This is a genomic window from Pseudomonas sp. GW821-FHT07G10 (assembly GCF_059418545.1).
Window position 1 is genome coordinate 340,321 of record NZ_JBWKQB010000001.1, and the last position, 115,343, is coordinate 455,663.

A 115,343-nucleotide genomic window follows, 5' to 3' on the forward strand; every position below is an offset into this window, starting at 1 on the left:
CCCCAGACGCAACTGGCGATCATCGGCGCCGGTCGTGAAGAAGCGCGTTTGAGCTGTGAGATTGAGCGATTGGGTCTGGGCGGTCGTGCGCATCTTTTGGGGTTCAAGGAAAACGCTCTGCAGTATGTTCGCGCGTTCGATATCTGGACCATGCCCTCGTTGGCCGAGGGATTGGGCCTGGCGTTACTCGAAGGCATGAGCGGCCATTTGCCGGTGATTGCCTCGAGTGTACCGGCCATGCTTCCGCTTGTTCAGGGCGCTGGCGGTCTTGCCGTCGAGCCTGCGGATGTCCCGTCTCTTGTCAGGGCGCTGGATACGTATCTGGGGCTTTCGGACGAGGACCTCAAAACCAAAGGTGAGCAGGCCTACCGTTATCTGCGAGAACAGCACGATATCGACGTGTTCCGTCAGGAGTACCTGGATCTTATTCAGTCCGGGCTGCGCCAGGCGGGCAAGGAGCAAGCATGACGAGTCACTCTCCGCTGGTTACGGTGATTATCGCCTCCTACAACCATGGCCCCTACATTGAGGAAAGTATCCTCAGCGTACTGGCGCAGACCTATAGTCCCATTGAATTGCTGGTTGTCGACGATGGCTCCACGGACGACAGCGTCGAGCGGATAACCCGGTTGCAGGCCGAACACGGTTTCGATTTCCGGGTCCAGAAAAACCAGGGATTGACCAACACCCTCAACGACGCCATCGCGCGTTCCAAGGGCGAGTTCATTGCCCCTTTTGGCTCCGATGACATCATGATGCCCGATCGCATTGCGATTCAGGTGGCGCACATGGCGGACAAGCCCGAAGTGGGCATCTGTGCCGGCAATATCGAGTTGATCGATTCGAACGGTAAGTTGTTTCCGGAGCATCGTCAGCGACGGGATGTGCCGTTTCGTCGTCTGGATTTCGACGACATGTTCCTGGAGCGCAAGCCCTATCCACCGGCCCCCACCCTGTTGATTCGTCGCCAGGCGCTGGAAAAGGTGGGTGGGTTCGATCCGAGCATCCGCCTGGAGGACCTGCTGATCGAGTTGAAGATCACCCGGGCCGGGTATTACATCGATGGGTTGGGTGTGGTGATGGCACGTTACCGCAAACACGAGACCAATACCTATAAGAACAACCGCTTCATGATTGACAACATTCTGCGCACGTTCGCCTTGTTCAGCGATCACCCCGAGTATGAAGCCGTGAAGTACAAGGCGCTCAACTCGATGTTTCTTAAAACCGCCAACCGCGACACTGTTCTGGCGCGAGAATTATTGGCCACTATCCCGTTCAAGTGGTGGACCCGTAAAACCTTTCGAGGCCTGATGCGCTGGGCGGGTTACGCCGTGAAAAGCGCGCTGGGTATTCGTTCAAGTGCCAAATAGCGGCGGAGGAACCAGGGTGGGGTGGATTCAGGATTTTTTCGCTAAACGGGCCAGGCGCGCCATTCGCAAGCTGCCCAGGATCGAGCGGGGAGGGGCGCGCTTTCGCCAGCGTTACCCGGGTTTCGCGTTCGGCACGGGGAGCTACGGCTTGCCGCTGGTACACGACTGGCAGGAAGGCTCGACGTTGAGCATTGGCGCCTACTGCTCGATAGCCGAAGGTGTGCAGATATTCCTGGGGGGGCATCACCGCGCCGAGTGGGTCACCACTTACCCGTTCCCTGCAATGCTGCCTGAGGCCGAGTACATCAAGGGCTATGCCTTCAGCCGTGGCGATGTGGTGATTGGCAGTGATGTCTGGCTCTGTTCCAACTGCACCATCCTTTCCGGTGTGACCATTGGGCATGGTGCCATTGTGGCCGCGGGCGCAGTGGTTTCCAGGGATGTTGAACCGTACTCGGTGGTTGGCGGTAACCCTGCGCAAGTTCTCAAGTGGCGCTTTTCCGAAGACGTACGCGCCCAGTTGCTGGAGACCGCCTGGTGGGATTGGCCGCAGGCCGAGATAACCGAGATGGTTGGCAAGCTCTGCTCTGAGAATATTCAGAGCTTTCTTGCCTATGCCTCTCAACGGTGAGTCAGGGGAGTGTGGGCATTGCTCAATTTCGACACATTTTGTAAGCATTGCAGTCCGCCATTTTTTGCCGGCGCCCTCGGTCATGCCTTGTCCGAGACCCTGAGCATCGACGGCAAGCTGGCTACAGCCATGGTCATCGGGGCTCGCTTGTCGACGTACTACGGCTGCTGTGTATTGAGGTTGGCATGATCCTGGATGTTTCCGGCGACAGTTGGGCCGACAAGGCTCATGCCCTGGACCGCTATCGCTGGCGGCGGTTGCGCGAGCGTCATTCCTGGCTGGGCAGCCTCTTGCGCTTTGGCCGGGACGCTTGCGCAGACTGGTTGTTCGGTTGGAGGGCGCAGGCGCGCCTGGCGGCCGAGGTTGTGGCCGAGCCCTGCGATTTCCTGTTGCTGCAGTCGGCATCCAAAGTCATTGCCTTGCAGCGCAAGAAACTGCTGATTGCGGCCCTGCGCGCTAATGGTCACTCACTGGTGGAAACCGCGCTGCAGGTGCCAGAGACCATTCTTGCCCAGCGTCTGCTCAAGCATCCGCAGCAGTCGGTGCCACTGCGCTATTTTGGCTATGCCGCGCATGCCGAGTGGCTGGTGGCCCACCACCAGCCGAAGATTCTGCTCAACGACCGTAACGGCAGCCTGTATGCGCCTTTCCTGCGCCTGGCGCTGAACCGGCGCCATTGCCTGCTGGTGCACCTGGCGCACGCGACCACGGTCGAGTCTTCGAGACGTCTGGGCATGAACGACTACGATTACTACTTCATGTTCGGTCGCAGTTCGCTGGAGGCCCTGCAGTCCCGCCCGCTGCGCTTCGGCAGTTCGAATGCGGTACTGTCCGGCTCGCACATGATTGACGTTGCCTACGACCTGCCGGCGCCCGACCCCGAGCGACAGGTGCTGCTGGTCCTGGGCGTCGGTCCGGACAAAGAGAAGGAGCGCGGTTACCAGCGAACCTACGCCCTGTTGCGCGACTGGGCGGCGCAGCACCCGGAGTACCGGATGCTGATCAAGGCGCATCCGCGTAGCCATGTGCCGTTTTGGCACGGCGCCGCCGCTGCATTGCCCAACGTGCAGGTCCTGGACCGTGGAGTCGGTCTGGCCGCAGCGCTGGAGCAGGCTTCGGTCGTGGTGAACATCATGTCTAACGCGGTTATCGAGGCAGCGCTGGCGCGACGTCCGGTCATTTATGTCAATGCCGGTGAACATCACGACATTTTTTCCCAGGAGCGCTTCCTGGGCGAGCGTGTCACCACGGCTGCAGAGCTGGCCGAGCGGGTAGCCTGGGTCCGGGACAACTATTCGCAGTGCCTGGAGCGGGCCCGGCATTTCGCCGAGTTTCACCTGGCGCACGGGGTAGACGGATTGAACACCACCATCGGGTTGTTGGTCGGTCTGCTGCAGGCAGAACCTGTGCCCTCTCAGGTGCTTGACGGCACCGTTCAGTAGGGGCCGCGAGTCAGGCCATGCACATTAATAATCACGGTTGCGGTGGTGAACGGAAATGATTTGGCCTTTTGCACATGCCTGCGTTATCAATCTCGACAGCAGGAAAGATCGCTGGGCCCGCATACAGGCACACTTGCACAGTCTGGGGCTGCAGGCCGAGCGCTTCAGTGCGGTATCGATGCATCGGCTGGACGATGACCCGCCTTCGCCGCAACTGCGCGAATTTCTGCTTCGCGTCGATGGCGACAGCGACAGGTTTGAACACAAGTTGCGCGCTACCTGGGCCTGCATGCGCAGCCATCTTGCCGTGATTGCCATGGCCAAGGCTCGCGGTTGGCCGCAGGTGCTGGTCCTGGAGGACGATTGCGAGTTTGAGTCCTATGCGCCTGCGGTCCTGCGTCGGGTGCCAGCACAGTTGTCGTCACAGGATTGGACCATGCTGTACCTGGGGGGCACGCTGAAGAAGGGCGGGCAGGCGCGCAATGTTTCAGCCAACCTGGTGGCGGTCAACCGGGTGCGCCTGGCTCATGCCTACGTGGTCAGGGCAGAGCTCTATGATCGGATCCTGCAGGAGGCCCCGCTCAGCGGGCTGCCGCTTGACTGGTATTACTCGGAGAGTCTCCTGCCCACGACCTGCGCGTTCCTTGTGCGGCCCCTGCTGGCCCGGCAGAGCCTGATGGTCATGAGTGATATCGAGCAGGTGGTACGCAAGCCCAAGCTCAAGACCCGACAACTCCTGGGCCGGCTGGCTGCGCGCCTTCGCTACGGCCTGTTCGGATAGTGTGCCGGCAGTAGCGAGGAGGCACCTCAGGTTCAATCAGCTCGCCAAGCCAAGGGCGTGCACTTGCTTGTGCATGCATTTGACTGCGTTGTCCGGTGCCAGGGTGGCGTAGCCCTGAAGCAGATTGGTAAAGTGCGCATCGAACAGCCAGCAGCGGTCTTGCGTGTAACGCTGCATATGGCGCAGGTTGCGTCGACGAAGCTCCAGGTTCAAGGACGAGGGCAGGAGGCGCAAGTCCGCCAGATCGATCAGGCCGAACCCGCCGTCCTCCAGCAAAAGAACGTTGCCAAGGTGCAATGAGCGGAAATAGACCCCGTGTTCGTGCAGTTCTGCCAGAAAACTCCCGAAACGTTGCACCAGTGCCTGGCGAACGCTCACGCTGGGCATGCCTTGCAGCACCTGGCGCAGGGTTCTGCCTGACAGGGGCAGATAGCGTACGGCGCTGCTGCCATTGGGCATGTGGTACAGCTCGAGGATCGGTGGGGTGTTCAGGCCTGCACGGGCCAGGCGCTGGCTGTTTTCGGCGAAGCGCTCGGAATAGGGGTAGAAGCTGCCATAGGTATACCAGTTGCGGGCACGGAACAGCTTCAGAAAACTGCCATCCTCGAGCTTGAGGACTTTGGGACCAAGGCCGTCTTCTTCGACCACCTGAGCGTTGGCTGTCATGCGTTGAGCGTCGTCGGCAGCGAGGCTGCGAACCGCAAGCCTCGACAGACGATTGGTACGCTGCGCAATGCTCAGCGCGGCCATCAGTGCCAGCGGAATCCACAGCAGGAACCAATGCTCCCTGGGGGTGTAGAGGATATCGCCACCCTCTGTCAGGCTGGCCCCTATACCGAATACCATCAGGGTCGACGCCAGGATAAACAGCGGTTGCGAGCGCTGGCGCCAGCAGTCGAACAGCCCTCGAAGCTGCATGGCCAGCCAGGGCAGGAGCCCGATGATGCCGACATAGAAGAGTACGCCCAAGGCAAAGTTATGGGGTTCGCTGAAGGCATACCCAACCCCCGGATCGATGCTCAGGGTCGCGTCATAGCCATGGCCAATCCAGGGCGCATCAGCGATCAGATGCAGCGCCTGTCTCCAGATTTCGAAGCGGTAGGAGTCGCCGCGGGCCAGGATCATCTCCGGGAAAGCGGCCAGCACGCTTGCGGCAGTGACGCCCATGATGGCCAGCAGCAACAGCGAACGACGGTTCCAGCAAATGAATGCCAGCCAGAGGCCTGCCATGGCGATGGCAACCAGAGGCGTTCTGGAACTGGTTGCCAGGGCGGCCGCGAACATGATCAGAAAGGCTGGGGCAATGCCGAGCAGCAGCTTCGGGTTGCGCACGGTCATGCCCAGAAAAAACCAGTAAGTGCAGAAAAAACCGAACAGGTGGGAGCTGAGCAAGGGGTTGTCAAAGGCGCCCCCGCCGATCATCCGATCGCCCGGTGCATAGTGCGACAGGAAAATATAAAGATCGAACACGCTGGCGGCCAAAGCAATCAGGGCCGCGGCCAGCAGGACGGGCTTGAGGCTTTCAGCGCGGTAGCGCAGCAGGAGGCTGGCGCCAGCAAAGAGCATGAAAATATACAGCGGTGGTTTTGCCAGGCTTATCAGGCTGGCTTGCGTAGGGCTCCAGTTCAGCGACAGCAGCGCCCAGCCGGAAAAAAGCAGGAATGCCTGAACCAGCGGCTCTCTCAGGATGATCTTCAGTTCGCTGGGGCGTATGCACAGGGCGATCAGGGCGGGGGCGCTCACCAGGCCGTAAAACAGCTTTTGGTGGGTACCGCGCGCAGGCAGAAAAAACAGCCCGCAAAGCAAAAGAAAAAAGCCGAGAGGCAGCACCCACAGGCAGATGAAATCGAAAACCCGGGCCGCGTTGGTGTTGATCCTGCTGGATGGCATGATGAACTGTATTCCGATTAAGGGCCGATAATACTAGCGCATCTATCTACCCTGGTCCGCCGGAATATTGCCACCGAGCCCCCGGTTCGAACGATCCCGGCTGAGACCGGAGGAAGCTGTGATAAAGTCAGCATCCTTTTTTTGAAAACTTCGCGTGATATGACCGACTCCAGTCTCTCCGCAAGCCCTTCGAGCTTGAAAATCTACTTCCGACTCCTCGGTTATGTGCGGCCTTACATCGGCCTGTTCATGCTGAGTATTGTCGGCTTCCTGATTTTCGCCTCGACTCAGCCGATGCTTGGCTACGTGCTCAAGTATTTCGTCGATGGCCTGTCCAATCCCGAGGCCGCGTTGTTCCCCTCGATCCCCTATCTGCGCGATCTGCAATTGATGCATGCAGTCCCCTTGCTGATCATTCTGATCGCCGCGTGGCAGGGTGCCGGTTCATTCCTGGGCAACTTCTTCCTGGCCAGGGTCTCGCTGGGCCTGGTTCATGATTTGCGCGTGCAGCTGTTCAACAACCTGCTGGTGCTGCCGAATCGTTACTTCGATAAGCACAACTCCGGGCATCTGATTTCACGCATCACGTTCAACGTGACCATGGTTACGGGAGCGGCGACAGATGCGATCAAGGTCGTGTTCCGGGAGGGCATGACGGTTGTATTCCTGTTTATCTCCCTGCTGATCATGAACTGGCGTCTGACACTGGTGATGGTTGCCATCCTGCCGCTGATTGCGTTCATGGTGAGTCGCGCCAGCTCCAAGTTCCGCAAGCAGAGCAAGAAGATCCAGGTGGCGATGGGCGACGTGACCCATGTGGCCTCCGAGACCATCCAGGGTTATCGCGTGGTCCGCAGCTTCGGCGGTGAAATCTACGAGCGCGACCGTTTCGAACGCGCGAGTCAGAGCAACACCGACAAGCAACTGCGCATGACCCGTACCAGCGCCATCTACACGCCGATGCTGCAGCTGGTGATCTACACCGCCATGGCAGTGCTGATGTTCCTGGTGTTGGCTCTGCGCGGTGATGCGTCGGCGGGCGACATGGTGGCGTACATCACCCTTGCCGGCTTGCTGCCTAAACCGATTCGTCAGCTTTCGGAAGTCAGTTCGACGATCCAGAAGGGCGTTGCCGGTGCCGAGAGCATTTTCGAGCAATTGGATGTGGAGCCCGAAATCGACAAAGGCAGTGTCGAGCGTGACTCTGTCACGGGGCGACTCGAGGTGAGTCACCTCAGCTTCACCTACCCGGGTACCGACCGTCAGGTGCTCGATGACATCAGTTTTTCTGTCGACCCGGGGCAAATGGTCGCCCTGGTTGGCCGTTCAGGGAGTGGCAAGTCGACTCTGGCCAATCTGATTCCGCGTTTCTATCACCACGATAAAGGCGAGATTCTTCTCGATGGGACTGAGGTCGAGCAGTACAAGCTGCTGAACCTGCGTCGGCATATCGCTCAAGTGACGCAGCATGTCACCTTGTTCAGTGACACTGTGGCCAACAACATTGCCTACGGAGACCTCGCTGGTGCTCCCCGCGAAGATATCGAGAAGGCAGCGACGGATGCCTATGCCATGGACTTCATCGCGCAGTTGCCTCAAGGCCTGGACACCCAGGTGGGAGAGAACGGTGTGCTGTTGTCCGGCGGCCAGCGTCAGCGTCTTGCAATTGCCCGGGCGCTGTTGAAAAACGCCCCGCTGTTGATTCTCGACGAGGCGACGTCAGCCCTTGATACCGAATCCGAGCGGCATATTCAGGCAGCTCTGGATCAGGTGATGAAAGGCCGTACGACGCTGGTGATAGCCCACCGTTTGTCGACCATTGAAAAAGCCGACCTGATCCTGGTCATGGATCAGGGCCGGATTGTCGAGCGCGGTACCCATTCCGAGCTCCTGGCGAAGAATGGCTATTACGCTCGATTGAATGCACTGGGCCTCGATGCGCCCGCACCGCAAGATATCGCCTGATACCCACTTCAGGGTGAGCCATGCTCACCCTGAACCGCCTCGGCGTGCAACGCGCTCAGGGCGTTTGTATCCAGATCCTTACATTCTTGACTATGTCTAAATAAATTTCCGCATTTCACCTGCTACGGTTCTAGCATGAATCATTGGCTTCGGGGTGGCTATCCGCCTCGCGTGGGTACCGGAATGTTGCAGCGCTTCTTATGGAAGTTATTACCCAAACAGCAACGAGCGTTTTTGCTGGGGCGTTTGTCGGTTGTGGATCGGCAAGTCGTGAACAAGTCGATGTCGGCCAATGTGCGCTTCCCTCAGGCTTTCCAGCAGCGCTCCTGTGTGTTCATTCACGTCCCCAAGTGTGCAGGGAGCAGCGTTTGCTCCGCGCTATTCGACGGCTGGATGCCGGGGCATTTGCCGCTGTATTGGTACGAACAGCAATTTCCCGAGCAGTTTTCCCGTAGTTTCAAATTCGCCTTTGTTCGTGACCCTTTGGAGCGGGCCTATTCGGCCTACGCTTTCCTGCGTTGCAACGACCTGGGGCGGCGCGACCGACTGGCCCAGACGCTGGTCAGTCATTACCGTGACTTCGATGATTTTATTGGTCGCTGGCTGCATCCAGATAATATCAAGAAGCAGCTGCATTTCGCCGCCCAGACCGACTTCCTGGTCGACTCCATGGGGCATATGGCGATGGATTTCGTGGGTTATCAGGAACACCTGGATCGTGACTTTCAACTGTTGTGCGAGCATTTTGGTGGTGTCTCGCCATTACCCCATCTGAATCGCTCCCAGCATCGCCAATCGACGCCCGCTCGTGATTTTTGCTCGGCACGCACTCGCCGTCTGGTGCGTCGGGTCTACCAGCGTGACTATGAGATGCTCGGCTATGAATAAATCGTCGTTTATCTACGAGCAACCTCCGCAGATCCGCCCCTATGCAATGTCACTGTCGCCAACCGCCCGGGCGGCACTCAAGAATCAGCAGCCGCGTTGTGTCTGGCTGACGGGGCTGTCCGGTGCTGGCAAGTCGACCCTGGCCAATGCCCTTGAGCTGCAGCTCAATGAGCGTGGTCTGCACACCTTTGTGCTCGACGGCGATAACGTGCGCAATGGACTATGCAATGACCTGGGCATGAGCCCCGAGGCGCGCAAGGAAAATATCCGGCGCATTGCCGAAGTGGCGCGGTTGATGGTCGACGCCGGGTTGATTGTGATTGTCTCGGCGATTTCACCGTTTCGCGCCGATCGTGCGGCGGCCCGCGCCTTGTTCGGCCCGGATGAATTTCTTGAGGTGTATGTGAGCACACCGTTCGATATCTGCGCCCGGCGTGACCCAAAAGGACTGTATCAAGCAGCGCTGCAAGGGCGGCTCAAGGACTTCACCGGCCTCGACAGCCCTTATGAAGCACCGCAGCAGGCTGACTGCGAGATCAATACCGACGAGGTGGAACTGTCGGATGCAATCCAGGGTGTGATGGATGCTCTGCTCAAAAAATGAGCAGGTTTTTCGTGTGATTCAAGCCTATTGAAGCCGTCGAACTAGGTAGCGTTCACCCTGTGTTAATATCGCGCCCCTGTTCATTCTGTATGTGGGTTGCTCCATGAAGTTGTCCATGCCGCGATTCGATCAAGCCCCTGTCTTGGTGGTCGGCGATGTCATGCTCGACCGTTACTGGCATGGTGGTACCTCACGGATTTCCCCTGAGGCGCCGGTGCCGGTGGTCAAGGTCGAGCAAATCGAGGACCGCCCGGGCGGTGCCGCCAACGTTGCCTTGAACATTGCCGCTCTCGGCGCACCCGCTTCCCTGGTCGGTGTGACCGGTGATGACGAGGCCGCCGATAGCCTGGCCAACAGTCTGCGTGGTGCAGGTGTGCGGGCGCTGTTCCAGCGCATCCCCCACCAGCCAACCATCGTCAAGCTGCGGGTCATGAGTCGTCACCAGCAACTGCTGCGGATCGACTTCGAAGAACCCTTCGCCACCGATGCGCTGGCATTGGCTGCCGAGGTCAACGAGCTGCTTGAAGGTATCAAAGTGCTGGTGCTGTCCGACTACGGCAAAGGCGCGTTGAGAAATCATCAGGTGCTGATCCAGGCTGCGCGCGCGCGTGGCATTCCGGTGTTGGCTGATCCAAAAGGCAAAGACTTTTCGATCTATCGCGGTGCCAGTCTGATCACACCCAACCTCAGTGAGTTCGAAACCATCGTTGGTGGTTGCGCCGATGAGCATGAGTTGGTGACCAAGGGCGCCAAATTGATGCACGACCTCCAGCTGGGTGCCTTGCTGGTAACCCGTGGCGAACACGGCATGACGCTGTTGCGCCCCGATCAACCGGCGTTGCATTTGCCGGCTCGTGCTCGTGAAGTGTTCGACGTGACGGGTGCCGGCGACACCGTGATTTCCACCTTGGCAGCAGCTATCGCTGCCGGTGAAGAGTTGCCGCATGCCGTGGCTCTGGCCAATCTGGCGGCGGGTATCGTAGTCGGCAAGTTGGGTACGGCGGCGATCAGTGCGCCTGAACTGCGTCGCGCCATCCAGCGCGAGGAAGGCTCCGAGCGTGGTGTGTTGAGCCTCGACCAGTTGTTGCTGGCGATCGACGATGCGCGCGCGCATAAAGAGAAGATCGTCTTCACCAACGGTTGCTTTGACATCCTGCATGCCGGACATGTGACCTATCTGGAGCAAGCTCGGGCGCAAGGCGATCGCTTGATCGTTGCGGTCAATGACGATGCTTCGGTCAGCCGCCTGAAAGGGCCGGGTCGACCGATCAACAGTGTCGACCGGCGCATGGCGGTATTGGCCGGTCTGGGCGCGGTGGACTGGGTCATCAGCTTCCCTGAGGGTACACCTGAAAATCTGCTGGCTCAGGTCAAGCCGGATGTGCTGGTCAAGGGTGGCGATTACGGTATCGACCAGGTTGTGGGCGCGGACATCGTCAGCGCTTATGGCGGCACGGTGAAAGTGCTGGGGCTGGTTGAAAACAGCTCGACCACGGCGATCGTCGAGAAGATTCGTAATAACTGAAGCTGCGCGGTCATTGTGGCGAGGGGGTAAGCCCCCTCGCCACAGGTTAGCGTGCAACGCTCCTGGGTACGATCTTCTTCAGCAGCTGCCGCGCCTTGCCGGTCAGGCGTTTGAAGCCTGAATCATTCGCCGGGTGGTTCAAGCCTTGCTGCTTGAGCCAGTCCTTCCAGCGAATCCGCTCATCGCGCACCAGCCAGCCGTCCTGCCGGGCAAAGCTTTCTGCCAGATACAGGCCACGAGTGCTGGCCGCGTATAGATGACCCTTTTTCAAGGTATAGAGCTCGGCCAAGGGCTCGCCATCCTCAAGCGGCATCAGATAAAGGTCAGGCCGTTTGCGGTCCAGGCGAGCGACCAGTTGATCACCCTCCAGACGCTCATCGACGTGGAACAGGCTCAGTGATTTGGCTTCTTTCGGAACATCCAGACGCAAGTCGTAAATCAACTGCAGCGAAGCCGTGGGCAGATGTACGTAGGCTCTTGGGCGTTCGATCAGTTGCATATTGGCGCAACGCACCGGCCGCGCCGCGCCGGAGAATGGCGTCAGACGAAAGGGCAGGGCTTCGCGGTAATGCAGGGCAGTCGAATAAGGCGCCGGCAGCCAGGTGTCGTTGAAGCGCCCGCTGAGCCAGCCTTCAGGCGTTTCCAGCAGGCACTCTTCAGCGATCTCCTGAATCGCGGTGTGCAGCGGCAGGTTCAATTCGTGGGCCGGTACATAACCGGAGATCAGCTTGAGCACGACATCACCACGGTCCTGACGTCGTTGGCGAACCAAAACCCAGTAATCTCGATTCTGCCAATGCAGGGTCAGACGAACCGATACCCCGAGGTTGGCCAGTTCGAGAGAAAAACGCTGGGCGTCAGCGACCATGACCGGGCGACGACGCTGCAGGGTTTGCGAAAAATTCAGCGGCATCCCGATACTCTGATAGCTCAGGCCTTCGGGAGTCGCTTCGACGATCAACGGCAGGGTTTTGAAGTTGCTGGGGTTCTTTCTAATGAGCGTGCGCGGCATCTCAGCTCCTTCCTGCGTCGGGGGCGGCCGCGGCGGCGGCGTCAGTTTCTGCGCAAAACCTGCGCGACAGTCGCCGCATTGTGGGCGAGGTGCAGCGGATTAATGGTCCCGACAATAGCACTGGCAACACCGGGATGCTCAAACAGCAATTGGAAGCTGGCGCGGACCGGGTCAACACCCGGGCTCAAACAGACATGACCGCTGGCCAAAGCCTTTTTCACCAGAATGCCTTTGCCGTGTGCGGCAGCATAGTCGATGACCGGCCGCTCAGCCTGTTCGTTGAGATTGTAGGTGACCATGGCGCAATCGCCTTGCTCCAGAGCCTTCAAACCACCTTCGACGGTCTTGCCGGAAAAGCCGAAGCCATGAATTTTGCCTTCACGCTTGAGCTCGGCCAGGGTCTGGTAGACCTCGCTGTCGTTGAGAATGGCCAGATCGTTGCCGTCCGAGTGCACCAGCACCAGATCGATGAAATCGGTTTCCAGGCGTTGCAGGCTACGCTCGACCGAGAAACGCGTGTGTTCGGCGCTGAAATCGTGGTGCGACAGGCCGTCGGAAAACTCCTCGCCGACCTTGCTGACAATCACCCACTCTTGCCGCTGGCCGCGCAGCAACGGGCCGAGTCGCTCTTCACTGCGGCCATAGGCCGGGGCGGTGTCGATCAGGTTGATACCCAGGTCGCGAGCCAGTTTGAGCAGCATTCGTGCTTCGTCATCGTCGGGAATCTGGAACCCATTGGGATACTTCACCCCTTGGTCGCGACCCAGTTTGACGGTGCCCAGGCCCAGCGGCGAGACCAGCAGGCCGGTGCTGCCAAGTGGGCGATGCAGGTCGTGCAAGGTGGCCTGGCTCATGGCAACAGCTGCTCCCAGACGGCCTGTGCCATCGGCGGCTTCGGCAGTTCGGGCAAGGCCGCCGCGTGGCTTGGCTGAATGCCATCGCGGTCCAGCGCGGCCAGGACGCGATCGGCGAAGTCCGGCGCCAAAGCCAGTTTGGTAGGCCAGCCCACCAACAGACGATCCTGTTCGGCGAGGAAGGCGTTGTCTGGACGGGTCAGGCCCGATTGCGCCGGCTCGGCCCGATCAACCCGCAAGGTCGCCCATTGCGCCTGGCTCAGGTCGACCCACGGCAGCAGATTGCCGAGCTCTTTCTGCGCCGCAGCGATTTGCGCAGCCGGTTCACGGGCGACGCCTTCGGCTTCGGCGATATCACCACCCAGATACCAGACCCACTGGCCATCGGCCGCCGGGTGCGTGGTGACAGTGATTCGCGGCTTCGGCCCGCCACCCAGGCAGTGGGCGTACAGAGGTTTGAGGGTCGGGCCTTTGACGATGATCATGTGTAATGGCCGACGTTGCATCGCCGGCTGGCTCAGACCCAAAGCCGTGAGCAAGTCGGCATTGCCGGCTCCAGCACTGAGGACAATGCGTTGCGCGCGGATTTCCCGCCGATCGACCCGCAGTCCGACCAGTTCGCCGTTTTCCACAAGAGGCTCGATTGTCTGACCGGCCAGCAGGCCGTCACCGGCCAATTGGGCCAGGCGCTCGATAACACTCGGCACGTCGACCACCAACTCCGCCAGCCGATAGACCTTGCCCTTGAAGCGGCGGTCTTGCAGCGCTGGCGGCAGTTGATCGCCCTTGACCTGATCGACCCTGCCGCGCACGGCTTTACTGGCGAAAAAACTGGTGAGGTTGCCGGCAATCGTGCCGGGGGACCACAGATAGTGGGCTTCGGAGAGCAGGCGTACACCGGACAGGTCCAGCTCGCCGGTACCCGCCAAGGCTTCGCGCCAGCGGCGTGGCATGTCGGCGATGGCTTCAGATGCGCCGGTCAGCGCGCCGTGCAACGCGTACTTGGCGCCGCCGTGAATGATCCCTTGAGACTTCACGCTTTGCCCGCCGCCGAGGCTGGCGCTTTCCACCAGCACAGTCGAAAAGCCCTGGCGACGCAGGCGCGCGTTCAGCCAGAGGCCGGCAATCCCGGCGCCGACAATCAGAACGTCGGTGGAAATAACGGATGGCATGCGGCGACCTCAGTGTTCAGACTAGGGGCGCAGTATACAGATTCATATTCACCGGATCCCCCTGTAGCAGCTGCCGAAGGCTGCGTCCGGCCGTGAAACGGTCGCAATCAGGGCAATCCGGTGTTGCTGGTAGACCGAATTCCAAGCCATTTTCGACTGCTGCCAGCCGGACGCAGCCTTCGGCAGCGGCTACGAAACTGCGTAGCGTTGCTGCTTTTTCAATGCCCGGCAGTTTTCGAGAATAGCTGGATCACCACCACCCCCAGAACGATCATTCCCATGCCGACGACTGCCGGGATGTCGAGTTTTTGCCCGTAGATAAACAGCGCCGCGATGCTGACCATCACGATGCCCATGCCGGCCCAGATCGCGTAGGTCACCCCGACCGGGATGCTGCGCACCACCAGGGTCAGCATCCAGAAGGCGATGCCATAACCGACGATGATCAACAGCAGGGGGAGCGGAGTGCTGAGGCCTTTGACCGCTTTCATCGAAACAGTGGCGATCACTTCGGCGCAGATGGCGATGGCCAGGTAGTAGTAAGCGTTCATGGGCGATTCCTCGTGTTTTGGCCTGCTTGATGAGGTCGGCATTCTAGAGATTGTGGAGATGGGGTAAAGTCATTGCCTATCTGATTTGAAGATGGGTTGAGTGATGAGCATTCAGTGGAATCTGGAGCAGATGCGGCTGTTTGTCAGCGTTGCCGAGCAACGCTCGTTTTCTGCGGTGGCTCGCGACCAGCGCAAGGCACAGTCGGCGGTCAGCAGTTCGATTGCGATGCTGGAAGCGGATCTGGGCGTAAGCCTGTTCGAACGCAGCAGTGGCCGCCAGCCGCGTCTGACCGAGGCCGGCAGTGCGTTGCTGGAAGAGGCGCGGGAAGTCTTGCGCCAGTGCGAACGCCTCAATGGCCGGGCACTGGCGCTGATGCGCGGTCAGGAAGCGCGTTTGCGCCTGGCCCAGGACGAAGCGATGCCTTTTCAGCCAGTGCTCAACAGTCTTGAGGCGTTGGCCGAGCGTTTTCCCGGCGTTGAAGTACAACTGGCCAGCGGTGCTCAAGGTGACGTGGCGCGCAAGCTGGTTGAGCGGCGCGCCGACCTGGGTTTGCTGTTTCACCACGAGCACATGCCCGAAGCCCTTGAGCGTCGGGCTCTGGGTAGCGTTGAGATGGTCACCGTGTGTGCGGTCGGGCACCCGCTGGCGAACGAGAAGCACGTCAATCGCCAACAGTTGGCCCGGCATCGGCAATTGCTGATTGCCCCGCAGTTGAGCGGATATCCAGGCGGCGAGCAGGTCAGCCCGCAGGTCTGGCGCGCCGACAGTTTCTACGTGATGGCCGAATGGCTGATGCGCGGTCTGGGCTGGGCCTGGTTACCGCGGCACGTGGTGCAGTACCCGGCGTATCAGGGGCAGATGGTCGAGCTGGTCAGCGAATGGACCCCGCCGGCGCTGGTGGTGGAGCTGGTCTGGCGCCGCGACGAGCCCCTTGGTCCGGCCGCACGCTGGCTGGCGGAACGTTTTGCCGTGCACTTGCAGGCGATCGGCTAAAAAACCGATAAACTCCGCCGCCATGAATAGAACTCTATACACCTTGCTGTTTTATCTCGGGCTGCCATTGGTGGCGTTGCGTCTGTGGCTAAGGGCGCGCAAGGCGCCGGCCTACGCCAAGCGAATTGGCGAACGCTTTTCCATTGGTTTGCCAGCCCTGCAGCCGGGCGGGATCTGGGTGCACGCGGTTTCCGTAGGCGAAAGCATTGCCGCCGCACCGATGATCCGAGGCTTGCTCGAACGTTACCCACAGTTGCCAATCACCGTGACCTGCATGACCCCGACTGGCTCGCAGCGGATCAGCGAGATGTTCGCTGGCGAACCGCGAATTCAACACTGCTATCTGTCTTACGACTTGCCGTGTGCTGCGGCGCGGTTTCTCGAACGGGTCCAGCCGAAACTGGCGGTGATCATGGAAACCGAGCTCTGGCCCAATCATATTCATCAGTGCGCCAAACGCGGGATTCCCGTGGCGCTGGCCAATGCACGGTTATCGCAGCGTTCGGCCAGGGGCTATGGCCGTTTTGCAAAGCTGACTCAGCCGATGCTTGGCGAAATGAGCTGGTTCGCGGTGCAGACCGAGGCTGAGGCGCAGCGTTTTCGTGATCTTGGTGCGCGGCCTGACACGGTCGAGGTGACCGGCTCTATCAAGTTCGATCTGAGCATCAATCCGCAATTGCTGGCGCGCGCCACCGACTTGCGTCGCCAATGGCAAGCCATGGAACGTCCGGTGTGGATCGCCGCAAGTACCCACGAAGGTGAGGATGAGGTGGTGCTGGCGGCCCATCGACAGTTGCTCGCCAGCCATCCGGATGCGTTGCTGATTCTGGTGCCGCGTCATCCGGAAAGGTTCAACCCGGTGTTCGAGTTGTGTCAGCGACAGGGTTTTACTACCGTACGCCGCTCCTCGTCTGAACCCGTCACCGCGAACACCTCCGTGTTGCTCGGTGACACCATGGGCGAGCTGCTGTTTCTCTATGCGCTGGCAGACAGTGCCTTTGTCGGCGGCAGCCTGGTGGCCAGCGGCGGGCATAACCTGCTGGAGCCGGCCGCGCTGGCCAAACCGGTGCTGAGCGGCCCGCACTTGTTCAACTTCCTCGAAATCGCGGCGCTGTTGCGAGAGGCCGGAGCGTTGCAGGAAGTAGATGATGCGCAAGGTTTGGCGGTAGCGGTACAGCGGCTGTTCGAGTTACCGCACGATGCGCAGAAGATGGCTGAGGCGGGACTCAAGGTGATGCACGCCAATCAAGGAGCGCTAAAGCGCTTGCTGGATGGGTTGGGGCGGTTGATGCACTAGGGCCGAGCATCGCCACAAAAAGCCCGCTCGGCTCCCGCCGCAAAAAATCAATACCCGGGATTAGCCTTGAGCTGCTCCTGTGCGGCCTTGGCCAGGTCCGGTGGCAGGAAGTCTTTGTCCGGGTTGTAGTCGGCTTTCAGGTAGCGCGACAGATCCTGCAAATCCCCAGGGTTCAACGTCCCGGCCGCCTGTTTCAGGCGCAGGTTGTCGAGGATGTAGTCGTAGCGCGTGTTGTTGTAATTGCGTACCGAGGTGTAGAGCTGGCGCTGAGCGTCCAGCACGTCGAGGATATTGCGCGTTCCCACCTGATAGCCGATTTCCGTGGCTTGCACTGCGCTCTGGTTGGAGATGATCGACTGACGGCGTGCCTGCACCTGCTCGACGTCGGTATTTACTGCCCGGTGCAGGTTGCGCGTGTTCTCCACCACTTGCCGGCGCAGGGCTTCACGTTGCTGTTCAGTCTGGCTCAGTCGCGAATAGGACTCGCGAACCTGCGAACTGGTCAGGCCGCCGCTGTACAACGGAATATTGAGTTGCAGACCGACGGAGCGTTGCTCGACGTTGCCACCGAATGGTTGGCCAAAGGTCGGGTTGCTGAAACCGAGGGCGTCGTTGTCGCCTTTCTTGTACTGCGCAACAGCGTCCAGTGTTGGCGCATGACCGGCCTTGCGCTGTTTGAGGGTCTCCTCGGCTGCGCTGACCGCGTAGTTGCTGGCCAGCAGATTGAGGTTCTGTCTGGCGGCGGTGTCGACCCAGGCCTTGGCATCGTTCGGCGTCGGTGCCAGCACTGGCAGGGTGTGAACGATGCCTTGAATCGAGTTGTACTGGCGGTTGGTCAGGGTGATCAGCGCTTCGAAGGCATCTTCCACCTGGCGCTGGGCAAGAATCCGGTTGGCGCGGGCGGTGTCGTAGCTGGCTTGCGACTGCAGGACGTCGGTCTTGTCCGAGAGGCCGACATCAAAGCGCTCGTTGGATTGATCGAGTTGGCGCTTGAAAGCAGCTTCTTCGGCCTTGGTCGAGGCCAGGTTGTCCTGGGCGCGCAGCACGGCGAAGTAGTTCTCGGCACTTTGCAGGATCAGGTTCTGTTCGGTCGCCGAGAGTTGCAGCGATGCCTGTTCGTTGACCGCTTCTGCGGCTTGCAACTGGAACCAGCGGTCGGCGCGGAACAGCGGCTGGGCCAGGGTCGCCTGATAGACGTGGGCGCTGCGGTTGGCGGTGGTGGCCGGCTGGTCGAATTGCGTGCGCACGTCAGTCACGCTGGCGTCGGCCGAGAGGTTTGGCAGCAGGCCGGCACGGGCCTGGGGAACGACTTCCTTGCGTGCATTGTAATCAGCGCGGGCGGCAGCGATGTCGGCGTTGTTGTTCACCGCTTCCTGGTAGACGCTGACCAGATCGGTTTTGGTCGTTAAGGGCGCTTCTGCTGCCCAGGCCATTCCATTGGACGCACAAGACACGGCGAGGGCCAGTGAGAGTTTGCGCAGCATGAGGCGATCCCTAGAGTGAATATTACGACAATAATTTAAACGCCAAGGCTACGGCGCGCAGTGCAGAGCGTCAAGGCCGGGGTGCCGCGTAGCGAGTGTAGTTGTGCAGGCTTGTGGCAACAATCCTGTAATTGCGCCATTCATCACGCTGTTTACACCGGTATTGGCGTTCTGGATGAGTTCTGTCTAGACTGACCGGGTTCTTGTCGGGGTGCCTTGTTATGAGGCTGAGATCGGATAATTCCGGATCCCGTTGAACCTGATCAGGTTAGCGCCTGCGTAGGGAACAAGATTTCTCGTCCTGCGGCGAGTCCTCTTGTGCTTCGTCCGGGATGTTGTTCGACAATCGAACACCCCTTGAGCACTGAGCACAGCACCATCCGCTAGTTTTTTCGGCGACAGGTGCGTCCATTCGTTACAGGTTCGCTCCGACAAAAATCCACTGCCTGGATGTTGTCTGGAGAGCCCGTGATGAGTACAAAATCAAAAAACGCCACCAACCTGAGTGAGTCGGCCAAGGTCGATGAACAGTCGGTTCAGCCCTTTACCCGCTCGCAAAAAATCTATGTTCAGGGCTCGCGCCCGGACATTCGCGTGCCGATGCGTGAAATCACTCTGGACGTGACGCCTACCGACTTCGGTGGCGAAATCAACGCGCCGGTCACCGTTTATGACACCTCCGGTCCGTACACCGACCCCAATGTCGTCATCGACGTGCGCAAGGGGCTGGGCGATGTGCGTTCCGCCTGGATCGACGACCGTGGCGATACCGAGCGTCTGGCCGGTCTGAGCTCCAACTTCGGCCAGGAACGCCTCGCCGACCCGGAACTGACCAAGTTGCGTTTTGCCCACGTCAACAACCCGCGCCGCGCCAAGGCGGGTGCCAACGTCAGCCAGATGCACTACGCCCGCAAAGGCATCATCACCGCCGAGATGGAATACGTCGCCATCCGCGAAAACATGAAGCTGCAGGAAGCGCGCGCTGCCGGTCTGTTGACCCAGCAACACGCCGGCCACAGCTTCGGCGCCAGTATCCCGAAAGAAATCACCGCCGAATTCGTACGTGAAGAAATCGCCCGCGGCCGCGCGATCATCCCGGCCAACATCAACCACGTCGAACTGGAACCGATGATCATCGGCCGTAACTTCCTGGTGAAGATCAACGGCAACATCGGCAACAGCGCATTGGGTTCGTCCATCGAAGAAGAAGTGGCGAAACTGACCTGGGGCATTCGCTGGGGTTCAGACACCGTCATGGACTTGTCCACCGGCAAGCACATTCACGAAACCCGCGAGTGGATCATCCGTAATTCGCCAGTGCCGATCGGTACCGTTCCGATCTACCAGGCGCTTGAGAAGGTCAACGGCGTGGCCGAGGACCTGACCTGGGAGCTGTTCCGCGACACGCTGATCGAACAGGCCGAGCAGGGCGTCGACTACTTCACCATCCACGCTGGCGTGTTGCTGCGCTACGTGCCGATGACCGCCAAGCGCGTCACCGGGATCGTCTCCCGTGGCGGCTCGATCATGGCCAAGTGGTGCCTGGCGCATCACAAAGAGAATTTCCTCTACACCCATTTCGACGAAATCTGCGAAATCATGAAGGCCTACGACGTCAGCTTCTCGCTGGGCGACGGCCTGCGTCCGGGCTCGATTGCCGACGCCAACGACGAAGCGCAGTTCGGTGAGCTGGAAACCCTCGGCGAGCTGACCAAAATCGCCTGGAAGCACGACGTGCAGTGCATGATCGAAGGCCCGGGCCACGTGCCGATGCAGTTGATCAAGGAGAACATGGACAAGCAGCTGGAGTGCTGCGACGAGGCGCCGTTCTACACCCTCGGCCCGCTGACCACCGACATCGCTCCGGGTTACGACCACATCACCTCCGGTATCGGTGCGGCGATGATCGGCTGGTTCGGTTGCGCCATGCTCTGCTACGTCACGCCGAAGGAACACTTGGGCCTGCCGAACAAGGATGACGTGAAGACCGGGATCATTACTTACAAGATCGCGGCCCATGCGGCGGACTTGGCCAAGGGACATCCGGGCGCGCAGATCCGTGACAACGCCTTGAGCAAGGCGCGTTTCGAGTTCCGTTGGGAAGACCAGTTCAACCTCGGTCTGGATCCGGACACCGCTCGTTCGTACCACGATGAAACCCTGCCGAAGGATTCGGCCAAGGTCGCGCATTTCTGCTCCATGTGCGGGCCGAAATTCTGCTCGATGAAAATCACCCAGGAAGTCCGCGAATACGCAGCCAACCAGCGGATTGAAGCGGTCGATGTAGATGTGGCGCAAGGCATGGCAGAACAGTCCGAGCGATTCAAGAAAGAAGGCAGTCAGCTGTACAAAAAAGTTTGATCCAGTAGCCATGATCGTTCCCACGCTCCAGCGTGGGAATGCCTCACGGGACGCTCTGCGTCCGCTTCGGCAATGACGCGCAGCGTCATAGGCTGTGTTCCCACGCAGAGCGTGGGAACGATCAAACGCACATATTTCCTCTGAGATAACACCCTTGAGCATTCCAATCAGCACCTATTCTCCTGATCGCGCTGTGCCTCTGGCGCAACGCGTGTTCGGCGCGCGTGATCTGTTTTCCCTGTGGTTTTCCCTCGGCATCGGCCTGATGGTCTTGCAGACCGGCGCTTTGCTTGCACCAGGCCTGGGCCTGTCCGGTTCGTTACTGGCGATTTTTCTGGGCACCGCGGTAGGCGTTCTGCTGCTGGCCGCGGTTGGCGTGATCGGCAGCGACACGGGTCTGTCGTCCATGGCCGCACTCAAGCTCAGCCTTGGCACTCGCGGTGCGAGCCTGCCGGCGGTGTTGAACCTGCTGCAACTGATCGGTTGGGGATCGTTCGAAATCATCGTCATGCGCGATGCTGCCAGCCTGCTCGGTGCGCGGGCTTTCAGCGACGGCAGCCTGTTGGCTAATCCGTTGCTCTGGACCTTGGCGTTCGGAGCCTTGGCGACCTTGCTTGCGGTGAGCGGGCCACTGACCTTTGTGCGGCAGATCCTGCGCAAATGGGGTATCTGGTTGCTGCTGGCGGCCTGCACCTGGTTGACCTGGAACCTGTTTGCCAAGGCCGATCTGGCCGCGTTGTGGGCTCAGGCCGGTGACGGTTCGCTGCCGTTTGCAGTGGGTTTCGACATCGCCATTGCCATGCCGCTGTCCTGGCTGCCGTTGATTGCCGACTACTCGCGCTTTGGCAAGCGCGCCAAAAGCGTGTTCGGTGGCACGGCGCTGGGGTTCTTTATCGGTAACTTCTGGCTGATGAGCCTGGGTGTTGCCTACACCCTGGCGTTCGCGCCGAGCGGTGAAGTGAATGCCTTGTTGCTGGCGCTGGCCGGTGCTGGCCTGGGGATTCCGCTGCTGCTGATTCTGCTGGACGAGTCAGAAAACGCCTTCGCAGACATTCACTCGGCAGCGGTGTCCAGCGGGATTCTGTTGCGCTTGAAAGTCGAACATCTGGCGTTGTCTATCGGCGTCATCTGCACGCTGATCGCGTGCTTCGCGCCGTTGGCGCAGTACCAGAACTTCCTGCTATTGATCGGCTCGGTATTCGCGCCGCTGTTCGGTGTGGTGCTGGTGGATCATTTCATTCTGCGCAAGCGCAGTGCACAGCTGGTGTCATCAGCGTTGCGCTGGCCGGCACTGTTGGCCTGGTTGGGCGGGGTGAGCACCTATCACCTGCTGGCCAATCTCTATCCCCAGATCGGCGCAACCCTGCCGTCACTGGTACTGGCAGGGCTGTTGCAGTTCGTGCTGGGCCGGGCTTTCAGCTTCGGCCGGGAAACAGCTCAGGCTTGAGAATGCCGCTCAGGCGCGGGTAGGGGATATTCAGTTCGATGTGGCCCAGTGCATAAGGCGCAATGGTGGACACCTCGTACTTGAGGATCACCCCGCCGTTGGTCAGTGCCACATGCGGAGTTTTCTGGAATGGCCAGCTTTTCACAAACTCAGGCTCCTGATCCAGCCTGGTGTTGATCAGCCAGCTGTTGTGAGCCACCTGCACGGCCTTCCAGAACGCCTCTTCCTGCCCCGGCAGCAACATATCCGACAGATTCAGCACCTTGTGCTGCTGGCGCGAATAGTTGATGAAGCCACGTCCCGGCTGACCCTGGACATCGCCAGTGTCCAGATAGCTGGATAATTCGATGATCACCAAGCCGTCATGCTGCTCACGTACCTTGGCCTGTAAATAGCTGCCGTGGCGGCTATCGGATTCACGCAGGAACTGCTCCCGGTAAGCGTTCAGCGACGCCGGGACCGGTGCATCCGGCGAGGTGCGGGTCAATTGCAGCAGGCGCTTTTCAATGATGCCGTCCAGTTGCGGCTCGGCAGGGAACTGCAGCGTATCGATGTTCACCAGCGGGCAATCCGGGGTGTTACAGCCTGGTTTGATCTGCTCTTGAGCGTCGCGTTTGGTTTCCAGCGGTGCCCGATAGTTGGGCTGAAACAGGCTTTGACATGCACCCAGAGTCAGGGCGATACAGGCCATGGAGGCGATTTTAAGCAGCGACATGAGCGTCCTTCATAAACCAGAGAAAGGCAAAAGTTACCGGCTTCGACTGTCAGCGGAGCAGTCAGTTCGCCGCGAGGTCGTGTTGGCGTTGAATGACTGCGTGACCGTCATTACGACCTACGCTAATTAGAGTTGGTTTGTAGTCAGCCGTCTATCCCGGCGACTGGAAAGGAGCTGCATCAACAGGCGAGAGCGCGTTAGGATGGCGCGAAGTCGAGGGGGAGCCTCGGATCGGACTGCAGGAATTAGGATTGATATGACTGACTTTGCCAACGCCACTCCGACAACCGTCGATATCGTTCGGCGCGAGAAATGCTTTCAAGGCTTTTATCAGCTTGATCGCGTACATCTGCGCCATGAGCTGTTTGCCGGCGGTATGGGTCGTGAGATCAGTCGTGAAGTCTTTGTTCGCCACGATGCAGTCTGTGTGCTGCCTTACGATCCGCAGCGCGATGAAGTGGTGTTGATCGAGCAATTTCGCGTCGGTGCACTGGGCAAGACGGCCAATCCATGGCTGATCGAGCTGGTAGCTGGTCTGATCGACAAGCAAGAGCAACCGGAAGCAGTTGCTCACCGCGAAGCGCAGGAGGAAGCTGGGCTTACGTTCTCCGCACTCTGGCCGATGATCAAATATTTTCCGTCGCCAGGTGGCAGCACCGAATACGTACACCTGTTTCTGGGGCGTTGTAATAGTACTGGGGCCGGCGGCTTACATGGGCTGGAGGAAGAAGCAGAAGATATCCGGGTGACGGTCTGGGCGTTCGAAGATGCCCTGCAAGCCGTGCGCGACGGACTGATTTCCAACGCGGCAAGCATCATTGCCCTGCAATGGCTGGCTTTGAACCGCGTTGAAGTGAGGGGGTTATGGTCGTAAACAAGTTACGCGATCGCTACCGGGTCGACCTGGTCGGGCTGCAAGCCTCCTGTGAGGCGAATTACGCTCGCTTGATGCGACTGTTGCCGGACATGCGTAACCAGCCTGTCGCACGGCGGATTGCCGTCACCCAGGGCGACCAGATGCTCGGCGTGCTGGCGCTGGAAGTGCTCCAGGCCTGCCCTTACACCACTACTTTGCGAGTGCGCCAGGAACACAGCCTGCCATGGCTGCCGATCCCGCAACTGGAAGTTCAGGTCTATCACGACGCGCGCATGGCCGAAGTCATCAGTGCCGAAAATGCCCGGCGCTTTCGCGGCATTTATCCATACCCCAATGCGTTCATGCACCAGCCGGACGAGAAGGCCCAGCTCAATGTGTTCCTCGGCGAGTGGTTGAGCCATTGCCTGGCCTGCGGCCATGAGTTCGAAGCTGTGCGATAGATGTGAACTGCGTCCGCTTCGCAGGTTTCCCCTTTTCGGTTTCCCCAGCATAATTGCGCTATTCATCCAATTTCGTGATCACGCCCTGGGAGAATGCCTTGCCGAGCGTATCCACTCTGCCCACCACCGATTCCGTGTTGCTGGTGCAGCTCTCTGACAGCCATCTGTTCGCCGACGCAGAAGGGACGTTATTGGGCATGAATACCCGCGAGAGCCTGCAAAAGGTCATCGAGCTGGTATTGGCGCAACAACCGCGAATCGATTTGATGATCGCCAGTGGCGACCTGTCCCAGGACGGTACGCTGGAGTCTTACCGGCAATTTCGTCAGATGACCGGCCAGATCGCCGCGCCAGCGCGCTGGATACCCGGCAATCACGATGAGCCCCTGTTGATGGCCGAGGCGGCCACCCAGAGCCAGTTGCTCGAATCCGTGGTGGATATCGGCAACTGGCGGATTACCCTGCTGGACTCCGCAGTGCCGGGCTCGGTACCGGGGTATTTACAGGATGAGCAGTTGCAGTTGCTCGCCCGATCCTTGAGCGAAGCTCCAGAGCGCCATCATCTGGTGTGTTTTCACCATCACCCGGTTTCCATCGGTTGCGCCTGGATGGCGCCGATCGGTCTGCGCAATCCTGAGGCGCTATTTGCGGTACTTGACCGTTTCCCTCAGGTTCGCGCAGTGCTTTGGGGGCATGTACACCAGGAAATCGATCAGCGGCGCAATGACGTGCGTCTTCTGGCTTCGCCGTCGACTTGCATCCAGTTCGAACCCGGCAGCGAAGATTTCAAGGTCGATGACCTCGCGCCGGGCTATCGCTGGTTGCGTTTGTTGTCGGACGGACGGCTGGAAACCGGGGTTGAGCGGGTGACCGGCTTCGATTTCCAGGTCGACTATGGCGGCAAGGGGTACTGACGTTGTAGCAGCTGGCGAAGCCTGCGTTCGGCTCGGTCCGCGTTCGGGCGCAGCAGTCGTAAAACCTGACGACGCGGATCTTCAGAGAAGTCGGGGGGGCATCGGGCTAGCGAGTCCTTCGGCCTCGAACGCAGGCTTCGCCAGCTGCCACGAGAGCCAGATACATCTCAGAGCAAGTCAATCCACGCCAGTCCCTGTAAACTGCCCCCCATCTTTGGCTGATGCATAGCGGGAGCTCGCATGTCCGGTTCGATCCTGTATATCCACGGTTTCAACAGCGCGCCCGCGTCGAAAAAGGCCTGTCAGTTGATCAGCGTGATGGACAGTCTTGGCTTGAGTGAACAATTGCAGGTGCCAGCCCTGCATCACCACCCGCGTGAGGCGATTGGCCAGCTGGAGCGGGCGATTGCCGAACTTGGTCGACCACTGCTGGTCGGCAGCTCCCTCGGCGGCTACTATGCGACTCACCTTGCCGAGCGCCATGGCCTCAAAGCCTTGTTGATCAACCCCGCCGTCAGCCCCCATCGGATGTTCGACGGATACCTGGGCAGTCAGAAAAACCTGTATACCGATGAAACCTGGGAATTGACCCACGACCATATAACGGCCCTGGCCGAACTGGAAGTGCCGGCGCCCCAGGACCCGGTGCGGTTTCGAGTCTGGTTGCAGACAGGTGACGAGACCCTGGACTATCGCCTCGCCCAGCAGTATTACCGAGCCTGTGCCTTGCGTATCCAGGCTGGCGGCGACCATGGTTTTCAGGGTTTTGCCGGGCAGTTACCGGCCCTGTTGAGTTTTGCCGGCATCGGCGCAGATCAGTATCAGGCGATCGATTTCACCGCACTGTGAAATCCCTGGCCCCTATTTTCATTGAACGACTAACGACGAGACCCCATGGCCACTCCCAGCGCTAGCTCTTATAACGCAGACGCCATCGAAGTCCTCTCGGGCCTCGACCCGGTGCGTAAACGCCCGGGCATGTACACCGACACCAGTCGGCCGAACCACCTTGCGCAGGAAGTCATCGACAACAGCGTCGACGAAGCGCTGGCCGGGCATGCGAAATCGGTGCAGGTGATCCTGCACGCCGATCACTCCCTGGAAGTCAGCGATGACGGCCGGGGCATGCCGGTGGACATTCACCCGGAAGAAGGTGTGTCGGGTGTCGAGCTGATCCTCACCAAGCTCCATGCGGGTGGCAAGTTTTCCAACAAGAACTACCAGTTCTCCGGCGGTTTGCACGGCGTGGGTATTTCTGTGGTCAACGCCCTGTCGACTCAAGTCCGGGTGCGCGTCAAGCGTGATGGCAACGAGTACCAGATGACCTTTGCCGATGGCTACAAAGCCACCGATCTGGAAGTGATCGGCACCGTTGGCAAGCGCAACACCGGCACCAGTGTGTACTTTGCCCCGGATCCGAAGTACTTCGATTCACCCAAATTCTCCGTCAGCCGCCTCAAGCACGTACTCAAGGCCAAGGCCGTTTTGTGCCCGGGCCTGCTGGTCAGTTTTGAAGACAAGGCTACAGGCGAGAAAGTCGAGTGGCATTACGAAGACGGGCTGCGCTCCTACCTGGTGGACGCGGTCACCGAGTTCGAGCGTCTGCCGGACGAGCCGTTCTGTGGCAGTCTCGCCGGTAATAAAGAAGCGGTGGACTGGGCCCTGCTGTGGTTGCCGGAAGGCGGCGACAGCGTGCAGGAAAGCTACGTCAACCTGATTCCGACCGCTCAGGGCGGTACTCACGTCAACGGCCTGCGTCAGGGGTTGCTGGACGCGATGCGCGAGTTCTGCGAATTCCGCAGCCTGCTGCCGCGTGGCGTGAAACTGGCGCCGGAAGACGTCTGGGAGCGGATCGCTTTCGTCTTGTCGATGAAGATGCAGGAACCGCAATTCTCCGGTCAGACCAAAGAGCGCCTGTCCTCTCGCGAGGCGGCGGCGTTCGTCTCTGGCGTGGTCAAGGACGCGTTCAGCCTGTGGCTCAATGAGCACCCCGAGCTGGGTATGCAACTGGCCGAGCTGGCGATCAACAACGCCGGCCGTCGCCTCAAGGCCAGCAAGAAGGTCGAGCGCAAACGCATCACTCAAGGGCCGGCGCTGCCGGGCAAGCTGGCGGACTGTGCCGGGCAGGACCCGATGCGTTCCGAACTGTTTTTGGTGGAAGGTGATTCCGCCGGTGGTTCGGCCAAACAGGCGCGAGATAAAGAGTTCCAGGCGATCCTGCCGTTGCGCGGGAAGATCTTGAACACCTGGGAAGTTGACGGCAGCGAAGTGCTCGCCAGCCAGGAAGTGCACAACATTGCCGTGGCCATTGGTGTCGATCCGGGGGCGGCGGACATCAGCCAGCTGCGCTACGGCAAAATCTGCATCCTCGCCGACGCCGACTCCGACGGTCTGCACATTGCGACCTTGCTCTGTGCACTGTTCGTCCAGCATTTCCGCCCGTTGGTGGATGCCGGTCACGTCTACGTCGCGATGCCGCCGCTGTATCGGATTGACCTCGGCAAAGAGATTTACTACGCGCTGGATGAAGCCGAGCGCGATGGCATTCTCGATCGCCTGGTGGCCGAGAAGAAGCGCGGCAAACCGCAGGTCACCCGATTCAAAGGTCTGGGTGAAATGAACCCGCCGCAGCTACGCGAAACCACGATGGACCCGAACACCCGGCGTCTGGTCCAGCTGACCCTGGATGATTTCGCCGCCACCTCGGAAATGATGGACATGCTGCTGGCGAAAAAACGCGCCGGCGATCGCAAGTCCTGGCTGGAGTCCAAAGGCAACCTGGCCGAGGTTCTGGCTTGATGCGGAGCGGCTTCGCCCTGGCGTTTCTGTTGTTGGCGGCCTCGGTTGGGGCTGCGCCCCTGCCTGAACTGAAGATGCTCGCCGAGCATCCGGTCGAAGGCATGCACGGCGGCAACCTCTCCGGGCTGGCGCAGTGCGGTACAGAGCTATGGACGGTTTCTGATCGCGACGATAATCAGATCTATCGGCTCGATACCCGCGAAACCGTCTGGCAGGCCGAAACGGTGCGCATCGACGTGCCGCCAGTGCCGGACAGCGGGCTGCCCTGGGGGCTGCGCATGCGTACCTGGGCGGTCGCTCCGTTACGTGGCGGCAATCTGGATTTCGAAGGTATCACCTGCGACAGTGCCGGTAATCGCTATGTGGTCAGCGAGGCCCATGCAGCCGTTCTGCAGGTACCGCCGGTGGGTGGTGCACCCGCGTGGTTGAAAGTCTCGCCGCTGATGGTTCGCCAGGCGCGTGCCAGCGGCATGCTGCTGCATTTCAATGCAGTGTTCGAAGGCATTGCCATCAATCCGGCCGGCAACCTGTTATGGCTGGCGGCCGAGCGCGAGCGCCGTGGTCTGCTGGTGGTGCATAAGCAGCAGACGGTCTGGGATTGCGACAGCAATTGTGTAGTGATGAGCGAAGGCGGGCTTGAACAACCGCCACCTCAGGTCAAAGCGACTGGCGGGCAACAAAAAGACTTTTCCGACCTGGTGTTCTACAAGGACAAGCTGTTTACCCTTGAGCGCATGGCTTATCGTATTTGTCGACGTACGCCGGCTACCGGCGAGATCGAGCGCTGCTGGTCGTTCGCCAATGACGCATTGACCGACAGTCGGCGTTACAAAACCAGATACGGCTTGGCAGAAGCCTTGACCATCGACGATGACGGCGCCTGGATCGGCGTCGACAACGGCAGCTTTACCCGTGCCGATGGCGAGAAACGACCGATTGTCTGGCGCTTTGCCGCGCCGGCCGATGGCTGGAGCGCCAAACCATGAGTCAGCAACCGCCCGGCAAACGAGTCGGACGCGTGCTGTTGGTGCTGGCCTGGGGAGCTGGACTGTTTTTGGCGACGCGGTTTTTCGGGCAGTGGGAACAGCGTCAGGAAAACCCCAATGCTGTCGTCACCTCGCAACAAGGCAAGGGTTATATCGAAGTGAAACTGGTCGGCAACGGCCAAGGGCATTTTGTTGCCAGCGGCCAGATCAACGGCCAGCCGGTGGATTTCATGCTCGATACCGGGGCGACCGATGTGTCGATTCCGTCCGGACTGGCCGAGCGCCTTGGTCTGGAAAAAGGTGCACCGGTGACCTTGAGCACCGCCAATGGTCGCAGCGAGGGGTATCGAACCCGTCTTGATAGCCTGCAATTGGGCGATATCGTCTTGCGCGATGTCCGTGCCCTGGTGGCGCCAGGCCTGAGCGGCGAGCAAGTGCTGCTGGGCATGAGCGCCCTGAAAAAACTTGAATTTACCCAGCGTGGCGGCACCTTGCTGCTGCGCCAGACAACGAATTGATGAGGCCCGCATGAGTGACATCCTTGCAGACAGCTTAGATGGCGTAGAGCGCCGATCGCTGGCTGACTTCACCGAAAATGCCTACCTCAACTACTCCATGTACGTGATCATGGACCGTGCCTTGCCGCATATCGGCGACGGCCTGAAGCCGGTACAGCGGCGTATCGTCTACGCCATGAGTGAGCTGGGGCTGGACGCTGACTCCAAGCACAAGAAGTCCGCACGGACCGTGGGTGACGTGCTCGGTAAATTTCACCCCCATGGCGACTCGGCCTGCTACGAAGCCATGGTGCTGATGGCACAACCGTTCAGCTATCGTTACACGCTGGTGGACGGCCAGGGTAACTGGGGGGCGCCGGATGATCCCAAGTCCTTCGCTGCCATGCGTTACACCGAGGCGCGGCTGTCGCGTTACTCCGAAGTGTTGCTCAGCGAATTGGGCCAAGGCACCGCGGACTGGGGGCCGAACTTCGACGGTACCCTGGACGAACCTCTGGTGTTGCCGGCCCGCTTGCCGAATATTCTGCTCAACGGCACCACCGGCATCGCCGTGGGCATGGCCACCGACGTGCCGCCGCATAATCTGCGGGAGGTCGCGGCGGCCTGCGTACGTTTGCTGGATGAGCCAAAGGCCACGGTCGAGCAGCTCTGTGAGCACATCCAGGGCCCGGACTATCCGACTGAAGCGGAAATCATCACGCCGCGCGCCGACCTGCTGAAAATCTATGAAACCGGCCGTGGTTCGGTGCGTATGCGCGCTGTATATCGCATCGAGGACGGCGACATCATCGTCACCGCGCTACCGCATCAAGTCTCGGGCGCCAAGGTCCTGGAGCAGATTGCGGCACAGATGCAGGCTAAAAAGCTGCCGATGGTCGCTGACCTGCGTGATGAGTCGGACCACGAGAACCCGTGCCGCATCGTGATTATCCCGCGCTCCAACCGGATTGATCTCGACGAGCTGATGCAACATCTGTTCGCCACCACCGAGCTGGAGTCCAGCTACCGGGTCAACGTCAATATCATTGGTCTGGACGGCAAGCCGCAGCTGAAGAACCTGCGGACCTTGCTGGTCGAATGGCTGGAATTTCGCGTTAACACCGTACGCCGTCGCTTGCAGTTTCGTCTGGACAAGGTTGAGCGTCGTTTGCACCTGTTGGACGGTTTGTTGGTCGCTTACCTCAACCTGGATGAAGTGATTCACATCATCCGTACCGAGGAGCATCCAAAAGCCAGGCTGATCGAGCGTTTCGCCCTGAGTGAAATCCAGGCCGACTACATTCTCGACACCCGCTTGCGTCAGTTGGCGCGGCTGGAAGAAATGAAGCTGCGTTCCGAGCAGGATGAACTGCTCAAGGAGCAAGCAAAGCTGCTGGCTTTGCTCGGCAGCGAAACCAAGCTGAAAAAGCTGGTGCGCACTGAGCTGATCAACGACGCCGAAACCTATGGCGATAACCGCCGCTCGCCGATCGTTTCCCGTGCCGAAGCCAAGGCGTTGTCGGAAAACGAACTGATGCCGACCGAGCCGGTCACCATCGTCCTGTCGGAAAAAGGCTGGGTGCGTTGCGCCAAGGGTCATGATATCGACGCCACCGGGCTTTCCTATAAAGCCGGGGATGGTTTCAAAACCTCGGCCGCCGGACGTTCCAACCAGTTCGCGGTGTTTATTGACTCCACCGGACGCAGTTATTCAGTGGCGGCCCACACCCTGCCATCGGCGCGGGGCCAGGGCGAGCCGCTGACCGGTCGTCTGACGCCACCGCCTGGAGCGAGTTTCGAATGTGTGCTGCTGCCCGAAGATGATGCGCTGTACGTCATCGCTTCCGATGCCGGCTACGGTTTTGTGGTCAAGGGTGAAGACCTGCAGGCCAAGAACAAAGCAGGCAAGGCGTTGCTGAGCCTGCCGAACAATGCCAAAGTGATGCTGCCGCGCCCGGTCAGTGATCGTGAGCAGAACTGGCTGGCCTCGGTAACGACTGAAGGTCGTTTGCTGATCTTCAAGATCAGCGATCTGCCACAACTGGGCAAAGGCAAGGGCAACAAGATCATCGGGATTTCCGGTGAGCGTGTGGCCAGCCGTGAGGAATATGTTACCGACATCGCGGTTCTACCGGATGGCGCGACGCTGGTACTGCAGGCAGGAAAACGCACCTTGTCGCTGAAAGCCGACGACCTGGAACACTACAAAGGTGAGCGTGGACGCCGTGGTAACAAATTGCCGCGTGGCTTCCAGCGGGTGGATGCGCTGTTGGTAGAAACTCTCAATTAGGCTGTCTAGAGCGCTCGATCTGCGATTTAACCCGTAGATCGACGTTACAACGCTGGAGTCGCGGCGCATATTCACGGATGATATGCCCTTTCAAGCGCTGGCGTGGCTGAGCGTTCTTCAGGTTTTTGAGTATTTACACTGTGGTTCGCCTTATGGCTGCCACTTGGATGGGATGATGATTGCTCTGCGCCTTCCTTTTATTCTTTTGCTCGCAGGCTTACTTGGCCTGGCGGGTTGCAGCGTACACCAGCCGGTGTCGCTGTATCAGTTGGACAGCGGAACTCCAACTCAACCAGCACAAAGCGCTGGTATGGCGGTATTGCTTGGCCCGGTGCTGGTAGCCGATTACCTGCAACGCGAAAGCCTGTTGCAACGCCAGCCTGATGGCAGCCTGCAAGCGGCGACCGACGGCCGTTGGGCGGGTAGCCTGTCCTCCGACATCAATCAGCTTCTGCTCAGGCAAGTGGCCGGGTATCTGGACAGCCAGCGCGTAGTGCTGGCCCCGGCAACCCTCGGTTTCACGCCGGATGTTCAGGTGCTGTTATCGATCACCCGTCTGGATTCGGGTGTTTCGCAGCCAGCGATTCTCGATGCTCAATGGCGTTTGATCGATCGTCGTGGCCAGGTTCGCGACAACCGCATCATTCACTTGCAGGAACAGCATGCTGGCAGCACAGCCTCTCAGGTTCAGGCCCAAGGTGTATTGCTGCAGCGCCTGGCCGAGCAACTGTCGGCGGCGCTCAAGCCGCTGGCCAATCAGCCGCCTGTAGCTGATGCGCCGCGCAAATCTGCACCTGTGCAGGTGAAGCCGGCCGAACAAGAGAGACAGCCGAAGATCCCGATGGCCTCGCCGGTCCGTACGGATATGGAAATGTTTCGGTTCTAAGGTGTTTGCTACAAAACAAAAGCCCGCATAGATGCGGGCTTTGTTGTTTTTGCATACCCCAGGACGCACAGATATTCATGCGTAGCCTTCGGCAACTGCTACGCGAGAGCCCTGTGCCGCCGCTCTCCTGATCAATAAAAAAGCCCGCAGCGATTACTCGTCTGCGGGCTTTTGCCTGGTGCTCTACCTGACTCAGCTCTTGGCTCGAGTCTCATGCATCCGCGCCAGTTGCCGTTCGAGCATCGATGGATAAGGCTCCATCAGACGCTCTACGCAGCAAGCGCCTTCGGGGCTGGCGATGGGCCGAATACGTGCGCGCTGGCGGATCAGCACGTCATCGCTGATCTTGCGTTCCACCAGCAGCAGGTTGCGGCTGTGTTGGGACAGGGCGAGGGCGTCCTGGGCTGTTTCGGTCAGCAGCAGATCAATCTGGCTCAGGGCGAAGAGTCCGTCACCCAGAGTCAGTCCAAGCTGCAGTTGCAAGGTGATGCCGCTGTCCGCGACTTCGATTTGCAGTGCATGGCCCAGTGCCCTGAGCAGCTCGCCACAGCAGATAGCGTTGGTCAGGTAATCGTCGCCGCTGTCTTCGCTGTGGAACAGCATCAGTGTGCTGCCGTCGTTCAGGGTGTGCAGTTCGCTCTGGTACAGCGAAGCCGCCTGGTCAAGGCAGTCGCGATAGCGCTCAAGCAGCTCCGTCAGACGCGCGCGGGGCAGGCGACGCAGTTGATCCTGTGCGCCAAGTTGCACAGCAAGGACTGCGCTGTGCCGTGGCTGTGAAGGGGTAACCGGTTTTGGCACCTGTTTAGGCGCAGTCGCTACAGAGTGGTCACGCAGGTCGGCGAACGGGTCGTCCTCGTCCAGATCGTCTTCTTCGGTGCTGACAATATGCCGTGGCGCTGGCTTGGGCGCGGCGACTGGTGCGGTTTCGTCGAAGCTCGGGTCGCGCAGATTGCGCACCTCGAACACCGGCTCGGCCTCTTCGGCTTCGTCGTAATCGCTGTCGTCGTAGTCCACTTCAGGCAACGGTTCAGGTTCGACTTTCTCAGGCGCGAAATTGGCGTGGAGCTGACGGGCCAGGTCACCGATTTCATCCTGACGCTGTGTCGCCGGGGTATGTTCGTCAATATCCCGTAACCAGACACGCAATTGCATCAGAGGTGTGGAGATATGCCGACCCAGGCGCAAACTCAAGGCCAGGGAGAGTGCCAGCAGAATCGCGCTGAGGATGCCCATGCTTTGCAGGCTGATGGTCATCGGCTGCTGGAACTGCTGCATATCGAGGCTGATTCGCAGGTGGCCGGCGGTCACGTCCTGGAAGGTGATCTTGGTCTGATACAGGCCTTCAGCCTCACCCAGCAGACCGTTTTTCGGTCGCTGGCCAGCCTCGGCAAGAATCCGGTTGTCCACGCTATAGATTGCAGCGTGGGCCACCAACGGGTTCTTGGTCAGGTTGTTCAGCAGCACGTTGAGGCTGAGGATGTCGTTGGACACCAGCAGTTCGGTCGCTGAAGTGGCGGTCTGGGTGGTCAGGCTCTGGCCGAGGGCATCCGCCTGCTCGTGCATCGCCTGTTTGAACTGCAGACCCATCACGCAGGCATAGATCACCAGGGCCAAGGCGACGAGGATCACGTTATGGCTGGCAATGCGCAATGCGATCGGTACACGGCGGTGGCGCAGTGCCCGGAAGATCAGCAGAAAGAAGTTATCGGTTTTAACTGGCGTAGGCCGGTTCACTGAGCTCGGCTCTTTTGTCCGTGAAGTTGAGGCGCAGTATAGCGACAGGCCCTAGACCGGCAAAGCGCTGGCTGTGCCCGATGGTCACTGAATGTGGGTAGAATGCGGTTTTTTTCCACCTGCGGGGGTGCGCCTTGCGCGAAATCGTCCTGATAAACATCACTGGTGTCGACCGTCCGGGTCTGACTGCGGCCATTACTGGCGTTTTGGCGCAGGGTGGTGTGAACATTCTCGACATTGGTCAGGCGGTGATCCACGACACTCTGTCGTTCGGCATCCTGGTTGAAATACCGAGTACCGAGCAAGGTTCTTCGGTACTCAAAGACATCCTATTCACCGCTTACAAGCTGGATCAGCAAGTGCGGTTCACTCCGGTGTCCGAAGAAGATTACCAGCAATGGGTGGGTGGCCAGGGCAAGAAGCGTCACATCGTGACGTTATTGACCCGCAAGGTGACCGCCGAACAGCTGCAGCGAGTCAGTTCGATCACTGCCAAATACGGTTTGAACATCGATCACATCGATCGTCTGTCCGGGAGGATGCCGCTGGACACTCCGGCGGACAAAGGCAAGGGCTGCATCGAGTTCTCTGTTCGCGGCGAAGCCGCTGACCCGCAAGCATTGCGCGCCGAGTTCCTCAGCGTGGCGCAAGAGCTGAACGTCGACATCGCCTTCCAGGAAGATTCACTGTTCCGTCGCAACCGTCGTTTGGCGGTGTTCGATATGGACTCGACCCTGATCGAAGCGGAAGTCATCGACGAGTTGGCCAAGGCCGCCGGTGTCGGTGACCGGGTAGCCGAGATCACCGAGCGGGCAATGGCCGGCGAGCTGGACTTCCGTGCCAGTTTCAAGGAGCGCCTGGCCTTGCTCAAGGGGCTGGATGTCAACGTGCTGGATTCGATCGGCGCTTCGCTGCGGTTGACCGAAGGGGCTGAAACGCTGTTCGCCGAGCTCAAACGTCTGGGCTACAGGACGGCAATCCTCTCCGGCGGCTTCACTTACTTCGCCAAGCAGTTACAAGCGAAATTGGGCATTGATTACGTGTTCGCCAACGAACTGGAAGTGGTCGATGGCAAGGTGACGGGTGTTGCGGTCGAGCCGATCGTGGACGCTCAGCGCAAGGCTGACTTGCTGCGCGAACTGGCCCACAAGGAAGGCTTGCGCCTGGAGCAGACCATCGCTGTTGGCGACGGTGCCAACGACTTGCCGATGCTGGCGATTGCCGGTCTTGGTGTAGCGTTCCGTGCCAAGCCGCTGGTCAAGCAATCGGCCAAGCAGGCGATCTCGACCTTGGGGCTGGATGGGGTGCTGTATTTGCTTGGTTTCAGAGATCGCGACGGGCAACTCTGAGATTGACAGAGCGCCTATATCGCGGGCAAGCCTCGCTTCTACAAGGTAGGAGCGAGGCTTGCCCGCGAAGCGGCGACAAAGGTGCTGGCCATCGCCTTTTTCGCCTCCACGAACGCTCGTGGGGCGAAAAACCAGGGGGGAAAGCGCTTACGCCTCAGGCAAAGCCATGCCTTGCCCCATCTGTACTGGCGAACCGGCAACCAGCCCTTCAGCCCATTTCACCTGATCCGGCCCGAACAATACGACGGCGGTAGAACCGAGTTTGAAGCGTCCCAGTTCAGCGCCTTTCTCCAGATGGATCGGCGCACGTGCGGCTTCGTCGTAACGTACGGTTTTCAGCTCGCGCTTGGGCGGCGTCACCAGCCCGGCCCAGACCGTTTCAACCGAAGCGACAATCATCGCCCCCACCAATACCACGGCCATCGGCCCGCGCTCGGTATCGAATATGCACGCCACGCGCTCGTTGCGGGCGAACAGTTCCGGGACATTTTCGGCAGTGGTCTGGTTGACCGAGAAAATCCGGCCCGGGATGTAAACCATCTCGCGCAGGGTACCGGCCAGTGGCATGTGCACGCGGTGGTAGTCCTTGGGCGACAGGTAAATAGTGGCGAAATCGCCGCCCATGAACGGCGCGGCTGCAGCGGCATCACCGCCGAGCAGCTCCAGCACGCTGAAGCTGTGGCCTTTGGCCTGGAATACGCGACCGTGTTCGATCGGGCCAAGCTGGCTGACCGCACCGTCCGCCGGGCTGAGGATCGCGCCCGGCGTCTGGTCCAGTGGTCGTGCACCCTCTTTCAGGGCGCGGGTGAAGAAGGCGTTGAAGTGTTCGTAAGCGGTCAGGTCTTCGACCAGCGCTTGGGACATGTCTACCTGATAACGCTTGGCGAACCAGGCGGTGAAGGCATTCTTGAACCAGCGCACGCGGCATTCGGCAATGCAGCCGGCCAGGCGCGAAAGCAGGTGATGGGGCAGCAAGTACTGGCTGAGGATAAACAAACGCTTTTTCATTAACTGTCCTTAAAAACCTTAAATCTCTACAGGCGTGTCGGGGTGGTTGCCCCATTCGCCCCAGGAGCCGGCGTAGCCTTTGACTCGCGGATAACCGAGCGCCTTGGCCACCAGATAGGTGAAGCCAGAGCGATGGTGAGTCTGGCAGTGGGTGATCACTTCTTTGTCTTTGGTGATGCCGAGCTTTTCGAGGATCTGCGGCATGTCCTTGCGGATGCGCAGGTTGCGCGCCTGATCCATGCCGGCCGTCCATTCAAAATTGACCGCGCCGGGGATATGCCCGCCTTTGGCCGCGAGGACTTTTTCGCCGGAGTATTCCAGTGGGCCGCGCGCATCCCAGATCGCCAGGTCGGCAGCGCCCAAACGGCTTTGCAGGTATTCGCGGGTGGCGGTGGGTTCGTCGTGCAGGGTCAGGGCGACTGGGCCACCCACCGCAGTCGGGACCTGGATCGACATTGGCAAACCTTCTGTCAGCCAGGCCTGCAGGCCGCCGTCGACATAGTGGTAGTGGCTGTGGCCGATGACATCCAGCAGCCAGATAAAGCGCCCGGCCCAACCGCCGCCTTCGTCGTCATAGACCACGTAGACCGCATCGGGGTTGTGTCCCAGTTCACCGAACAACGCTTCAAGAGCGGCCTGTGTCGGCAACAGGCCCGGCGCAGGCGCCTGTCCAAGCTGAGTACGTTTAGGATCGACGAAGCGTGCGCCGGGAATATGTCCCTCTGCGTAGCGGGCACTGCTGGTCAGGTCGACCAGGATCAGTTCGCGGGCGTCGAGGCGGGCGAGCAGGTCGCCGGGTTCGATCACCAACGGCAAGCCAGAGAAATCAGGCATGTGAGGTCTCCAGAGCAAAAAAGGGAGGATTGTAGCGCAAGCGTCAGGTACCGCGGTTGGTAAAGCTGTGCAGGGCCTTTTCGATGCACTGTGCGGTTTTTCCGAAGGCCTGCACAGTGATTTCCGAGAACGGGCCACCGCCCTGGTCGGCCACTAACAGCATCACCACCCGGCCGTTACTGCTCAGAGAGCGCAACAATAGATGCTCGCCGCCGAACTGGCTGCGCAGGCTGTTGGGCAGCAGTGCCGAAAATTGTGCGTTGCTGGCCGGTGTCAGACGAATTTGTGCCGGTTTTGCCAGCAGGCGTTGCAGCACGGAGCTTTGGCTGACCTGCAGGTTCAGAGCGGCCGACTCTTCGGGCAGGCCGGCAATCTGATGGACCCGCAGGCTACTCAGGCTACGGTCCGCCATCAACAGCATCACCCGGCGCATCCCGCAGGCCACCAGCGCATCGCGGGCCAAGGTGATCAGGTGCATCGCGTTGTTGAATCGGCTCGGCTCTACCAGCAATTGCGTGCAGTGTTTGCGCCACATCACCAGGTCTTCGGCCGAGGGCGGTGCTGCCGGCAGCAGGGCGCGATGAATGCGGCGTGTGTTCCAGGGCCAGAGCATCGCTTGGGCCGGGTGCCAGAGGTCGGGCATTGTATGGTTGCGTGCACTCTGTGCGGCTTGCTGGTGCAGTTGCTGCTGAAGTTCGTCCATCGGTACTTGCAGATAAAGGCCGGTCAAGTACTGCCAGCGCACATTGTGCGGACTGTCCCAGGCATGCTGAGCCGACAGCGCCAGGCCGTTGGCCAGCAGCACGGTGTTGGCCGGCTGATTCAGCCAGCGGCGCAAGGCAGGGTCGGCGTCCAGTCGCTGTTGCTGACGCAAAGGGTGATCGCTGTCACGGGCGATGTGCAGAACCTTGACCAATTCCCGCTGCTCGTTGATCAACACGCGATAGCCCTGCGCAACCCAGACCGGCAAGCGCCAGACTTCGACAAGCGCCAGGCACAATTCCAGCAGGCGCACACCGAACAATTGCTGTTCGACCTTGCGCGCTGACTCGCCCTTGTGAATCACCCTCAGCTCCCACTCTTCCAGCAATTGCGGATGCGTCAGCGTCAATGGCCAGAGCGGCGAAAGGAACAGCAAACTGCCCCAATGGATGTCCTGCCAAAGACGCGCCAGGCGGCTGGCGAACAGGCCGTTGGCCTGTTGTGTGGCGTGCTGGCTGATCAGTTGCAATTGCCGCAACGCTATAGGGATTGCTTCCTGGGGCAAGGCTGGCAGGCGCGCGAGCAATGCTTCGGTGCGCTTCAAACCGAGGCGATTGATCGCGATCTCAAGGTTTTCGGCCGGCTCGGTCATGTTGCCGTGGGTGTGGCGGTTGGCTTCGCGAATTACGCTGAGGGCCAGTGCGGGACTTTCTTGCATGAGCTCGGCGATATCGCGCATCGAACTGCGGTTATCGGCGATGGCTTTGCACACCCGGTCATGGCTGGTTTGCGGCACCGGCAAAGACACGGCGTCGAGGAGCTTTATCCAGCTTTCGAGGGTCTTGGGTTTTGCAGTTGGGACTGTCGTTTCATTAACCATGGCTGGGCGCGATCATCATTCACAATTAACACGCCCAGAAGGGGGCAAACTGGCTTTTCGCCTTATCGGGCTATAGTCTGGCGCAGTTTTGCCGATAAGTAGAAGAAGAGTTTTATTAACTTCCGAATATGACCTTGAACCCGACTCAATAAGTACTCTCCTACTATGGCTAAAATCATCGGCATCATTGTCGTATTCGCGAGCGTGCTCGGCGGATACGTACTCTCCCACGGCAAAATTGCCGCCCTGATTCAGCCTTTCGAGGTCATGATCATTGGTGGTGCAGCCTTCGGCGCATTCCTCCAGGCCAACCCCGGTTACATGACGCTGCATGTCCTCAAGAAAGCCCTGAGGATGTTCAGTTCGCGTTTCACTCACACCTTCTATCTGGAGGTGCTGGGCCTGATCTACGAGATCCTCAACAAGAGCCGTCGCGAAGGCATGATGGCGATTGAAAGCGACATCGAAGATGCAGCCGCCAGCCCGATCTTCGCCAAGTACCCGGCCGTGCTCAAAGATCAACGCATGACCGCGTACATCTGTGATTACTTGCGCATCATGTCCTCCGGCAACATGGCCCCCCATGAGCTTGAAGGCTTGTTCGACATGGAATTGTTCAGCCTGAAAGAAGATCTGGAGCATCCTTCTCACGCGGTCAACGGTATCGCCGATGCCATGCCCGGCTTCGGTATCGTCGCGGCGGTATTGGGTATCGTGGTGACCATGGCCTCTCTCGGCGAAGGTGACCAGAAAGCCATCGGCATGCACGTCGGTGCGGCGCTGGTCGGTACCTTCTTCGGTATTCTCGCGGCCTACGGCTTCTTCGGCCCGCTGGCTCATTCGCTGGCCCACGACGCCAAGGAAGAACTGAACGTCTACGAGGCCATCAAGGCTTCACTGGTGGCTTCGGCCTCCGGCATGCCGCCGTCGCTGGCAGTGGAGTTCGGGCGCAAGGTTCTGTACCCGGCGCACCGTCCTAGCTTCGCAGAGCTGGAACAAGCGGTTCGCGGTCGCTAAGTCATGGAAAATAATCAACCGATTATCATCAAGCGCGTCAAGCGCCACGCCGGCGGACATCACGGAGGCGCCTGGAAAATCGCCTTCGCTGACTTCGCGACGGCGATGATGGCGTTCTTCCTGGTGTTGTGGCTGTTGTCCACGGCGACCCCGGAACAGAAGATTGCCATCGCCGGTTACTTCAAGGACCCGATCGGTTTTTCCGAGAGCGGTACGCCGTTCATTATTGACCTGGGTGGTTCGCCGCAGCTGGCGCCGGAAAAGACCATCAACCCAGAGGTCAAGTCGCAGCCGCAGCCGGACAAGGTCATCATCGACACCGATCAAGTCGAAAACATGGCCGAAAAGGTCGAGCAGGAACGTCTCGAGCTGCTGCTGCAAGAATTGCAGAAAAAGGTTGAAGAGAGCCCGCAGCTGCAGAAATTCAAGGATCAGATTCTCTTCGAAATCACCCCGGACGGTTTGCGCATCCAGATCATGGACGCCGAGAACCGGCCGATGTTCGACTCCGGCAGTGCGCGTCTGAAGCCGTATTTCGAAGACATCCTGTTGGCCATGGCGGACACCATCAAAGCGGTGCCGAACAAGATCAGCGTCAGCGGTCACACCGATGCCAAACCCTACACCGGCACCGGCGACTTTGGTAACTGGGAACTGTCGGCCAACCGTGCCAACGCTGCGCGCCGGGCGCTGGTTGCCGGTGGTTATCCGGATACGCAAGTGGCCAGGGTGGTGGGCTTCGCCTCGTCGGCATTGTTTGACCGTGAACATCCGTTCAATCCGGTCAACCGGCGGATCGATATCGTCGTGCTGACCAAGAAAGCCCAGCGCGCCATCGAGGGCGAGCAAGGTGCCGAGCCTGCGCCAGCGCCGACACCAGGGCAGGGCGCACCAGGTGAAGTGCCAGGCGCGGCCGCCGACCCGAACGCTCTGCCGGCGGACAAGCAGCCGCTGCCGGCCCATGAGCTTCGGGAGAGACTGAACCTGTTTGAGGACAGTCCACCGAAAGCAGGCGGGGCGGGTAAAGCCGCTGAGCCAGCGAAGCAGTGACCCACAAAAAAGCCGCGATGATCGCGGCTTTCTTGTCTCTGCCGATTGCTACTTATTAATTGATCGTTCCCACGCTCCCGCGTGGGAATGCATCCTGTGACGCTCTGCGTCACCTCTACAGCGGACGCAGAGCGTCCGGGGCGGCATTCCCACGCAGAGCGTGGGAACGATCAAGATGATCGCGGCTTTTTTGTCTCTGCCGGTTGCTACTTATTAATAGCTGGTTTCCGGCAGGCTGGCGATGATCGAGCGGTAGCTGTTCATTCGCTGTTGTTGCACGCGGCCATCTTCCAGTGCCTTGAGCAGCGCGCAACCAGGCTCGCGGTCATGCTTGCAGTCACGGAAGCGGCAGGTGCCGATCAGATCGTTGAACTCGATGAAGCCTGCTTCGACGTCGGCGCGGCTGACATGGCCCAGACCGAATTCACGAATCCCCGGGGAGTCGATCAGTTCGCCGCCGCCCGGGAAGTGGAACAGCCGCGCAGTGGTGGTGGTGTGGGTGCCTTGGCCGGAGAGTTCGGACAACGGGCCGACCCGGGCTTCGACTTCCGGTAGCAGGCTGTTCACCAGCGAGGATTTGCCGACGCCGGACTGGCCGACGAACACGCTGATACGGCCGTCCAGTTGAACTTGCAACTGCTCCATGCCGTCGCCGTGGTGGGCAGACACTTCCAGCAGCGGATAACCCAGCTGTCGATAGACCGCCAGCAAGGCATTCAGCGCCGGAGCATTTTGCTCATCGATCAGATCAGCCTTGTTCAGCAGCAACAGCGGGCGAATGCCGGCATGCTCGGCAGCCACCAGATAACGGTCGATCAGGTTGGCGTGGGGTTCGGGCAGCGGGGCGAAGACGATCACGATCATGTCGACGTTGGCCGCGACGGGCTTGAGCTGGCCGCGACTGTCCGGGCGACAGAGTTCGGTGTTGCGCGGCAACTGCGCAACGATCACCCCGATACCCTGGTTGCCGGCACGCCAGACCACCTGATCGCCGGTGACCAGCGCGGGCAGGTTGGCGCGCAAGTGGCAGCGGAATACCTGGCCGGCCAGTTCGCCGTCGCGGGCTTCGACCTCGACCTGCACACCGAAGTGCGCGATCACCAGCCCGGTTTGTTCGGGGCCAAGATCGCCGCCCTCGAGTGCTTCCACGGCAGAGGATTCGCGTTTGGCGGCGCGGGCGGCGCGTTCGCCTTGAATCTTTTCGATGCGCCAGTTTTGGCGACGATTGAGCTGGCGTTTGGCCATGGGTGTTCCGTGTCGATAAGGCGTCGGTTAGGTAAAACGGCCGCGAGTTTAGCACGCCCTGCCTACGGGCTAGGCTAAACTGCGCAACTACGCCGAGGAGCCGACATATGCAAAACCCGCAGAATCTGATTTGGATCGATCTGGAAATGACCGGTCTGAACCCTGACACCGACGTCATCATCGAGATGGCAACCATCGTCACTGACAGTAATCTCAATACCTTGGCTGAGGGCCCGGTCATCGCCATCCACCATAGCGACGAAATCCTCGCCGGCATGGATGAGTGGAATACCCGTCAACACGGCGGCTCCGGGCTGACTCAACGGGTTCGCGAAAGCAGCATCAGCATGGCCGAAGCCGAAGCACAGACCATCGCCTTTCTGGAGAAGTGGGTACCCAAGGGCAAGTCGCCGATCTGTGGCAACAGCATCTGTCAGGATCGCCGCTTCCTTTATACCCATATGAAAGCACTGGAAAGCTACTTCCATTACCGCAATCTTGATGTGTCGACCTTGAAAGAACTGGCCGCACGCTGGGCTCCTGATGTGCGCGACAGCTTCAAGAAGGGCAGCACCCACCTTGCGCTGGACGACATCCGCGAGTCGATCGCCGAGTTGCAGCATTACCGCAAGAACTTCATCAAGTTCTGATCGGTTTGGCGGTATCGGGTCTGACCTCTTCGCGGGCAAGCCTCGCTCCTACAAGCCAGGTGTCGGGCACGCCATTGCGGTTCGATGCCAATCTTGTAGGAGCGAGGCTTGCCCGCGATGAAGGCGACGCGGGCTATCCGAATGAATACGCTTGCGCCCTCTTTTGGTGCTCACGCCAACTGGTTAGACTGCGCGCCCTCCTGCTCGGATCGCCACCATGTTGCTGATGCTTTACCTGATTGCCATTACCACCGAAGCCATGACGGGAGCCTTGTCTGCCGGTCGTCGCGGCATGGATTGGTTCGGTGTGGTGCTGATCGCCTGCGTGACGGCGCTCGGTGGCGGTTCGGTGCGCGACGTACTGCTGGGTCATTACCCTCTGACCTGGGTCAAACACCCTGAATACCTGGTACTGACCTCGATCGCGGCGCTGGTGACGATCTTTATCGCGCAGTGGATGCGCCACCTGCGCTCACTGTTCCTGGTGCTTGACGCCGCAGGTTTGGTGGCTTTCACCCTGATCGGCTGCATGATCGCCCTGGAAATGGGCCACGGTATGCTGGTGGCCTCGGTCAGCGGGGTGATCACCGGGGTGTTCGGCGGCATTTTGCGGGACATCTTCTGCAACGACATTCCATTGATCTTCCGCCGCGAACTCTATGCCAGCGTCTCGTTCGCTGCTGCGTGGTGCTATCTGTTCTGCGTCTACCTGCAATTGCCGGCTGAGCAGGCGATTCTGATTACCTTGTTCGGCGGATTCTTGTTGCGCTTGTTGGCGATCCGCTTTCACTGGGAAATGCCGAAGTTCGTCTACAACGACGAGCACTGACGGTTGGCGTGCTGCTTGAGCGCCCACTCCACATGCTCGCGCACCAGTTCTGAGGGGTAATCGCGCCGCGCCTTCAACGCTTCCAGCACCGGAATGCTTGAGGGTGCATTTCCAAGCCCCACTGCCAGATTGCGCAGCCAGCGCTCATAACCGGCTCGCCGCAACGGTGAGCCTTCAGTGCTGCTGAGGAACTTGTCTTCATCCCACATAAACAACTCGGCCAACTGGGCATTGTCCAGATTGTGCCGGGGCTTGAAGTCGCCTTCTCCCGAAGGGCGGGCGAAGCGGTTCCACGGGCAGACGATCTGGCAGTCATCACAGCCAAACACCCGATTGCCGATCAATGGCCGCAAATCCTCGGGGATAGCGGTTTTCAGTTCGATGGTCAGGTAGGAGATGCAGCGTCGAGCGTCCAGTACATATGGGCCGACGAAGGCATTGGTCGGGCATATGTCCAGGCAAGCAGTGCAGCGACCACAGTGCTCAGTGGCGTGGGGTGGGTCTACTGGTAGCGGCAAGTCGACAAACAGCTCGCTGAGAAAGAAATAGCTGCCGGCCTTGCGGTTGAGCACCAGGGTGTTTTTACCGATCCAGCCGAGCCCCGCCTGTTCGGCGATGGCTTTTTCCAGCACCGGAGCGCTGTCGACGAAGGCGCGATAGCCGAACGGGCCGATGACCTTCTGGATACGCTCTGCCAACTGCTGCACGCGTTTGCGGATCAGCTTGTGGTAATCGCGACCCAAGGCATACCGCGAGACATAGGCTTTTTCCGGCTGAGCCAGGCGCTGAGCCATATGGGTATCACCCGGCAGGTAGTCCATGCGCAACGAAACCACCCGCAGCGTACCCGGCACCAACTCCTCGGGATGGGAGCGTTTGCTGCCATGGGCACCCATGTAGTCCATTTCGCCGTGATACCCGGCGTCGAGCCAGCGCTGCAGGTGCTGCTCATGCTCGGCCAGGTCCAGGCCGCTGATGCCAACTTGTTGAAAGCCCAACTCGCGACCCCAATCCTTGATTGATTGGGCGAGGGCGGGAAGGTCGACAGTAATAGCAGGCATGAGACGAGAGAAACCGGGGCTGAGGTGCGTATAATTCTGCCAGACATCGGAGCCCGAAGACGCATGCCGCAGACAAAACACGATTTACCCGACGTTCAGCACCTCGGGCCTGGCAACTTGCCGCAGCTTTCTGCGCGCTCGCCGAGCGCCCATAAAGGTCAGTTCGGCCATGTATTGTTGATCGGCGGCGACCGGGGTCTAGGCGGTGCCATCTTATTAAGTGCTGAAAGTGCCCTGCGCAGTGGCGCGGGCCTGGTTTCAGTGGCGACCCGCAGCGAGCACGTGCCGGCAGCCCTGGCGCGGCTACCGGAAGTCATGACGGTGGCTACACATTCTGCCAACCAACTGATGGGGCTGCTTGAGCGGGCATCGGTATTGGTGGTTGGCCCGGGGTTGGGGCAGGCTGCCTGGGGGCGGAGTCTGTTGTCGGCGGCGGCCAATGCGCCATTGCCGCAAGTCTGGGATGCCGATGCACTGAACCTGCTGGCCAAGGGTGGGCTGGAATTGCCAAGGGGCTGCGTGATAACTCCGCATCCGGGCGAAGCGGCGCGTCTGTTGGGGCTTTCGACAGCGGCCGTTCAGGCAGATCGTCTTACTGTTGCGCGCCAATTGAGCAAGAAATACTCGGCGGTGATCATTCTCAAAGGTGCCGGCAGTCTGATTGCCAGCCCGGACGGTCGCCTGGCGCTGTGTGATCGTGGCCATCCGGCAATGGCGACGGCTGGTCTGGGGGATGTGCTGGCCGGATTGGTCGGCGCGCTGCTGGCTCAGGGCATGGAGGCTTACGATGCAGCCTGTCTGGCGGTCTGGCTGCACGCCAGCGCTGGCGAGCGTCAAGGCAAATTGGGCCGGGGGCTGGCGGCCAGTGATTTGATTCCAGCCATTCGTCAGTTGCTGGAGGAGCAATCACCGTGTCTGAAGTAACGCTGTATCTGGCCGATGAAGAAGCCATGATCAAGTTGGGGGCGTGTATCGCTCAAGTCACCCAAGGACTTGGGGTGATCTTCCTGGACGGTGATCTGGGGGCGGGGAAAACCACCTTGTCGCGGGGCATCATCCGTGGCCTGGGGCATATGGGGGCGGTCAAGAGTCCGACCTTTACCCTGGTTGAACCCTATGAGATCGGCGAGGTTCGGGCTTTTCATTTCGACCTCTATCGACTGGTCGATCCGGAGGAGCTGGAATATCTCGGTATCCGTGATTACTTCGAAGGCGATGCACTGTGTCTGATCGAATGGCCCCAGCGTGGTGCAGGCTTTTTGCCAAAGCCCGACCTGACCATTACCATTAGCCCGCATAACAGCGGACGTTCGCTGAGTTTGTTGCCCCAAGGCTCGCGTGGCGAGTTGTGGTGTGCCGCTTTGGCATTGGAATTCAAATAAATGATGGGGTTAGGTATGCGCTTTCGCGCGTTGGTTGCTGTCGTAGGACTATTGCTTACGGCACTGGCCGTCGACGCTGTGGCTGCCACACAGGTCCGTAGCGTACGCCTGTGGCGCGCACCGGATAACACCCGACTGGTGTTTGACCTGTCCGGTCCGGTCCAGCACAGCGTTTTTACCCTGACGGCGCCAGATCGCCTGGTGATCGACATCAATGGCGCGACGCTTGGCGGCCCGCTGAATGTCTCCACCGCCAACACCCCGATAACCTCCATGCGCTCGGCCCAGCGTACGCCGACCGACCTGCGGGTGGTCATCGACCTGAAAAAAGCCGTCACGCCGAAAAGCTTCATCCTGGCGCCCAATGCGCAGTACGGCAACCGGCTGGTGGTCGATCTGTTCGACAACGCTGCTGATGCTGCACCGACCCCGCCGCCGACCAATGTTGCCACCGTGCCTGCGGTGCCAGTGACCCCGGTCGAGCCTTCCATCAAGCTTCCACCTGCGCCGGCCGGCAAGCGCGACATCATTGTGGTGATCGATGCCGGTCACGGTGGTGAGGACCCGGGTGCTTCCGGCTCCCGTGGTCAGAAGGAAAAAGACGTGGTGCTGGCGATCGCCAGGGAGTTGCAGCGTCAGGTCAGCGGCATGAAAGGCTTCCGTGCCGAGCTGACCCGTACCGGTGACTATTTCATTCCGTTGCGCGGACGTACCGAGATTGCCCGCAAGAAGGGCGCGGATCTGTTCGTTTCGATCCATGCCGATGCGGCGCCGTCAGCCGCCGCCTTCGGTGCTTCGGTGTTTGCCTTGTCCGAGCGCGGCGCCACCTCCGAGACCGCTCGTTGGCTGGCCGACAGTGAAAACCGCTCCGACCTGATCGGCGGTGCCGGTAATGTCAGTCTCGATGACAAGGACCGGATGTTGGCCGGTGTGTTGCTCGACCTGTCGATGACCGCCTCGTTGACCTCAAGCCTGAACGTCGGCCAGAAGGTCCTGAGCAACATTGGCCGGGTTACTCCGTTGCACAAGCAGCGCGTCGAGCAGGCCGGGTTCATGGTGCTCAAATCTCCGGATATCCCGTCGATCCTGGTAGAAACCGGATTTATTTCCAACGCCAACGAAGCCTCGAAACTGGCCGCGTCCAACCATCAGCAAGCGCTGGCCCGCTCTATCAGCAGCGGTGTTCGCCAGTTCTTCCAGCAGAATCCGCCACCTGGCACTTACATCGCCTGGCTGCGTGATTCTGGAAAAATTGCCCAAGGGCCACGTGATCACCGGGTGAGTCCGGGTGAAACGCTAGCGATGATTGCCGTGCGCTATCAGGTTTCGGCCGCCACCCTGCGCAGCGTCAACAATCTGCAGAGCGATGAACTGAAAGTCGGTCAGACCCTGACCATTCCGGGCACTGAACTGGCGGCCAAGGAATGAGTGAGATGCTGAGCAATCGCGCGCGTATTGAGCTGCTCAGCCCGCGGTTGGCGAACCAGATCGCCGCTGGCGAGGTCGTCGAGCGCCCGGCGTCAGTGATCAAGGAATTGCTGGAAAACAGCCTGGACTCCGGTGCCAAACGTATCGATGTCGATGTCGAGCAAGCCGGGGTCAAACTGTTGCGCGTGCGTGACGATGGCAGTGGCATCTCTTCGGATGACCTGCCGTTGGCCCTGGCGCGACATGCCACCAGCAAGATCCGCGACCTGGAGGATCTCGAGCGCGTGATGAGCCTGGGGTTCCGTGGTGAAGCGCTGGCGTCCATCAGTTCGGTAGCGCGCCTGACCCTGACCTCCCGTACCCGCGATGCCGACCAGGCCTGGCAAGTCGAGACCGAAGGTCGTGACATGGCGCCCCGCGTCCAGCCGGCGGCCCATCCAGTGGGTACTTCGGTGGAAGTGCGCGATCTGTTTTTCAACACCCCGGCGCGGCGTAAATTCCTCAAGGCCGAGAAAACCGAGTTCGATCACCTGCAAGAAGTGATCAAGCGTCTGGCGCTGGCGCGTTTCGACGTGGCGTTCCATTTGCGCCATAACGGCAAGAGCATCCTCAGTCTGCACGAAGCCCATGACGACGCGGCTCGCGCCCGGCGTGTGGCAGCGGTTTGCGGTGCCGGATTCCTCGAGCAGGCGCTGCCGATCGAGGTCGAACGCAACGGTCTGCGCCTGTGGGGTTGGGTCGGGTTGCCGACGTTCTCCCGAAGCCAGGCGGATTTGCAGTATTTCTACGTCAACGGCCGCGCCGTGCGCGACAAGCTTGTGGCCCATGCGGTGCGTCAGGCTTACCGGGATGTGCTGTTCAACGGTCGGCACCCGACCTTTGTGCTGTTTTTTGAAGTCGACCCGGCGGTAGTGGACGTCAACGTGCACCCGACCAAGCACGAAGTGCGTTTCCGTGACGGGCGCATGGTGCATGACTTCCTGTATGGCACCTTGCACCGCGCCTTGGGCGACGTGCGTCCGGAGGATCATCTGGCCGCCCCAGCCGCTGCCACCGGCATTGTCCGGCCAAGCGGAATCGAGGCCGGCGAGTTCGGACCGCAGGGCGAAATGAGTCTGGCTGCCAATCTGTTGCTGGAACAACCCCGGCCTCAACCGACATTCAATGCGCCGGGCTCAGGCGCCGGGGCGGGTTATCAATACCAATACACGCCGAGGCCTCAATCGGCGTTGCCGGCCGCCGAAGCCCAGAGCGCTTATCGCGAGTTTTTTGCGCCCTTGCCGGAAAACGCGGCAGTGTCGCTGCCGGACGGCCAGGGTGATATCCCGCCTTTGGGGTATGCGCTGGCGCAGCTTAAAGGCATCTATATCCTCTCGGAAAACGCCCAGGGCCTGGTGCTGGTGGACATGCACGCGGCCCATGAGCGGATCATGTACGAGCGGCTGAAAGTCGCGATGGCCAGCGAAGGCCTGAGTGGCCAGCCATTGCTGGTGCCTGAGTCGATTGCGGTCAGCCAGCGCGAAGCCGATTGCGCTGAAGAACATGGCAACTGGTTCCAGCGTCTGGGCTTCGAATTACAGCGTCTGGGCCCGGAAACCCTGGCAATCCGGCAAATCCCGGCACTGCTCAAGCAGGCCGAAGCCAACCGTCTGGTTCATGACGTCCTGGCAGACCTGATGGAATACGGCACCAGTGACCGGATTCAGGCGCATCTCAATGAATTGCTCGGGACCATGGCCTGCCACGGCGCGATTCGCGCCAATCGACGCCTGGCCTTGCCGGAAATGAACGGTCTGCTGCGCGACATGGAAAACACCGAACGCAGCGGTCAATGTAACCATGGCCGACCGACCTGGACCCAATTGGGTCTGGACGATCTGGACAAACTGTTCTTGCGCGGTCGTTGATGAGCCAGCTCCCTCCAGCCATATTTCTGATGGGCCCGACTGCTGCGGGCAAGACCGATCTGGCCATCGAGTTGACCAAAGTATTGCCCTGCGAGTTGATCAGCGTCGATTCGGCGCTGGTCTACCGCGGCATGGATATCGGCACCGCCAAGCCTTCGAAAGAGCTGTTGGCCGAGTTTCCCCATCGGTTGATCGATATTCTCGACCCGGCGCAGAGCTATTCAGCGGCTGATTTCCGTACCGACGCCCTGGCCGCGATGGCGGACATCACCGCACGCGGCAACATTCCGCTGTTGGTGGGCGGGACAATGCTCTATTACAAGGCTTTGCTCGAAGGTCTGGCGGATATGCCGGCGGCCGATCCGCACGTGCGCGCAGAAATCGAGGAGGAGGCTGCACGCCTTGGCTGGCAAGCCCTGCACGACCAACTGGCGGTGATCGACCCGGAATCTGCGGCGAGAATCCATCCCAATGATCCGCAACGACTGAGTCGGGCGCTGGAGGTTTATCGAGTCAGCGGCCTGAGCATGACGGCCCATCGGCAGCGACAATCTGCGCAAAGTACTGAAGCAGCCGCTTCGGGACGCGGACAATTGCCCTATACTGTCGCAAACTTGGCCATCGCTCCGGCGAACCGTCAGGTACTGCACGAGCGTATTGCACAAAGATTTACACAAATGTTGGAACAGGGATTCATTGACGAGGTCGTAGCTCTGCGTTCAAGAAGTGACCTGCATGCCGGGTTGCCGTCTATACGTGCTGTAGGCTATCGACAAGTCTGGGATCACCTGGATGGCAAGCTGACGTCAGCCGAGATGCAGGAGCGCGGCATCATTGCCACGCGCCAATTGGCGAAGCGCCAGTTCACCTGGCTACGCAGCTGGGCTGACCTGCATTGGCTGGACAGTCTGGATTGCGACAATCTGCCACGCGCCTTGAAATACTTGGGAACGGTCTCCATATTGAGCTGAGTCCTTGCAATTGCCGTCTATCCTTTGGGGGAGTGGCGGCCAAAAGCCATCTGTTTTCTAATTTTTTTATTATTGATCCTTAAAGGAGTGCGGCACATGTCAAAAGGGCATTCGCTACAAGACCCTTACTTGAATACTTTACGTAAAGAGAAAGTTGGGGTTTCCATTTATCTGGTCAACGGGATCAAACTGCAAGGTCAGATCGAGTCCTTCGACCAGTTCGTGATTTTGCTGAAAAATACCGTCAGCCAGATGGTTTACAAACACGCTATCTCGACAGTGGTTCCGGTTCGTCCAATTCGCTTGCCTAGCGCAACCGAAACCGAACAGGGTGACGCTGAGCCAGGTAACGCCTGATAGGAGTCTCCTTTGTTCTTTGAGCGCCACGGTGGTGGTGAGCGGGCAATTCTCGTTCACTTGGATGGTCAGGACCCTGAGGCGCGCGAAGATCCGCAGGAGTTTCAGGAGTTGGCAATATCGGCCGGCGCCGAGACCGTCGCGTTTTTTAACGTGCCGCGTAATCGGCCAACCGCCAAATACCTGATTGGCAGCGGCAAGGTCGAAGAGTTACGCGACCTGGTCAAAGCCGAACAGGTAGATCTGGTGATTTTCAATCACATCCTCACACCCAGTCAGGAACGTAACCTCGAACGTGTTTTCGAGTGTCGCGTGATTGACCGCACGGGTCTGATTCTCGATATCTTCGCCCAACGCGCACGCACCCATGAAGGCAAGCTCCAGGTAGAACTGGCCCAGCTTGATTACATGAGTACGCGGCTGGTTCGTGGCTGGACTCACCTTGAACGGCAGAAAGGCGGTATCGGTCTGCGTGGCCCGGGTGAAACCCAGCTCGAGACAGACCGGCGTCTTCTGCGGATTCGCCTGCGGCAGATCAAGGGGCGTCTGGAAAAGGTTCGCAGCCAGCGTGAGCAATCGCGTCGTGGCCGCAAGCGTGCTGACATTCCGACGGTTTCACTGGTGGGTTATACCAACGCCGGCAAATCGACGCTGTTCAACTCGGTGACCGACTCCGACGTCTTCGCGGCCAACCAGCTATTCGCCACTCTCGACCCGACCCTGCGCCGCCTCGAGCTCGAAGACCTCGGTCCCATCGTGCTGGCCGATACCGTGGGTTTTATCCGCCATTTGCCGCATAAACTGGTCGAGGCGTTTCGAGCTACGCTGGAGGAGTCGAGCAACTCCGACCTGTTGTTGCACGTGATCGACGCCCATGAGCCCGAGCGTATGGCTCAGATTGAGCAGGTCATGGTGGTGCTCGGCGAGATCGGTGCTCAAGACTTGCCGATCCTGGAGGTCTATAACAAACTCGATTTGCTTGAGGGTGTGGAGCCGCAGATCCAGCGCGATGCAGACGGCAAGCCGCAGCGGGTCTGGTTGTCGGCCCGGGACGGTCAGGGACTGGATCTGCTCAAGCAGGCTGTCGCAGAATTGCTCGGCAACGATTTGTTCGTCGGCACCTTGCGCTTGCCCCAGCGTTTTGCTCGACTGCGTGCTCAGTTCTTCGCTTTAGGCGCAGTACAGAAAGAAGAACACGATGAAGAAGGCATCAGTTTACTGGCTGTTCGCTTGCCACGGGTCGAGTTGAATCGACTGGTGAGTCGCGAAGGAATGCAACCGCTGGAGTTCATCGAGCAACACACTTTGCAATAAAAGCCTGAAAAAGCGGTTGTGCCGCTGTAGCAGGCATTCTGTAGCATTGGTCGGCGCGCCGCGGGCGCGTCTTTGCTTTATCAGATGGAGAGCGCTATGGCTTGGAATGAGCCGGGTGGCAACTCGAATAATCAGGATCCTTGGGGTGGTAAGCGCCGAAATAATGGCGACCGCAAGGGGCCGCCAGATCTCGACGAGGCCTTCCGTAAGCTACAGGAAAGCCTGAATGGGTTGTTCGGTGGTAGCAAGAAACGTGGTGACGATGGCGGTGGTTCAAGCAAGGGCGGAGGTTACGGCTTGCTTGGTATCGGCCTTGTCGTGCTGGCGGCCATCTGGCTGTACAGCGCGGTTTATGTCGTAGACGAGCAGGAGCAGGCCGTGGTGCTGCGCTTCGGCAAGTACTATGAAACCGTCGGCCCGGGTCTGAACATTTACTTCCCGCCGATCGATCGCAAGTACATGGAAAACGTCACGCGTGAGCGTGCCTATACCAAGCAGGGTCAAATGCTGACTGAAGACGAAAACATCGTCGAAGTGCCGCTGACCGTGCAGTACAAGATCAGCAACCTGCAGGACTTCGTGCTGAACGTCGATCAGCCGGAAATCAGCCTGCAACACGCGACCGAGAGTGCCCTGCGCCATGTGGTGGGTTCCACCGCGATGGACCAGGTGCTGACCGAGGGGCGTGAGTTGATGGCCAGCGAAATCAAGGAGCGTCTGCAACGCTTCCTCGATACCTATCGCACCGGTATCACCGTCACTCAGGTCAACGTTCAGAGCGCTGCCGCTCCCCGTGAAGTCCAGGAAGCCTTCGATGACGTGATCCGCGCTCGTGAAGATGAGCAGCGTTCGCGCAACCAGGCTGAGACCTACGCCAACGGCGTGGTGCCGGAAGCTCGTGGCCAGGCCCAGCGGATCCTCGAGGATGCCAATGGTTACCGCGACGAGACCGTCTCTCGCGCCAAGGGTGAGGCCGATCGCTTCACCAAACTGGTGGCCGAGTACCGCAAGGCCCCTGAGGTCACCCGTCAGCGTCTGTACCTGGACACCATGCAGGAAGTCTTCAGCAACACCAGCAAGGTGCTTGTGACCGGTAACAAGAACGGGCAGAGCAACCTGCTTTATCTGCCGCTGGACAAGATGATCGAAAGCGGTCGTAGCGGCACTGCACCGGCAGTGGGCGCGGCAGCAGTTGGCAACAGCGATGTGAGCCCGCGCAGCGCAGCGGATTCGCAGCAACAGCAAACGCGTACCAGGGAGAGTCGCTGATGAGCAATAAATCGCTGATCGCCCTTATTGTCGGCGTCATCGTGGCTATCGCTGCCTGGAACTGCTTCTACATCGTGGCTCAGACAGAGCGTGCGGTGCTGCTGCAGTTCGGTCGCGTGGTTCAGACTGATGTTCAGCCGGGCCTGCATGTGAAAGTGCCTTACGTCAACCAGGTGCGCAAGTTCGATGCGCGCTTGATGACGCTTGATGCACCGACGCAGCGCTTCCTGACGCTGGAAAAGAAAGCCGTCATGGTCGATGCCTACGCCAAGTGGCGCGTGAAAGATGCCGAGCGCTTCTACACCGCGACATCCGGCCTCAAGCAGATTGCTGATGAGCGACTCTCGCGTCGTCTGGAATCGGGCCTGCGTGACCAGTTCGGTAAACGCACCCTGCATGAAGTGGTTTCCGGTGAGCGCGATGCGCTGATGGCGGACATCACTGCTTCGCTCAATAAAATGGCGGAAAAAGAGCTGGGCATCGAAGTTATCGATGTTCGGGTCAAGGCCATCGATCTGCCGAAGGAAGTGAACCGCAGCGTGTTCGAGCGTATGAGCACCGAGCGTGAGCGTGAAGCTCGCGAGCATCGCGCCAAAGGTAACGAGCTGGCAGAAGGCATTCGTGCCGACGCCGATCGTCAGCGTCGCGTGTTGCTGGCCGAGGCTTATCGTGAGTCGGAAGAGGCTCGCGGTGATGGCGATGCCCAGGCCGCTTCGATTTACGCCAAGGCCTATGGTCAGGATCAGGAGTTCTACGCGTTCTACCGTAGCCTGCGTGCCTACCGTGAAAGCTTCACGAACAAATCCGACGTCATGGTTCTGGACCCAAACAGCGACTTCTTCCGTTTTCTGGAAAAAGCCAAGCCTTGATGGGGCGCCCCGCCGAGCGGCTAATGCGCTTGGCGGGGTGATCCTTTGGGAAAACGAGTGTATGATGCGGCAGCCGGGAAATTCCCGGCTTTTTTGCGTCTGCACGTTTGATTGGCTGAAGTTCGCTTGAGAACTTGGCAAGATTTTTCGAGGAAAGTGCTGTGTAGCCTGGGTTTCAGGCTGTTGTCCGACTGGGTTTGCGTCGGATGCAATACTTTCTGCTTTACTCAAGGCTCGCCCAGAAGCGTGCCGCCCGGATCATAGGGGAATGGCGTAATGGCAACGGTAGACCGCTGGCTGCTGCCAGATGGCATCGAAGAAGTACTTCCGCCGGAAGCGGCGCGTATTGAAGTAGCGCGTCGTCAGGTGTTGGATCTGTTCCAGAGCTGGGGCTATGAGTTCGTCGTCACCCCGCACATCGAATATCTGGAATCTTTGCTGACTGGAGCAGGCCAGGATCTCGATCTGCGGACCTTCAAGGTGATCGACCCGCAGTCGGGCCGGCAGATGGGCTTTCGCGCCGACATCACCCCGCAAGTGGCGCGTATCGACGCGCATACCTTGCGTCGCGAAGGTCCGAGCCGCCTATGCTATGCCGGTAGTGTTCTGCATGCGCAGCCGCGTGCCTTGTCGTCCTCGCGCAGCCCGATTCAACTGGGCGCCGAGTTGTACGGCGATGCGAGTCCAAGCAGCGACGTTGAAGTCATCAGCTTGATGCTGGCGATGCTGCAACTGGCCGATGTGCCGGATGTGCACATGGATCTTGGCCATGTGGGTATCTATCGTGGTCTGGCCCGTGCCGCCGGTTTGTCCGGTGAAGTGGAGCAACAGTTGTTCGACGCTTTGCAGCGCAAGGCGATCGATGAGGTCATTACCTTGACCGAAGGCCTGCCTGCCGATCTGTCGGGCATGCTGCGGGCGTTGGTCGATTTGTGTGGCGGCCGTGAAGTGTTGGCGGCTGCCCGTGAGCGTCTGGCCAATGCGCCGGCTCCTGTTCTGGCTGCGCTGGATGACTTGCTGGCGATTGCCGAGCGTTTGTCCGCGCGCTTCCCGGAGTTGCCGCTTTACTTCGACCTGGGTGAGTTGCGCGGTTATCACTACCACACCGGTGTGGTGTTCGCAGTATTCGTACCGGGTGTTGGCCAGTCCATCGCTCAGGGCGGTCGTTATGACGATATTGGCGCCGACTTCGGTCGTGCCCGTCCGGCGACTGGCTTCTCTACCGATTTGAAAACCCTGGTGACCCTGGGGCGTGCTGAAGTCGAGCTACCGTCTGGCGGTATCTGGATGCCTGACAGTACGGACGCGGCACTCTGGCAGCAGGTTTGCCAGTTGCGCAGTGAGGGTCAGCGTGTCGTTCAGGCGTTGCCTGGGCAACCTTTGGCCGCCGCCCGTGAAGCGGACTGCGACCGGCAATTGATTCTGCAGAACGGGCTTTGGCAAGTATTGCCGCTGGCCTCTTGAGTTTTCCTGCCGGCCGCTGCCGGCACCAAGTTTGCGCGAATGAGGACAAGTGTTATGGGTAAGAATGTCGTAGTCCTGGGCACCCAATGGGGTGATGAGGGCAAAGGCAAGATCGTTGATCTGCTGACCGAACATGCTGCCGCCGTAGTGCGCTATCAGGGTGGCCACAACGCCGGTCACACGCTGGTGATCGACGGCGAGAAAACCGTCTTGCACCTGATCCCCTCGGGCGTACTGCGCGAAGGTGTGCAATGCCTGATCGGTAACGGCGTGGTGGTTGCACCTGACGCCTTGCTGCGTGAAATCATCAAGCTGGAAGAGAAAGGTGTACCGGTGCGCGAGCGCCTGCGTATCAGCCCGTCCTGCCCGCTGATCCTGTCCTACCACGTGGCGCTGGACCAGGCCCGTGAAAAAGCCCGTGGCGAGCTCAAGATCGGTACTACCGGTCGCGGCATCGGCCCGGCTTATGAAGACAAGGTTGCACGTCGCGGCCTGCGTATCGGTGACCTGTTCCATCGCGAGCGTTTCGCCGCGAAGCTGGGTGAGTTGCTGGATTACCACAACTTCGTACTGGTCAATTACTACAAAGAGCCGGCGATCGACTTCCAGAAGACACTCGACGAGTGCATGGAATACGCCGAGCTGCTCAAGCCGATGATGCTGGACGTGACGGCCGAGCTGCACGACCTGCGTCGCGCCGGCAAGGACATCATGTTCGAAGGTGCCCAGGGCTCGCTGCTGGACATCGACCATGGTACCTACCCGTACGTCACCAGTTCCAACACCACGGCCGGCGGCATCGCTACCGGTTCGGGTTTTGGTCCGATGTACCTGGATTACATTCTGGGCATCACCAAGGCTTACACCACTCGCGTGGGTTCGGGTCCATTCCCGACCGAGCTGTTCGATGACGTTGGTGCGTTCCTGGCCAAGCGTGGCCACGAGTTCGGCGCTACCACCGGCCGTGCTCGTCGTTGCGGCTGGTTCGATGCCGTGATCCTGCGTCGCGCCATCGACGTAAACAGCATCTCCGGCCTGTGCCTGACCAAGCTCGACGTGCTCGACGGTCTTGAGACCATCAATATCTGCGTGGGCTACAAGAACCAGGATGGTGCAGTGATCGACGCACCGACCGACGCCGACAGCTACATCGGCCTGGAGCCGGTGTACGAACAAATGCCGGGCTGGACCGAGTCGACCCTGGGTGCCAAGACCCTGGAAGAGCTGCCAGCGGCTGCTCGTGCTTACATCAAGCGCGTCGAAGAGTTGGTTGGCGCGCCGATCGACATTATTTCGACGGGGCCGGACCGCAATGAGACCATCGTTCTGCGTCATCCGTTCGCTTAATAAGTCGTTGATGTAAAACGCAAAGGACCCTTTATAGGGTCCTTTGTCGTTTCTGTCTGTTGGACGGCACGACCTTTGCTGTGATTATCCTTTCCAGGGTGCCATCAATTTAATGGCGTCAACGTAGAGGGATTTCCTGTGTCGGCCGTTCTCTCACTGTTACAAAGCCGTTTACTGCGGCCTGTGTTCGTTACCCTTGGTATCGCCCTTTTGGTGCAGGTGCTGGTGGCTGTTGCTCTGACTCGGAGTACGGTGACCGCATTGGAAGCTGATCTCGGTACCCGACTGGGTGTCGATAGCCAGAAACTGTCTGGCGAGCTCGAGCAGGCGGGGCGTGAAGTCACGTCGAGCCTCGACAGTCTTTCCACCAGTACCCGTCAGCGCCTGACCGCGGGTCTGTCCTCGCGACTGAAGGATGAGCAGTCGCAACTGCGTGCTGCACTGGAAAAGGATCTGAAGGACTCGGCCAATGATATGGCCCAGCTTCTTGCCTCTGTGGCTCCGCGCGCGATGTGGGACAACGATGTCCCGACCCTTTCCGAATTCGCCCGACGTGCCCAGCGCAATCCCAACGTGCTGTTCGTGGTGTATGACGACGCCACCGGCCAGCACCTGACTCGCTATATGAATCGGGAAAACCCGATCAACAAGGCCCTTCTGGAGAAAGGCCAGGGCGAGCGGGCGATGGATAAAGTGCTGGATGCGGCGAAGCACGATTCTTCGGTCTACTACCTCGAAGCCTCGATCAGTCCCAATGGCGTGGAAATCGGCAAGGTATTGATGGGGGTCTCCACGGCTTCGGTAGAGACTGATCTGGCGGCTTTGGATAAACGCTTCTCGGCCTTGATTGCCAGCAGTGATCAATTGGTTGGCGATAGTCTCAAGGGCGCAGCGGCTGATAGCGCAACCGCTATGCGTGGGCGCTTGCAGTCGGCGCAAACCACCGCCTCGCAGATGAAGGACAACACCACCAGCACCGTGCAGGAGGCTGCAGCAACGTTGCGCTGGCGGATCGGCATGGGCCTGGCATTGGTCGGGTTTGGTGTCTTGCTGTTGCTGGCGGTGGTGCTGGGACGTCGGGTGGTCAACCGGTTGCATCTATTGATCGCGGCGCTGAATGATTTGGCAGCCGGTGAGGGTGATTTGACCAAGCGCGTCCAGCTCAACAGCAAGGACGAGATCGGCGACATGGCTGCGGCGGTCAACCGCTTTGTGGATAAGTTGCAGCCGATTGTCCGCGAGGCGGGCGATGTAGCGCAGCGCACGGGTGTCGAGATTGGCGCCATGACCCTGCGCAATGCCGGTGCCGATGCGGCAGCAACGGCGCAGCGGGACGAAGTCGCGGAGAGCCTGCGTGCGTTGTCGCAAATGGCTGATGAGGCCCAGGCCGAAAGTCATGCCATGCAGGCGGCTTTGAAGCAGGTGGTGGATATCCGTCAGGCGACCGACGAGAACACCCGTACATCGGCGCAGGTCGGAAGCTTGATCGAGGCATTGGCCGGGCAGGTGGATACCGGCGCCAAAGTGATCGAGCGACTGGCGCAACAAAGCGAGCAGATTGAAGTGGTGCTGACGGTGATTCACGGAATTGCCGAACAGACCAACCTGCTGGCGCTGAACGCGGCCATTGAAGCGGCGCGCGCCGGCGAAACCGGGCGCGGTTTTGCGGTGGTGGCCGATGAGGTGCGGGCGCTGGCGAGTAAGACTCAAAGCTCAACCGGCGACATCCAGGCGCATATTGGTGCCTTGCAGCAGGGGGCGCGCGAAGCGGTAGCGGCGATTGGTCAGGCGGGTCGTCAGGCCAGCGAAGGCTTGCTGGTGTTGCGTGACAGTGCGCGCTTGCAGCAGTCGGTGCAGTCCTCGGTTGAGCAGGTCCATGCGGCGATTGGTTTGGCTACCCAGGCGGCGGCTCATCAGGCGAAAGGTGCGCACGCGGTACGTGGGCGGGTCGAAACCATCCATGCCCAGGCAGAGCGCGCGGCTCAGGCGGTGGTGGAGACAACCGCCAGCGGCAAGGTGCTGGACGGTCTGGCGGCGCAACTGAAGGCGAGTCTGGGGCAGTTCAGGGCATAGATGTTGCCTGTTCCATCGCCATCACGCCCTGAGCCTTTCCGTCAACATGGCTTTGCTGTGTCCGGCTCGCTGATCAAAGGCGAGCCGTGCCGAAGCAAGGCCTGTAGATAAACGTTTTCGTCGTACACGGTGCTGGTTTTCCAGCACCGATAAACGATCCTGATCCACTTGAACGCCAGTGCCCTGAGGGCCGCTTGGTAAGAGCTGCCTTTGGCCCTTTGTTGGCGATGATACGCCTCTGCCCACACCGATTGATTGATGCTGTGGGCAGCCCATTCAACAAACGTCTGGCGCAAAAAAGTTGCGCATTGATAGCGCCAGTGGACGACTTTTTTCTTGCCGCTGCGTTCGGTGACCGGGGCGATCCCGGCATATCGCTGCGCCGCACTGGCATCCTTGCCGCGAACCCGCAATTCCAGCCACAACAGCACAAGACAAAGCGCGAGCAATACCGCAGACAGCATCGGCAGCAGGCTCAGCACCACTAACAGCAGCACTGGTAACAGCAGCCAGATTGATGGTCGTTTGCGCCGTGGCACAGAACCCCCGCGGTTTGCGGAGGCGGCAAGCGATGCGCTCATCAGTTCAGGCCAACGTCACGTTCCAGATCCAGCGCTTGTTCGGCGTTGCCGAGGTCGGCCGGGGTGACGTTTGGTGGTTGCAGCTGGTTGAAGGGTTTCAGGCCGCGGTCCGACTCCATGCCCTTGCGCAGCGGGTATTCTGCTGAAGTCTGGGAGATGACGCGCTGGCCTTCTTTGCCTGCCATGAACGCAAGGAATAGCTGGGCTTCTTTCGGGTGTTTGCTGGACTTGAGCACTGCTGCGCTGGAGACGGTGATCAGCCTGCCGACATCGCCGCCAGTGAAGTAGTGCAGCTTGGAGTCGAGCTGGCCTTTTTCTCTCTGCAGGGCGAACCAGTAGTAGTTGTTGACCAGGACGCTGGCGACTTCGCCATTCTCCACAGCTTTCAAGGCCACCATGTTGTTGCTGTAGACCTTACCGAAGGCGCGCAGGCTGCGCAGATTCGAAAGCCAGAAACGCAAAAACCCGCTTTCGCGGGTTTTTGTGAAGCTTCAAAGCGATGCTCTGAAGTTTGAATTGGTGCCCAGAAGAAGACTCGAACTTCCACGACCTTGCGGTCACCAGCACCTGAAGCTGGCGTGTCTACCAATTTCACCATCTGGGCAGTATCAGCAGCGTTGTACGCCGTTGATGGAGCGCACTATACGTAGAGCGTTTTGATCTGTAAACCCCTGTTTTGGTTTTAATAAATCAAACGCCTGAAATGCAAAAACCCGCTTTCGCGGGTTTTTGTGGGAGCCTGAAGATTGATGTAATCTCCAGCTCTAAATTGGTGCCCAGAAGAAGACTCGAACTTCCACGACCTTGCGGTCACCAGCACCTGAAGCTGGCGTGTCTACCAATTTTTTCACCATCTGGGCAGTATCGACAACGTCTGTCGTCGTCGATGGCGCGCACTATACGGACCACGGTTTTAACTGTAAACCCCTGTTATTAAAAATACTTGGAAAATTTCGCGAGCGGCACTCAGGTGAGCTTTCTATGCTTGGCAAAGAGCTTTTCAAGTGCTGTCGGAGCCTGAAATTTCCCGTTTCAATACGTGTATGCCAAACTAACCCGCATATAGACAAGGTGAAAACTCTCTAATGGCCGATTGGCAGTCCCTCGATCCCGAGGCCGCTCGTGAAGCGGAAAAATATGAAAACCCTATTCCTAGCCGCGAATTGATCCTTCAGCATCTTGCTGATCGAGGTTCGCCGGCTAACCGCGAGCAGTTGGTCGAAGAGTTTGGTCTGACCACAGAAGACCAGCTCGAAGCCCTGCGTCGCCGCCTGCGCGCCATGGAGCGCGATGCTCAGCTGATTTATACCCGCCGGGGCACTTACGCACCGGTGGACAAGCTCGACCTGATCCTCGGTCGCATCAGCGGTCACCGAGACGGTTTTGGCTTCCTGGTCCCGGACGACGGCAGTGACGATCTGTTCATGAGCCCGGCACAAATGCGTCTGGTGTTCGACGGTGACCGTGCGCTGGCCCGGGTTTCCGGCCTGGACCGTCGTGGTCGCCGTGAAGGCATGATCGTCGAAGTGGTTTCCCGTGCCCACGAAAGTATCGTTGGCCGGTACTTCGAAGAAGGCGGCATCGGCTTCGTCGTTGCCGACAACCCGAAGATTCAGCAAGAAGTGCTGGTCACGCCGGGCCGCAATGCCGGCGCCAAAGTCGGTCAGTTCGTCGAAGTGAAGGTCACTCACTGGCCAACGCCACGCTTCCAGCCGCAAGGTGACGTGATCGAGGTAGTGGGCAACTACATGGCGCCAGGCATGGAAATCGACGTCGCGCTGCGTACTTATGACATTCCTCACGTCTGGCCTGAAGCGGTGCTCAAAGAGGCCGCCAAGCTCAAGCCGCAAGTCGAAGAGAAAGACAAAGAGAAGCGCATCGATCTGCGCCATCTGCCGTTCGTCACCATCGACGGCGAAGATGCGCGCGACTTCGATGATGCGGTCTATTGCGAAACCAAGCCTGGCAAGCTGCGCCTGTTCTCCGGTGGCTGGAAGTTGTACGTGGCCATCGCCGACGTTTCCAGCTATGTGAAGATCGGTTCGGCGCTGGATGCCGAGTCGCAGGTACGCGGCAACTCGGTGTACTTCCCCGAGCGCGTTGTACCGATGCTGCCGGAGCAGTTGTCCAACGGCCTGTGCTCGCTGAACCCGAAAGTCGACCGTCTGGCCATGGTGTGCGAGATGACCATCTCGAAAACCGGCGAAATGACCGATTACCAGTTCTACGAAGCGGTGATCCACTCCCAGGCTCGTCTGACCTACAACAAGGTCAGCACGATCCTCGAACAGCCGAAAACCAGCGAAGCCAAACAGCTGCGTAGCGAATACGCGGATGTCGTGCCGCACCTCAAGCAGTTGTATGCGCTGTACAAAGTGTTGCTCGGCGCACGGCATGTCCGTGGAGCGATCGACTTTGAAACCCAGGAGACCCGAATCATCTTCGGCTCCGGGCGTAAAATCGCTGAAATCACTCCGACCACTCGTAACGATGCGCACAAGCTGATCGAGGAGTGCATGCTGGCGGCCAACGTGGCCACCGCCGAGTTCCTGAAGAAGCACGAAATTCCTGCGCTGTACCGGGTTCACGATGGTCCGCCGCCGGAGCGTCTGGAAAAGCTTCGCGCGTTTCTGGGTGAGCTTGGCCTGTCGCTGCATAAAGGCAAAGACGGTCCGTCGCCGAAGGATTACCAGGCGTTGCTCGCCGGTATCAAGGATCGTCCGGATTTCCATCTGATCCAGACCGTCATGCTGCGTTCGTTGAGCCAGGCGGTTTATAGCGCCGATAACCAGGGGCACTTCGGCCTGAATTACGAAGCTTATACCCACTTCACTTCGCCGATTCGTCGTTACCCGGACTTGCTCACGCACCGGGCGATTCGCAGTGTCATCCATTCCAAGCAGAACACCCCGCACGTCAAACGTGCCGGGGCGATGACCATTCCGAAAGCGCGCATCTATCCGTACGACGAAGCGGCGCTGGAGCAACTCGGCGAGCAATGCTCCATGAGCGAGCGCCGTGCCGACGAAGCCACTCGTGACGTTGTGAACTGGCTCAAGTGCGAGTTCATGAAAGATCGCGTTGGTGAGTCGTTCCCGGGTGTGATTACTGCCGTGACAGGTTTTGGTCTGTTCGTTGAGCTGACCGATATTTATGTCGAGGGTCTGGTTCACGTCACCGCCTTGCCGGGTGACTACTACCACTTCGATCCTGTGCACCATCGCCTGGCCGGTGAGCGTACCGGTCGCAGCTTCCGCTTGGGCGATACCGTCGAAGTGCGGGTCATGCGGGTTGATCTGGACGAGCGCAAAATCGACTTCGAGATGGCCGAAAAAACCATCAGCGCGCCGATCGGTCGCAAGAAACGTACAGCGGGTGTTGATGTGCCTGCGGCGAAACCTGTTCCTGAGCCGGCAGCGGCCAAGACCGGGCGGCGTACCGCGGCGGACAAGAAATCCAGCGAAGCTTACCGTCCAAGCGATGCTGCGGCGAAAAACGCCGAGTTGCGCAAAAGTCGTGAAATGAAGCAGGCGTTGCTGAACGAAGCGAAAAGCGGCGGTAAAGCGGCGTCTGAGGGAAAGTCCGGAAGGTCGGGATCAACCAGCTCGACGGGCAAGCCAGCCAAACCGAGTAAACACCGTAAAGGCCCGCCGAAAGCGGGCTCGGCTCCAGCCAAAAGCGGCGGGGCGCGTAAACCTAAGGCCAAGTCATGAGTCAGTTGGAAAAAATCTACGGCGTACATGCCGTAGAAGCGTTGCTGCGTCATCACCCTAAACGCGTCAAGCAGATCTGGTTGGCCGAAGGCCGCAGCGATCCGCGCGTTCAGACGCTGATCGAGCTGGCCAATGAAAACCGCGTTGCGGTCGGTCAGGCCGAGCGTCGTGAGCTGGACGCCTGGGTTGAAGGCGTGCACCAGGGCGTGGTGGCGGACGTCAGTCCAAGCCAGGTCTGGGGCGAGGCAATGCTCGACGAGCTGCTCGACCGTACCGAAGGTGCGCCGCTGCTGCTGGTGCTCGATGGCGTAACCGATCCGCACAACCTCGGTGCTTGCCTGCGTTCTGCTGATGCGGCCGGTGCGTTGGCGGTGATCGTTCCGAAGGACAAGTCAGCCACCCTGACCCCGACTGTACGAAAAGTCGCCTGTGGCGCCGCGGAAGTGATTCCGTTGGTGGCGGTGACCAACCTGGCGCGTACTCTGGAGAAACTCCAGCAGCGCGGCCTGTGGGTCGTCGGTACCGCGGGTGAGGCCGAGCAGGACCTGTATCAGCAAGACCTGACGGGGCCGACCATCCTCATCATGGGGGCGGAAGGCAAGGGCATGCGGCGCCTGACCCGTGAACATTGCGACTACCTGGTGCGCCTGCCAATGGCCGGCAGCGTCAGCAGTCTCAACGTTTCCGTGGCCACCGGCGTTTGCCTGTTCGAGGCTCAGCGCCAGCGCAGCGTCAAAGCCGCAGCGGCCGCCAAAAAGTCCTGATCCTGCTGTAGTTTCATTGATTGATCGTTCCCACGCTCCGCGTGGGAATGCATCCCGTGACGCTCCGCGTCACTCTCAAGCGGACGCGGAGCGTCCATCGCGGCGTTACCACGCAGAGCGTAGGAACGATCATGTCGCGATGATTGTTCAAATAATCACCAATTGCCTTGCGCCTCTTACGCCCCTTCTCTACAATTGCGCCCCTTGCTGTGACGGCAGGCACACATGTGTCGACCTCTGGCAAGACACACAAGTGTCATTCACTCCTTGTCTGACCGCTTTTGAGCGGCAGGCTACAACCCGTAAGGAGCATTCATGCGTCATTACGAAATCATCTTTTTGGTCCACCCGGATCAAAGCGAGCAAGTCGGCGGCATGGTTGAGCGTTACACCAAGCTGATCGAAGAAGACGGCGGCAAAATCCACCGTCTGGAAGATTGGGGCCGTCGTCAACTGGCCTACGCAATCAACAATGTTCACAAGGCTCACTACGTGATGCTGAACGTTGAGTGCACTGGCAAGGCCCTGGCCGAGCTGGAAGACAACTTCCGCTACAACGATGCAGTGATCCGTAACCTGGTCATCCGTCGCGAAGAAGCCGTTACCGGCCAATCCGAGATGCTCAAGGCTGAAGAAAACCGCAGTGAGCGCCGTGAGCGTCGCGACCGTCCTGAGCACTCCGACAGCGCCGATGGCGTTGATGGTGATGACAGCGACAACAGCGATAACGCTGACGAGTAATCCACGGACCTTTTGAGGAGCCAATTACATGGCACGTTTCTTCCGTCGTCGTAAATTCTGCCGCTTCACCGCTGAAGACGTGAAAGAGATCGATTACAAAGATCTCAACACTCTGAAAGCTTATGTATCCGAGACCGGCAAAATCGTTCCAAGCCGCATCACCGGTACCAAAGCTCGTTATCAGCGTCAGCTGGCCACCGCTATCAAGCGCGCCCGCTTCCTGGCCCTGCTGGCCTACACCGACAGCCACGGCCGCTGAGACCGGGCAGTCGACACGTAGTAAGGGATTGAATGCATGCGCGCCTTAGCTGAGTTCATCATGCGCGGTCGCATGCAGGCCACTCTGGTAGTGGCTGGATGTGCAGCATTGCCGTTGTTGTATTGGTTGGGTGCTGCCGCGGGAAGTCTTGTGCTCCTGCGGCGCGGAGTCAGGGATGCCATTGGCGTCCTTGCTCTTGGACTGCTGCCAGCGTTGATCTGGTGGCTATATTCTGATGATCCACGCGCACTTATGGTGTTGCTCGGGTCGTCGGGCCTTGCGTTGGTTTTGCGCGCAAGCGAGTCCTGGAACCGTGTGCTGCTGGTCAGCATAGCGATGGGACTGGTGTTTTCAGTGGTGTTGGGTGCGGCATTCCGCCCTCAGATCGAAAGCCTGGCGCAGGAGTTGGTAAAAATCCTGCCGCTGGCGCTTGGAGATCTCTACCAGAAGTTTTCGGTAGAAGAGCGAGCGCGTCTGGCGTCACTGATTGCACCGGTCCTGACCGGCCTGATAGCAGCCTTGTTGCAAATCGTCAGTGTGCTGAGCCTGATTGTCGGGCGCTACTGGCAGGCGTTGTTGTACAACCCCGGTGGTTTTGGTCGCGAATTTCGCGCCATCCGTATCCCGCTGGGGCCGGCGATGTTGCTGCTGGCGTGCATGCTACTGGGGCCGAACTTCGGTAACCAGATGGCCATGTTGACGCCGTTGTGCAGCGTACCGCTGGTGTTCGCCGGGCTGGCCCTGATTCATGGGCTGGTGACTAAAAAGCGACTGGCCAGGTTTTGGCTGGTGGGGTTGTACGTAACGCTGTTGCTGTTTATGCAGCTGATCTATCCGTTGCTCGTGGTGTTGGCCATTGTCGACAGCCTGATTGATTTTCGCGGTCGTTTGGCGCCGAAAGACGCCGATAGCGCGAACGGTGAAGGTTAAAAGTTAAGAGGATTTCCACATGCAACTGATCCTTCTGGAAAAAGTCGCCAACCTGGGCAACCTGGGCGACAAAGTGAACGTTAAGGCTGGTTACGGCCGTAACTACCTGCTGCCTTACGGCAAAGCTACCGCTGCGACCGCTGCCAACCTGGCTGCGTTCGAAGAGCGTCGTGCCGAGCTGGAAAAACTGGCTGCAGACAAGAAAGCTTCGGCTGAAAGCCGCGCTGCCCAACTGGCTGAGCTGGAAGTGACCATCACTGCCACCGCCGGTGACGAAGGCAAGCTGTTCGGTTCGATCGGCACCCACGACATCGCTGATGCACTGACCGCCTCTGGCGTTGAAGTTGCAAAAAGCGAAGTTCGTCTGCCGAACGGCACCATCCGCAACGTAGGCGAATTCGACGTAGCCGTGCACCTGCACGCTGAAGTTGAAGCCACCGTACGCGTTGTCGTGGTAGCAGCTTAAGCAGCACTTGATCGGCTGGTACCCTTGGGTGCTTGCCGGTAACATCGGGCACGATCCTGTTTACAGGTCGTGCCCTTTGTCTTTCTGCTGATCCTGATTGTCTCTGGTTATAAAACCTTTCCTGATTCCAAGTGGCCATGAACGATATCTCCGCTCCTGAGCAATACGATCTGCAAACCGCAGCCCTGAAGGTGCCGCCGCATTCCATCGAGGCCGAACAGGCTGTGCTCGGTGGTCTGATGCTGGACAACAACGCCTGGGAACGCGTGCTCGATCAAGTCTCCGACGGCGATTTCTATCGACATGACCACCGCCTGATCTTCCGGGCAATTGCCAAACTGGCGGATCAGAACTCACCAATCGACGTGGTGACCCTGTCCGAACAGCTGGACAAGGAAGGTCAAAGCTCCCAGGTCGGCGGCCTCGGCTACTTGGGCGAGTTGGCGAAGAACACGCCGTCGGTCGCTAACATCAAGGCCTATGCGCAGATCGTCCGGCAGCGGGCCACCTTGCGTCAGCTGATCGCCATCAGCACCGAAATCGCCGACAGCGCCTTCAACCCGGAAGGGCGTACCGCCGAAGAGATTCTTGACGAGGCCGAACGGCAGATCTTCCAGATCGCCGAAGCGCGGCCGAAAACCGGCGGCCCGGTCAGCGTCAACGACCTGTTGACCAAGGCCATCGATCGTATCGATACGCTGTTCAATACCGACAACGCCATCACTGGCCTGTCCACCGGTTATACCGATCTCGACGGGATGACCAGCGGCCTGCAGCCGGCCGACCTGATCATCGTCGCCGGCCGTCCATCCATGGGTAAGACCACCTTTGCCATGAACCTGGTGGAAAACGCCGTACTGCGCAGCGAGAAGGCTGTATTGGTCTACTCGCTGGAGATGCCAGGCGAATCGCTGATCATGCGTATGCTTTCGTCCCTGGGTCGGATTGACCAGACCAAGGTCCGTGCCGGTCGCCTGGAAGACGATGACTGGCCGCGCCTGACCTCGGCAGTCAACCTGCTCAACGATCGCAAGTTGTTCATCGATGACACCGCCGGCATCAGCCCCTCGGAGATGCGTGCGCGTACTCGGCGACTGGTGCGTGAGCATGGCGAGGTTGGCTTGATCATGATCGACTACCTGCAATTGATGCAGATTCCAGGCTCCGGCGGTGACAACCGGACCAACGAGATTTCCGAGATTTCCCGCTCGTTGAAAGCGTTGGCCAAGGAATTCAACTGCCCGGTAGTTGCGCTGTCTCAGCTCAACCGTTCCCTGGAGCAGCGACCGAACAAGCGCCCGATCAACTCCGACTTGCGGGAATCCGGAGCGATCGAGCAGGATGCCGACGTCATCATGTTCGTCTACCGGGACGAGGTGTATCACCCGGAAACCGAGCACAAAGGCATTGCTGAAATCATCATCGGCAAACAGCGTAACGGCCCGATTGGTACCACTCGCCTGGCGTTCATCGGCAAATACACCCGTTTCGAAAACCTCGCGCCAGGCAGTTACAATTTCGAAGACGAATAACCCTGTGGCGAGGGGGTTGCCCCAATGCCCTGTAGGAGCGAGCTTGCTCGCGATGGACTCAAGGGCGGCGTGTTTATTTAGAAAACACGCGTTATCGTTAACGTCCATCGCGAGCAAGCTCGCTCCTACACACAAATGCCCGTGAAGTAGTTGCCACCAATTTCCGACCATAGCCGTCGGAATTGGTCAAAATTTGTGCTATATTCCGCGCCCGCGATTTTTCATCTCAACACCGGTCATCGACATGCAAGCAGCCAAGCCGTTATTTGACTATCCCAAGTACTGGGCCGAATGTTTCGGACCGGCGCCATTCCTGCCGATGAGCAGGGAGGAGATGGATCAGCTTGGCTGGGACTCCTGCGACATCATCATCGTCACTGGTGATGCTTACGTCGACCATCCGTCGTTTGGCATGGCAATCATCGGCCGGCTGCTGGAGTCCCAGGGCTTTCGCGTCGGGATCATTGCCCAGCCAAACTGGCAGTCCAAAGACGACTTCATGAAGCTCGGCGAGCCGAACCTGTTCTTCGGTGTCGCGGCCGGCAACATGGACTCGATGATCAACCGCTACACCGCCGACAAGAAAATCCGTTCCGATGACGCCTACACCCCCGGTGGCATGGCGGGCAAACGTCCGGATCGCGCGAGCCTGGTTTACAGCCAGCGCTGCAAGGAAGCCTACAAGAATGTGCCGATTGTTCTCGGTGGCATCGAAGCTTCCCTGCGCCGCATCGCCCACTACGATTACTGGCAGGACCGGGTGCGCAACTCGATCCTGATCGATGCCTGCGCCGACATTCTGCTGTACGGCAACGCCGAGCGAGCGATCGTCGAAGTCGCCCAGCGTCTGTCCTACGGTCACAAGATCGAAGACATCACCGACGTGCGCGGCACCGCGTTCATTCGTCGTGACACGCCGCAAGGCTGGTACGAAGTCGACTCCACGCGCATTGACCGTCCGGGCAAGATCGACAAGATCATTAACCCGTACGTCAACACGCAAGACACCCAGGCCTGCGCCATCGAGCAGGAAAAGGGTCCGGTTGAAGATCCGGAAGAAGCCAAGGTCGTGCAGATCCTGGCGAGCCCGCGGATGACCCGCGACAAAACCGTGATCCGTCTGCCGTCGGTAGAAAAGGTCCGTGGCGACGCTGTTCTGTACGCCCACGCCAACCGCGTGCTGCACCTGGAAACCAACCCGGGCAATGCCCGCGCGCTGGTTCAGAAGCACGGCGAGGTGGACGTCTGGTTCAACCCGCCGCCGATTCCGATGACCACCGAAGAGATGGACTACGTGTTTGGCATGCCTTACGCACGTATTCCGCACCCGGCGTATGGCAAGGAGAAGATCCCGGCCTACGACATGATCCGTTTCTCGGTGAACATCATGCGCGGCTGCTTTGGCGGCTGTACCTTCTGCTCGATCACCGAGCACGAAGGCCGGATCATCCAGAACCGTTCCGAAGAGTCGATCATTCGCGAAATCGAAGAGATCCGCGACAAGGTCCCAGGCTTCACCGGCGTCATTTCCGACCTCGGCGGCCCGACCGCGAACATGTACCGCATCGCCTGCAAGACTCCGGAAATCGAATCCGCGTGCCGCAAGCCGTCGTGCGTGTTCCCAGGCATTTGCCCGAACCTGAACACCGACCACTCGTCGCTGATCCAGTTGTATCGCAGTGCCCGTGCCTTGCCGGGTGTGAAGAAGATCCTGATCGCTTCCGGCCTGCGCTACGACCTCGCGGTCGAGTCGCCGGAATACGTCAAAGAGCTGGTGACCCACCACGTCGGCGGTTACCTGAAGATCGCCCCGGAACACACCGAGGAAGGTCCGCTCAATCAGATGATGAAGCCGGGCATCGGCAGCTATGACAAGTTCAAGCGCATGTTCGAGAAGTACTCCAAGGAAGCCGGGAAAGAGCAGTACCTGATTCCGTACTTCATCGCCGCCCACCCGGGCACCACCGACGAAGACATGATGAACCTGGCCCTGTGGCTCAAGGGCAACGGCTTCCGTGCCGACCAGGTGCAGGCGTTCTACCCGTCGCCGATGGCCACCGCCACGGCCATGTACCATTCGGGCAAGAACCCGCTGCGCAAGGTCACCTACAAGAGTGACGGCGTGACCATCGTCAAGAGCGAAGAGCAGCGTCGTCTGCACAAGGCGTTCTTGCGCTACCACGATCCGAAAGGCTGGCCGATGCTGCGTGAAGCACTGACCCGCATGGGCCGCGCCGACCTGATCGGGCCGGGCAAGAATCAGCTGATTCCACTGCATCAGCCGGCGACCGACAGCTACCAGAGCGCCCGTCGCAAGAACTCGACACCGGCCGGTAGCCATAAAGTGGCCAAGGACACGACCACTAAAATCCTGACCCAGCACACCGGTTTGCCACCGCGTGCCAGTGACGGCGGCAACCCGTGGGACAAGCGTGAGCAGGCGAAGGCGGCGGCATTTGCCCGTAACAAACAGGCAGCCAAGGAGCGTATGGACGCGGCCAAAGGCAAAGGCAAGAAGCCTGAGCGCAAGCCGGTCGTACCGCGCTAAGCGCAGCCAGCGGTAAAGAAAACGCCAGCCTTCGGGCTGGCGTTTTGCTGATCGTTCCCACGCGCCGCAAAGGAATGCCTCTTGGGACGCTCCGCTCCCAGTGACGCGGAGCGTCACGGGCTGCATTCCCACGCAGAGCGTGGGAACGATCAACGCAGAAGCGTGGGAGCGCCACAATTATGTGCAAGCGCTCCAATGCAAAATCTCCCCTCGCCCGATTTTGGTGCTGTACTGCCCTGAGCAACCGATGAAAGCGCCCGACTTGTCTGAATGGCATAAGTCTTGCGCGCTTTCATTTATGTCCAGGCTCGCAGGAGGCACGCCGTGTCGATTCATGTCGCATTGCACCATGTCACGCATTACCGATACGACCGCGCGGTCGAACTCGGCCCGCAGATCGTTCGCCTGCGTCCGGCGGCCCACAGCCGCACGCGGATTCTGTCGTATGCGCTTAAGGTTCTGCCGGAGCAGCACTTCATCAACTGGCAACAAGATCCCCAGGGTAATTACCTGGCGCGACTGGTGTTCCCGGAGAAAACCAATGAGCTGCGGATCGAGGTCGATCTGTTGGCCGAGATGGCGGTGTTTAATCCATTCGATTTCTTCCTTGAGCCTTATGCGGAAAAGATTCCTTTTTCCTACGCTGCTGACGAACAGCGTGAGCTGGCACCGTACCTGGAAACGCTGCCGCTGACACCGAAGTTCAAGGCATATCTGGGCGGCATCGACCGCACGCCGCTGCCCAGCGTCGACTTTCTGGTTGCGCTGAATCAGCGTTTGAGCGAAGACATCGGCTACCTGATTCGCATGGAGCCGGGTGTGCAGACGCCCGAGCAAACCCTTGAGAACGCCTCCGGTTCCTGCCGCGACTCGGCCTGGTTGCTGGTGCAATTGCTGCGCAACCTCGGCCTTGCAGCGCGGTTTGTCTCCGGTTACCTGATTCAACTGACCGCCGACGTCAAAGCCCTCGACGGGCCATCTGGCACTGAGGTGGATTTCACCGACCTGCATGCCTGGTGCGAGGTGTACTTGCCCGGTGCTGGCTGGATCGGCCTGGACGCGACGTCAGGGCTGTTTGCCGGTGAAGGGCATATCCCGTTGGCCTGTAGCCCCGATCCGTCCTCTGCCGCGCCGATCAGTGGCTTGGTCGAGCCGTGCGAGTGCGAATTTACCCACGAAATGTCAGTGGAAAGGATTTGGGAGGCCCCGCGGGTCACCAAGCCCTACACCGAAGACCAGTGGCTGGCGATCCAGGCATTGGGTCGGCAGATCGATGCTGACCTGCTCGAGGGTGATGTACGCCTGACCATGGGCGGCGAGCCGACCTTCGTTTCGATCGACGATCCGGATGGCGCTGAATGGAACACTGCGGCGCTGGGGCCGGATAAGCGCAGGTTGTCCGCTGAGCTGTTCCAGCGGATGCGCAAACACTACGCGCCCAAGGGGCTGGTGCATTTCGGGCAGGGCAAATGGTACCCCGGCGAACAACTGCCGCGCTGGTCGCTCAATTGCTATTGGCGCCGCGATGGCGTGCCGATCTGGCACAACAGCGCGCTGATTGCCGATGAACAGCAAGACTATGGTGCTGATGGTGAGCTGGCCGGGCGTTTTCTGGCGAGTGTGGCCGAGCGCTTGAAACTGCCGACACGCTTCGTGTTTCCGGCCTACGAAGACAATTTCTATTACCTCTGGCGTGAAGGCGCCTTGCCGCTGAATGTGAGCGCCGAAGACTCACGCCTGGGCGACGAGCTCGAACGTGCCCGCCTGCATAAAGTCTTCAGCCAGGGCCTGGATAAGGTTATCGGCCAGGTCCTGCCGCTGGCGCGCACTGCCAAGGGTGATCAATGGCAGAGCGGTCGTTGGTACTTGCGTGAAAACCATTGCCGACTGGTGCCGGGTGATTCGCCGCTGGGCTATCGCTTGCCACTGGCCTCGCAGCCTTGGGTGACGGCAGCGGAATATCCGTTTGTGCATCCCACCGATCCGAATCAGGACTTGCCCCGGCTGCCCGATACCGCGCAGCTGCAGGATCATGGCGATCCGGCGCTGAGCGATGAGCGCATACCAAAAATCGATGAGTCTGCTGACTGGCTGACCCGCACCGCGTTTTGCGCCCAGGCGCGGGAAGGGTGCCTGTATCTGTTCATGCCACCGCTGGAGCGGGTCGAAGACTATCTGGAGCTGGTCAGTGCCATCGAGGCGACCGCCGAGGAGCTGCATTGCCCGGTGTTGCTGGAAGGCTATGAGCCGCCGAGCGATCCGCGTCTGAGCAACTTCCGCATTACGCCGGACCCGGGTGTGATCGAGGTCAACGTGCAGCCCTCCGCCAGTTGGGACGAGTTGGTGGAGCGCACCGAGTTTCTCTATGAAGAGGCGCGGCAGACGCGACTGTCCACCGAGAAGTTCATGATCGACGGCCGCCACACTGGCACCGGCGGCGGTAACCATTTCGTACTCGGTGGCGCGACACCGGCCGACTCACCATTTCTACGTCGCCCGGACTTGCTGCGCAGCCTGATCAGCTACTGGCATAACCACCCGTCGCTGTCCTACCTGTTCTCCGGGTTGTTTATCGGCCCGACGTCCCAGGCGCCGCGTGTGGACGAAGCGCGTAACGACGCGTTGTATGAGCTGGAGATCGCCTTTGCGCAGATGCCCGAGCCGGGTGAAGAGTGTCCGCCATGGCTGGTCGACCGCTTGCTGCGCAACCTGCTGATCGACGTCACTGGTAACACCCACCGCGCCGAGTTCTGCATCGACAAACTGTATTCACCCGATGGTGCTACTGGCCGCCTTGGGCTACTGGAGTTGCGGGCGTTCGAAATGCCGCCCCATGCGCGCATGAGCCTGGCCCAGCAACTGCTGCTGCGAGCGCTGGTGGCGCGGTTCTGGCGTGAGCCTTATGCGCCGGCCAAGCTGGCCCGTTGGGGCACGGAACTGCATGACCGCTTCCTGTTGCCACACTTTATCGAACAGGATTTCGCCGACGTCATCGTTGATCTGAACGCCGCCGGCTATGCGGTGCGCGCCGAGTGGTTCGCCGCGCATCTGGAGTTTCGTTTTCCGAAGGTCGGCGATTACACCGTCAGCGGCATCGAGCTGGAACTGCGTCAAGCCCTCGAGCCATGGCATGTACTGGGTGAAGAGGGCGCGGCCGGAGGCACGGTACGTTATGTCGATTCGTCGCTGGAGCGCTTGCAGGTCAAGCTCAGCGGCTTGCCGCCGCAGCGCTATGTGTTGACCTGTAACGGCATCCCGGTGCCACTGCAACCGACCGGGCGGGTCGGCGAGTTCGTCGCTGGCGTGCGTTTCCGCGCCTGGCAGCCGGCCAACTGCCTGCAACCGACCATCCCGGTGCATGCGCCGCTGGTGTTCGACCTGCTCGATACCTGGATGCAACGCTCGCTGGGTGGCTGTCAGTACCACGTCGCCCATCCGGGCGGGCGCAACTACGACAGCTTGCCGGTAAACGCTAATGAGGCCGAGAGCCGGCGGATGGCGCGTTTCTTCCGCCTTGGCCACAGCCCTGGCACCTTGCCGGTACCGACCCTGACGATCAACGATGAGCTGCCGATGACGCTCGATTTGCGACGTTTCTAAAGCAGACACGACGCCCGGATTTTTCGCATATCCGGGCGTCATCTGTCTGCGCTAATCTGACTTTTCCTTGCTGTCTGCCGAGCTTTCCATGCCTGACCTGCTTGACCGCTACCCGCTGACGGCGGGCACTTATCACGAAATGCTCGACGACAGTGGCGCCGTGCGTGCGCACTGGCGGCGGCTGTTCGACCAATTGCAGCGCAGTACACCGGCGCAACTGGTTCAGCGTCAGGCGCTGCTGGCCCGGCAGATCCAGGAAAATGGCGTCACCTACAACGTCTACGCCGACCCCAAGGGCGCTGATCGCCCGTGGGAGCTGGATTTGCTGCCCAATGTGATTGCCGCCGATGAGTGGCAGCAGCTCGCCGCCGGCATTGCTCAGCGGGCGCGCTTGCTCAATGCAGTGTTGGCGGATCTGTACGGCCCGCAACGATTGATCGCTGAAGGGCTGCTGCCGGCCGAGCTGGTCTTCGGTCACAACAATTTCCTCTGGCCTTGTCAGGGCATTCAGCCGCCTGACGGGGCCTTTCTGCATCTGTACGCCGTGGACCTGGCGCGCACTCCCGACGGACGTTGGTGGGTGACGGCTGACCGGACTCAAGCACCGTCGGGTGCCGGTTATGCGCTGGAAAATCGCACCATCGTCTCGCGAGCCTTTCCAGAGCTGTACCGCGATTTGCAGGTGCAGCATCTGGCCGGGTTTTTCCGCACCTTGCAGGAAACCCTGGCTCGCCAGGCACCGAGTGATGATGAAGCGCCGTTGGTGGTGCTGCTCACGCCGGGGCGTTTCAACGAAAGTTATTTCGAACATCTGTATCTGGCACGCCAGCTCGGTTACCCATTGGTCGAGGGCGGTGATTTGACCGTACGCAACGCCACGGTCTATCTGAAGACGCTGAGCGGTCTGCGTCGGGTGCACGCCATCATGCGTCGGCTCGACGATGACTTCTGCGACCCGCTGGAACTGCGCACCGACTCGGCCCTCGGTGTTCCGGGCCTGCTCGAGGCCGTGCGCCAAGGCCGGGTGCTGGTGGCCAATGCCTTGGGCAGCGGGGTGCTGGAATCGCCGGGATTGCTGGGGTTTCTGCCACGGATCAATCAATTCCTGTTCGGTGAAGAACTGATCCTGCCGTCCATCGCCACCTGGTGGTGCGGTGAGGCGCCCGTGTTGGCTGAGGCGCTGGAGAAGTTGCCGGAGCTGCTGATCAAACCGGCCTTTCCCTCACAAAGTTTTGCTCCGGTGTTCGGTCGCGACCTGAGCGATGAACAGCGCCAGGACTTGGCCGAACGCATGCAGGCTCGGCCGTACGCCTATGTCGCGCAGGAGTTGGCGCAGCTGTCCCAGGCGCCGATCTGGCAGGCCGAAGACGGCCAGTTGCAGCCGCGCGCCATTGGCATGCGGGTGTATGCGGTGGCCAGTGCCGGCGGCTATCGCGTGCTGCCCGGTGGTTTGACCCGGGTGGCGGCCGAGGCTGACGCCGAGGTGGTGTCAATGCAGCGCGGCGGTGCGAGCAAGGACACCTGGGTGTTGGGTGAGCGTGCGCCCAATGGCGAGCATTGGAAGACCCAGCGGACCATCGGCGTGCATGATCTGGTGCGCCGCGATCCGTACTTGCCTTCGCGAGTGGTGGAAAACCTGTTCTGGTTCGGCCGCTATTGCGAGCGTTGCGACGACAGTGCCCGTCTGCTGCGGATCATGCTGGCGCGGTATGTCGACGGTGATGACCCGCAGGCGTTGCAGGCCGCGGTCGATCTTGGCGAGAGCCTGATGCTGTTGCCGGACGAAGGCGAGTTGCCTGAGCGGTTGTTGGCGGCGTTGCTCGGTGACGACTGGTCGTTCAGCCTGCGCTCCAACTTGCAGCGCTTGCAGTGGGCGGCCTCGCAAGTGCGCGGCAAACTCTCGCGGGAAAACTGGCAAGCGCTGGTGGAACTGCAACGCGAAGCCATGGCGCTGGAAACAGACGAACCGGATTTTGGCGAGTTACTGGATTTTCTCAACCGCTTGGTGATGTCGCTGGCGGCGCTGTCCGGGTTTGCCCTGGACGACATGACCCGCGACGAAGGCTGGCGCTTTTTGATGATTGGCCGTCGACTTGAACGACTGCAGTTCCTCAGCAGCAGCCTGGCGGCGTTCCTGCGCGGTACGGCGGCGTTTGATCAGGCGGGTCTGGAATGGCTGCTGGAGCTGGGCAACAGTAGCATCACCTATCGCTCGCGCTACCTGGCGGTGGCGCAGTTGATCCCCGTGCTCGATCTGTTGCTGCTTGATGAACAGAACCCCCACGCAGTGTTGTTCCAGTTGAAGCTGGTGATGCGAACCCTCAAGCGTTTGAACGACGACTTTGGCGTGCCGCGAGAAACCGGGCTCGTTGAACTGGTCGAGCGTTTGGCGCGCGTTGACCTGGGCTGCCTGGAAAACGCCCTGTTCGGCGAGGCCAGTGTGCGCGCCGCCCTTGATGGCCTGGCGGACCTGCTGCAAGAAGTCGCCGATGTCAGCGGGCAAGTGTCCGACCGCCTGGCGTTGCGGCATTTTGCCCACGTCGATGATGTCAGCCAGCAAACGGTGTCCGTCTGATGAGCGCCCATTACCAGATTCTCCACGATACTCACTACCACTACGACAGCCCGGTGTCGCTGGCCCAGCAGCTTGCTCACCTATGGCCGCGACCCTGTGCCTGGCAACGTTGCACCGAACAACAACTGCTGATCAGCCCGGAGCCGAGCTCGCGTCGCGACGAGCAGGATGTGTTCGGTAACCCGTTGACCCGGCTGGCCTTCGAACGGCCCCACGATGAGCTGCAGGTCAATGCCCGGCTCACGGTCGAGGTGCTGGCCAGGCCCGCGCTGGATTTCAACCAGTCACTGGCTTGGGATGCGACCCGTAGTGCGCTGACTTACAGCAGCCAGCCGATTTCCCCAGTGCTGCTGGAAGCCTGCCGTTATCGCTTCGAATCGCCTTACGTGCATTTGAAGAGCAGCTTCGTCGAGTTTTCCGAGAGCTGTTTCCCTCTCGGCCGGCCGTTGTTGCTGGGCGTTCAGGCGCTGATGGAGAAGATTTTCAGCGAGTTCACCTTCGACGCCGAGGCGACCCAGGTCGCAACGCCGCTGGTGGAAGTGCTGGAGCGTCGGCGTGGGGTGTGTCAGGACTTTGCGCACTTGATGCTTGCGTGCCTGCGTTCCCGTGGGCTGGCGGCGCGTTATATCAGCGGCTACCTGCTGACCCAGCCACCGCCTGGCCAACCGCGCCTGATCGGGGCGGATGCGTCCCACGCCTGGGTTTCGGTGTTTTGTCCGGTGCTGGGCTGGGTCGACTTTGATCCGACCAACAACGTGCAGCCAGCACTGGAGCACATCACTCTGGCCTGGGGTCGGGACTTTTCCGATGTATCGCCGCTGCGCGGGGTGATTCTGGGGGGCGGCAGCCATGATCCTGAGGTTCGGGTGACGGTAATGCCGTTGGATGAACGCAATGTATAGATCGTTCCTACGCTCTGGGTGGGAACGATCAAAATCCCGTGCCACAGGTTCGCGACCGATCAATGCCGGGTGGTTTGTGCTACGGGGATTGTGCAATTGGAGTGTGGGACTGTGAGGGTCAGCAGCGTAACTGCTGACCCTGGACACAGATCCGGAGGGCCTGATCAGATCATCGGGCCTGGAGGGACTCAGGCGTCAGGAGCCTGATCTTTCGGTGCTTCAACATCATTGGCAACCACTTCACCTTCTGCATCCGGGTTCAGGGCGGCTGCTTCTTCTTCAGCTGTAGCTTTCTTGCGTTGAAGCTTTTCCTCTTTCTTCTGCTCTTTGGCCAAGTCTCTCTGACGTTTGGCGAACGAGTAATTAGGTTTAGCCATGGGCGATCCTCTGGGGTCGAAGGTGAGGTTGAGCGGCGCGTATTCTGCCTTTAAACAGGGCTCAAGGGTTAGCTGGGTTTTTGCCCGACCCATTTTGGCGGCACCAAAGGTTTCCACGCATCCAGTACATCCAGCAACTCTTGCGGCGATTCGCTCACTTGCAGCATGGCACGGTGATGGTCGCGAACGAAGCCTTCGCCGACGACATGATCAAGAAAACCGGTGAGTTTCTCGTAAAAACCGTTCACTTCCAGCAGGCCCAGCGGCTTGCCGTGGTAACCCAGTTGGCCCCAGGTCCAGACTTCAAACATTTCTTCCAGGGTGCCCAAGCCGCCGGGCAGCGCGATAAAGGCGTCGCTCAACTCAGCCATACGGGCTTTGCGCGCATGCATGCCGTCGACCACTTCCAGGCGGCTCAGGCCTTCGTGACCGATTTCCGAGTTCTTGAGGCTTTGTGGAATGATCCCTATCACTTCACCGCCGGCTGCCATTGCAGCATCGGCGACGATGCCCATCAAGCCAACGGCACCGCCGCCATAGACCAGGGTCAGCTTGCGTTTGGCCAACTCGCGACCCAAGGCCACGGCTGCTTCACGGTAGGCCGGATTGTTGCCGGTACTGGCACCACAAAATACACAAACAGACGCTAAAGACATGCCTTACTCCAAGGTCAGTGACGACCTCAGAGTAATGGCTGGCTGGTGGCTCTCCAAGCTTTAAACCTCGCGTTGCGGCTTTTCATAGGTGCCGCTGGCACCGCAGGCGTAAGCGGCAAGCAAAATGCGAAAAAGGCTACTAAGGTGCATGACAGGCGCTCCGGATGGGGATGACGACCTGATCATAGGGTGCTGCCTGGCGTCTGGCCGGTTGATTGTTTCAATGAGTGTAATAGCCCGAAAGTTGTATACAATTTCTTGATTCAGGTCATAGGAACTTGCGCCAATTTCAGGCAATCTTCACTCCATGCGTCTTTTTTCCTAACCCTGCCTTGGAGATTCACCATGTTTGCCAAACTCGTTGCGGTTTCCCTGCTGACACTGGCTAGCAGCCAATTGATGGCTGCAGAGTGCAAGGTCGATGTCGACTCCACCGATCAGATGTCCTACAACACCAAGGAAATCACCATCGACAAGAGCTGCAAGACCTTCACCGTCAACCTGGCGCATTCCGGCAGCCTGCCGAAGAACGTCATGGGTCATAACTGGGTACTGAGCAAAACTGCAGACATGGCCGGCATCGCCACCGACGGCATGGCCGCCGGTATCGACAAGAACTACCTGAAGGAAGGTGACGAGCGCATCATCGCCCACACCAAAATCATTGGCGCTGGCGAGAAAGATTCGGCGACTTTCGACGTCTCGAAACTGACCGCGGGCGAAAGCTACCAGTTCTTCTGCTCGTTCCCGGGTCATAACTCGATGATGAAAGGCGCTGTTGTCCTGAAGTGATCACATCGCGAGCATAAAAAAGCGTCCCTGAGGGACGTTTTTTTTTGTGCTTGGCAATCGAGGAATCAATGATCGTCCCCACGCTCTGCGTGGGAATGCCTCACTGGACGTTCTGCGTCCGATTCTGTGACGCGCAGCGTCACGGCTGCATTCCCACGCAGAGCGTGGGAACGATCTTGCGGTTTGCGGTTTGCGGTTTACGGCGCGAACGGCATCACACGCTTGTGATGGGTTTTGTTGTACGTATCGCAGATGATCTTGAACGCCTCTTCACGCACCGGCTGGCCATGCAGGAAGGCATCGATCTCGGCATAGGTCACGCCGTGGGAGGCCTCGTCCGGTTTGCCGGGCGATAGGTCTTCCAGGTCGGCGGTCGGGATTTTCTCCACCAGTGACTCCGGCGCGCCGAAGTATCGAGCGATGGCCCGAACCTGATTTTTCACCAGCCCGCTCAGTGGTGCGAGATCGCAGGCACCGTCGCCGAACTTGGTGAAGAAGCCCATCACTGCTTCCGCCGCGTGGTCAGTCCCGATTACCAGACCCTGAGCCGCGCCGGCGATAGTGTACTGCGCGACCATGCGCATCCGCGCCTTGGTATTGCCCAGGACGAAATCCACCGAGACCGCGTGCTTGCCTTCAAAGGCCGCGACTTCGCTGGCCAGGGCCTTGACTGCCGGGCCGATATTGACCGTGTGGCGCTCGTCCGGTGCGATGAAGTCCACCGACGCCTGGGCGTCGTGCTCGTCAAACTGGATGCCATAGGGCAGGCGCACCGCGATGAAACGGTAGTTATTGTCACCTGTGCGTTCGCGCAGCTCGCGCGCCGCGCGCTGGGCCAAAAGACCGGCGGTCAGGGAGTCGACGCCGCCACTGATGCCCAGCACCAGGGTCTTGAGCCCGGAATTGAGCAGGCAGTCCTGGATAAAGGTGATCCGCCGGGCGATTTCCGCCTCGAGGGCGGCGTGATCGGTAAAGGGCGGTTGGACCTTGAGCTGTTCAGCAATCTCACGCTGTACGGCTTGCATGATTCACTCCTTGCTTGATATGCCAAATGGGGCGGCAGGTACTTTGAAAACGTGGCGCAAATAGGCGACAAAATTCGGGTCTTTGCAATGGCTCTTGGCCGCTTCATCGGAGATTTTCGCGACGGGCTCACCATTGCAGGCGGTCATTTTAAGCACGATGTTCATCGGTTCGACACCGGGAATATCGCACGTCAGGTTGGTGCCGATACCGAAGCTGACATTGATCCGGCCACGCAGCGCGCGAAATATCTCCAGGCACCTGGGCAGTGTCAGGCTGTCGGAGAACACCAACGTCTTGCTCATCGGCTCGATACCCAGCTTGTGGTAGTGAGCGATGGCTTTTTCGGCCCAGAGGATCGGGTCGCCGGAATCGTGGCGCAAGCCGTCGAACAGCTTGGCGAAGTACAGATCGAAGTCGCTCAGGAAGGCATCGGTGGTGATGCAATCGGTCAGGGCGATCCCCAGCAGGCCTCGATATTCGCGAACCCAGCAATCGAGCGCAGCGATCTGGCTGTCGATCAGCCGTGGGCCGAGTTGCTGGTGGGCCATGATCCATTCGTGGGCCATGGTGCCCAGCGGCTTCATGTCCAGTTCGCGAGACAGGTGCACGTTACTGGTACCGACGAATCGCCCCGGGAAGTCGTGCTTGAGCACGTTGACCACTTCTTCCTGGACCCGATACGAGAAGCGCCGACGGGTGCCGAAGTCGGCGACTTGCAGGTGTGCCAGTTCATCGGCGCTGGCATTGGCTGTCAGCCAGTCGAACTTGCGGTACAGCTGCTCGCGGGCCTGTTCCAGGACAATTTCGCGGTAGCGATAACGGTTACGTACTTCGCTGACAATCGCCAGCAGTGGCACTTCCAGGAGGATGACATGCAGCCACGGACCGCGCAGGCGGATGAATAACTCACCATTTTCGATGCCGGTGTGGACGTAGCGCAGATTGACGCGGAACAAGCCGAGAAAACGCAGAAAGTCCGGTTTCAGGAAGCTGATGTGTTCCAGAAAACTCAATTGATCGGCGCTCAGGCTCAATTCGGTGAGACGCTCGATCTGAAATCGAATCTCCGCCAGATAGGGGCGCAGATCCTCGCTGTTACGGCAGCGAAACTCCCATTCGACTTCAACGTTGGGGTAGTTGTGCAGCACCGCCTGCATCATGGTCAGCTTGTAGAAGTCGGTGTCGAGCAGGTTCTGCACGATGCGATCGGCAAACACACTCTCGCTCATAACGGGAATCTCCAGACTGGTCGCCGCTTGCGCCGCGGTATTTCAGCTATTTCAATGAATAGGGCTAGTGGCGCATATCAGCGGCCCGCTTTGCCAGTGTTTTTTAAGACGCCTGCGGACTTTCGATTTGCTCCAGCATCCAGCGCACAAAATCCCGGACCTTGGGCACTTCCGCCGAATGCTCCGGGTAGGCCAGGTAATAGGCGTCCTTGCTGGGCATTGCGTGTTGCCACGGGATGACCAGTTTGCCGTCGGCCAGCTCTTCCTCCACCAGAAACCGCGGCAACAACGCCACGCCGCAGCCGACCTGGGCGGCGCGGATGCACATATAAAAGGTTTCGAAGCGCGGGCCGTGATAGCTGTGTTCGGTCTGGTAACCCTGGCTATCGAACCAGTCATGCCAGGCCTGGGGCCGGGAGGCATTTTGCAGTAGCACCAGTTCGCTGAGTTGCGTCGGATCCGTAAACGGTTTGTCCGGCAGGCTGCCCGGCGCGCACACTGGCACAAGCTCTTCGCCGAACAGCTTCAGGCATTCGGTGCCGGGTCGCGAGCCCTGGCCAAAGTAGAAGGCCAGATCGCTGCGGCCTTGCAGCAGGTCGTCGGCTTCCTGCTCGTTGCACAGGTCCAGATGGATATGCGGATGACGCAGGCGCCAGCCCTTGAGCCGCGGCACCAGCCAGCGTGCGCCGAAGGTCGATGGCGTCGAGACCCGCAGGACTTCGGTTTCACCGCCGTAGGAGCGCAGGTAATGGGTCGACATCTCGACTTGGGTGAGGATTTTGCGTACTTCAACCAGATACAGATCACCGGCCGGGGTCATTTGCAGGCGTCGACGGACGCGCCGAAACAGCAGGTGCTGGAGCAGCTCCTCGAGCTGCGCGACCTGTTTGCTGACCGCACTCTGGGTCAGGTTCAACTCTTCGGCGGCGCGGGTGAAGCTCAGGTGACGGGTGACTGCTTCGAAGCACTGCAATGCGGTGATCGATGGCAGATAGCGTTTATTCAGCATGGGATGGTCCCTTGTTCTTGTCTCAGCGCTGCTATGCCGATGCAGCATGAATAAACGGAATGATATCTCGCCTAAAGGTCGTTTGTTGGCAAGTCTCGGGCCAGCTACAAATACAGGTCTGAGTAGTCGCCTTTACGGGCTACGAAAATTCTGTTTTTCATGTTTAAGGAGTAACCCATGGTTGCCGCATTGCTTGATCGTCTAGGTGTAAACCCGGCCTTGTATCAAACCGGTAAACAGCCCGTTCATACGCCGATCGACGGCAGCCTGATTGCCTCCGTGAACTGGGAAGGCGCCGCCGAAGTCGAGCAGCAGGTCAGTCGCGCAGAGCATGCGTTCGAGCTCTGGCGCAAGGTACCGGCGCCGCGTCGTGGCGAGCTGGTGCGCCAGTTGGGCGATATTTTGCGTGAGTACAAGGCCGATCTCGGTGAGCTGGTGTCCTGGGAGGCCGGCAAGATCACTCAGGAAGGCCTGGGTGAAGTGCAGGAAATGATCGACATCTGCGACTTCGCCGTAGGTCTGTCTCGCCAACTGTATGGTTTGACCATCGCTTCCGAGCGCCCGGGCCACCACATGCGCGAAACCTGGCATCCGCTGGGGGTGATCGGGGTGATCAGCGCGTTCAACTTTCCGGTCGCGGTCTGGGCCTGGAACACCACGCTGGCGCTGGTCTGCGGCAACGCGGTGATCTGGAAACCGTCGGAGAAGACCCCGCTGACCGCACTGGCTTGCCAGGCGCTGTTCGAGCGCGTGCTGAAGAACTTCAGTGATGCACCGGAATACCTCAGCCAAGTGATCATCGGCGGTCGCGATGCCGGTGAAGCGTTGGTCGATGATCCGCGTGTGGCCTTGATCAGTGCCACCGGCAGCACCCGCATGGGCCGCGAAGTGGCACCGAAAGTCGCTGCCCGTTTCGCCCGCAGCATTCTTGAGCTGGGCGGTAACAACGCGATGATCCTGGGCCCAAGCGCCGACCTCGACATGGCCGTGCGGGCGATTCTGTTCAGCGCGGTCGGTACTGCCGGTCAGCGTTGCACCACCCTGCGTCGCTTGATCGCACATGAGTCGGTCAAGGACGAGATCGTTAGCCGCCTGAAAGCCGCTTACTCCAAAGTGCGCATCGGTCATCCGCTGGAAGGCAACCTGGTCGGTCCGCTGATCGACAAACACAGTTTCGAGAACATGCAGGACGCACTGGAGCAGGCGCTGAGTGAAGGCGGCCGGGTATTCGGTGGCAAGCGCCAACTGGAAGACAAATTCCCCAACGCCTACTACGTGTCTCCGGCCATCGTCGAAATGCCGGAGCAGAGCGATGTAGTCTGCACTGAAACCTTTGCGCCGATTCTGTACGTGGTGGGTTACAAGGAATTCGCCGATGCGCTGCGCTTGAACAACGCCGTGCCACAAGGCCTGTCGTCGTGCATCTTCACCACGGACGTGCGTGAGGCCGAACAGTTCATGTCCGCGGTGGGCAGCGACTGTGGTATCGCCAACGTCAACATCGGCCCGAGCGGCGCGGAAATCGGCGGCGCCTTTGGCGGTGAGAAAGAAACCGGTGGCGGCCGTGAGTCCGGCTCCGATGCATGGCGCGGTTACATGCGCCGCCAGACCAATACCGTCAACTACTCGCTGGAATTGCCGTTGGCCCAAGGCATTACTTTCGACTGAGTCGATTGTTTGATGATGATCGTTCCCACGCTCCCGCGTGGGAATGCAGCCAGTGACGCTCTGCGTCACGGCCGAAGCGGACGCGGAGCGTCCAGTGAGGCATTCCAACGCAGAGCGTGGGAACGATCAACGAGGGTTGGTTAGGTTTCATTTTCGGAGTCTGGCAATGCCGTTACGCGAAGAATGTCTGTGGGAAATACTGACGCCGCAAAGGCCTGACAACGCCGCGCTCAAAGGCGAAGTGACGGTGGATGTCTGTGTGATCGGCGCCGGTTTCACCGGTTTGTCGGCAGCGGTGCATTTGCTTGAACAGGGCAAAAGCGTCTGTGTGCTGGAGGCCCATCGCGCCGGCCATGGCGGTTCGGGACGTAACGTTGGGCTGGTGAATGCCGGGATGTGGATTCCCCCGGACGAGATTGAAGCCGGTTTCGGTGAAGCGATCGGCAGTCAGCTCAACCATATGCTCGGCGCGGCGCCATCACTGGTGTTCAGCCTGATCGACAAATACAACATCGATTGCCAGTTGCGCCGCGAGGGCACGCTGCACATGGCCCACAACGCCCGCGGCGAAGCGGATCTGCGCAGTCGTGAAGAACAATGGAAGCGTCGCGGTGCCCCGGTGGAGTTGTTGACGGGGGCTGCCTGCGAAGCTGCCACCGGCACAAAAAAAATCGCCGCCGCCTTGCTTGACCGGCGTGCTGGCACGCTCAATCCAATGGCCTATACCAGCGGTCTGGCCAAGGCTGCGGTCGGTCTGGGTGGTCAGCTGTTCGACCATTCGCCGGTCACTCGGCTTGAGCGTCAGGGCCAGCGCTGGTCGGTGCAGACTGCACAGGGTTCGGTGCTGGCCGAGAAAGTCGTCATTGCCTCCAACGCCTACACCGAAGGCGACTGGACCGAGCTGCGGCGTAACTTCTTCCCCGGTTATTACTATCAAGTGGCCTCAAAACCGCTGACCGAGGACGCGGCGCAACAGATTCTGCCCGGCGGCCAGGGCTCCTGGGATACCCGGCAGGTACTGAGCAGCATTCGTCGGGATGCCGACGGGCGCCTGTTGCTGGGCAGTCTGGGGAATGGCAATCAGAAACCGGCCTGGTTCCTGAAATCCTGGGCCGATCGGGTTCAGCAGCATTACTTCCCTTACCTCAAACCAGTGGAATGGGAATACACCTGGACCGGTTGCATCGCCTTTACGCCCGATCATTTGATGCGCTTGTTCGAACCGGCGCCCGGTTTAGTGGCAGTCACCGGCTATAACGGTCGCGGCGTAACCACCGGCAGCGTGGTTGGCAAAGCCTTCGCCGATTACCTGTGTAACGGAAATCCTCAAGCCTTGCCGATTCCCTTCGCACCCATGCAGCCACTGGCAGGGGTTGGGCTGCGCAGCTGTTTGTACGAGGCGGGCTTCTCCCTGTATCACGCGGGCCAGTGCTTGCGGATCGTTATCTGATTGTCGAAATCCGGTGCTGGATGCGGCGCTTTTCAGCGAAGCGGCTAGCCTGTAGTGGTGCGGGTTGTAGCAGTCTCGCACCGACAGTGTGCACTTCGGTGACGCAGGTTGTTACAGGGTGGTTGCACGTCATTAAGTGTCTTGGTTGCAATGATGGCACTTGTTGGTTGCGCCTTTTAAAAATAAAGGTTTCACCTCTCGCGGTTTAGACGGTTGCACGCCCAATGAAAAAGGGCTCGAAACAGTCGAAATAACAATATAAGAGCGACTTTTTTCAGAATAAAAAACCTATGGCACGGCCCTTGCTCTGCGCTTGTAGCTGAATCAAAGCTTCCGCTGAAGTTGCTGTGCTAACTAAAAAACCTCAGGAGCACCATCACATGTCGCAGACGTTTTACAGGAAAGGTTTTCTGGCACTCGCAGTCGCTACTGCATTGGGTGTTTCTTCGTTTGTTCAGGCGGATGTCAAAATTGGTGTGGCAGGTCCGATGACCGGTGCTAACGCTTCCTTCGGCTTGCAATACATGAAAGGCGCGCAAGCTGCGGCGGATGCAATCAACGCCCAGGGCGGCATCAACGGCGAAAAAATTGTGCTGGTCCAGGGCGATGACGCCTGCGAACCGAAACAGGCCGTAGCTGTCGCGAACAAGATGGTGCAGGACAAGGTTATCGGCGTTGTCGGGCACTTCTGCTCGTCGTCGACCATCCCTGCTTCCGAGGTCTATTCCGACGCAGGCATCATCGCAATCACTCCGGGTTCTACCAACCCGGCGGTCACCGAGCGCGGCCTGCCTGCCATGTTGCGTTTGTGCGGGCGTGATGACCAGCAAGGTATCGTCGCGGGTAACTACATCGTCGACGTCCTGAAAGGCAAGAAAGTTGCTGTCATCAACGACAAGGACACCTACGGTAAAGGCCTGGCGGACGCGACTGCCAAGCAGTTGACCGCGCGTGGCGTGAAACCGGTTCTTGAAGAAGGCTTGACCCGTGGCGAGAAAGACTTCAGCGCACTGATCACCAAAGTCCGTTCGGTAGGAGCTGATGTCCTTTACTTCGGCGGCCTGCACCCGGAAGCCGGCCCACTGGTTCACCAACTGCGCGAGCAAGGTCTGAAAGACGTCAAGTTCATGTCCGATGACGGCATCGTGACTGACGAAATGGTCACCACTGCCGGTGGTGCTCCGTTCGTCGATGGCGTGTACATGACCTTTGGCGCTGACCCGCGTCTGATTCCAGACAGCAAGGCTGTCGTGGATACCTTCCGCAAGTCCGGTTACGAGCCTGAAGGCTACACCCTGTACGCCTACGCCACGGTGCAAGCCCTGGCTGCCGGCTTCAACGGCGCCAAGTCGAACAAAGGTGAAGAAGCCAGCAAATGGCTGAAAGCGCACCCGGTGGAGACCGTGATGGGCAAGAAGGAATGGGATAGCAAGGGCGACCTGAAAGTCTCCGACTACGTGGTTTACAAGTGGGACGCTGCGGGCAAATACCACCAGCTGGAAACACAGAAGTGAGATAAGCGCATCGCCAGGCCTGGGTCTCTCGATATCAGTCGTGGGGCGCAGGCCCGGCTTTGGTAATGGGTTCTGCAATCGTGCCGACCCGGTATTTTTCTTCTGAGCCACATGAACCCGGCCAGGTGCGCCTCACAAGGGCTCATCGACACCGGGTTCGCGGTGGCCTCTCAAGTTAGTGAGAGTGCATGATGGACGGTATTTTCCTGCAACAAGTTATCAACGGTCTGACCCTCGGGTCGGTCTACGGCCTGATCGCCATCGGCTACACAATGGTCTACGGCATCATCGGTATGATCAACTTCGCCCACGGCGAGGTTTATATGATTTCCGCGTACCTCGCGGCGATCAGCCTGGCTCTACTGTCCTGGTTTGGTGTCGAATCCTTTCCGTTGTTGATCCTGGGCACCTTGCTGTTCACTGTCTTTGTGACCGGTGTGTATGGCTGGGTCATCGAACGCATCGCTTACAAACCGCTGCGCAACTCCACCCGACTGGCACCGCTGATCAGTGCTATCGGCGTTTCTCTGATCCTGCAGAACTACGCACAGATCGCTCAGGGCTCACGGCAACAGGGTATTCCTACGCTGTTGAGCGGTGGACTGAGATTCGAGATCGGTACTGGTTTTGTGCAGATCACCTACACCAAGATCTTTATTCTGGTTGCAGCGTTTGTCGGGATGGCCCTGCTGACCTACATCATCAAGTACACCAAGTTGGGGCGCATGTGTCGTGCGACTCAACAAGACCGCAAGATGGCCTCGATCCTCGGGATAAACACTGATCGGGTGATCTCCTACGTGTTCATCATCGGTGCCGCCATGGCTGCGCTGGCCGGTGTCCTGATCACGGTGAACTACGGCACCTTCGATTTCTACGCAGGCTTCGTGATCGGCATCAAGGCCTTCACCGCTGCGGTGCTCGGGGGGATTGGTTCGCTGCCTGGCGCCATGCTTGGCGGGATCATTCTCGGCATCTCCGAGTCGCTGTTTTCCGGCGTGATCAACTCTGACTACAAGGACGTCTTCAGCTTCTCGCTGCTGGTACTGATCCTGATTTTCCGTCCTCAAGGCCTGTTGGGTCGCCCACTCGTGGCGAAGGTGTAAGTATGTCCGACGCTAATAACAAACCTATCGATATCAAAAAAAGCCTGATCGACACCGTTCTGGCCGGGTTGATTGCCCTGATTGTCTTCGGCCCGATCGTGGGCGTAGTGCTTGAAGGTTATAGCTACAACCTGCAGCCGACGCGTGTGGCCTGGATGGTCGGGGCGGTGATGATCGGGCGTCTTGTCTTGAGCCTGTTCCTGCAGACCGCCAAGGGCGTGAAGGTACAGCAAAGCTTCGAAGTCATCGGCTCAGGCGTGCATGTGCTGCCGCCTGATTACAAGTCGCGGCTGCGTTTGATCATCCCGGGTTTGATCGTGATCGCTATCGTGTTTCCGATCTTCGCCGACAAGTACCTGCTGACAGTGGTGATCCTGGGACTGATCTACGTGTTGCTGGGCCTTGGCCTGAACATCGTGGTCGGTCTGGCAGGTCTGCTCGACCTGGGTTATGTGGCGTTCTATGCCATCGGCGCCTATGGGCTGGCACTGGGTTATCACTACCTTGGCCTGGGCTTCTGGACCATGTTGCCGCTGTCGGCACTCATGGCGGCGCTGGCCGGATGCATACTCGGCTTCCCGGTCTTGCGCATGCACGGCGACTACCTGGCGATCGTGACCCTGGGCTTCGGTGAAATCATTCGCCTGATACTGACCAACTGGCTGTCCTTCACGGGCGGGCCTAACGGTATGCCGGTGCCATCACCGTCGGTTTTCGGTATTGAGTTCGGGCGTGTGGCGAAGGATGGCGGGATACCCTTCCATGAATTCTTCGGGACTGAATACAATCCGAACGTAAAGTTCATGCTCATCTATGGCGTGCTGTTTCTCGTCGTGATGCTGGTGCTGTACATCAAGCATCGTCTGACCCGCATGCCGGTCGGGCGTGCCTGGGAAGCCTTGCGCGAAGATGAAATCGCTTGCCGCGCCATGGGTCTCAACCACGTACTGGTCAAGCTGTCGGCCTTTACCCTGGGGGCTTCCACTGCCGGTCTGGCCGGTGTGTTTTTCGCCAGCTATCAAGGCTTCGTCAACCCGACCTCGTTCTCGTTCTTCGAATCGGCCTTGATCCTCGCCATTGTCGTGCTTGGCGGTATGGGTTCGACCGTCGGTGTGGTGATCGCCGCGTTCGTGCTGACCGTCGCCCCGGAACTGCTGCGCGGCTTCGCGGAATACCGCGTATTGCTGTTCGGCGTCCTTATGGTGCTGATGATGATCTGGAAACCGCGTGGCCTGATTCGTATCAGCCGTACCGGTGTGACCCCACGTAAAGGAGTGGCGCCATGAACGATGAAGTCATTCTCTCGGTAGACAACCTGATGATGCACTTTGGCGGTATCAAAGCCCTGAGTGATGTCAGCCTGAAGATCAAACGCAACTCGATCTCTGCCCTGATTGGCCCCAACGGCGCGGGCAAGACCACGGTGTTCAACTGCCTGACCGGGTTTTACAAGGCCACGGGCGGGCACATCCAGCTCAACAGCCGGGGCACCAGCACCAATGTGATCAAGCTGCTGGGTGAACCGTTCAAGGCGACCGATTTCGTCTCGCCAAAAACCTTTGGCAGTCGTCTGTTCTACAAAATGTTCGGTGGCACGCACCTGATCAATCGCGCGGGTTTGGCGCGCACCTTCCAGAACATTCGTCTGTTCCGGGAAATGTCGGTATTGGAAAACCTGTTGGTGGCCCAGCATATGTGGGTCAATCGCAACCTGGTGGCGGGGATTCTCAATACCAAGGGTTACCGCAAAGCCGAAAGCGACGCGCTGGACCATGCATTCTATTGGCTGGAAGTGGTGGACCTGGTGGATTGTGCCAACCGTTTGGCCGGGGAACTGTCCTACGGCCAACAACGGCGTCTGGAAATCGCCCGGGCCATGTGCACGCGGCCGCAGATCATTTGCCTGGACGAACCGGCTGCCGGTCTCAACCCGCAGGAAACCGAAGCCCTGAGCAAGATGATTCGGTTACTGCGCGACGAACACGACCTGACCGTGGTGCTGATCGAACACGACATGGGCATGGTCATGAGTATTTCCGATTACATCGTGGTACTTGATCACGGCAACGTGATTGCCGAAGGTGGTCCGGACCAGATCCGCAACGATCCGAAAGTGATTGCTGCGTACCTGGGTGCTGATGAAGAGGAGTTGGTATGAACGAACCGATCCTCGAACTGAAAGAGATCGAAGTGTTTTACGGGCCTATCCAGGCCCTGAAAAAAGTATCGTTGCACATCAACGAAGGTGAAACCGTCAGCCTGATCGGCTCCAACGGTGCCGGCAAGTCGACGCTGCTGATGTCGATCTTCGGTCAGCCGCGGGCCAGCAGCGGGCAGATCATCTATCGCGGCGTCGACATCACGCACAAGTCATCGCACTACATCGCCTCCAACGGCATTGCGCAGTCGCCGGAAGGGCGGCGGGTGTTCCCCGACATGACTGTCGAGGAAAACCTGTTGATGGGCACCATCCCCATCGGCGACAAGTTCGCAACCGAAGACATGCAGCGCATGTTCGAGATGTTTCCGCGACTCAAGGAGCGTCGCAATCAGCGCGCCATGACCATGTCCGGCGGCGAACAGCAAATGCTGGCTATCGCTCGGGCACTCATGAGTCGACCCAAGTTGCTGCTGCTCGATGAACCGTCGCTGGGGCTGGCGCCAATCATCGTAAAGCAGATCTTCCATACCCTGCGTGAACTGGCGGCCTCCGGGATGACTATCTTCCTGGTGGAACAGAACGCCAACCATGCGCTGAAGTTGTCGGATCGGGCGTACGTGATGGTCAACGGTAAAATTCGCTTGACCGGCACCGGCGAGGAACTGTTGGTCAACGAAGAGGTGCGCAACGCTTATCTAGGCGGTCACTGAGTTCTCCGTTGCAGGACCCAGCCCCGGCGAGCAATCGCCGGGGCTTTTTTCGGTCTGCAAAACGACACCAATCCCTTGTGGGAGCGGGCTTGCTCACGATAGCGATCTGTCAGTCACCTCAATGCTGAACATGCCGCCGTCATCGCGAGCAAGCCCGCTCCCACAAGGATCGCGGTGCTCTATCGAGAAATTGTGGAAAACAATATTTATAACCTGCTAAAGCGCGACATAAAGCCGCTGCAAATAGTTGTTTTGTCACGGTTTTGACTTGTCCCCGGTTGCTGTGGAACTGGCTGTGGGTAACGTGGGAGTAGCTGGCTGTAAGCCTTGATTGGCGTGGCTTGTAGTGATGCGGTTGTTTTTTGATCAATGGTTTTTACGTAGCTCTGAATGGGGGATGTCAACCTTTTTATTGTCACAGAAGAGGGCCGAAAAAGCGTGTTGCAGCCTGTGGATAAGTCTGTGGTTAAACTCTGGAAAGACTCGGCAAGGCGGCGTAGTTACTGGCCTGGCACCATCCTTGATGGTTACACCCGGTGCCACGTTTTTGGCGTGCTACATAGGCAGGGGGCACAGGTCAAGCAAAAAACTTCCATATTGGCGCTCAAAGCCTTGTGGATAAAGGCCTGGCGGCTTTTCGACTTGCCCCCAAAGACTGTGGATCGGCCTGTGGATAAGGTGCGTGTATATGGCTGCGAGGCAGAGCTGACAAGGCCTGGAAATAAGTGAGTGTTTTTTGTACAGGGGCTCTGGCCGAACCCTCATGACGACGGTTATCGGTTCAGGTATTCTGCGCGCCTTGGCGCCCCTGCGAATGGGCGCGTGTCGCTTGACGACCTGGAGCAACTGCATGACCGATAGTCCCGCTTCTGTTCCGGTCGAGCCCGCCAGCCCGATGGCCAGGCTACGCGAGCGAATCACCTATAACGTGGCTCTGCTGGACCTCGGCGGGCGCGGGCTGGTGTTGATCGGCGGGCTGATTTTGCTGGCCTGGATCACCTCCGGTATCTACAAGGTTCAGCCGGACGAGCAAGGTATCGTGCTGCGGTTCGGCCGCTGGCAGCAGACCACCGAATCAGGGCTGCATTATCACTTGCCCTATCCCGTTGAAACGGTACTGCTGCCCAAAATTACCCAGGTCAATCAGCTGCAGTTAGGCAGCGGTGGCAGCGCACAGACCTCCGCCAATACTGGTTCGCGCGACAAGCAGATGCTGACTGGCGACGAGAACATCGTCGAGGCTGATTGCACGGTGTTCTGGCGGATCAAGGACGCGCGATTCTATCTGTTCAAAATCAGTGACCCGGAGCGGTCGGTGAAGGTCGCAGCCGAAAGTGCCCTGCGCGAAGTCATCGGGCGTACGCCGATTCAGTCGGTGATGTCCGACAAGCGCGCACAGATTGCCGATGAAACCCGCGAGCTGCTGCAACAGTTGCTGGACCGCGAGCAGGCCGGGATCCTTATCACTCAGGTCCAGTTGCAACGGGTCGACCCGCCGCCGCAGGTGATTGATGCCTTCAACGACGTGCAGCGTGCCCGCGCCGACCAGGAGCGCGCGCGCAACGAAGCCGAAGCCTATGCCAACGACGTGATTCCCCGTGCTCGCGGCGATGCGGCGCGCATCACCCAGGATGCCGAGGCCTACAAGGCCCAGGTCGGCAACCTGGCCGAGGGGGAGGCAAAGCGTTTTCTCTCGGTCTACAACAGCTATGTGCAATCCAAAGATGTCACCGCCTGGCGTCTTTACATGGAGAGCATGGATGAAGTCCTGAAAAAAGCCTCCAGGGTCGTCATCGACTCCTCTGGAAAGGGCATGTCTGGTGTGGTGCCCTACATGCCGCTCAGCGATCAGGGAAAACCTGTGCACAAGGACGCCCGACCATGAACCTCAAGCTCAAATGGCTGGCCGTGGCAATGGGCGCTGCCGTGCTCTGGGCCTTGGCCGCGTCAGTGTATGTGGTCGACGAGTCGCAACAGGCACTGATCATTCGTTTTGGCGCCCCCATGGGGGTGGCCGGGGAGCCGGGGCTGAAGTTCAAAGTGCCGTTCAGCGATTCGCTGGTGTTCTACGACAGCCGCCTGCAAACCCTCGCTTCCCCTGCCGAGCAGGTCATTCTGGGCGATCAGAAGCGCATTGAGGTCGAGACCTACACCCGCTTTCGCATCAACGATCCGCTCAGGTTTTATCAGACAGTGGGGACGCTGGATCAAGCCAATGCACAACTGACGCAAATGGTCAGCTCTTCGCTACGGCGTAAGCTGGGCGAGATCTCGCTGCGCTCGTTGTTGTCGCCGGCCCGTCAGCAGGAAGTTGCGACCATCGAAAAGGACGTTGCGGACAAGGCCCGGGCGCTCGGCATCGAGGTGACTGAAGTGCGCCTGCACCGTGCCGACCTGCCACTGGAGGCCAGCCAGGCGATCTACGACCGGATGAAATCCGAGCGTCAACGCGAAGCCAAGGAGCTACGCGCGCAAGGTTTTGAATGGGCGCAGCAGATCCAGGCCAAAGCCGACCGTGATCGCACGGTGCTGTTGTCCGAGGTCCAGCGCCAGTCGGCGATCACCCATGGAGAGGCGGATGCCGATGCCAACCAGATCCTCTCCGCGGCCTTCAGCAAGGACCCTGAATTCTATAAGTTGTACCGCTCGCTGCAGACCTACCGTCAGTCAATGGCCGACAGCCAGCCGATGCTGGTGTTGACGCCGGACGCCGAATTTCTCAAGCAATTTCGCAGCGGGCCGGCAGCGACCAGCGCCAGGTAGCGATAGCCATGAGCGACCTTGCGGCAGATCGCAGATTCCATTCATGTTGCTGTTGTTGTTCTTGCTGGCGCTCGGGCTGTATGCCGGGTGCGCGGTTCGCTGGGACGATGTTCCCATGACGCATTCTCTTGTCGGGAAACCGCTCCATGTTATTTGAAGGTGCGCTGCACGCGCTGGGCATGACTTTTCAGGTGTTCCTGCTGGACCTGATACTGTCCGGCGACAATGCATTGGTGATTGCGCTGGCCTGTCGCGGGCTACCGCCGCATCAGGTGAGACGGGCAGTGATGATCGGCACCAGTGGCGCTATTGTCCTGCGGGTGCTGCTGACCACGCTGGCCGGCTGGTTGCTGTTGGTACCCTGGCTCAAGCTGGTCGGCGCGGTGCTGTTGCTGGTGATTGCGATTCGACTATTGACCGGAGAGGAGCCGGACGAGGAGGGCAATCTGGCGGACAGCTCTCTGTCGACGCTGAGTGGCGCGGTGGTGACCGTGTTGACTGCGGATCTGGTCATGAGCATGGACAATGTGGTCGGGCTGGCAGCCGTGGCTCAGGGCAGTGTCTTCTATCTGGTGCTGGGATTGCTGTTGAGCGTGCCGCTGTTGATGTTCGGCAGCCTGCAGATCACCCGGCTGCTTGAGCGTCAGCCGTTTCTGGTCTCGATCGGCGGTGCATTGCTGGGTTATGTCGCGGGGGATATCGCGGTCTCCGATCCGGTGGTCGTCGGCTGGGTCAATAGCCAATCGCCTGCGCTCAATCAGGTGGTGCCGCTGCTGTGTGCGATCTTCGTGCTGGTCCAGGCGCGCATTATCCGCCGCCAGCGCGCCCGGCTGCCCAAGCCGGCACCCAGGCTGCGGGCCTTGCCCTCGCCAGTGCGGCAGGTGGAGTCTGACAGCCCGCTCAGCGAGCCGGTTGCGCTGCCGGAAGTCGCGTGCGAGGTTGCCGTTACTGACGCCCAATCGCAACCCGTCGCACCTGTGCTGGAGGTCTGCACCAACGAGGCAGCCGATCTGGCGCCGCGGCTGCCTGGTCGATTATTCGGCGCCTATAGTGGGGCAGTGACGGTGCTGGCGGGGCTCGGTGGGATTTTCCTGCTCAGCGGACTGCTGTACAGCCTGATTGGTGGTGTGTCCGCGGGTCTGATACCTACGCCGCAAAAGGACAATGTCTACGTCTGCACGGGGGCGAGTACCACGCTTTATTATCGCCCCGGCGGCAGCTCGGTTCGGATGGTCACGGGCGGCGGCGAAGCCACGGGTTACGTGAGTTACAAGAAGATTCTCTGGGAGAACCAGCAAAACGCAATCAAGGAATTGCACCTGACACCGCCCAGCGAGATCGAAAAGACCAGCGCCACTGTCGTCACCCTCAGTGGTGGCAGTTTCTCGCAGATCCAGTGCGCGCGAGCCCAGTGATGCGATCGGATAAGACCCGGTTGCCGCTACGACGCCAGCCGGGCATGCTGCAAGGTGAATTTCTATTCCAATGGCTGCTTGAAGCCGAACAAGGAGAACACGATGACATCCACCCTGTTTATTACCGGCGCGACTTCCGGTTTTGGTGAAGCCTGTGCCCGTCGGTTTGCCGAGGCCGGTTGGTCACTGGTGCTGACAGGTCGTCGTGAGGAGCGTCTGAATGCCTTGTGCGCCGAGCTCTCCAGGCAGACTGAAGTGCATGGCGTGGTGCTCGATGTGCGCGATCGCAAGGCCATGGAGGAGGCGATTGCCAATTTGCCGCCGTCCTTCAGCAAGCTGCGCGGGCTGATCAACAACGCTGGCCTGGCCCTGGGCGTCGACCCGGCACCCAAGTGTGATCTGGACGACTGGGACACCATGGTCGATACCAACATCAAAGGCCTGATGTACAGCACTCGCCTGTTGCTGCCACGCTTGATCGCCCACGGTCGCGGCGCCGGGATCATCAACCTTGGCTCGATCGCCGGTAACTATCCGTACCCGGGCAGCCACGTCTACGGCGCGAGCAAAGCTTTCGTCAAACAGTTCTCCTTGAACCTGCGCTGCGACCTGCAAGGCACCGGTGTACGGGTGACCAACATTGAGCCTGGCCTGTGCGAGAGCGAGTTTTCACTGGTGCGCTTTGCCGGTGATCAGGCTCGTTATGACGCTACTTACGCCGGCGCCGAAGCGATCCAGCCGCAGGACATCGCCGAAACGATTTTCTGGGTCCTCAACACCCCGGCCCATATCAACATCAACAGCCTTGAGCTGATGCCGGTGAGCCAGACCTGGAGTGGTTTCGCCATTGAGCGCGGGGCAAAGGGGTAACAATGAGTCAGATCGTTCCCACGCTCTGCGTGGGAATACCTCACTGGACGCTCCGCGTCCGCTCCAGATTGTGACGCAGAGCGTCACGGGCTGCATTCCCACGCGGGAGCGTAGCAACGATCATGCGTCAGCCAGTCCGCGATAGCAGGTCGCCAGATGATAAGGCGTGGTCGACGGCATATCCCTGCGGCTGACGGTGCCTGTTGCATCCAGGCACTCATACCAGCCACTGGCATGCAGAAAACGCTGTTGCAGCACGACCAGTTGGCGCTGCAGCAGTGCCTGGCTTTCAGGTCGCAACGTCAGCGCCCGCAAGTATTCAGCTTGTGCCCAGATGCGTTGGGTGCCGTCGCGAACGGTCCCGTCGATATCCAGCATGCCGCTGACGGTGCCGGTTTGCGGGTCGACACCGACCTGTTCGGCGTAGGTGAAGGCGCGCTCCAGCGAGGCGTGCAGCGGCGTGCCTTTGAGCAATGGGGAAGATTCGAGCAGGAAGAACCATTCAAACTGATGTCCCGGTTCGAACCAGTTATCCTCAGCCCCCAGTGGTTTCTCCATCATCACCCCGTGCTGACGGTCGATGAAGTGTCTTTGCATGGCATCGCACAGCGTGCCGAGGGCCGCTTGCACAGTGGCGTCCTCGCGAACCGACAGCGTGGCGAGGAAGGCTTCAGCCAGGTGCATCAACGGGTTCTGCAACGGCCCTGACTTGAGCGATGACCAGTCTCGATCGAGACTGGCCTCATACAACCCCTCGTGCGTGGCGAAGCGCTCGGCAACGACTTCCAGAGCAGCGTTGAGCACCGACTCCACCAGCGGCTCGCGAACCCTGGCCCAGTAATGGGCGCAGGCGAAGATGATGAATGCGTGGGTGTAGAGGTCTTTGCGCTTGTCCAGCGGCGCGCCATGGGCGTCGATACTGTAGAACCAGCCACCGTGCTCGGCATCATGGAAATGCCGCTGCAATGAGCGAAACAATGCCGCAGCACGGTCCTGGGCGGCGGGAACGCGGGGCTCGCCGATCAGGTTTGAGAATAGATACAACTGACGCGCGCAAGCCATGGCCCGGTAGCGTTGTGGCGGCAATGGATGATGTTCGGCGTCCAGCGCCTCGTAAGGCAGCGCCAGTTCTGCATTCCAGCCGGGACCTTGCCAGAGCGGCACGATTAGCTCATGGAAGTGCTGCTGCACGGCAGCGAACAGGGCGGTTAATTCAGGCTGGGAGGCGGAGCTGGAAACATCGGGCATCGGCTGGCGTCGTCACGGCAGAGGTGTTTGCGCGACATGGTAGCAGAGAGGTCGCCTTGAGAGCGGCTGTGTCTTTCAGACCGCCATCGCGAGCAAGCTCGGCTCCTACAGGATTTGCGTCGGACGACAAATCACCTGTAGGAGCCGAGCTTGCTCGCGATGAGGCCCGCCCAGACGATAGAACAATCAGCCTGCCAACAACCAGACGCCAGTGGCCGCCGATGCCGCACCTGCCAGGCGAACCAATGGCGCAGCCGCTTGCGGCAACACGCGCACCAGGGCGTAACCGGCGGCATGCAGCGCCGCGGTGGCGGCAACAAACCCAGCGGCATAGGTCCAGGGGCTGGACATGTCCGGCAGCTCCAGGCCATGGGCCACGCCGTGAAACAGTGCAAACAGTGCCGTTGCGCCAATCGCCAGGCTCAACGGGGGCCGTACCGTCAGTGCCACGGCCAGACCCAACGCCAGCACGGAAGCCGCGATCGCGCTTTCCAGCGCCGGCAGGTGCAGCCCCTCAAAGCCGAGCATGCCGCCGATCAGCAGGGTGCCGACAAAGGTGCATGGCAGTGCCCAGCGTGCGGCGCCTTGCTGTTGTGCGGCCCACAGGCCGACGGCGAGCATCGCCAGCAGGTGATCGAGGCCGCCAATCGGGTGGCTGATACCCGCGATCAAGCCGTTGTCGCCATGGCCGGGGTGGGCGAAGGCCAGGGCCGGGGTGAGTAACAGCGCGAGGGCACCGAGAATACGTTTGAGTGTCATCAATTACACTTTCCTTGTTGGTGTTCTTTTTTAATAAGGGCATCAGGCCGCGGTCAGCAGCCCCTGGCGTTCGATAAAGGCAATGATCGCCTCCAGTCCGAGGCCGGTTTTCTGGTTGCTGAAGACGAACGGCTTATCGCCACGCATGCGTTTGGTGTCGCTGTCCATCATCTCCAGCGAAGCGCCCACCAGCGGTGCCAGGTCGATCTTGTTGATTACCAGCAGGTCGGATTTGCAGATCCCCGGGCCGCCCTTGCGTGGCAGCTTGTCGCCGGCCGAGACATCGATCACATAGATGGTCAGGTCGGACAGTTCCGGGCTGAAGGTTGCCGACAGGTTGTCTCCACCGGACTCCACGAGAATCAGGTCCAGGCCCGGGAAGCGCCGGTTGAGTTGATCGACCGCCTCCAGGTTGATCGAGGCATCCTCACGAATCGCCGTGTGCGGGCAGCCGCCGGTTTCCACGCCGATGATCCGCTCCGGGGCCAGTGCCTCGTTACGCACCAGAAAGTCAGCATCTTCGCGGGTGTAGATATCGTTGGTAACCACTGCCAGGTTGTAGCGCTCGCGCAGGGCCAGACACAGGGCCAGAGTCAGCGCGGTCTTGCCGGAACCGACCGGGCCGCCGATACCAACGCGCAACGGTTGTGCGTTCATGTGTTTCTCCTAGGAACGGAATAGACGGCTGTACTGGCGCTCATGGGCCATGCATGCCAGGGACAGGCCGAAAGCGGCGCTGCCGTAATGATGAGGAGCGATGTTCGACGCGTTTTGCTGGGCCTGTTGCAGCAGCGGCAGCAGTTCGCTGGTCAGGCGTTGGGCGGCTTGCTGGCCGAGCGGCATGGTCTTCATCAGCACTGCCAATTGGTTTTCCAGCCAGCTCCAGAGCCAGGCGGCCAGCGCGTCCTGCGGGCTGATCTGCCAGGCTCTGGCGGCCAGTGCCCAGCCGAGGGCCAGGTGGGGCTCGGGGCGTTGTGCGAGAAAATCCCGGGCAGGGCCGTCCAGTTCCGGCAAGCCATTAAGCAGTTGTTGCAGGGAATAGCCCATCTGCCGACTTTCCTGGTGCAACTCACGGGTCTCGCGACTGGCACGGTGTTGTTCGCACAGTTGCAGCAGTTCTGCCCAGTCTTCATTCGCCGCGGCGTTGCAATGGGCGAGCAGTAGCGGTGCTTCAAAACGCGCCAGATTGAGCAGCAACTGGTCACTGATCCAGCGTCGGGCACTTTGCGGGTCAATCACTCGCGCTTGCTCCACGGCCATTTCCAGTCCTTGGGAGTAGCTGTAGCCGCCAATCGGCAGCTGCGGACTGGCCAGGCGCAGCAAGGCCCAGGCAGGGTTCATGTACGCACGCCGAACTGGTGCAGGCGCGGCGGGTAGTTGAAATCCTCGTCGCCGTGCCGGGAGTGGTGATGGCCGCCGCCATAGGCACCGTGTTCCGGCTGGAATGGCGCTTCGAGGGTTTCGGTATGGGCGCCAAGCTGTTCGAGCATGGCTTTGAGCACGTAGTCGTCGAGCAGGCGCAACCAGCCATCGCCGACTTGCAGGGCGACGTGCCGATTACCCAGGTGATAGGCGGCGCGGGTCAGTTCGAAGGCATTGGCGCAGGTGACATGCAGCAGTTGCTCGGGGCGAGCGCAGACGCGAACGATACGACCGTCCTCGGATTGGAGGAACTCGCCGTCATGCAACGGTGGCTGACCGCGCTCCAAAAACAGCCCGACGTCTTCACCTTCGGCACTGAAACAGCGCAGACGGCTTTTGCTGCGGGCCTCGAAATTCAGGTGCAGTTCGGCGGCCCAGAGGGGTTGAGGGTCGATTCTGCGATGAATCACCAGCATCGGAAGGCTTCCAGCAATGGACAATGCTCAGGTTAGAGCAAGGGGCTTGCCAATCGGGCGAGATGTGGGAAATGTCTGTCGCAGTGTAGTTTGCGCTAGAAAAAGGTGCGCAGGATTTGGGAGGGCGTGGATAACTTTGGTGCGGCCAGGGAGTTTTTGCACCATCTTGAAGCGATGTGATGATCGTTCCCACGCGGAGCATGGGAACGATCTAAAAGGATCAACCTACTCTGTACTCCCCAACCCCTGCCAATGCTTGAGGCCAATAAAGATAAAGCGCAGTTGCTGGGTAATCTTGGCCTGTGGCGTGAGGTGTTCGGGCAGGGCTTCGGCGGGTGGGTCGATGATGTCCGGCAGGGTGGCGAACACGCTTTTGACGATCAAATCGGCCATGACCGTCAGGCCGGCGACATCGAGGTGCTGCAATTTGGGCATCAAGCTCAGGTCTGCGGCCAGGTCCGAGCTGATGTTTTCCCGCAGGGCGGCGATCGCTTGGCGCACTGGCAGCGAGCCACCATATTGTTCGCGGGCGAGAAACAGAAATTGCGAGCGATTGGCCGCGACGACATCGAGAAAAATCCGTACCGAAGCATCGATGATGCCACCCATGACGAACTCATTGTGTCGCACCAGGCGGATGGTGGCGCGGAAGGTCTGACCGACTTCGCTTACCAGCACCAGACCCAGCTGATCCATATCGGCAAAGTGTCGGTAGAAACCTGTGGGTACAATCCCGGCGGTTTTTGCCACTTCACGCAGGCTCAGGCTGCCGAATCCTCGGCCGCACTCCATCAGGTGGCGAGCAGCGTCCATCAGGGCGTTGCGGGTTTGTTGTTTCTGTTCGGCGCGGGGCAGCATCGGGCGGCGGATTTCCGGTCAAGGACAGCGGCGCACTCTAGCAAATCAACTTTGTCGGCGTCGAACTTGAGTCGAAGTATAGAAGGGGCGAGGCGTGGGAGGTGCTACTTATACACAGTCAAAGCCCGATCCAGGGATCGGGCTTTTTTCCAGGGCGAGCACAGGCTTAGCTCACGGCTTGATGACGTTCGGCCAGGCGATCAGCGCCGCCTTCGGCTACGGTTTGACCTTGAGGAGTGCGGTTGTAGCCATCTTCAACCAGACCTTTTTGTTCCAGACGATCACGACCACCTTCAGCAACGGTTTGGCCTTGTGGAGTACGCTCAAAGCCATCGGCGGCGACTTTGTTACGTTCGATCAAACGGTCAGAACCACCTTCAGCGACAGTCTGAGTGAAAACCGAGTGACTGTGGCTGTCTTTCACCTGAGGCGTGGCTTGCTCGGCGGCTGGCAGGGCGAACGCATTGGCGGCCAGGACCGAGAGAGTCAGACTAAGCAGTAATTGGCGTTTCATGATGGGTTGCTCCTTGGGAGGGCGATAAAGTGGGTACGGAGGCAATGCTACTCTTGCTAAATCGATATAAAAGTTCATAAGGGCAATGGTAATAATCAACAGAATTGATTGTTTGGAGAAAAGGCTCTAGACCGGGCGCCTCAGGCGGAAGCTTTTGCACTGGAGTGGGTATTTTCGATCCGCTTTCGCCTTGCAAAAGTGCAGGTTCAGTAATTGAAAGCTGTCTTTATGGTCAGAAATTTGTCGATGTTTGCGCTTGATAAATTGACCTTAAGGGTTAAACCTGCGCACCGTTTGCCAGTCGTAGTTTCCACTGCGGGTCGATTCCAGATCTGCCGCTTCACACGTGCGTCGCAATTGGGGCGCTCAGCCGTAATCAGGAGCCCTGTGCAATGACGCGCACTCGTAAAATTCTCGTCTGGACGGTCGCCAGTCTCATTGTTCTGCTGACCATACTGGTTCTGATCATCGGCCTCTTTGACTGGAACCGGATCAAGCCGCCAATCAACAGCAAAGTCTCTGAAGAGCTGCACCGCGCCTTCGCCATCAACGGCAATCTGTCGGTGATCTGGCAGCGCGAGCCCGACGAGGGCGGCTGGCGGGCCCTGATTCCGTGGCCGCATGTGGTGGCTGAAGATCTGACCCTGGGCAACCCGGACTGGTCGAAGACTGCGCAGATGATCAACCTCAAGCGTGTCGAACTGCGTATCTCGCCGCTGGGGTTGCTGACCCGGCGGGTGGTGATCCCGCGCATTGATCTCACGGAGCCCAATGCCACTCTGGAACGCCTGGCCGATGGCCGTGCCAACTGGACCTTCCGGTTCGCCCCGAAAGACCCGAACGCCGAACCCTCCCGCTGGGTGGTGGAGATTGGCGCCATCGGTTTCGACAAGGGCCACATCACCTTCGACGATCAAAGCCTGAAAACCCGGCTCGACCTGCTGATCGATCCGCTGGGCAAGCCGATCCCGTTCAGTGACATCGTCGGCGATATGGCGGCGAAAAAGGCACTTGAGAAGGGCTCTACGCCACAGGATTACGCGTTTGCCTTGAAGGTTGAAGGCCAATACCACGACCAAAAACTTGCAGGTACCGGCAAGATCGGTGGTCTGCTGGCGTTGCAGGACGCTGCCAAGCCATTCCCGCTGCAAGCCCGGGTCAAGATCGCAGACACCCGCGTCGAGCTGGCCGGCACCCTGACTGACCCGCTCAATCTCGGCGCGCTGGATTTGCGTCTGAAGCTGGCCGGCAGCAGCCTGGCTAACCTCTATCCCCTGACCGGCGTGACATTGCCGGATTCGTCGGCCTATGCAACCGATGGTCACCTGATCGCCAACCTGCGTGAGGCGGATGGCGCTTCGTTTCGTTATGAGGAATTCAACGGCAAGATCGGCAGCAGCGACATTCACGGCAATCTGGCCTATGTCGCCAGTAATCCGCGGCCCAGACTCAGCGGTGCACTGATCTCCGAGCAACTGCTGTTTGCTGACCTCGCACCACTGATTGGCGCCGATTCGAACACCAAACAAAAGGCCCGAGGGGGTGAAAGCAAGCAACCGGCCACCAAAGTGCTGCCGGTCGAAGAATTTCGTACCGAGCGTTGGCGCGATATGGATGCGGATGTCGAGTTTACTGGCAAACGCATTGTCCATAGCGCCGGGCTGCCCTTCACTGATCTCTACACTCACCTGATTCTCAATGACGGTCAGCTGAGCCTTGAGCCTCTGCGTTTTGGCGTGGCCGGCGGCAAGCTGGATGCGCAGATTCGTCTTGATGGCCGCACGGAACCGCTGCAAGGGCGGGCGAAACTGACGGCACGTAATTTCAAACTCAAGCAACTGTTCCCGACCTTCGAACCGATGAAAACCAGTTTTGGCGAGCTCAACGGTGATGCTGACATCGCGGGTCGCGGCAACTCGGTGGCGGCGTTGCTGGGGACCGCCAATGGTGATCTGAAAATGCTGATCAACGATGGCGCCATTAGCCGCAGCCTGATGGAAATTGCCGGGCTCAATGTCGGCAATTACGTGGTCGGGAAGATGTTTGGCGACAAGGAAGTGAAGATCAACTGTGCGGCGGCTGACTTCGACATCAAGACCGGGTTGGCCACGACCCGCCTGTTTGTGTTCGATACCGAGAACGCGATCATCTACATCGACGGCACAGCCAACATGGCCAGCGAGCAGCTGGACTTGACGATCACCCCGGATTCCAAGGGCATGCGCCTGTTCTCGCTACGTTCGCCGCTGTATGTGCGCGGTCCCTTCATCAAGCCGGATGCCGGTGTGAAAGCGGTGCCCTTGATGTTGCGCGGTGCCGGGATGGTGGCGTTGGGGGTGATTGCCGGGCCTGCTGCGGGGCTGCTGGCCCTGGTGGCGCCAAGCGGTGGAGAGCCGAATCAATGTGCGCCGCTGCTGGCACAGATGAAGGCGGGTACGGCACCGGTGATGGTCAAGTCGAGCAAGTGATTTTGATGGCATCTGCCATGACGCCATCGCAAGTTGCCCGTGAGCATCGCTGACCCGACCTGGACCGCTATCGGGGTGGCCGGGTTGAAATAGCGTCATGGGCTTGTCATCGAGGCTGCCGATGCTGGCTCATTCCCCAGCCATTACGTCTAGGATGGGAGGCTCAGGTCAGGTCAGGAACGTTCGTCCATGCCGCAAGAATCCGCCACGCGTTATCCCTTGGTGTTGGTCCCGGGGATGTTGGGGTTTATCCGCTTGTTGCTCTACCCATACTGGTACGGAATTATTTCGGCCCTGCGCCGTGGCGGGGCGACGGTGATCGCAGTGCAAGTCTCGCCGCTCAACTCCAGTGAGGTGCGCGGTGAGCAGCTGTTGATGCGCATCGAAGCGATTTTGCGCGAGACCGGTGCCGCCAAAGTCAATTTGATCGGCCACAGCCAGGGTTCGTTGACGGCGCGTTACGCCGCAGCCAAACGCCCGGACTGGGTGGCCTCGGTGACCTCGGTGGCGGGTCCGAATCATGGATCAGAGTTGGCGGATTACCTGCACATCCATTACCCCTCGGACAGTCCTCGCGGGCGCCTGCTGAGCTTTGCGCTGTGGCTGATCGCGGCGTTGATGAGCCTGCTGGAAACCGGCTATCGCGGGCCGAAATTGCCGGTGGATATCCAGGCCTCCCACCAATCGCTGACCACCGAGGGCGTGGCGTTGTTCAACCGCCAATACCCCCAGGGTTTGCCCGACACGTGGGGCGGGCACGGCGCTGAAGTGGTCAACGGTGTGCGCTATTACTCCTGGTCCGGGACCTTGCAGCCGGGCAAGACTGATCGCGGGTGCAACCTGTTCGACGGCACTAACCGCAGCTGCCGGTTATTTGCCAAAACCTTCGTCCGCGAAGCCGGGCACTGCGATGGCATGGTCGGGCGCTACAGCTCCCACCTGGGCACAGTGATTGGCGATGAGTATCCGCTGGATCACTTCGACATCGTCAACCAGTCACTGGGACTGGTGGGCAAAGGCGCCGAGCCGATTCGGTTGTTTGTCGAGCATGCACAGAGGTTGAAGATGGCGGGTGTGTAGTCGCGTTTCTTGAGACTGACCGCGTTATCGTTAATCGCGATGTTCCAGCGCCAGGCCGGCTGTCCTCTGGAGCATAATCGTCGGACTCACCTACAGATTCAGTGAAGGCGTAACAGCGGTTGTCTACACTGCGAAAGAGGCCGTGCCCCTTGGCGCGGTAACAAGGAGAAAACTCCATGAAGATGCTGCGTATCCCTTTGTTGATGGTGGGTTTGCTGATCTGTTCCCAAGGCTTTGCCGCCACTGCCCAACAGAACAAGATGGCCACTTGTAACGCCGATGCCACCGCGAAAACCCTCAAAGGCGACGAGCGCAAAGCCTTTATAAGCACGTGCCTGAAAGCCGCGCCAGCGGCACAAGCAGCCAAACCAATGACGCCTCAACAAGAGAAGATGAAAACCTGCAACGCCACGGCCGCTACTCAGGCGCTTAAAGGCGATGCACGCAAAACCTTCATGAGTGATTGCCTGAAGAAAAAATAACCCGGGCTCTCATCGTAGTAGCAGGGGGGCCAGGCGTCCCCGCTGCTACTACAGATATCCTTGCGCTCGCTTCAGCGTCTGAACGCTGGCAGACTGCCAATCCTTTAACGCCGTTCGTTTTGAGGCTGTATGCCAACGTTTTCTCAGCGTCATCTATTGTTCTTCAGTTGGGTGATCATTTTTGGCGGCTTGTTGTTGATCTTGCCGCTGCGCTTGTTGCCGAGTCTGCTCGCCGGTTTGCTGGTGTTCGAACTGGTCAACATGCTTACCCCGCAACTGCAACGGTTGATCGAAGGGCGACGGGCGCGCTGGTTGGCGGTGGCGTTGCTCGGCACCCTGGTGGTCAGCGTACTGACGCTGATTTTTGCCGGGGCGATAAGCTTCCTGCTGCATGAAGCGGAGAATCCCGGGGCTTCCCTGGACAAATTCATGGGCGTGGTGGACAAGGCTCGCGGGCAACTGCCGCCGTTTATCGACGCCTATTTACCGGCCAGCGCGGCCGAGTTCCGGGTGGCCATCGGCGACTGGGTGACCAAGCACCTGAGCGATCTGCAATTGGTTGGCAAGGACGCGGCGCACATGTTCGTGACACTGCTGATCGGCATGGTGCTCGGTGCAATCATCGCCTTGCAGCGGGCGCCGGACCTCACCAACCGCAAACCGCTGGCGGCGGCGTTGTTCGATCGGCTGCACCTTTTGGTACAGGCGTTTCGCAATATCGTCTTCGCGCAGATCAAGATTTCCCTGCTCAACACGACGTTCACTGCAGTCTTCCTTGCACTGATCCTGCCGATGTTCGGGATCAAATTGCCGCTGACCAAAACCCTGATCGTGCTGACTTTCCTGCTCGGCCTGCTACCGGTCATCGGTAATCTGATGTCGAATACGTTGATCACTATCGTCGGATTGTCGCTGTCGATTTGGGTGGCAGTGGCAGCGCTGGGTTATCTGATTTTTATCCACAAGCTGGAATACTTCCTCAACGCGCGGATCGTCGGCGGGCAGATCAGTGCCAAGTCCTGGGAGTTACTGCTGGCAATGCTGGTGTTCGAAGCCGCGTTCGGCCTGCCGGGAGTGGTGGCAGGGCCGATTTATTACGCGTATTTGAAGAGTGAGTTGAAACAGGTGGGGTTGGTTTAGGCCGCAGGTTGTTGATGCAGATCGTTCCCGCGCAGAGCGTGGGAACGATCTGCAGGCAGGACTCAGCAGCCGTACCGCTTCATGGCTTCGATCGCCAGACCGCTGCCGATGCTGCCGAAGATATTCCCTTCAACATGCCGCGCGTTCGGCAGCATCGCCGAGACGCTCTGGCGCAGGGCCGGGATGCCACTCGAACCGCCGGTGAAGAACACCGTGTCGACCTGATCGACGCGCACATCGGCATCGCTCAGCAAGCTGGTAACGCTGTTGCGGATGCGTTCGAGCTGATTGTCGATGGCCGACTCGAACAGCACCCGGCTCAACTCCACGCTCAAACCAGGCTCGATGCGATCAAGCGGCACATGGCGGCTTTCGGCGTGGGTCAGCTGGATCTTGGTTTCTTCCACTTCCATCGCCAGCCAGTGCCCGGCGCGCTGTTCTATCAGCTTGAACAGACGGTCGATGCCACCGGTGTCTTCGATGTCGTAGCGCATGCTGCCCAAGGCGAGCTGGGATTTCTGCGAATACACCGAGTTGATCGTGTGCCAGGTCGCCAGGTTCATGTGGTGGCTGGTGGGCATGTAGGCCTGGCTCTTCATCCGGCTGCCGTAACCGAACAGTGGCATTACGCCTTGCAGGCTCAACTGCTTGTCGAAGTCAGTCCCGCCCACATGCACACCGCCGGTAGCGAGGATGTCATCGTGGCGCTGGTCCATAGCGCGGCGCTCCGGGGACAAACGCACCAGCGAGAAGTCCGAAGTACCACCGCCGATGTCGACGATCAGCACCAGCTCTTCGCGCTCAATGGTCGACTCATAGTCGAAGGCCGCGGCAATCGGTTCGTACTGAAAGGACACGTCCTTGAAGCCGATAGCACGAGCCACGTCCACCAGCGTGTTTTCAGCCTCTTGGTCGGCCATCGGATCATCGTCAACAAAAAACACCGGCCGGCCGAGCACGACTTCTTCGAATTCATGACCGGCGGTCGCCTCGGCGCGTTTCTTCAACTGACCGATGAACAGCCCGAGCAGATCCTTGAATGGCATGGCCGTGCCAAGCACGCTGGTGTCGTGCTTGATCAGCTTGGAGCCCAGCAGGCTCTTGAGCGAGCGCATCAACCGGCCTTCGTAGCCTTCCAGGTATTCGTGCAACGCCAGCCGACCGTAGACCGGGCGGCGTTCCTCGATGTTGAAGAAGACCACCGATGGAAGGGTGATCTTGTCGTCCTCCAGCGCGATAAGCGTTTCCATGCCGGGACGCAGCCAGCCGACAGTAGAGTTGGACGTGCCGAAGTCGATGCCGCAGGCACGGGCTGGAGATGCGTTTTTCATGTCTTTCGAGTTCCGGTTAAAAAACGGCCGCGCAGTGTATGTCAGCGCGGCGAAGAATCGTAGGCCGACTATCCGCTAAATCACGCGATTAAGCAGACTTGAAAGACTATCCTTCACCCCCAAACTTGCAGGCATGGGCCTGGTAGCCTCAGAACGCTCAAAACAGGTGCGCCGGCTGCCGATAAACTTCTGATGCACCGCTCGGTCACAAGATCGAGATCGGTCAATCCAAACGCTGCCAAAGAGAGCATGCTGTGCCTGGCTGCGTGATATCGATAACGGATGGTGATTGCCTCGATGGACTTCAAAGACTATTACAAGATTCTCGGTGTGGAGCCGACTGCGGACGACAAGGCGATCAAGGCCGCGTACCGCAAACTGGCACGTAAATACCACCCCGACGTCAGCAAGGAAAGGGACGCCGAGAGCAAGTTCAAGGACGCGTCCGAGGCGTATGAGGCGCTGAAAAGTGCCGACAAGCGCGCCGAATACGATGATCTGCGCAAATATGGCCAGCATGGCCAGCCGTTCCAGGGCCCGCCGGGTTGGCAGAGACGTGGTGGCGCAGGTGCAGGTGGTTACGGGCAGGACACCGGCGATTTTTCGGACTTTTTCAGTTCGATCTTCGGCTCGCGTGGCAGTGGTTTTGGTGGCGGACAATCAGGTCGTAGCACCGGTCGTAGAGGGCAGGATGTGGAAATGGAGTTGCCGATTTTTCTGGAAGAGACCCTGTCGACCGAGTCGAAGAAGGTCAGCTTTCAGGTGCCGCAGTACAACGCCGCCGGTCAGCACGTCAGCAACACCAGCAAAAGCCTGAACGTGAAGATCCCGGCCGGCGTGACCGACGGCGAGCGCATCCGCCTCAAAGGCCAGGGGGCACCGGGTGTGGGCGGGGGGACCAATGGCGACTTGTACCTGACCATCCGTTTCGCGCCACATCCCAAATTCGATGTCGAAGGTGAAAACCTGATCGTCACCCTGCCGCTGGCCCCTTGGGAGCTGGCGCTGGGCACTGAAGTCGCGGTGCCGACCCTGACCGGCAAGATCCATCTGAAGGTTCCGGCCGGCAGCCAGAACGGCCAACGCATGCGAGCCAAAGGCCATGGTCTGCTGAACAAGGCTGGCCACCGCGGGTATCTGTTCGTGCAATTGAAAGCGGTCATGCCCAAACACAGCAACGACGCGATCAAGGCGTTGTGGCAGGAACTGGCGCAAAAAGCCGCTTTTGACCCGAGAGAACACTGGAGTAACTGATCATGCGCAGTACCCTGATCGTTCAACTGGACATGGAAGAATTCTGTGAGGTGACTGACTTGTCGGCTGCCTACGTGATCGAAATCGTCGAACACGGCATCCTCGAACCTCAGGGTAACGGGCCCGGGAATTGGCGTTTTACCGACTACGAAGTGGCTGTGGCCAAACGTGCGATCAAGCTGCGTCGGGATCTTGAACTCGAATGGGAAGGGGTCGCCCTGGCCCTGGACCTGCTTGAGGAGGTCCAGCAACTGCGGGCAGAGAATCAGATGCTCAAACAGCGGTTGGGGCGACTGGTGGTGGAATAAACGGGGGTGTCGTTTACCACCAAAAAAATCTTTGCCTTTACATCTTCTTGGGCAATACCACCGTAAACGTCGTGCCATCCGCTTCGCTCGAGCTGACTTCGATCGTGCCCTGATGGGCAAAGACCACTTCCTTGACGATGAACAGGCCCAGGCCAAGGCTGGTCGACGGGCCTGCCAGTTCCTCGCTGGCGCTGCGCACCAGCGGGTCGAAGATGGTGGCGATGGCGTCCTCGGGTATCGGCGCGCCATAGTTGTGCATGGTCAGTGTCACGCTGTCTTCGTGACCGCTGATGGTCAAGGTCACAACGTGGCTGTTGGCGCCGTGCTGCAGGGCATTGCCGATCAGGTTCTGCAGCATTTGATCGATCCGCCCGCGGTCCCATACGCCTTGGGTATCGCCCTCAATGGTCAGGACCGGCGTGCAGGCCGGCTGGCCGGCACAGGCTTCGTCCATGGCGGCCCTGGCGGCGCTGGCCAGGTCCATGGCTGCGGGTTCGACCGGCAGGCTACTGCCTAGACGGCTGCGCACCAGTTCCAGCAGATCGCTGACCATCGCCCCCATGTGCCGCGCGCCGCTTTTGATGTTTGAGACATAACCGAGCGCATCGGTATCCAGTCGGGCTTTACGCACCAGCATTTCGGCGGACATGCTGACCGCCTGCAATGGGGCACGCAGGTCATGGCCGAGGATGGCCAGGAAGATATCCCGTGAACGATTGACCTGCTCGGCGTAAGCGGCGGTGGATTCGGCCAGTGCTTCGTCGATGGCTTCGTTGAAGCGGATCATGTCCTGAAAGTAGGCCAGTTCCGGCGAGTTCAGGCCACCTACCCACAGACGAATCACGCAGGCGCGCAAATGCCGGAACTCCGAGGTCATCTGCACCAGATCAAACCCCACGTTGTGCCTGAGCTCGCCGTGGCTGGCCGCGGCTTTATTCAGGCTCGGGGTTTTCTGCGGACCTTCGCCCATGGCCTTGGCGGCTTGTTCGCTGGCGGTCTGTGCGGTCTGCATGTCGCGTGACGCGGCCAGCAGGATCGACTTTGCATGATCGCGCAGGACTGTCCGATCCATTGGGTCAGCGTCAGGTGCGATGGCGTTGGCAAATTGCTCCCATTCATCGACGATACGATCCATGTGTTGCACGATGAATTCGGAGAGACGCATGGTCGATGGCCCCGGGCAGTGAGCGCTGGAAGGTCTTGCATCATAGCGCCTTTGCGTTCGAGTAAAAAAGATCGGTTCGGCCCCCTCGGGCCTGCAAGGCCCGAGGGGGCCGAATCGATCCGACCACCGGGTTCTTCTGCCATACAACCGAGGATCAAAACAGAAAGTAGCGCTGCGCCATTGGCAACACATCTGCTGGCTCACACCAGAGCAAAATGCCATCAGCCTTGACCTGATAAGTCTGCGGATCGACGTCGATGTTCGGCAGGTAATCGTTATGGATCAGGTCGGTTTTCTGCACCTCGCGGCAACCTTTGACCACAGCGATTTTCTTCTTCAGACCCAATGATTCCGGGATGCCAGCCTCCTGTGCCGCCTGGCTGATAAAGGTCAGGCTGGTGGCATGCAGTGAGCCACCATAACTGGCAAACATCGGGCGGTAATGCACCGGTTGAGGGGTGGGGATCGAGGCATTGGCGTCGCCCATCAGGCTGGCGGCAATCGCCCCGCCCTTGAGGATCAAGGTCGGTTTGACGCCAAAGAATGCCGGGCGCCAGAGCACCAGGTCCGCCCATTTACCCACTTCGATTGAACCTACTTCGTGGCTGATGCCATGTGTGATCGCCGGGTTGATGGTGTATTTGGCGATGTAGCGTTTGACGCGGAAATTGTCGTTGCCCTCAACGTCACCCGGCAGTGGGCCGCGCTGCTTTTTCATTTTGTCGGCGGTCTGCCAGGTGCGGGTGATGACTTCACCGACACGGCCCATGGCCTGGCTGTCGGAGCTGATCATCGAGAATGCACCGAGGTCGTGCAGGATGTCTTCAGCAGCAATCGTCTCGCGGCGGATACGGCTTTCGGCGAAGGCCACGTCCTCGGCGATACTTGGGTCCAGGTGATGGCAAACCATCAGCATGTCCAGGTGTTCGTCGATGGTGTTGCGGGTGAACGGTCGGGTCGGGTTGGTCGAGCTTGGCAGCACGTTTGGAAAACCGCAGGCCTTGATGATGTCCGGAGCGTGGCCGCCGCCCGCACCTTCGGTGTGGTAGGTGTGGATGGTCCGGCCCTTGAACGCGGCGAGGGTGGTTTCGACGAAGCCGGATTCGTTCAGGGTGTCGGTGTGGATCGCCACCTGCACGTCATACTGGTCGGCGACGCTCAGGCAGTTGTCGATGGCTGCCGGTGTCGTACCCCAGTCTTCATGCAGCTTGAGCCCGATGGCCCCGGCCTTGACCTGTTCGATCAGCGGCTCCGGCAGGCTGGCGTTGCCTTTGCCGGTGAAACCGATGTTCATCGGGAAGGCGTCGGCGGCCTGCAGCATGCGCGCCAGGTGCCAAGGGCCGGAGGTGCAGGTGGTGGCATTGGTGCCGGTGGCAGGGCCGGTGCCGCCACCGATCATGGTAGTGACGCCGCTCATCAGCGCTTCTTCGATCTGCTGTGGGCAGATGAAGTGGATGTGGGTGTCGATACCGCCGGCGGTGAGGATCATGCCTTCACCGGCGATCACTTCGGTGCTGGCGCCGATCGCGATGGTCACATTGGGCTGGATGTCCGGGTTGCCGGCCTTGCCGATGGCGGCGATGCGCCCGTCCTTGAGGCCGACGTCGGCTTTGACGATGCCCCAGTGGTCGATGATCAACGCGTTGGTGATCAGCGTGTCGACCACGTCGCGAGCCAGCAGTTGACCCTGGCCCATACCGTCGCGGATCACCTTGCCACCACCGAACTTCACTTCGTCACCGTAGGTGGTGAAGTCTTTTTCCACCTCGATCCACAGCTCGGTGTCGGCCAGACGGACCTTGTCACCCACGGTGGGGCCGAACATGTCGGCGTAGGCTTGTTTAGAAATTTTCATGTGCTTGCCTTGGAATTCAATGATCGTTCCCACGCTCTGCGTGGGAATGCCGCCATGGACGCTCTGCGTCCGCCGTTATGTGACGCGGAGCGTCACGGGATGCATTCCCACGCGGGAACGTGGGCGATCATTTAAAAAAGTCAATCCAGATCACCCATTATCCGTCCGGCAAACCCGAACACCCGGCGATGCCCGGCCAGGTCCACGAGTTCGATGTCTCGGCTCTGCCCCGGCTCGAAGCGCACGGCGGTGCCGGCCGGGATATTCAGGCGCATGCCGCGGCTGGCGGCGCGGTCGAAGGTCAGGGCGTCATTGGTTTCGAAAAAATGATAGTGCGAACCGACCTGGATCGGCCGGTCACCGCTGTTGGCAACGCTCAGGCTCAAGGTGCGGCGCCCGGCATTGAGTTCGATGTCGCCGGGCTGGATCTGATATTCGCCAGGGATCATGGGTTCACTCCACGGAGGATTTTGTAATAGATGGCGGTGGGGTGGTATTGACCGTTCGGACGGCAGGCGTAGTCCGGTATTTCGCCGACGCGGACGTAACCCAGGGATTGGTATAGGGCTTCGGCCGCTGATCCGGCCTCAGTGTCCAGATACAGCATGCCGCGCTTGTACTGCACCGCTGTCTGCTCCAGCGCCTGCATCAACTGCTGACCAAGGCCGCGGCGACGGGTGTGACTGCGCACCTGCAGTTTTTGTACTTCGGCGCGGTTCAGGCCATTGGCCTTTTGGCACAGGCTCAGTTGCACAGTGGCCAGCACCTGTTCTTCATGGACCACCACCCAGAGCAGGCGGCTGCCTTGTTCGAGCTCTGCCTGGACCTCGTCGTAGTAGGCCCGTGCCTGGCTGGCATCCAGATCCGCCATGAAGCTGATCGACGCGCCGTTACCCACGCAATCGAGCAACAGTTCAATCAAACCCTGGCGGTAGTGCGCAAAGCTTTCGGCATGGACTCGACGCAGTTGGGCAGCGTTCATCGGGTATCACTCCTTGTTGGCGACTGGCGGCTCCGCGCCTGGGTTGAGGGTCAATTGCATGAAGGTCAGGTCGAGCCAGCGACCGAACTTGGTGCCCACTTGTGGCATCTGCCCGGTGGTGATGAAACCGACTCGTTCGTGCAGTCGGATCGAGGCGGCGTTGCCACTCTCGATAGCGGCGACCATCACGTGTTTGTTGCAGTCTTTGGCACGCTCGATCAATGCCGCCATCAGCCGTGGGCCGAGGCCGTTGCCGCGCTGGTCGCTGCGTACGTAAACCGAGTGTTCAACGGTGTGCCGGAAGCCATCGAAGGGCCGCCAGTCACCAAACGAAGCGTAGCCGAGTACGCTGTTGTCACCGTCGACAATCACCAGAATCGGATAACCCTGAGACTGCCGGGCACTGAACCAGGCCTGGCGGTTACCGAGGTCGACGGCCTGTTCGTTCCAGATCGCCGTGGTGTTGAGCACGGCGTCGTTATAGATGTCACGGATCGCCGGCAGATCGGCATGCTGCGCGTCACGAATGCTGTAAGTCATGGCACAGCCTCAGGCGATGGGTTGGTGGACGGTGACCAGTTTGGTGCCGTCGGGGAAGGTCGCTTCGACCTGGATTTCCGGGATCATTTCCGCGATGCCCTCCATTACCTGTTCACGGCTGAGCAGGGTGGTGCCGTAGTGCATCAACTCGGCCACAGTCCGACCGTCACGGGCGCCTTCGAGCAGCGCCGCGGAGATATAGGCCATGGCTTCCGGATAGTTTAGCTTCACGCCGCGGGCCAGCCGTCGCTCGGCCACAAGGCCGGCGGTGAAGATCAGCAGCTTGTCTTTTTCGCGTGGGGTCAGGTCCATCGTTCGAAGTCCGTTATCAGGCAGTTTAAAAGGTATGCGTGACCCCTGTAGGAGCGAGCTTGCTCGCGAAAAACGCCAAGGCAGCGCAGTCATTCAAGTTGACCGCGTTATTGTTAACGCTTATCGCGAGCAAGCTCGCTCCTACAGGGGATGAAGTGTTTATGTGCTCCAGATCCTCGGTGGCACAGCTTCACGGCCGAGCAGTGCGGGCCTGAGCAACCGCCACAAATCAATCAACCAGCCTCGCGCCTGCAGGGCTTCACTGGCCAGACAACGGGCTACCAGCAGCCCGGGCAATTGCGTCAGGTCACCCCTGACCGGGTTGGGCAACGAGCGGCAGGCCGCCAGCAGCTCGCTGTCGATTTCACCGGTCACGAGCAACGTTGCAAACACCGGTTGCCCGTCGAGCCCGATCGGCGAATCGAGCAAGCCGTCAT

Annotated in this window: 101 protein-coding genes, 2 tRNA genes, 3 pseudogenes and 1 riboswitch (2 of these 107 only partly in view); of the genes and pseudogenes, 68 read left to right on the top strand and 38 right to left on the bottom strand. The window is 59.7% G+C overall.

What is annotated here, in order from left to right:
* From AC07O1_RS01545 to AC07O1_RS01565, 5 genes are all read left to right on the top strand, one after another.
* A protein-coding gene (locus tag AC07O1_RS01545; protein WP_495087723.1) for a glycosyltransferase family 4 protein crosses the window boundary here: on the top strand, positions 1–468 show its 3' portion. The gene continues 687 nt to the left of window position 1, outside the view; only the last 468 of its 1,155 coding nucleotides appear in the window; its start codon lies beyond the left edge, outside the window; it ends in the stop codon at positions 466–468.
* Entirely contained in the window at positions 465–1,373 is a 909-nt protein-coding gene (locus AC07O1_RS01550) for a glycosyltransferase (protein ID WP_495087724.1), read from the top strand. Before AC07O1_RS01545 ends, AC07O1_RS01550 begins: the two co-directional genes overlap by 4 nt.
* A gap of 16 nt (positions 1,374–1,389) precedes the next feature.
* Positions 1,390–2,004, top strand: a complete 615-nt coding sequence (locus AC07O1_RS01555; protein WP_494993397.1) for a CatB-related O-acetyltransferase — start codon at positions 1,390–1,392, stop codon at positions 2,002–2,004.
* Positions 2,005–2,189: 185 nt separating this feature from the next.
* Positions 2,190–3,446: a capsule biosynthesis protein gene (locus AC07O1_RS01560; RefSeq protein ID WP_495087725.1), complete on the top strand. Its 1,257-nt coding sequence runs from the start codon at positions 2,190–2,192 to the stop codon at positions 3,444–3,446.
* A 55-nt stretch (positions 3,447–3,501) separates the two neighbouring features.
* The gene (locus AC07O1_RS01565; RefSeq protein ID WP_495087726.1) at positions 3,502–4,227 is read left to right on the top strand and encodes a glycosyltransferase family 25 protein; all 726 of its coding nucleotides are present in this window, start codon (positions 3,502–3,504) and stop codon (positions 4,225–4,227) included.
* A 36-nt stretch (positions 4,228–4,263) separates the two neighbouring features.
* On the opposite strand, the gene AC07O1_RS01570 is transcribed toward AC07O1_RS01565, so the two are convergent.
* On the bottom strand, positions 4,264–6,117 hold the full coding sequence (locus tag AC07O1_RS01570; protein WP_495087727.1) for an O-antigen ligase family protein: 1,854 nt from the start codon (positions 6,115–6,117) through the stop codon (positions 4,264–4,266).
* Between the two features lie 159 nt (positions 6,118–6,276).
* On the opposite strand from AC07O1_RS01570, the gene msbA reads away from it, so the two are divergent.
* The 4 genes from msbA to hldE all read left to right on the top strand — a co-directional run bounded on the left by msbA (position 6,277) and on the right by hldE (position 11,099).
* Positions 6,277–8,082, top strand: coding sequence for a lipid A export permease/ATP-binding protein MsbA (gene msbA, locus AC07O1_RS01575; protein WP_495087883.1), 1,806 nt, complete (start codon positions 6,277–6,279; stop codon positions 8,080–8,082).
* A gap of 183 nt (positions 8,083–8,265) precedes the next feature.
* Positions 8,266–8,970, top strand: a complete 705-nt coding sequence (locus AC07O1_RS01580; RefSeq protein WP_495087884.1) for a sulfotransferase family 2 domain-containing protein — start codon at positions 8,266–8,268, stop codon at positions 8,968–8,970.
* A complete protein-coding gene (gene cysC, locus AC07O1_RS01585; protein ID WP_495013402.1) occupies positions 8,963–9,574 on the top strand; it encodes an adenylyl-sulfate kinase in 612 nt (203 codons plus the stop codon). Before AC07O1_RS01580 ends, cysC begins: the two co-directional genes overlap by 8 nt.
* A gap of 103 nt (positions 9,575–9,677) precedes the next feature.
* Entirely contained in the window at positions 9,678–11,099 is a 1,422-nt protein-coding gene (hldE, locus tag AC07O1_RS01590) for a bifunctional D-glycero-beta-D-manno-heptose-7-phosphate kinase/D-glycero-beta-D-manno-heptose 1-phosphate adenylyltransferase HldE (protein WP_495087728.1), read from the top strand.
* Between the two features lie 46 nt (positions 11,100–11,145).
* Here hldE and AC07O1_RS01595 read toward each other — a convergent pair whose 3' ends face one another.
* From AC07O1_RS01595 to AC07O1_RS01610, 4 genes are all read right to left on the bottom strand, one after another.
* On the bottom strand, positions 11,146–12,111 hold the full coding sequence (locus AC07O1_RS01595; RefSeq protein ID WP_494993403.1) for a metal ABC transporter ATPase: 966 nt from the start codon (positions 12,109–12,111) through the stop codon (positions 11,146–11,148).
* A 41-nt stretch (positions 12,112–12,152) separates the two neighbouring features.
* Positions 12,153–12,965, bottom strand: coding sequence for an aldo/keto reductase (locus AC07O1_RS01600; RefSeq protein WP_494993404.1), 813 nt, complete (start codon positions 12,963–12,965; stop codon positions 12,153–12,155).
* Positions 12,962–14,137, bottom strand: coding sequence for an NAD(P)/FAD-dependent oxidoreductase (locus AC07O1_RS01605; protein WP_495087729.1), 1,176 nt, complete (start codon positions 14,135–14,137; stop codon positions 12,962–12,964). Before AC07O1_RS01605 ends, AC07O1_RS01600 begins: the two co-directional genes overlap by 4 nt.
* Before the next feature lie 218 nt (positions 14,138–14,355).
* Positions 14,356–14,688 (bottom strand): DMT family transporter, encoded by a 333-nt coding sequence (locus AC07O1_RS01610; protein WP_494993406.1) that lies wholly within the window; start codon positions 14,686–14,688, stop codon positions 14,356–14,358.
* A 109-nt stretch (positions 14,689–14,797) separates the two neighbouring features.
* Between AC07O1_RS01610 and AC07O1_RS01615 the strand changes: the two genes are divergently transcribed.
* Together AC07O1_RS01615 and waaA are read left to right on the top strand one after the other, a co-directional pair.
* Entirely contained in the window at positions 14,798–15,682 is an 885-nt protein-coding gene (locus AC07O1_RS01615) for a LysR family transcriptional regulator (RefSeq protein WP_494993624.1), read from the top strand.
* A gap of 22 nt (positions 15,683–15,704) precedes the next feature.
* On the top strand, positions 15,705–16,979 hold the full coding sequence (waaA, locus tag AC07O1_RS01620; RefSeq protein ID WP_495087730.1) for a lipid IV(A) 3-deoxy-D-manno-octulosonic acid transferase: 1,275 nt from the start codon (positions 15,705–15,707) through the stop codon (positions 16,977–16,979).
* A 47-nt stretch (positions 16,980–17,026) separates the two neighbouring features.
* On the opposite strand, the gene AC07O1_RS01625 is transcribed toward waaA, so the two are convergent.
* Positions 17,027–18,463, bottom strand: coding sequence for a TolC family outer membrane protein (locus tag AC07O1_RS01625; RefSeq protein WP_495087731.1), 1,437 nt, complete (start codon positions 18,461–18,463; stop codon positions 17,027–17,029).
* A gap of 197 nt (positions 18,464–18,660) precedes the next feature.
* Positions 18,661–18,766, top strand: a riboswitch (TPP riboswitch).
* A 168-nt stretch (positions 18,767–18,934) separates the two neighbouring features.
* Between AC07O1_RS01625 and thiC the strand changes: the two genes are divergently transcribed.
* A complete protein-coding gene (gene thiC / locus AC07O1_RS01630; RefSeq protein WP_494993409.1) occupies positions 18,935–20,824 on the top strand; it encodes a phosphomethylpyrimidine synthase ThiC in 1,890 nt (629 codons plus the stop codon).
* 154 nt (positions 20,825–20,978) lie between these two features.
* Positions 20,979–22,271 carry a putative hydroxymethylpyrimidine transporter CytX gene (gene cytX / locus AC07O1_RS01635; protein ID WP_494993410.1) on the top strand — a complete coding sequence of 431 codons (1,293 nt, stop codon included), beginning with the start codon at positions 20,979–20,981 and terminating at the stop codon, positions 22,269–22,271.
* Here the strand turns inward: cytX and AC07O1_RS01640 are convergent.
* Positions 22,240–22,986, bottom strand: a complete 747-nt coding sequence (locus AC07O1_RS01640; RefSeq protein WP_495013406.1) for an RsiV family protein — start codon at positions 22,984–22,986, stop codon at positions 22,240–22,242. The genes cytX and AC07O1_RS01640 overlap by 32 nt on opposite strands.
* A gap of 256 nt (positions 22,987–23,242) precedes the next feature.
* Between AC07O1_RS01640 and AC07O1_RS01645 the strand changes: the two genes are divergently transcribed.
* The 9 genes from AC07O1_RS01645 to AC07O1_RS01685 all read left to right on the top strand — a co-directional run bounded on the left by AC07O1_RS01645 (position 23,243) and on the right by AC07O1_RS01685 (position 32,675).
* Positions 23,243–23,860, top strand: a complete 618-nt coding sequence (locus tag AC07O1_RS01645; protein WP_495087732.1) for an NUDIX domain-containing protein — start codon at positions 23,243–23,245, stop codon at positions 23,858–23,860.
* Complete coding sequence (locus tag AC07O1_RS01650; RefSeq protein WP_494993413.1) at positions 23,851–24,303, top strand: DUF1249 domain-containing protein; 453 nt, start codon at positions 23,851–23,853, stop codon at positions 24,301–24,303. The genes AC07O1_RS01645 and AC07O1_RS01650 overlap by 10 nt, the downstream gene beginning before the upstream one ends.
* A gap of 98 nt (positions 24,304–24,401) precedes the next feature.
* Positions 24,402–25,217, top strand: coding sequence for a 3',5'-cyclic-AMP phosphodiesterase (gene cpdA / locus AC07O1_RS01655; protein ID WP_495087733.1), 816 nt, complete (start codon positions 24,402–24,404; stop codon positions 25,215–25,217).
* A 240-nt stretch (positions 25,218–25,457) separates the two neighbouring features.
* On the top strand, positions 25,458–26,066 hold the full coding sequence (locus AC07O1_RS01660) for a YqiA/YcfP family alpha/beta fold hydrolase (RefSeq protein WP_495087734.1): 609 nt from the start codon (positions 25,458–25,460) through the stop codon (positions 26,064–26,066).
* 45 nt (positions 26,067–26,111) lie between these two features.
* Positions 26,112–28,016, top strand: a complete 1,905-nt coding sequence (parE, locus tag AC07O1_RS01665; protein ID WP_494993416.1) for a DNA topoisomerase IV subunit B — start codon at positions 26,112–26,114, stop codon at positions 28,014–28,016.
* Entirely contained in the window at positions 28,016–29,002 is a 987-nt protein-coding gene (locus AC07O1_RS01670; RefSeq protein ID WP_495087735.1) for an esterase-like activity of phytase family protein, read from the top strand. Before parE ends, AC07O1_RS01670 begins: the two co-directional genes overlap by 1 nt.
* Positions 28,999–29,520 carry a retropepsin-like aspartic protease family protein gene (locus AC07O1_RS01675; RefSeq protein ID WP_495087736.1) on the top strand — a complete coding sequence of 174 codons (522 nt, stop codon included), beginning with the start codon at positions 28,999–29,001 and terminating at the stop codon, positions 29,518–29,520. Before AC07O1_RS01670 ends, AC07O1_RS01675 begins: the two co-directional genes overlap by 4 nt.
* Before the next feature lie 10 nt (positions 29,521–29,530).
* Positions 29,531–31,789: a DNA topoisomerase IV subunit A gene (parC, locus tag AC07O1_RS01680; RefSeq protein ID WP_494993419.1), complete on the top strand. Its 2,259-nt coding sequence runs from the start codon at positions 29,531–29,533 to the stop codon at positions 31,787–31,789.
* Positions 31,790–31,964: 175 nt separating this feature from the next.
* Positions 31,965–32,675, top strand: coding sequence for a PqiC family protein (locus AC07O1_RS01685; protein ID WP_495087737.1), 711 nt, complete (start codon positions 31,965–31,967; stop codon positions 32,673–32,675).
* 192 nt (positions 32,676–32,867) lie between these two features.
* Here AC07O1_RS01685 and AC07O1_RS01690 read toward each other — a convergent pair whose 3' ends face one another.
* On the bottom strand, positions 32,868–34,409 hold the full coding sequence (locus AC07O1_RS01690) for an AhpA/YtjB family protein (RefSeq protein ID WP_495087738.1): 1,542 nt from the start codon (positions 34,407–34,409) through the stop codon (positions 32,868–32,870).
* A 134-nt stretch (positions 34,410–34,543) separates the two neighbouring features.
* Here AC07O1_RS01690 and serB point away from each other — a divergent pair, with 134 nt between their 5' ends.
* Positions 34,544–35,758 carry a phosphoserine phosphatase SerB gene (serB, locus tag AC07O1_RS01695; RefSeq protein ID WP_494993422.1) on the top strand — a complete coding sequence of 405 codons (1,215 nt, stop codon included), beginning with the start codon at positions 34,544–34,546 and terminating at the stop codon, positions 35,756–35,758.
* 147 nt (positions 35,759–35,905) lie between these two features.
* Here serB and asd read toward each other — a convergent pair whose 3' ends face one another.
* Genes asd through AC07O1_RS01710 form a run of 3 tightly spaced genes read right to left on the bottom strand, consistent with a single transcriptional unit; the run spans position 35,906 to position 39,182 of the window.
* The gene (asd, locus tag AC07O1_RS01700) at positions 35,906–36,766 is read right to left on the bottom strand and encodes an archaetidylserine decarboxylase (protein WP_495087739.1); all 861 of its coding nucleotides are present in this window, start codon (positions 36,764–36,766) and stop codon (positions 35,906–35,908) included.
* Positions 36,767–36,784: 18 nt separating this feature from the next.
* Positions 36,785–37,600: a rhodanese-like domain-containing protein gene (locus tag AC07O1_RS01705; RefSeq protein ID WP_495087740.1), complete on the bottom strand. Its 816-nt coding sequence runs from the start codon at positions 37,598–37,600 to the stop codon at positions 36,785–36,787.
* Between the two features lie 43 nt (positions 37,601–37,643).
* Positions 37,644–39,182, bottom strand: coding sequence for an HDOD domain-containing protein (locus tag AC07O1_RS01710; RefSeq protein WP_495087741.1), 1,539 nt, complete (start codon positions 39,180–39,182; stop codon positions 37,644–37,646).
* Positions 39,183–39,347: 165 nt separating this feature from the next.
* Here AC07O1_RS01710 and motA point away from each other — a divergent pair, with 165 nt between their 5' ends.
* Together motA and motB are read left to right on the top strand one after the other, a co-directional pair.
* A complete protein-coding gene (gene motA / locus AC07O1_RS01715; protein WP_495087742.1) occupies positions 39,348–40,199 on the top strand; it encodes a flagellar motor stator protein MotA in 852 nt (283 codons plus the stop codon).
* Between the two features lie 3 nt (positions 40,200–40,202).
* Positions 40,203–41,249, top strand: a complete 1,047-nt coding sequence (gene motB, locus AC07O1_RS01720) for a flagellar motor protein MotB (RefSeq protein WP_495087743.1) — start codon at positions 40,203–40,205, stop codon at positions 41,247–41,249.
* Between the two features lie 213 nt (positions 41,250–41,462).
* Here motB and rsgA read toward each other — a convergent pair whose 3' ends face one another.
* Positions 41,463–42,494 (bottom strand): small ribosomal subunit biogenesis GTPase RsgA, encoded by a 1,032-nt coding sequence (gene rsgA, locus AC07O1_RS01725; protein WP_494993428.1) that lies wholly within the window; start codon positions 42,492–42,494, stop codon positions 41,463–41,465.
* 107 nt (positions 42,495–42,601) lie between these two features.
* Here rsgA and orn point away from each other — a divergent pair, with 107 nt between their 5' ends.
* Together orn and AC07O1_RS01735 are read left to right on the top strand one after the other, a co-directional pair.
* Positions 42,602–43,144, top strand: coding sequence for an oligoribonuclease (orn, locus tag AC07O1_RS01730; RefSeq protein WP_495011232.1), 543 nt, complete (start codon positions 42,602–42,604; stop codon positions 43,142–43,144).
* Positions 43,145–43,361: 217 nt separating this feature from the next.
* A complete protein-coding gene (locus AC07O1_RS01735; protein ID WP_494993430.1) occupies positions 43,362–43,973 on the top strand; it encodes a trimeric intracellular cation channel family protein in 612 nt (203 codons plus the stop codon).
* Here AC07O1_RS01735 and queG read toward each other — a convergent pair.
* Positions 43,955–45,034, bottom strand: a complete 1,080-nt coding sequence (gene queG, locus AC07O1_RS01740; RefSeq protein WP_495087744.1) for a tRNA epoxyqueuosine(34) reductase QueG — start codon at positions 45,032–45,034, stop codon at positions 43,955–43,957. The genes AC07O1_RS01735 and queG overlap by 19 nt on opposite strands.
* 63 nt (positions 45,035–45,097) lie before the next feature.
* Between queG and AC07O1_RS01745 the strand changes: the two genes are divergently transcribed.
* The 12 genes from AC07O1_RS01745 (at position 45,098) to AC07O1_RS01800 (ending at position 59,415) form a co-directional block, all read left to right on the top strand.
* Positions 45,098–45,958 (top strand): NAD(P)H-hydrate dehydratase, encoded by an 861-nt coding sequence (locus tag AC07O1_RS01745; protein WP_495087745.1) that lies wholly within the window; start codon positions 45,098–45,100, stop codon positions 45,956–45,958.
* Positions 45,946–46,416: a tRNA (adenosine(37)-N6)-threonylcarbamoyltransferase complex ATPase subunit type 1 TsaE gene (gene tsaE / locus AC07O1_RS01750; protein ID WP_495087746.1), complete on the top strand. Its 471-nt coding sequence runs from the start codon at positions 45,946–45,948 to the stop codon at positions 46,414–46,416. The genes AC07O1_RS01745 and tsaE overlap by 13 nt, the downstream gene beginning before the upstream one ends.
* A complete protein-coding gene (locus AC07O1_RS01755) occupies positions 46,417–47,844 on the top strand; it encodes an N-acetylmuramoyl-L-alanine amidase (protein WP_494993434.1) in 1,428 nt (475 codons plus the stop codon).
* 8 nt (positions 47,845–47,852) lie between these two features.
* Complete coding sequence (mutL, locus tag AC07O1_RS01760; protein WP_495087885.1) at positions 47,853–49,751, top strand: DNA mismatch repair endonuclease MutL; 1,899 nt, start codon at positions 47,853–47,855, stop codon at positions 49,749–49,751.
* Positions 49,751–50,722, top strand: a complete 972-nt coding sequence (gene miaA, locus AC07O1_RS01765) for a tRNA (adenosine(37)-N6)-dimethylallyltransferase MiaA (protein WP_495087747.1) — start codon at positions 49,751–49,753, stop codon at positions 50,720–50,722. Before mutL ends, miaA begins: the two co-directional genes overlap by 1 nt.
* 96 nt (positions 50,723–50,818) lie before the next feature.
* Positions 50,819–51,079: an RNA chaperone Hfq gene (gene hfq / locus AC07O1_RS01770; RefSeq protein ID WP_419117040.1), complete on the top strand. Its 261-nt coding sequence runs from the start codon at positions 50,819–50,821 to the stop codon at positions 51,077–51,079.
* Positions 51,080–51,091: 12 nt separating this feature from the next.
* Positions 51,092–52,393: a ribosome rescue GTPase HflX gene (hflX, locus tag AC07O1_RS01775; RefSeq protein WP_495087748.1), complete on the top strand. Its 1,302-nt coding sequence runs from the start codon at positions 51,092–51,094 to the stop codon at positions 52,391–52,393.
* Positions 52,394–52,489: 96 nt separating this feature from the next.
* Positions 52,490–53,662: an FtsH protease activity modulator HflK gene (gene hflK, locus AC07O1_RS01780; protein WP_495087749.1), complete on the top strand. Its 1,173-nt coding sequence runs from the start codon at positions 52,490–52,492 to the stop codon at positions 53,660–53,662.
* Entirely contained in the window at positions 53,662–54,531 is an 870-nt protein-coding gene (gene hflC / locus AC07O1_RS01785) for a protease modulator HflC (RefSeq protein ID WP_494993438.1), read from the top strand. Before hflK (AC07O1_RS01780) ends, hflC (AC07O1_RS01785) begins: the two co-directional genes overlap by 1 nt.
* Before the next feature lie 276 nt (positions 54,532–54,807).
* Positions 54,808–55,995, top strand: a complete 1,188-nt coding sequence (locus AC07O1_RS01790; RefSeq protein ID WP_494993439.1) for an ATP phosphoribosyltransferase regulatory subunit — start codon at positions 54,808–54,810, stop codon at positions 55,993–55,995.
* 54 nt (positions 55,996–56,049) lie between these two features.
* Positions 56,050–57,342: an adenylosuccinate synthase gene (locus AC07O1_RS01795; RefSeq protein WP_494993440.1), complete on the top strand. Its 1,293-nt coding sequence runs from the start codon at positions 56,050–56,052 to the stop codon at positions 57,340–57,342.
* A 138-nt stretch (positions 57,343–57,480) separates the two neighbouring features.
* On the top strand, positions 57,481–59,415 hold the full coding sequence (locus AC07O1_RS01800; RefSeq protein ID WP_494993441.1) for a methyl-accepting chemotaxis protein: 1,935 nt from the start codon (positions 57,481–57,483) through the stop codon (positions 59,413–59,415).
* A 41-nt stretch (positions 59,416–59,456) separates the two neighbouring features.
* Here AC07O1_RS01800 and AC07O1_RS01805 read toward each other — a convergent pair.
* From AC07O1_RS01805 to AC07O1_RS01825, 5 genes and pseudogenes are all read right to left on the bottom strand, one after another.
* Positions 59,457–59,831: pseudogene (locus AC07O1_RS01805) on the bottom strand (transposase); the annotation flags it as partial.
* A gap of 3 nt (positions 59,832–59,834) precedes the next feature.
* Positions 59,835–59,996: pseudogene (locus AC07O1_RS01810) on the bottom strand (iron ABC transporter permease); the annotation flags it as partial.
* Positions 59,996–60,436: pseudogene (locus AC07O1_RS01815) on the bottom strand (extracellular solute-binding protein); the annotation flags it as partial. The pseudogenes AC07O1_RS01815 and AC07O1_RS01810, both read right to left, overlap by 1 nt.
* A gap of 77 nt (positions 60,437–60,513) precedes the next feature.
* Positions 60,514–60,600, bottom strand: a tRNA-Leu gene (locus AC07O1_RS01820).
* A gap of 166 nt (positions 60,601–60,766) precedes the next feature.
* Positions 60,767–60,856, bottom strand: a tRNA-Leu gene (locus AC07O1_RS01825).
* A gap of 225 nt (positions 60,857–61,081) precedes the next feature.
* Here AC07O1_RS01825 and rnr point away from each other — a divergent pair.
* The 11 genes from rnr (at position 61,082) to AC07O1_RS01880 (ending at position 78,026) form a co-directional block, all read left to right on the top strand.
* Positions 61,082–63,709 (top strand): ribonuclease R, encoded by a 2,628-nt coding sequence (gene rnr, locus AC07O1_RS01830; RefSeq protein WP_495011236.1) that lies wholly within the window; start codon positions 61,082–61,084, stop codon positions 63,707–63,709.
* Positions 63,706–64,473 carry a 23S rRNA (guanosine(2251)-2'-O)-methyltransferase RlmB gene (gene rlmB, locus AC07O1_RS01835; protein ID WP_494993444.1) on the top strand — a complete coding sequence of 256 codons (768 nt, stop codon included), beginning with the start codon at positions 63,706–63,708 and terminating at the stop codon, positions 64,471–64,473. Before rnr ends, rlmB begins: the two co-directional genes overlap by 4 nt.
* Positions 64,474–64,788: 315 nt before the next feature.
* On the top strand, positions 64,789–65,214 hold the full coding sequence (rpsF, locus tag AC07O1_RS01840; protein WP_150743927.1) for a 30S ribosomal protein S6: 426 nt from the start codon (positions 64,789–64,791) through the stop codon (positions 65,212–65,214).
* 28 nt (positions 65,215–65,242) lie between these two features.
* Positions 65,243–65,473 carry a 30S ribosomal protein S18 gene (gene rpsR / locus AC07O1_RS01845; RefSeq protein WP_002551829.1) on the top strand — a complete coding sequence of 77 codons (231 nt, stop codon included), beginning with the start codon at positions 65,243–65,245 and terminating at the stop codon, positions 65,471–65,473.
* Positions 65,474–65,509: 36 nt separating this feature from the next.
* Positions 65,510–66,403 (top strand): hypothetical protein, encoded by an 894-nt coding sequence (locus AC07O1_RS01850; protein ID WP_495087750.1) that lies wholly within the window; start codon positions 65,510–65,512, stop codon positions 66,401–66,403.
* Between the two features lie 19 nt (positions 66,404–66,422).
* Positions 66,423–66,869: a 50S ribosomal protein L9 gene (rplI, locus tag AC07O1_RS01855; protein WP_095169562.1), complete on the top strand. Its 447-nt coding sequence runs from the start codon at positions 66,423–66,425 to the stop codon at positions 66,867–66,869.
* Between the two features lie 137 nt (positions 66,870–67,006).
* Positions 67,007–68,401 (top strand): replicative DNA helicase, encoded by a 1,395-nt coding sequence (dnaB, locus tag AC07O1_RS01860; RefSeq protein WP_495087751.1) that lies wholly within the window; start codon positions 67,007–67,009, stop codon positions 68,399–68,401.
* 244 nt (positions 68,402–68,645) lie between these two features.
* Positions 68,646–70,949: a YgiQ family radical SAM protein gene (locus AC07O1_RS01865; RefSeq protein WP_495087752.1), complete on the top strand. Its 2,304-nt coding sequence runs from the start codon at positions 68,646–68,648 to the stop codon at positions 70,947–70,949.
* 324 nt (positions 70,950–71,273) lie between these two features.
* Entirely contained in the window at positions 71,274–74,549 is a 3,276-nt protein-coding gene (locus tag AC07O1_RS01870; protein WP_495087753.1) for a transglutaminase family protein, read from the top strand.
* An 88-nt stretch (positions 74,550–74,637) separates the two neighbouring features.
* A complete protein-coding gene (locus AC07O1_RS01875) occupies positions 74,638–77,124 on the top strand; it encodes a circularly permuted type 2 ATP-grasp protein (protein WP_495087754.1) in 2,487 nt (828 codons plus the stop codon).
* Complete coding sequence (locus AC07O1_RS01880; protein WP_495087755.1) at positions 77,124–78,026, top strand: transglutaminase family protein; 903 nt, start codon at positions 77,124–77,126, stop codon at positions 78,024–78,026. Before AC07O1_RS01875 ends, AC07O1_RS01880 begins: the two co-directional genes overlap by 1 nt.
* Before the next feature lie 188 nt (positions 78,027–78,214).
* Here the strand turns inward: AC07O1_RS01880 and AC07O1_RS01885 are convergent, their stop codons facing one another.
* Together AC07O1_RS01885 and AC07O1_RS01890 are read right to left on the bottom strand one after the other, a co-directional pair.
* On the bottom strand, positions 78,215–78,403 hold the full coding sequence (locus AC07O1_RS01885) for a hypothetical protein (protein ID WP_495087756.1): 189 nt from the start codon (positions 78,401–78,403) through the stop codon (positions 78,215–78,217).
* A gap of 68 nt (positions 78,404–78,471) precedes the next feature.
* Positions 78,472–79,059 carry a cytokinin riboside 5'-monophosphate phosphoribohydrolase gene (locus AC07O1_RS01890; RefSeq protein WP_495011239.1) on the bottom strand — a complete coding sequence of 196 codons (588 nt, stop codon included), beginning with the start codon at positions 79,057–79,059 and terminating at the stop codon, positions 78,472–78,474.
* Positions 79,060–79,404: 345 nt separating this feature from the next.
* Between AC07O1_RS01890 and azu the strand changes: the two genes are divergently transcribed.
* Positions 79,405–79,851 carry an azurin gene (azu, locus tag AC07O1_RS01895; RefSeq protein ID WP_494993452.1) on the top strand — a complete coding sequence of 149 codons (447 nt, stop codon included), beginning with the start codon at positions 79,405–79,407 and terminating at the stop codon, positions 79,849–79,851.
* Between the two features lie 197 nt (positions 79,852–80,048).
* On the opposite strand, the gene nadE is transcribed toward azu, so the two are convergent.
* The 3 genes from nadE to AC07O1_RS01910 all read right to left on the bottom strand — a co-directional run bounded on the left by nadE (position 80,049) and on the right by AC07O1_RS01910 (position 83,115).
* Positions 80,049–80,876 (bottom strand): NAD(+) synthase, encoded by an 828-nt coding sequence (gene nadE / locus AC07O1_RS01900; RefSeq protein ID WP_495011240.1) that lies wholly within the window; start codon positions 80,874–80,876, stop codon positions 80,049–80,051.
* A gap of 3 nt (positions 80,877–80,879) precedes the next feature.
* A complete protein-coding gene (pncB, locus tag AC07O1_RS01905) occupies positions 80,880–82,106 on the bottom strand; it encodes a nicotinate phosphoribosyltransferase (protein ID WP_495087757.1) in 1,227 nt (408 codons plus the stop codon).
* Positions 82,107–82,209: 103 nt separating this feature from the next.
* Entirely contained in the window at positions 82,210–83,115 is a 906-nt protein-coding gene (locus tag AC07O1_RS01910) for a LysR family transcriptional regulator (protein WP_494993455.1), read from the bottom strand.
* Between the two features lie 177 nt (positions 83,116–83,292).
* Here AC07O1_RS01910 and amaB point away from each other — a divergent pair, with 177 nt between their 5' ends.
* The 11 genes from amaB (at position 83,293) to AC07O1_RS01965 (ending at position 96,772) form a co-directional block, all read left to right on the top strand.
* Positions 83,293–84,783: an L-piperidine-6-carboxylate dehydrogenase gene (amaB, locus tag AC07O1_RS01915; RefSeq protein WP_495087758.1), complete on the top strand. Its 1,491-nt coding sequence runs from the start codon at positions 83,293–83,295 to the stop codon at positions 84,781–84,783.
* 166 nt (positions 84,784–84,949) lie between these two features.
* Positions 84,950–86,233 carry an L-pipecolate oxidase gene (gene amaA, locus AC07O1_RS01920; RefSeq protein ID WP_495087759.1) on the top strand — a complete coding sequence of 428 codons (1,284 nt, stop codon included), beginning with the start codon at positions 84,950–84,952 and terminating at the stop codon, positions 86,231–86,233.
* A 380-nt stretch (positions 86,234–86,613) separates the two neighbouring features.
* Complete coding sequence (locus AC07O1_RS01925; RefSeq protein WP_494993458.1) at positions 86,614–87,747, top strand: ABC transporter substrate-binding protein; 1,134 nt, start codon at positions 86,614–86,616, stop codon at positions 87,745–87,747.
* A 191-nt stretch (positions 87,748–87,938) separates the two neighbouring features.
* Entirely contained in the window at positions 87,939–88,853 is a 915-nt protein-coding gene (locus AC07O1_RS01930; protein WP_495087886.1) for an ABC transporter permease subunit, read from the top strand.
* 2 nt (positions 88,854–88,855) lie between these two features.
* Positions 88,856–90,139, top strand: coding sequence for a high-affinity branched-chain amino acid ABC transporter permease LivM (gene livM / locus AC07O1_RS01935; protein ID WP_495022859.1), 1,284 nt, complete (start codon positions 88,856–88,858; stop codon positions 90,137–90,139).
* On the top strand, positions 90,136–91,011 hold the full coding sequence (locus AC07O1_RS01940) for an ABC transporter ATP-binding protein (protein WP_494993460.1): 876 nt from the start codon (positions 90,136–90,138) through the stop codon (positions 91,009–91,011). Before livM ends, AC07O1_RS01940 begins: the two co-directional genes overlap by 4 nt.
* Positions 91,008–91,724 (top strand): ABC transporter ATP-binding protein, encoded by a 717-nt coding sequence (locus AC07O1_RS01945; protein WP_495087760.1) that lies wholly within the window; start codon positions 91,008–91,010, stop codon positions 91,722–91,724. The genes AC07O1_RS01940 and AC07O1_RS01945 overlap by 4 nt, the downstream gene beginning before the upstream one ends.
* Positions 91,725–92,574: 850 nt before the next feature.
* Entirely contained in the window at positions 92,575–93,609 is a 1,035-nt protein-coding gene (hflK, locus tag AC07O1_RS01950; RefSeq protein WP_494993462.1) for an FtsH protease activity modulator HflK, read from the top strand.
* The gene (gene hflC / locus AC07O1_RS01955; RefSeq protein ID WP_494993463.1) at positions 93,606–94,487 is read left to right on the top strand and encodes a protease modulator HflC; all 882 of its coding nucleotides are present in this window, start codon (positions 93,606–93,608) and stop codon (positions 94,485–94,487) included. Before hflK (AC07O1_RS01950) ends, hflC (AC07O1_RS01955) begins: the two co-directional genes overlap by 4 nt.
* 146 nt (positions 94,488–94,633) lie before the next feature.
* Positions 94,634–95,902, top strand: coding sequence for a TerC family protein (locus AC07O1_RS01960; RefSeq protein ID WP_495087761.1), 1,269 nt, complete (start codon positions 94,634–94,636; stop codon positions 95,900–95,902).
* A gap of 102 nt (positions 95,903–96,004) precedes the next feature.
* On the top strand, positions 96,005–96,772 hold the full coding sequence (locus AC07O1_RS01965; RefSeq protein WP_494993465.1) for an SDR family oxidoreductase: 768 nt from the start codon (positions 96,005–96,007) through the stop codon (positions 96,770–96,772).
* 120 nt (positions 96,773–96,892) lie between these two features.
* Here the strand turns inward: AC07O1_RS01965 and AC07O1_RS01970 are convergent, their stop codons facing one another.
* From AC07O1_RS01970 to AC07O1_RS02000, 7 genes are all read right to left on the bottom strand, one after another.
* Positions 96,893–98,020 (bottom strand): AGE family epimerase/isomerase, encoded by a 1,128-nt coding sequence (locus AC07O1_RS01970; RefSeq protein ID WP_495087762.1) that lies wholly within the window; start codon positions 98,018–98,020, stop codon positions 96,893–96,895.
* 186 nt (positions 98,021–98,206) lie between these two features.
* The gene (locus tag AC07O1_RS01975; RefSeq protein WP_495087763.1) at positions 98,207–98,779 is read right to left on the bottom strand and encodes a HupE/UreJ family protein; all 573 of its coding nucleotides are present in this window, start codon (positions 98,777–98,779) and stop codon (positions 98,207–98,209) included.
* A 42-nt stretch (positions 98,780–98,821) separates the two neighbouring features.
* Positions 98,822–99,436 (bottom strand): urease accessory protein UreG, encoded by a 615-nt coding sequence (gene ureG, locus AC07O1_RS01980; RefSeq protein ID WP_494993468.1) that lies wholly within the window; start codon positions 99,434–99,436, stop codon positions 98,822–98,824.
* 9 nt (positions 99,437–99,445) lie between these two features.
* Entirely contained in the window at positions 99,446–100,120 is a 675-nt protein-coding gene (locus AC07O1_RS01985) for an urease accessory protein UreF (RefSeq protein WP_495022853.1), read from the bottom strand.
* Positions 100,117–100,617, bottom strand: a complete 501-nt coding sequence (gene ureE / locus AC07O1_RS01990) for an urease accessory protein UreE (RefSeq protein ID WP_495011247.1) — start codon at positions 100,615–100,617, stop codon at positions 100,117–100,119. The genes AC07O1_RS01985 and ureE overlap by 4 nt, the downstream gene beginning before the upstream one ends.
* A gap of 225 nt (positions 100,618–100,842) precedes the next feature.
* Positions 100,843–101,475 carry a TetR family transcriptional regulator gene (locus AC07O1_RS01995; RefSeq protein ID WP_494993471.1) on the bottom strand — a complete coding sequence of 211 codons (633 nt, stop codon included), beginning with the start codon at positions 101,473–101,475 and terminating at the stop codon, positions 100,843–100,845.
* 166 nt (positions 101,476–101,641) lie between these two features.
* On the bottom strand, positions 101,642–101,989 hold the full coding sequence (locus AC07O1_RS02000) for a hypothetical protein (protein WP_495087764.1): 348 nt from the start codon (positions 101,987–101,989) through the stop codon (positions 101,642–101,644).
* Between the two features lie 392 nt (positions 101,990–102,381).
* Between AC07O1_RS02000 and AC07O1_RS02005 the strand changes: the two genes are divergently transcribed.
* The 4 genes from AC07O1_RS02005 to AC07O1_RS02020 all read left to right on the top strand — a co-directional run bounded on the left by AC07O1_RS02005 (position 102,382) and on the right by AC07O1_RS02020 (position 107,159).
* On the top strand, positions 102,382–104,457 hold the full coding sequence (locus tag AC07O1_RS02005; RefSeq protein ID WP_495087765.1) for an AsmA family protein: 2,076 nt from the start codon (positions 102,382–102,384) through the stop codon (positions 104,455–104,457).
* Positions 104,458–104,646: 189 nt separating this feature from the next.
* The gene (locus tag AC07O1_RS02010; RefSeq protein ID WP_494993474.1) at positions 104,647–105,537 is read left to right on the top strand and encodes an esterase/lipase family protein; all 891 of its coding nucleotides are present in this window, start codon (positions 104,647–104,649) and stop codon (positions 105,535–105,537) included.
* Between the two features lie 176 nt (positions 105,538–105,713).
* Positions 105,714–106,019, top strand: a complete 306-nt coding sequence (locus AC07O1_RS02015) for a PsiF family protein (RefSeq protein ID WP_495087766.1) — start codon at positions 105,714–105,716, stop codon at positions 106,017–106,019.
* A 129-nt stretch (positions 106,020–106,148) separates the two neighbouring features.
* Complete coding sequence (locus tag AC07O1_RS02020; RefSeq protein ID WP_494993476.1) at positions 106,149–107,159, top strand: AI-2E family transporter; 1,011 nt, start codon at positions 106,149–106,151, stop codon at positions 107,157–107,159.
* Positions 107,160–107,221: 62 nt separating this feature from the next.
* On the opposite strand, the gene AC07O1_RS02025 is transcribed toward AC07O1_RS02020, so the two are convergent.
* On the bottom strand, positions 107,222–108,490 hold the full coding sequence (locus AC07O1_RS02025) for an Hsp70 family protein (protein WP_494993477.1): 1,269 nt from the start codon (positions 108,488–108,490) through the stop codon (positions 107,222–107,224).
* A 297-nt stretch (positions 108,491–108,787) separates the two neighbouring features.
* On the opposite strand from AC07O1_RS02025, the gene AC07O1_RS02030 reads away from it, so the two are divergent.
* Both AC07O1_RS02030 and AC07O1_RS02035 read left to right on the top strand, forming a co-directional pair.
* Positions 108,788–109,744, top strand: a complete 957-nt coding sequence (locus AC07O1_RS02030) for a DnaJ C-terminal domain-containing protein (protein WP_495087767.1) — start codon at positions 108,788–108,790, stop codon at positions 109,742–109,744.
* A 2-nt stretch (positions 109,745–109,746) separates the two neighbouring features.
* Complete coding sequence (locus tag AC07O1_RS02035) at positions 109,747–110,052, top strand: chaperone modulator CbpM (protein ID WP_494993479.1); 306 nt, start codon at positions 109,747–109,749, stop codon at positions 110,050–110,052.
* Between the two features lie 37 nt (positions 110,053–110,089).
* Here AC07O1_RS02035 and AC07O1_RS02040 read toward each other — a convergent pair whose 3' ends face one another.
* The 7 genes from AC07O1_RS02040 to AC07O1_RS02070 all read right to left on the bottom strand — a co-directional run.
* Positions 110,090–111,217, bottom strand: a complete 1,128-nt coding sequence (locus tag AC07O1_RS02040) for a sensor histidine kinase (protein ID WP_494993480.1) — start codon at positions 111,215–111,217, stop codon at positions 110,090–110,092.
* Positions 111,218–111,371: 154 nt separating this feature from the next.
* Positions 111,372–113,072, bottom strand: coding sequence for an urease subunit alpha (ureC, locus tag AC07O1_RS02045; RefSeq protein ID WP_494993481.1), 1,701 nt, complete (start codon positions 113,070–113,072; stop codon positions 111,372–111,374).
* A 140-nt stretch (positions 113,073–113,212) separates the two neighbouring features.
* A complete protein-coding gene (locus AC07O1_RS02050) occupies positions 113,213–113,521 on the bottom strand; it encodes an urease subunit beta (RefSeq protein ID WP_494993482.1) in 309 nt (102 codons plus the stop codon).
* Positions 113,518–114,054 (bottom strand): GNAT family N-acetyltransferase, encoded by a 537-nt coding sequence (locus AC07O1_RS02055; RefSeq protein ID WP_495087768.1) that lies wholly within the window; start codon positions 114,052–114,054, stop codon positions 113,518–113,520. Before AC07O1_RS02055 ends, AC07O1_RS02050 begins: the two co-directional genes overlap by 4 nt.
* 6 nt (positions 114,055–114,060) lie before the next feature.
* Entirely contained in the window at positions 114,061–114,594 is a 534-nt protein-coding gene (locus tag AC07O1_RS02060) for a GNAT family N-acetyltransferase (protein ID WP_494993484.1), read from the bottom strand.
* A gap of 9 nt (positions 114,595–114,603) precedes the next feature.
* On the bottom strand, positions 114,604–114,906 hold the full coding sequence (ureA, locus tag AC07O1_RS02065) for an urease subunit gamma (protein ID WP_494993485.1): 303 nt from the start codon (positions 114,904–114,906) through the stop codon (positions 114,604–114,606).
* Positions 114,907–115,065: 159 nt separating this feature from the next.
* Positions 115,066–115,343, bottom strand: the 3' end of a protein-coding gene (locus AC07O1_RS02070; protein WP_495087769.1) for an urease accessory protein UreD. The gene runs 562 nt beyond the window's last position; only the last 278 of its 840 coding nucleotides appear in the window; its start codon lies beyond the right edge, outside the window — the gene reads right to left on this strand; the stop codon is at positions 115,066–115,068.

Coding starts and splice junctions, on each gene's coding strand:
- AC07O1_RS01550 (WP_495087724.1), top strand. CDS start 465: ATGACGAGTCACTCTCCGCTGGTTACGGTGATTATCGCCTCCTACAAC.
- AC07O1_RS01560 (WP_495087725.1), top strand. CDS start 2,190: ATGATCCTGGATGTTTCCGGCGACAGTTGGGCCGACAAGGCTCATGCC.
- AC07O1_RS01565 (WP_495087726.1), top strand. CDS start 3,502: ATGATTTGGCCTTTTGCACATGCCTGCGTTATCAATCTCGACAGCAGG.
- AC07O1_RS01570 (WP_495087727.1), bottom strand. CDS start 6,117: ATGCCATCCAGCAGGATCAACACCAACGCGGCCCGGGTTTTCGATTTC.
- msbA (WP_495087883.1), top strand. CDS start 6,277: ATGACCGACTCCAGTCTCTCCGCAAGCCCTTCGAGCTTGAAAATCTAC.
- AC07O1_RS01580 (WP_495087884.1), top strand. CDS start 8,266: ATGTTGCAGCGCTTCTTATGGAAGTTATTACCCAAACAGCAACGAGCG.
- cysC (WP_495013402.1), top strand. CDS start 8,963: ATGAATAAATCGTCGTTTATCTACGAGCAACCTCCGCAGATCCGCCCC.
- hldE (WP_495087728.1), top strand. CDS start 9,678: ATGAAGTTGTCCATGCCGCGATTCGATCAAGCCCCTGTCTTGGTGGTC.
- AC07O1_RS01595 (WP_494993403.1), bottom strand. CDS start 12,111: ATGCCGCGCACGCTCATTAGAAAGAACCCCAGCAACTTCAAAACCCTG.
- AC07O1_RS01600 (WP_494993404.1), bottom strand. CDS start 12,965: ATGAGCCAGGCCACCTTGCACGACCTGCATCGCCCACTTGGCAGCACC.
- AC07O1_RS01605 (WP_495087729.1), bottom strand. CDS start 14,137: ATGCCATCCGTTATTTCCACCGACGTTCTGATTGTCGGCGCCGGGATT.
- AC07O1_RS01610 (WP_494993406.1), bottom strand. CDS start 14,688: ATGAACGCTTACTACTACCTGGCCATCGCCATCTGCGCCGAAGTGATC.
- waaA (WP_495087730.1), top strand. CDS start 15,705: ATGAATAGAACTCTATACACCTTGCTGTTTTATCTCGGGCTGCCATTG.
- AC07O1_RS01625 (WP_495087731.1), bottom strand. CDS start 18,463: ATGCTGCGCAAACTCTCACTGGCCCTCGCCGTGTCTTGTGCGTCCAAT.
- thiC (WP_494993409.1), top strand. CDS start 18,935: ATGAGTACAAAATCAAAAAACGCCACCAACCTGAGTGAGTCGGCCAAG.
- AC07O1_RS01640 (WP_495013406.1), bottom strand. CDS start 22,986: ATGTCGCTGCTTAAAATCGCCTCCATGGCCTGTATCGCCCTGACTCTG.
- AC07O1_RS01645 (WP_495087732.1), top strand. CDS start 23,243: ATGACTGACTTTGCCAACGCCACTCCGACAACCGTCGATATCGTTCGG.
- AC07O1_RS01650 (WP_494993413.1), top strand. CDS start 23,851: ATGGTCGTAAACAAGTTACGCGATCGCTACCGGGTCGACCTGGTCGGG.
- AC07O1_RS01660 (WP_495087734.1), top strand. CDS start 25,458: ATGTCCGGTTCGATCCTGTATATCCACGGTTTCAACAGCGCGCCCGCG.
- parE (WP_494993416.1), top strand. CDS start 26,112: ATGGCCACTCCCAGCGCTAGCTCTTATAACGCAGACGCCATCGAAGTC.
- AC07O1_RS01670 (WP_495087735.1), top strand. CDS start 28,016: ATGCGGAGCGGCTTCGCCCTGGCGTTTCTGTTGTTGGCGGCCTCGGTT.
- AC07O1_RS01675 (WP_495087736.1), top strand. CDS start 28,999: ATGAGTCAGCAACCGCCCGGCAAACGAGTCGGACGCGTGCTGTTGGTG.
- parC (WP_494993419.1), top strand. CDS start 29,531: ATGAGTGACATCCTTGCAGACAGCTTAGATGGCGTAGAGCGCCGATCG.
- AC07O1_RS01685 (WP_495087737.1), top strand. CDS start 31,965: ATGATTGCTCTGCGCCTTCCTTTTATTCTTTTGCTCGCAGGCTTACTT.
- asd (WP_495087739.1), bottom strand. CDS start 36,766: ATGAAAAAGCGTTTGTTTATCCTCAGCCAGTACTTGCTGCCCCATCAC.
- AC07O1_RS01705 (WP_495087740.1), bottom strand. CDS start 37,600: ATGCCTGATTTCTCTGGCTTGCCGTTGGTGATCGAACCCGGCGACCTG.
- AC07O1_RS01710 (WP_495087741.1), bottom strand. CDS start 39,182: ATGGTTAATGAAACGACAGTCCCAACTGCAAAACCCAAGACCCTCGAA.
- motA (WP_495087742.1), top strand. CDS start 39,348: ATGGCTAAAATCATCGGCATCATTGTCGTATTCGCGAGCGTGCTCGGC.
- motB (WP_495087743.1), top strand. CDS start 40,203: ATGGAAAATAATCAACCGATTATCATCAAGCGCGTCAAGCGCCACGCC.
- rsgA (WP_494993428.1), bottom strand. CDS start 42,494: ATGGCCAAACGCCAGCTCAATCGTCGCCAAAACTGGCGCATCGAAAAG.
- orn (WP_495011232.1), top strand. CDS start 42,602: ATGCAAAACCCGCAGAATCTGATTTGGATCGATCTGGAAATGACCGGT.
- AC07O1_RS01735 (WP_494993430.1), top strand. CDS start 43,362: ATGTTGCTGATGCTTTACCTGATTGCCATTACCACCGAAGCCATGACG.
- queG (WP_495087744.1), bottom strand. CDS start 45,034: ATGCCTGCTATTACTGTCGACCTTCCCGCCCTCGCCCAATCAATCAAG.
- AC07O1_RS01745 (WP_495087745.1), top strand. CDS start 45,098: ATGCCGCAGACAAAACACGATTTACCCGACGTTCAGCACCTCGGGCCT.
- AC07O1_RS01755 (WP_494993434.1), top strand. CDS start 46,417: ATGATGGGGTTAGGTATGCGCTTTCGCGCGTTGGTTGCTGTCGTAGGA.
- miaA (WP_495087747.1), top strand. CDS start 49,751: ATGAGCCAGCTCCCTCCAGCCATATTTCTGATGGGCCCGACTGCTGCG.
- hfq (WP_419117040.1), top strand. CDS start 50,819: ATGTCAAAAGGGCATTCGCTACAAGACCCTTACTTGAATACTTTACGT.
- hflK (WP_495087749.1), top strand. CDS start 52,490: ATGGCTTGGAATGAGCCGGGTGGCAACTCGAATAATCAGGATCCTTGG.
- hflC (WP_494993438.1), top strand. CDS start 53,662: ATGAGCAATAAATCGCTGATCGCCCTTATTGTCGGCGTCATCGTGGCT.
- AC07O1_RS01790 (WP_494993439.1), top strand. CDS start 54,808: ATGGCAACGGTAGACCGCTGGCTGCTGCCAGATGGCATCGAAGAAGTA.
- AC07O1_RS01795 (WP_494993440.1), top strand. CDS start 56,050: ATGGGTAAGAATGTCGTAGTCCTGGGCACCCAATGGGGTGATGAGGGC.
- rnr (WP_495011236.1), top strand. CDS start 61,082: ATGGCCGATTGGCAGTCCCTCGATCCCGAGGCCGCTCGTGAAGCGGAA.
- rlmB (WP_494993444.1), top strand. CDS start 63,706: ATGAGTCAGTTGGAAAAAATCTACGGCGTACATGCCGTAGAAGCGTTG.
- rpsF (WP_150743927.1), top strand. CDS start 64,789: ATGCGTCATTACGAAATCATCTTTTTGGTCCACCCGGATCAAAGCGAG.
- rpsR (WP_002551829.1), top strand. CDS start 65,243: ATGGCACGTTTCTTCCGTCGTCGTAAATTCTGCCGCTTCACCGCTGAA.
- AC07O1_RS01850 (WP_495087750.1), top strand. CDS start 65,510: ATGCGCGCCTTAGCTGAGTTCATCATGCGCGGTCGCATGCAGGCCACT.
- rplI (WP_095169562.1), top strand. CDS start 66,423: ATGCAACTGATCCTTCTGGAAAAAGTCGCCAACCTGGGCAACCTGGGC.
- dnaB (WP_495087751.1), top strand. CDS start 67,007: ATGAACGATATCTCCGCTCCTGAGCAATACGATCTGCAAACCGCAGCC.
- AC07O1_RS01865 (WP_495087752.1), top strand. CDS start 68,646: ATGCAAGCAGCCAAGCCGTTATTTGACTATCCCAAGTACTGGGCCGAA.
- AC07O1_RS01875 (WP_495087754.1), top strand. CDS start 74,638: ATGCCTGACCTGCTTGACCGCTACCCGCTGACGGCGGGCACTTATCAC.
- AC07O1_RS01880 (WP_495087755.1), top strand. CDS start 77,124: ATGAGCGCCCATTACCAGATTCTCCACGATACTCACTACCACTACGAC.
- AC07O1_RS01885 (WP_495087756.1), bottom strand. CDS start 78,403: ATGGCTAAACCTAATTACTCGTTCGCCAAACGTCAGAGAGACTTGGCC.
- AC07O1_RS01890 (WP_495011239.1), bottom strand. CDS start 79,059: ATGTCTTTAGCGTCTGTTTGTGTATTTTGTGGTGCCAGTACCGGCAAC.
- azu (WP_494993452.1), top strand. CDS start 79,405: ATGTTTGCCAAACTCGTTGCGGTTTCCCTGCTGACACTGGCTAGCAGC.
- nadE (WP_495011240.1), bottom strand. CDS start 80,876: ATGCAAGCCGTACAGCGTGAGATTGCTGAACAGCTCAAGGTCCAACCG.
- pncB (WP_495087757.1), bottom strand. CDS start 82,106: ATGAGCGAGAGTGTGTTTGCCGATCGCATCGTGCAGAACCTGCTCGAC.
- AC07O1_RS01910 (WP_494993455.1), bottom strand. CDS start 83,115: ATGCTGAATAAACGCTATCTGCCATCGATCACCGCATTGCAGTGCTTC.
- amaB (WP_495087758.1), top strand. CDS start 83,293: ATGGTTGCCGCATTGCTTGATCGTCTAGGTGTAAACCCGGCCTTGTAT.
- amaA (WP_495087759.1), top strand. CDS start 84,950: ATGCCGTTACGCGAAGAATGTCTGTGGGAAATACTGACGCCGCAAAGG.
- AC07O1_RS01925 (WP_494993458.1), top strand. CDS start 86,614: ATGTCGCAGACGTTTTACAGGAAAGGTTTTCTGGCACTCGCAGTCGCT.
- AC07O1_RS01930 (WP_495087886.1), top strand. CDS start 87,939: ATGGACGGTATTTTCCTGCAACAAGTTATCAACGGTCTGACCCTCGGG.
- livM (WP_495022859.1), top strand. CDS start 88,856: ATGTCCGACGCTAATAACAAACCTATCGATATCAAAAAAAGCCTGATC.
- AC07O1_RS01940 (WP_494993460.1), top strand. CDS start 90,136: ATGAACGATGAAGTCATTCTCTCGGTAGACAACCTGATGATGCACTTT.
- AC07O1_RS01945 (WP_495087760.1), top strand. CDS start 91,008: ATGAACGAACCGATCCTCGAACTGAAAGAGATCGAAGTGTTTTACGGG.
- hflK (WP_494993462.1), top strand. CDS start 92,575: ATGACCGATAGTCCCGCTTCTGTTCCGGTCGAGCCCGCCAGCCCGATG.
- hflC (WP_494993463.1), top strand. CDS start 93,606: ATGAACCTCAAGCTCAAATGGCTGGCCGTGGCAATGGGCGCTGCCGTG.
- AC07O1_RS01960 (WP_495087761.1), top strand. CDS start 94,634: ATGTTATTTGAAGGTGCGCTGCACGCGCTGGGCATGACTTTTCAGGTG.
- AC07O1_RS01965 (WP_494993465.1), top strand. CDS start 96,005: ATGACATCCACCCTGTTTATTACCGGCGCGACTTCCGGTTTTGGTGAA.
- AC07O1_RS01970 (WP_495087762.1), bottom strand. CDS start 98,020: ATGCCCGATGTTTCCAGCTCCGCCTCCCAGCCTGAATTAACCGCCCTG.
- AC07O1_RS01975 (WP_495087763.1), bottom strand. CDS start 98,779: ATGACACTCAAACGTATTCTCGGTGCCCTCGCGCTGTTACTCACCCCG.
- ureG (WP_494993468.1), bottom strand. CDS start 99,436: ATGAACGCACAACCGTTGCGCGTTGGTATCGGCGGCCCGGTCGGTTCC.
- AC07O1_RS01985 (WP_495022853.1), bottom strand. CDS start 100,120: ATGAACCCTGCCTGGGCCTTGCTGCGCCTGGCCAGTCCGCAGCTGCCG.
- ureE (WP_495011247.1), bottom strand. CDS start 100,617: ATGCTGGTGATTCATCGCAGAATCGACCCTCAACCCCTCTGGGCCGCC.
- AC07O1_RS01995 (WP_494993471.1), bottom strand. CDS start 101,475: ATGCTGCCCCGCGCCGAACAGAAACAACAAACCCGCAACGCCCTGATG.
- AC07O1_RS02000 (WP_495087764.1), bottom strand. CDS start 101,989: ATGAAACGCCAATTACTGCTTAGTCTGACTCTCTCGGTCCTGGCCGCC.
- AC07O1_RS02005 (WP_495087765.1), top strand. CDS start 102,382: ATGACGCGCACTCGTAAAATTCTCGTCTGGACGGTCGCCAGTCTCATT.
- AC07O1_RS02010 (WP_494993474.1), top strand. CDS start 104,647: ATGCCGCAAGAATCCGCCACGCGTTATCCCTTGGTGTTGGTCCCGGGG.
- AC07O1_RS02015 (WP_495087766.1), top strand. CDS start 105,714: ATGAAGATGCTGCGTATCCCTTTGTTGATGGTGGGTTTGCTGATCTGT.
- AC07O1_RS02020 (WP_494993476.1), top strand. CDS start 106,149: ATGCCAACGTTTTCTCAGCGTCATCTATTGTTCTTCAGTTGGGTGATC.
- AC07O1_RS02025 (WP_494993477.1), bottom strand. CDS start 108,490: ATGAAAAACGCATCTCCAGCCCGTGCCTGCGGCATCGACTTCGGCACG.
- AC07O1_RS02030 (WP_495087767.1), top strand. CDS start 108,788: ATGGACTTCAAAGACTATTACAAGATTCTCGGTGTGGAGCCGACTGCG.
- AC07O1_RS02035 (WP_494993479.1), top strand. CDS start 109,747: ATGCGCAGTACCCTGATCGTTCAACTGGACATGGAAGAATTCTGTGAG.
- AC07O1_RS02040 (WP_494993480.1), bottom strand. CDS start 111,217: ATGCGTCTCTCCGAATTCATCGTGCAACACATGGATCGTATCGTCGAT.
- ureC (WP_494993481.1), bottom strand. CDS start 113,072: ATGAAAATTTCTAAACAAGCCTACGCCGACATGTTCGGCCCCACCGTG.
- AC07O1_RS02050 (WP_494993482.1), bottom strand. CDS start 113,521: ATGATCCCTGGCGAATATCAGATCCAGCCCGGCGACATCGAACTCAAT.
- AC07O1_RS02055 (WP_495087768.1), bottom strand. CDS start 114,054: ATGAACGCTGCCCAACTGCGTCGAGTCCATGCCGAAAGCTTTGCGCAC.
- AC07O1_RS02060 (WP_494993484.1), bottom strand. CDS start 114,594: ATGACTTACAGCATTCGTGACGCGCAGCATGCCGATCTGCCGGCGATC.
- ureA (WP_494993485.1), bottom strand. CDS start 114,906: ATGGACCTGACCCCACGCGAAAAAGACAAGCTGCTGATCTTCACCGCC.